The organism is Streptomyces sp. NPDC059861 (genome assembly GCF_042731435.1).
Classification (GTDB): domain Bacteria; phylum Actinomycetota; class Actinomycetes; order Streptomycetales; family Streptomycetaceae; genus Streptomyces.
In genome coordinates this window covers 56205-138323 of sequence record NZ_JBHWJQ010000018.1, presented here as the reverse complement: position 1 = coordinate 138323, position 82119 = coordinate 56205, and the positions used below count along the sequence as shown (strand labels likewise).

Genomic DNA, 82119 nt, shown 5'->3' with positions numbered 1-82119 from the left:
TACACCCCGCCGCGCGGGGGGGGGGGGGGCGCCCGCCCCCCCCCCCCGCCCGGCCCCGTGGGACCGTCAGACCCGCTGCCACAGTGCCGGTGTGGCGGCCGGCGCCCAGGCGCCCTGCGCCTGGTGGGCCTGCAGGCACTGGTAACGGACACCGTTGACCGTCACGGTGGCCCCGGCGTGGTAGATACGGCCGGCCGCCCATCCGTCGGTCTGGCCACCGTCCTGCTGGCCCGGCGCCGCGGCACCGGTGGAGGCCGTCTTCAAAGTGAGCCCGAGGTCACCGAGGACCGGGTTGACGGGCTGGTAGAAGGTGGTGCCACCGCGCGTGCAGTCACCCGTGCCGCCCGAGGTCAGCCCCTGCGCCTGGGCGCCCGAGACGTACGGGCCACCGGAGTCGCCCGGCTCGGCGCACACCGTGGTGCGGGTCAGACCGTCGACGACGCCCTCGGCGTAGCTGACGCTCGTGCCGTGCTGCTGGATCGTGCCGCAGTGCCAGCCCGTGGTGGAGCCGGAACGGCACACCGACGCCCCGACCAGCGCCTCGACCGAGCCGCCGATCTGCACGTTCTCGCCTTCCTCGCCCTTGACACCGGCGGTGGCGGTCCAGTTGTCGTTCACCGCGACCCACGCCATGTCCTTGCCGGGGAAGGTGGAGGCCTGGAAGGTGCCTTGCTCGGTCTGGTCGTGGCCGGTGGTCCGGTCGCCCGGGTCGCCGCAGTGACCGGCGCTGGCGAAGCCCTGCTGCTCGCCCTTGGTGACCGAGAAGCCGATCGAGCAACGGGCCGCGCCGTTGATGTAGTACGCGTCGCCGCCGGTGATGTCCGCCATCAGATGCGGCCGCTTCGACGACACCTTGACGTCGACCTGCCCGGTGTCGAGGCCGGCGGCCCTGGCGAAGGCGGTCGCTGCCGACCTGCTCGTGGCCTCGACCACGACCTTGTTCCTCGGCACGTCGACGAACCACTGCGGCGCGTTGCGCGTGCTGACCCGGGAGGCGGCCTTGTCCAGCTTGCCCTTGACCGCCGTGAGGTCGGCCAGGGACGCGTCGACGACCGCGGCCTTCGCGCCCTGTCCCTGGATGGTGGTCACGTCCGTGTCGCTGGTGGTCGCGACGGTGAGCGTGCCCGAGGTGGCGCCGCTCAGCCAGGCGCCGGCGAAACGCTCGCCCAGCGCGAGGCGGAGGCGGCCCGCACGGGTGCCCGCCTCCGCCTCGTTCACCAGCCGCGTCGCCGCCTGCTGCCCGGTCAGACCGAGGTCACGCTCCAGCGCGTGCAGCACCTCAGCCGACGGCCGGTCGGCCCCGAGCGTCTGCGTCGCGGAGGGCAGCGGACCCGCCAGGGGCGGCGGCTCGGCCCCGGTCGCGGCGGTCGAACAGATCCCGCTCAGCATCAACGCGCCGACCGCGACCAGAGCCGTACGGCGCCCGGCCGCGGCATGTCTGTGCACCATGCGAAAGGTCTCCTTCCAGTCAGGTACGGGGAGAAACCGTCCCGAAGCCCTAGGGCTTGCCTGGAAAAGACCGCGCGATGTCAATCCCGGAGGTGTTTCGCGCTTTGGTGACGCGAAGGGGCGCCAAGTGCAGTACGCCGCCCTGCCGCGGCGGCGCGCCGACCGGTCCGCGGCTGTTTCAGCCCGCCGCTACGGCAGTCGCGCACCGACCGGCACGTGGTAGACGTGGAAGGCCCGGCCGATCACCGGCTGCGCCACATTGCGCACGCGAACGCCGCCGCTCGTCATGCCGTGCTCGGTGCCGGCGTGCGCGTGCCCGTGCACCGCGAGGTCGGCGCCCGCGGTGTCGATCGCCTCGGCCAGCAGATAGCTGCCGAGGAACGGATAGATCTCCAGCGGCTCACCCGCCAGCGTCTCCGGCACGGGGGAGAAGTGCGTCAGCGCGACCCGTACGTCGCAGTCCTCGCCGGCCAGCCGCTCCAGCGCCGTACGCAGCCCGTCGGCGCACCGGCGTGAGTAGCGCACGAACTCCTTCATCAGCGGCTCACCGAACTCACCGGCGCTGCGCCCCACGAAGCCGCCCCCGAACCCCTTGGTCCCGGCCACCCCTATGCGGTTACCACCGGCGGTCACTATCGTGGACCGCCCCTCCAGGACGTGGGCACCGGCGTCCTCCAGGATGGCCGTGACCTCCTGCGGACGGTCGTCGTGGTGGTCGTGGTTGCCCAGCACGGCGACGACGGGCACGCCGAGGTCCGCGATCTCCCCGGCCACCACCCGGGCCTCCTCCGGTGTGCCGTGCCGGGTGAGGTCCCCGGCCAGCAGCAGGACGTCGGCACAGTCGGGCAGCGTCTCGAACGCCGGGCGCAGCACGCCCTGGCTGTCGGGACCCATGTGGATGTCCCCGACGGCGGCGATCCGGATCATGTGAGGTCCTCCGCGTGATCGGGCGAGGACGAGTCGGTGACCACCAGGTCGTAGTGCACCGGCAGTCCGGCCAGCTGCTCCTCGGCGAGACGGCGTACGTCGTCGCGGCAGCGGGCGGAGGGCACGGTGCCGGTCAGCAGCACCGCCTCGCCGCGCACCTCGATCCGCACCCCGAGCTCACCGAGGTCCCCGGCGGCGAGCCGGTCACGGAGGTGGGCGACGCGGTACTCCAGGTGCTCGGGGGCCGGAGCGCCGGGCGCGCCCCGTGCGTCGGGACCGGTCATGGCAGCTCCTCCCGTGGCGTGATCACGTTCAGGCGTTCGAGCATGAACAGGAAGGCGTCCGCCATCGGCTCGCCCCCGATGTCCTCGCGGATCCGTTCCCACTCGACCTTCTCGCGCAGCGCACGGGCGATCGGCAGGACGGCGCCGAAGTCGCAGTGGTGCTCGGAGAAGGCGGCGAGCAGGCTGGAGAGCAGGTCGGTCGGCGCCAGCACCGGCATCCGCACGGAGTCCACCGGGATCTCCTGAGCCCGGTCCAGCATGCCCGTCGAGACGGGGCGGTGCGCGAGCTCGAAGATGATGTCGATGTCCTGCCCGAAGCACGTCGACTTCAGCAGCCAGTCCTCGGGCGGGGTGTGCACCGGCAACCCGGCCCCGCGCAGCGTGGCGGCGACGGCCTCGGAGTCCTCGGGCCGGATGCAGAAGTCGGCGTCGTGCTGGAGGTTCTCGCTGGCCCCGTGGGCGTAGGCGGCGACACTGCCCGCCAACGCGAAGTCGTGCCCGCCGCGCTTGAGCAGGGTGCCGACCTGCTTGGCGGCTTCGAGGATCGCCTGGTTGCGATCCAGGGGCAGCTCACCGGCCGCCTCGTCCGGCCCGGACCGCTCCGCGGGCGGCTGCGCCGCCAGCCGCAGACCGCTGCCCTCGGCCCGTGGGGCGAGCATCGCGTCGTCGCCGTCCTGCACCATCCGGATCACTCCCTCCGCGCTAGCCCTGGGTACCCGCCCTGCACGGTTCGACACGGCCCGTACCGGCGCGCGCACTCCGACGTCTCGTGGGGTTCGCCCGGATGACGAGGAGACCGACGGCTGTCGCAGTAGCGGGGAGCAACGCCCTCGACCACAACCTCATCACCGACCTCCTGGTCACCACGACGATCACCAAGTCGGGTCTGCGCCGGCGAGGGGAGTGATGCGACGGGCGCTCAAGGGTCGGCCTACTGCGGCTTCGTCGCGATCTGGATCAGGTTGCCGCAGGTGTCGTCGAAGACGGCGGTGGTGACGGGACCCATCTCCAGGGGCTCCTGGAGGAACTGGACGCCGAGGCCGCGCAGGCGCTCGTACTCCTCGTTCACGTCCTCGACGGCGAACTGGGCGAGCGGGATGCCGTCCTGGACGAGCGCGTCGCGGTAGGTCCTGGCGGCCGGGTGGCCGACGGGCTCCAGGAGGAGTTCGGTGCCGCCGGGCTCGTCGGGCGAGACGACGGTCAGCCACCGGTCTGTCTCACCCACCGGGACGTCGTGCTTCTTCTCGAAGCCGAGGATCTCGGTGTAGAAGTGCAGGGCCTTGGCCTGGTCGTCGACGAAGACGCTGGTCAGGTGGATCTTCATGAGGTGCTCTCCGGTTCGGAGGTGTCGGACACGAGCCATCGCTCGGCGATCTGTCGCAGCGGGGCCGTGTTCAGGTCGTGGAACTTGTAGCGGCCTTCCCGCCTGGTCTCGACGAGCCCGGCGGCCTCCAGCACGGCGAGGTGCTGGGAGACCCCCTGACGGGAGATGCCGAGCTGGTGCTTCATGCTCAGCCGCGAGCAGATCTCGAACAGGGTCTGTCCGGACTTCTCCGTGAGCTCGTCGAGGATCGTGCGACGGGTGGGGTCGGCCAGGGCTTTGAACAGGTCGTCGGCCACGACCACAGCATAGGCAAGTGCTCACTTACCTATCAAGTCGACGTGGCGGTACCTCCCCCGGGGCGGCCGCACCCGGGATGCGAGACAGCCCCGCCTCGCACACCGTGGAATCAGACCACGCACACGAACCAGTCGCGGACGCACCCGACGCGCCCGCTCCCGTACGAGGAGAACCGCATGGCGAAGGACAAGAAGCGGGACGAGTCCCTGAAGCGGGGTGACGAGGTCACCTGGAGCAGTCATGGCGGCGAGGCGGAGGGGAAGGTGGAGAAGAAGATCACCAAGCGGACGAAGGCCGCCGGCCGGACCGTGGACGCCTCGGCCGAGGAGCCGCAGTACGAGGTGCGCAGTGACAAGTCCGGAAGGTCCGCGGTGCACAAGCCGTCCGCCCTGCGGAAGAAGAAGTGACGCGGCGTGCGGGGCGACGAGAAGCGTGAGACGCGGGAGGCGTTCGACGACTTGGTCAACATGACACCGTCCGCGCTCGGCGACTGGCTCGACACGGGCGCCTCCCGTGACGCGGGCCAGCGCGGGGACAGCGGTGAGTCCACCGGGCACGCCTCCGGACGCCGCATCCTCGACATCCTGCGCAGCAAGAAGAAGGACCTGTCGGACGAGGACTATCAGCACATGCGCAAGGTGGTCGGTTACATCCGCCGTCATCTCGCTCAGCGCCCCTCGGGAGACGTCCGCGACTCACGCTGGCGCCACTCGCTCATGAACTGGGGCCACGACCCACTCGGCTGAGCGCTGCCTCCCGTGTCGCCGCGCACGTCAGCAGCCGGTGAGGACCAGGACGGCGTTCTGCCCTCCGAAGCCGTACGAGGCACTCACCGCCGCCCGCACCCGCGTCTCGCGCGCCCCCTTGGCCACGACGTCGAGGCCGATGTCCAGGTCGGTGTCCTCGCGCGCCCAGCGCGTCGCGCAGTTGGGGGACGGCGACGTTGAGGACGGTCAGGTCAGGTCCCCAGCAGGAAGATGCCCAGGCACATCACCCCCGCCGCCCAGCCCCCTCCCGCGTGTGCGGCCGGTGTCCGTGCGGCGTCCACAGCGCTCATACGCTCGGCACCACGTTCTCGCGGCCCACCGGGCCCTGGCGGACCCCCGCCCTGCCGCAGGCCCTCGCGATGTCGGCGACCACCTGCTTCGCCAGCGCCTCGGTCTGCTCGTTCGTGTACATGTGCGCTCCACGGAAGAGCCGAGGCTCAGCCGGTGCGGCGAACAGGCTGTTCCAGGTGCTGAGCTGCTCCGCGTCGGTGGTCGGGTCCTGCGTACCGCCGTACAGGCCGAGGGGCACGTCGAGCGGCGGCTCCGCGCGGTGGCGGTGGTGCAGCAGGAGCAGGCAGTCGGCGAGCAAGGGCGTGCCCAGGGCGGCCATCAACGGCGTGTCACCGAGCATCCAGCGCGGCACCGGGCCGCCGATCAGCGTGGCCAGTCCCTCCGTGCCGTTGGTCAGCAGGGGCAGAAGGCCCTTGGCGTAGGCGCCGTCCTGAGGTCCCTGCAGCGCGGACAGCCCCGCCCAGACCGGCAGACGTCCGCCGTCCCGCCGGAGCCGGCGCATCGTCTCGAACGCCATCAGCGCACCCACACTGTGGCCGAACACGGCGAACGGCCGCTCGTCGGCCGGGTCGTCGACGATCCCGGCAAGGCGGGCGGAGAGATCGGCGGGGTCGGTCAGTGACGGCTGGTCGGCCCGGGGGCCCCGACCTGGCAATCGCACCGAGCACAACTCCACCCACTCCGGCATGTGCGCCAGCCACGGGTGGTAGAAATCGGCCCCCGCGCCGGCCGGCGGCAGGCCGTACAGCCGCACCGCCGCCTCGGGGCGCTCGCCCAGGACAATCCGTTCAGGTCCGTCCAGCTCCTGGCTCCGCACCCTGCACACTCCCAGCTCGGTTCGGCACCTGACACAGCCCTCAGCCGAGGCGATACCGAAGCACCAGGGTCGGACGCCCGGCAGGGCACAGCAGTGAACACCGTGCCGGGCACGGCCGACCGAAGGGAACGAACAGCGCCGAGACACCTGCACCATTCACCGAAACGCCGCACCGGTAGGCGTCACGCCGCGATGCCGCCCACCGGAATCTCTCGTCACCCCATGCTCTTTGCGCCGTCCAGGGATTCTCGGATGATGTCGGCGTGGCCCGCGTGCTGGGCCGTTTCGCCGATGATGTGGATCAGCACCCGGCGGACGGACCACTGTGAGCCCGGCTCGTGCCAAGGGGCCGGCGGCAGCGGGTGGGACAGGTCCAGGTCGGGCAGTGTCCCGACGAGTTCGTCCGTTCGGCGGGCCACCTCGGCGTACGCCTCCAGCACCCCGGCGAGCGTCTCGCCGGGCAGCATCCGGAACTCGTCGGCCCGCCGGGTCCAGTCGGCCTCGGTCATGTTGTTCCAGTCGCCCAGCACCTCCGGCCCGTGCTGGATGAAGTCGACCCAGGACCGTTCGACCGACGTGACGTGCTTGATGAGGCCGCCCAGGCACAGCTCGCTGCCGGTGGTCCGCCGTCCGGCCTGCTCGTCGGTCAGGTCACGGGTGGTCAGGCGCAGGAACCCGCGATGGTGCGCCAGCGCCTCCAGCAGGTCGGCGCGCTCGCCGGTGGGGTGGGGCGCGGGCGTGGTCGGGGTGGCGGCGTGGTGCGTTGCTGCGGTCATCGTCTCCGGCTTCCGTCAGTGGTGTTCCCGTGGACGAGCACCACGTTAGAAGCCGTGTAGGACGGTTCCTGACCTAAATGCGCGGGATCCCGGCCGGAGTGGCGACCGCCGCCGAGGCCCCCCCCACGCCTGCGCGCACAACGCCCGCTCGACCACGCCCGTGTAGACGGCGGCGGCGAGCCAGGCGCGGGCGAAGCGGTCCGTGTCGGCCGGGAGCAGTCGGCCGAAGGCGTCGCGGGACCGCTCCGCCGCGGCCGCCTGGAGGTCGTCGAGGAGATCGGCCGCCGTGACGAGACCGGCGCGGCGCAGGCGAGTGCTGTCACCCGATCCGCTCCGGGAGAAGGACAGGACAGGCCGGCCCCCGGACACCGCCTGGTGCACACGACGGCGCAGCAGGTGCAGCGGGGCCTCGTCCCCGGCGGCGACGGCGGCGGCAGCCGGCGCGGCCGCATCGGTGGGCAGGTCCGCGTGCTGGAGGCGGTCCAGGCCGAGGTCCACCCGGGCCATGGGGTCGGACGGATGCTCGATGGCGAGCGGCAGGGCGCGGGGGAGTGGTCCGGGGGCCAGACGCGCGACGAGCCGCAGCCGACTGCCCCGGGCGGCGGCGAGCAGGCGGAGGTTGTCGCGGTAGGGGAGCGACGGTGAGTCATGGGCCTTCGCCAGCCGCACAGGTACGCCCGCGCAGTCGGCCAGCAGACAGTCACCCGACGTCTCCCGGACCGTGCCCATCAGGGTCACTTCGAGGAACAGCAGGTCCTGCCCGCCGTCCAGGGCCCGGGCCACCTGCTCGGCGACGGGTACGGCCCACAGCCGGTCCAGCGGCTCGCCGCGCCAGGCGGTACCGGCCGCGCGGACCGCCCGTACCGCCGCCCCCGCTCCCAGACGGCCCGTCGGGGAGACGGTGGCACCGGACACCGCCAGGCCCGCGCGCGACAGCTCTCGGTGGGTCAGGGCCGTGTCGCCGATCCGCACGGCCCGGTCGGCGGCGCCGGTCGCCCGGGCGGGCCCGCCCGGTGCCACGTCCGAGACCGTGTACAGGCGGCCGTCGGCACCGGCCGTCCAGGTGACCGCGCCGGCGTAGCCGGTCGCCGTGAGCACCGGCTCGGAGAAGAGGCCGTACAGGCGCAGGGAGCCGTCCGGGCGGTACGGCTGCCGTACCGAGCCGCGCAGCTCGGTCAGCTCCGGGCCGGAGGTGTGCGGAAGGCGGTGTGCGACGCCCAGGACGTCGGCCAGCGCGTCGGCGAGGTCGCCGAGGCGGTGGCCGGCGTCGGCGGAGCGGGCCGCGCGGACCCCGGTCACCACGGAGACCGCCGCGGCCGAGGCCCGCGGCAGGCCGGCGAGGCGGGCGGAGTGCGCGGCGCGCAGGAGCTCCGCCTGGAGCACGGCGCCGGCACCGTCCGTGCCGGCCTCCAGCACGGCGGCAGCCGCGTCGAACACCGTCCGGGCGGCGGCGCGCTGGTCGTCCGTGGCGGTGCCGGGCTCCGCCTGCCCGGCCGGGTCCCTCTCCTTCGCCGTGACCGTCGTCGTCGCTTCCCCCCTCTGCGAAGCCTCGGCCGTTTCCGGAGCCCCGGCTGCTTCCGAAGCCGCCGCCGTTTCCGGAGCCTCGGCCGCCTCCGTACCCGAGGTGTCGTCGGCGACGGGCGCGGCCGAGGCCGCCGCCGCGCGGTGCAGGCAGTCGGGGGCCAGCAGGCATCCGCAGCGGATCGCGTCCACACCGGCCACCCTCCCGCCGGGTGCGTGCAGTACGACGTCGGTCTCGTCGTCGACGGCGATCCGCACGGTGTCGCCGTCACGGACGGCCGGACGCGCCAGGAGCTTGGCGACGCCCGCGTCCAGCCGCTTGCGGAGCCTGGGTGAGAGCGCGCCGACGAGTTCGGCGGTGACGGACGGGACGACCGGAGGCAGGTCCGGGCTCATGCGATCTTCTCCCCTACCCAGCGGGCGAGTTCGAGCGGACTGAGGGCGGCGACGGGCATGCCCGCGGAGACGAGCTGACCGGCGACTCCCGTGGAGTAGCGAGGCCGGCCCGTGTCGTCGAGGCTCGCGCACCCCAGGACGTGGCAGCCGGCCCCGACCAGCGCGCGGACCTCGGCGAGCAGCCCGCCGACCGGATACCCCTCCTCGAAGTCGCTGACGACCACGACGAGGGTGCGCGAGGGCACGGTGACGAGCTCGCGCGCGTGCCGCAGACCGGCCGCGATGTGCGTGCCGCCGCCCACACTGACCTCCAGCAGCAGCGACAGCGGGTCCTCCACGTGCCCGGTCAGGTCGATGACCTCCGTGGAGAACGCCAGGAAGTGCGTGGAGAGCGTCGGTACCCCGGCCAGCACCGAGGCGGTGAGCGCGGCCCACACCGTTGACGCCTCCATGGACCCGGACACGTCCGTGACCAGGATCAGCCGCCAGTCGGCGGCCCGGCGCGCCCGCGTACGGAAGACCGGCCGCTCGGGGATGACCTGCACCGAGCCGTCCGGGCCGCGGCGGGCGGTCGCCAGGTTGGCCCGCAGCGTGCGGGCCAGGTCAAGGCCGCCGCCGGGGCGCCGGCTGGGGCGCGGCAGGGCCGTGCCGTGCAGGGCGGGACGCAGACGGGTGGCCAGTTCCCGCGTCAACGCGTCGACCAGCCGCCGCACGAGCGGCCGCAACGCGGCCAGCCGCGCCTCGGGCAGCCCGCCCGCATGCCGCAGCACGGAGCGCAGCAGGTCCACGGAGGGCCGCACGCTGTCCGCGTCCAGCTCGGCGAGGACGTCCGTACGGCCCGACGCGGCCGCGGCCGCCAGCACTTCCTCCCGGACGCCCGGCCCGAACAGCGCCGCCAGTTCCTCGGACCACTCCCGCACCCCGGGGTAGGGCGCCTGGCGTCCACCAGCGGCCCCGGCACCCGTCAGATCGCCCCGGCTGCCTTCGCCGCGTCCGCTCCCGTACAGCTCGTCCAGCGCGGTCGCCAGCGGTCCTGCCGACGACGGCAGTTGGTCCGTGCGACGGCCGAGGAGAAGGCGCCACCGGTCGGCGGGGGCGAGGAGGCGGGGCATCGCCGGCTCGACGGCGGGGTCCTTCTCCCCGAACCCGGGAGAGGGTTCCGCCGTGACGCCGGGCCTTCCGGTGCCGCCCTCTGACACGGGCAGCAGCCCCAGCGACCCCAGCGCCTCACGGGCCGCGAAGTCCGCCTGGGTCCAGGCGGCGAGCGCGGCCGGATCCGTACCGTCCGTCTCGGCGACGCGCGGGGCGCCCAGACGTTCCTCGACGGCGGCCAGGAGCCGGTCGCGGGCCGCGGGGCTGAGGGTGTCGAAGCCGCCGCGCAGCGCGGGCAGCCGGTTCAGGAACTCCCGGTCGGCCAGCTCGGACACCCGGGTGAGCAGCGGCTCCAGCGCGGGTGCCGCCGCCTCCAGCAGCGGACCCGCGGCGGTCAGCAGGCCACTGAGCCGGGCGGTCAGCGCCGTGCGGGAGCCGGGGTCGGTGGCCCCGTCGACCCAGGAGGCCACGCGGTCGCCGAAGACCCGCGCGTCCTCCTGCCCGAGCAGGACCCGTACGGCCCCGGCGGCACCGCGCATGAGCGGGGAGCCGTCGGCGGACAGGCGGTTCAGGGCGTCGGCGAGGCGGATGCCGCCCAGCAGGTCGGCGCGATGGGCGAGTTCGAGCAGGGCGTGGGCGTCGGCAGGGTCCTCCGAACCGGTCAGACCGTCCACCTGCCGCACCGCCGCGGCCGTGAGCAGCTCCGCCACGGCCGCCGCCCGGGCCTCACGGTCGGCCGCAGGGGCAAGGCCCGGGACGTGACCGGCTCGCAGCCGGTCCAGCAGGGCCAGACCGGTGAGAAGTTCGGGCAGCGTACCGGCCTGCGGCAGGACGTCCGCGACGTCGTCGAGCCGTTCGTCCGCGAGCACCGTCAGGCCGCACTCGGCCGCCCGTTCGAGCCCCTCGAGGGTCCGGGCGGCGGTCGGCCCGCCCTCGTCCCGCTCCCCGCGCCGCCGTTCGCGCAGCACACCCTCGGCGGCCTGCGCGGGCGTGACCCCGCGTACGCCCGCCGCGGTCAGCATGGCCGCCGTGGCGGGAGTCCAGCGCACCTCCCACCGTGAGGTGAGGGCTTCGGCACCACCCGCGCCGACGACCTCCCTGGCCTCCCCGTAGGGGACCCCGCACACCGTCAGCCGGCGCAGCAGCAGTTCACGGCGCCGGTCCAGACCGGACCGCAACGGATCGAGCCGCAGATCCCGCGCGGGTCCGGGGCTGCCCTCCGCCGGGCCGGGCAGGCCGAGCCCCGCCACCTCGGCCTCGACCGCGGGGACGAGTCCGCTGCGGGGCGCCTGCGGGGCGGGGCGCCCGCCGCGCGTGCCGACGAGCACCCGCTCCATCGCCCTTGCGACGGCGCGCCCGCGCCCGTAGGGCTCACCCTGTGTGAGTACCGTCTGCACGGCCTCGACGAGTTCACCGCGGCCGGCCGCGGGCAAGCCCCGCAGCCGGGCGAGGTCCGAGGCGAGCCGGCTGATCTCCCGCGCGTCGGCGGGCCCGGACGGGTGCCCGAGGCCGCGCAGTTCGGCGCAGATGCGGACGGCCGCCCGCGTCAGCGCCTCATGGAGCGCAGCCGGATCACCCGCCGCCCGCAGGACCATGTGCTGCCACTCCGGATCCCGGATGCCCGCCGGGTAACCGGACCGCTCGTCGAGAAGGGCGTACGTGTACGGGATCAACGATGTCGTCCAGCCGGGCCGTTGGGCGTCTGCCGTCGTCACGGCCTCCGCGCCCGTCTCCCGGCGTACCGGTGCCGTGTCCGGGGACGCGCCGACCTCGGCACCCGTCCCCGCGTCCGGCCGTACGAGCGCCGGGGCGTGGAACGCGCCGACGACCACGGCCGCCCGCTCACCGTGCGCGGTGGCCTCGGCCAGCCGGGCCCGCATCCACCGCTCGCGCCGCAGGTCCAACCCCGGTACGCCGCCCGCGGCGGCCGCGTCCTGGCGCAGCGCCCAGCCGGTGAGCAGGGCCGCCCGGCGCAGGGCCTCGGGCGGGGAGCCCGGGGCGGTCGCCTCGACGAGCCGGTCCCAGAGGTCGTCCCCGGGACGGCCGGTCAGCCGTGTACGCAGAGCCGCGGCGAGACCGGGGCCGCCCGCCCGCGGGCCGGCGGACCGCCGGCCCTCGCCCCACGCCCGGTCGGCGAGCGGCAGGTCGCAGGCGAGCACCGGCACGCCCTGCCGGACGGCCCAACGCACGGCGGCCAGTTCGGGCGAGAAGTCGGCGAACGGGTAGAACGCCGGACCGCCCGGGCCGCCGCTCCCGTCGGCGGGAGCGGCGGCGAGCGCGACCGGGGCGCGCGTCTCCTCGTGCCCCAGCCAGGGCAGCCACTCCTGCATCTCGGCGGGCAGTTCGACCAGCAGCACGTCCGGCTTCGCCTCGTCCAGCAGCGTGGGCACGGCGGCGGCCAGCGACGGCGCGTGGTGCCGGACACCGACGAGAAAAGGCCCGGACGGGCCGGTGAGGGCGGCGAGCGCCTCGTCCGGCGACGCGGTGGCCCGGGTGTCCCCCGAGTCGGGGACGGCCCTGTGGGTGAGGGACACGGCCGTCAGCCCTCCAGGACCGTACGCAGGTCCCACAGGGCGCGCCAGGTGGCGGAACCCTGCTCGGCGCGGCGCCGGACGGGGCCGTCCCAGTAGCCGCGCAGCCGGGCCGCGTCCGCCGGGTCGTCCTTGCGGACCACACCCAGCAGATGTCCCGGCAGCAGCCCGAGGACGTCACGGTCGCCCGGGAAGTACGCCGCCGCGAGCGCGAGCGCGCCGGCGACGGACACGGCCTCCGCGGTGCTCATCACCGTGGACGGCCGCTCCACCTCCCAGCCCTCCGCCGACCGGCCCTCGCGCAGGTCCCGGAAGGCCGTCACGAGCGCCTCCAGCACGGCGTCGTCGACCTGGAACGGCGCCCCGGCCCGCTCCACCGAGGCCCGGGCCTGACCGCGCACCAGCGCGGTCTCCGCGTCGAGGTCGCCGATGGGGCCGACGGTCTCGAAGTTGAAGCGGCGCTTGAGCGCCGCGGACATCTCGGAGACGCCCTTGTCGCGCAGGTTGGCGGTGGCGATGAGGGTGAATCCGGGCGCGGCGTGCGCCAACGCGTCCTCGGTGCCCGCCAGTTCGGGCACGGCGATCCGCCGCTCCGAGAGCAACGACACCAGCGAGTCCTGCACTTCGGGCAGGCAGCGGGTGACCTCCTCGACGCGGGCGACGGCGCCCCGCGACATGGCGGTCAGGACGGGGGAGGGGACGAGCGCCTGCCGGGTGGGGCCCTGCGCCAGCAGCAGCGCGTAGTTCCAGCCGTACTTGAGCTGGTCCTCGGTGGTACCGGCGGTGCCCTGCACGACCAGCCCACTGGTGCCGCACACAGCGGCGGAGAGCAGCTCCGACAGCATCGACTTGGCGGTGCCGGGCTCGCCGACGAGCAGCAGACCGCGCTCCCCGGCGAGCGTCACCACACATCGTTCGACCAGGGCCCGGTCGCCGACGAACTTGCCCTCGATCACCAGGCGGCGCGGCACCCCCTGCGGCGCCTCGGCGTCGTCGGGCAGCTTCAGCGACCGGCCGTCGCTGCCCATGACGAACGTGACGATGGCGCGCGGGGTGAGCCGCCAGGCGGGCGGGCGCGGCCCGTCGTCGTACGCGGCGAGGAAGGCCAGCTCGGTCGCGTGCCGGTCCTCGGGCGGGACGATCTGGCGGGCCGGGGCGGGGGACAGGGTGGTGGTCATCGGTGCGGGGTCTTCCAGGTGCGGGTGGACGATGGTCATCGGCGGCGGCCCTTGCGGGTGGCTCGGGTGGTCAGCTCCTCGTAGGCCGGGGCGTCACCGGCGCGTACGCGGTCCCACGCGCGCGTGAACAGCTCCGGCACCGGTAGCAGCGGCACCGCGCGGGAGTGGTCACGGATCGGGTAGAGAGCCTGCTTCCAGATCTCCACCGGCAGCGCGGGGGACTTCAGGTCGAGCCAGCCGCACGGCAGGAAGAGGGTCCGTCCGGCGCGCGCCCGCTTGGCCTCGACGACCAGATCGGTGGCTGCCAGCTCGGCGCGGGCCTTCTTCGTGCGGGCCGGTTTCCAGCCCGTCCAGCGGGCGCAGTTGCGGTCCGTCGGGTCGGGCAGGGCCAGCAACTGGAGGTAGAGCGCCGCCGCGTCCTCGCCCAGACCGTGGGTCCTCGCGACCTCGGCGACCAGTTCGGGCACGCAGACGCACGGGTCCTGGGCGTGACCGGCGGGCTCCTCGCCGCCCGTTCCCGCAGCCAGGGCGCGGGCGAGCTCGTCACCCAGGATCGTGCGCACAGCCCGCATGCCCTCGCCGTGCCCGGCCCCGGCTATTCCCTCGACCAGCCCGAACACCGGGTCGTCGGCCCCGTCGAGGGCACCGGTGCGGACCAGGACGGTCTCCTGGTCGCCGTACCAGGGGCGCAGCACCAGCGCCTCGCCCACGGCGGTCAGACCGTGCGCGTCGGCACCACCGGTGGCGGGCAGACCGTATGCCTTGCGCAGTTGCACGGCCGTCGACGAGCCCTTCTCCGTCCACATCAGGTCGAGGTCGAGGAGCAGGCCGGGGTCCGCGACGCGGCGGCGCAGCGCGGTCAGCCCGTCCGGCAGGACGGCGCGCAGGGGGTGCCCGTACGGCAGGGAGTAGGCGAGTCCGGCCAGGGTGGCCACGGCACGCGTCAGGTCGTGCCGTCTCGGCAGCGCCCGGGAGTCCTCCGGCACCAGATCGCCGTCCTTGCCGGGCCGCTGGACCGTGGTACGGCTGATCCAGGGGGTGCGGCCCGGGTTGAGCACCTCCTCGGCGGCACCCGCGGGCACCCCGGCCAGGGAGAGTTCCCCCGCGAGGTCCTCGGGCAGGCGGACCACTCCGCCGAGCCGCTCGGCCCACAGCCGGCCCGCCGCGTCCGTGTCCGGTCCGGCCGTCCACAGGTCGCCGGCGTTCTCGGGCAGCAGGGCGCCGACGAGGGCCGTGCGGTCGCCGGTCTCCAGCGAGGCCAGCAGGGCGTCACCGAGCTCCTTCTGGCGCGGCTTCAGCCCGGTCGCGGCGACCACCTCTTCGGTGAGCTGGGACGGCGTCCCGGCGAGCAGCAGGCTCGCCTGGAGGAGCCCCAGACCCTGCCGCGTCGCGGCGGCCAGAGCGGCGGGCGCCTCCGGCTGCCACGGCGCCGGTCCCTTGTCCCGGATCAGTGCGGTCACCGTGGCAAGCGCCTCGGCCGGGAACACCGGTGGGTGCGCCTTCTCCCTGTCCAGCGTGAAGTGCGCGACCGCGCCGAACGCACCGGCCGGGTCGTGGTCCAGGGCCAGCCAGTGCACGAGCCCGTGCTGCCGGTCGACGTTCTGGCAGCCGAGGACGACGACGGTGCGGCCCTCGCGGCGTAGCACCTGGCCGATCCGCTCCTGCCCGTCGTGCGGCTCGCTCAGGACGACCTCGCGCACGGCACCTCCGGCCGCCGCCAACGGACCCTCGGTGACCGCCTCGAACAGCAGCAGCAGCGCCTCGCCGTGTGCCTTGGTCACGGTCGGTGCGGCGGCGCGGTAGGCGAGCGGGCGCAGCACGTCCAGCACGGACGGCCACACGACGCCGATGCCCGGAACGGTGAACTCGTCGCTGTGCCACCCGTCGGCGGACCCGGTGTGCCGGGAGGCCTCGGGCAGCGGCTTGCCGTCGGCAGGCTTCCCGGACAGCACGTGGTTGACGGCGCGGATCTGACGCAGCGTGCTCCAGCGCTCTTGGCCGCCCCACCATCCGTGCAGGTTGGCGAGACCCGTGACGGCCTCACGCAGCGTCTGGTCGTCGCCGTCCTGGGGGCGGTGGTCGGCGAACATGCCCTCGACGCGCTTGCGTTCCGCCTGCGGCCGCTCCACCGGAGGCCTCACGAAGGTGGCGACCGACTCGGCCAGCCGCAGCACCGCGCGAACCAGGACCGTGACACCGGTCAGCATCTGGGGCTGGGTCAGGTCCGGCAGGGCACGGGAGACGACGTCCCGCAGGACCTCGTCGGCGGTCGGCACGGCGGGAGCGCCGGCGAGGGCACCCGCGGGGCTCTGCGTCACCATCGCCGCCGCCTGCGTCTGGCTGAGGGCCGCCGATTGCGCCTGGGCTGCCGCCGCCTGCGTCGGGCTGACGGCCGCCGAATGAGCCTGGGCTGTCGCCGCCGTGTGCGTCGGGCTCAGGGCCACCGCATGGGTCTGCCCCATCGCCGTCGCCCGCGTGAGGCCGGACGCCGCCACGTGCGTCGGTCCGCCCGCCGCCGCGATCATCGCCTGCCGCTCCGCCAGCGCCTGAGCCCCGGCGCGCAACAACGCTCCTGCCCGCTCGTCGTCCAGCGACCGCAGGATCGCCGACGCGCTCTCGTCGCGCGGCCGCAGCGCATGCCAGAAGTCGACCGGCGGGACGAGCCGCGTGCCGGCGGCGTACTCGCCGCCCTGCTCAAGCGGCGTCAGCCGGCCCAGCTCCCGCAGGCCGGTGCTGTCGTCACCCGTGAACAGGGCGATCTGACGGTACTGCGCGACGACGACGGGCTCGGCGCCACCGGGCAGCCGCAGCGCCCCGAGCGGCACGTCCGGCGTCCGGCCGCCGCGCCTCGACGGCAGCGTGACGGTCCGGCCGTCGGGTGTGCCGACGGTGGTGCGGGCGTCGTCGCCCTCGCCCTCCGCGCGCACCCACTGGCCGAGGACCGTGCCGTCCGTACCGAACGGGCTCCGCTCCAGGCCGGGTTGCAGGGGCAGTACCGCACAGTGCTGCTGGAGCAGGGTCGCGCCCTCGCGGATGCCGGACCGCAGGAACGCGGGCAGCGAGGCACGCCCGTGTGTGCCGGTGGCCGGGTCGTACTCCAGCCACACCTGCTGCCGTCCCTGCCGGCCCTGGCGCCAGTACGAGGTGCCGTCCCCGAGGATGCGGCGCTCCGGCGGCAGGACCGTGTCCCCGGCGTGCAGGGCGCGCCCACCGGTGGCTCGTCCGCCGCCGGGCAGCGGGATCGACGTCTCGCCGGCGTCGCTGCTGCCGTACCAGCGCGGGATGCTCTCGCCGCCGAGGGTGAACACCTCGGACGGGCGGGCCGACCAGTAGCCGTACTGCTTGCCGTCGTGGTGCCACATCACCAGCAGCTCGCCGTCCGTGTAGCGGAACGTCGGACGCCGCCAGCGGTCCAGCTCCACCGGGAGCCGCAGTTCGTGCTCCAGCAGGATGTCCTCCGGGCCCACGACGATCGCCTTGTGCCTGCGGGAGAGGATCAGCGCCGGCCAGGCCTCGTGGACGGCGAGCGTGTCGTCGTGGTCGCGCCGGGTCTCCGCGTCCAGACGCCGCAGCGCCTCGTCGAGGGCGGGCCAGCCCAGTTCGTCCGGGATACCGGCGCGCAGGGTCACGCCGAGCAGGGGCGCCACGTCGAGTGCGGTGACCCGGGAGACGGCCTGCGGGCTGATCCGGGCGGCGACCGCACGGAAGGGGCGCATGCGGTCCAGCGCCGCGCGCGCGGCGGGCAGTCCGGCCGCCTCGACCAGCTCCCCGGCGGCGTCGTCCAGCCACTCGCGCAGCACGTCGGCGAGCACGGGGTGCCCGGCCAGGCCCTCCAGCAGCCCGGCATCGGGGCGGTGGCCGCTCAGGTTCCCGATCGCCGTGTAGAGCAGACGCCGGTGGCGGGGGTCCGCCGCGACGGCCTTCAGGTCCCGTCGCCCGGGCAGGGTCTCGTGAAGCCACTGGCTGACGGGGAGGATGACGTCCACGTCCGCCCCCGGCAGCGTCAGCGGTACGCCCTCCGCCACGCACAGGTCCAGCAGGTCGAGGTCGGCGCCGGCCTGCCAGCGGCCCGTGAAGAGGTCCACCGGGCGGCCCTGGGCACGCAGGCGCGCGGCCATGCGTCCGACGAGCGCGAGGGTGGCCGGTGACCGGCCGCTGACCGTGCCGCCATGCTTGCGATGCAACGCCCAGCGAGTCAGCCACTCCGCCGCGTCGACTCCGTCCGAGGCCTCGGCGTCACCCGTCAGCAGCCGGTCCGCGCCGGTCTCGGCGAGCAGCGCCAGCCAGAAGTCGTCGTCCTTCATGGACCGGCCCAGCCCGGCCGGCATGATCTCCAAAAGCCGGACCGGGACAGCGGGTTGCTCCTCGGCCAGGACGACGAGCGTCGCCCGGTAGGAGTTCCAGAACGACGCGGGTGCCCGGACCGCCGCGGGTGAGACGAGCAGATCCGCGACCAGGGCGCACTCCTCGGTCACGCGGCTCAGACCCGCCGCCTTGATCAGGGTGCGCGCGTCCTGGGGCAGCGACGCGTACGGCGGCATGCCCGCGGCGCAGCGCTCCACGGTCAGCTGCCGGAACTGCGCCCAGGCCTCGGCCGCGGTGAGCCGCGCCGCGAGGGCCTTCACATGCTCCTTGAGCGCCTTGACCGTCAGTGCCCCGGCGAAGGCGAACTCCAGGAACACGGCCCGCTGCCGCTCCTCGTCCACCGTCAGCGCGTGCACCCGCTCCGCCTCGCGGGCCTTGCCGAAGAAGGCGGCCGCGTAGGTGGTGTTGTCGTGCTGGAGGAAGACGCGGGCGGCCTGCTCGTAGAAGGTGGGCAGGAAGTGCGGCACCGCCCGGCCGAGCCGCTCGCCGAGCGCCTCGAAGCCCTCTTTCGCCGTACCGGGACGGGACTTGGCCTGCCGCGCGAGCCGCTCGACGTCCTTGACCAGCGCCAGCGCGTGGTGCCCGTTCGCCGGGTCGTTGACCAGGGCCCACGCGGGGAAGCCGAGGGTCTCCCGACGCACCTGCCCGACCTCGCGGACCTCCGGCTCCCGGACCAGTCCGAGGAAGTCCAGGGCGAGATCCTCCGCCTCCCCGAGCGTGCCCGGCACGAGCCGCACGACCTTGCGCTCGTCCAGCGCGGGATGCGTGTACGTGCGCACGGTGAGGACGTCGGCGTCCTCCCGGCCGCTGGTGCCCGGGGGCAGGACGGCGCCGGCGTCGAGGAGGGCGGCGGCGGTGGTCTCGTCGTGGGCGATGCCGTCGTACGAGTCGTCGGTGGTCCTGTCGTGGGTCGTCATGCCGCCCGCTCCTCGTCCTCGATGTCGCGCCCGGCGTACAGCGCCGCCGCCATGCGCATGCCCTCCGACCAGGCCACCGGCCCGACCTGACCCAGCTTCAGCGTTCGACCCGCCGGGTCGGTGAAGACCAGGGCACCGGTCTCCGTCTCCTCGTAGCCGTCGTAGTCGCCGATCCACACCCGGGCCTCGACGCCGCGGCCGTCCTCCAGCACGGAGCACACGGCGTGGCCGCCGCGCACGCGGTAACCGAGCTGGGTCGTCCGTCCGTGCAGGAACCGCAGTTCCTTGAAGGCCCCGCCCGCGTAGTCCTCGACGGAGGCGGCGTCGGCGTCGAGTGCCGCGGGCCGGTGCCAGACCTCGCGGAAGAGCTGCTGGGCGCGCTGCTCGACGCCGAGTTCGACGGCGAACTCCCGCAGCTCCTCCAGGTCTTCGAGCAGCACCGGGTGCGGCACACGGACCAGGCCGGGGCTGAGCCGGACGGTGTCGCCGTCGAGGTCGACCAGACCGAGGCCGCGCTCGGGGTCCGCGTCCCGCAGGAACCCGGCCACCACGCCGTCCGCGCCGGTGACCACCAGGTCGCGCAGGGCGGCCCGCCAGGCCGGGTCCGGCCAGACGCGCGCCAGGACCGCGAACGGCACCGGCAGCGAACGCACCATCCACCGCTCCACGTCGGCCAGGCACTGCCGTTCGTGCCGCTCCAGCCACTCGACGAGCTGACGCAGCCCCACCACCGCCGGATCATCGGCGATCTTGGGCGGTACGGACTTCAGCCGCCGCCCGGCCGCGTTGCGGCACACCACCTTGCCGTCGTTCAGGGCGACTTCGTAGTCGCCGGCCGACACCCACCCCATGCGTGCCTCCCGCACCCGCAGTGATCAAGTGACGGGAACTGTAGAACAGGCCTCTGACAACGCGTGGTCCCGTGCGCCGTCAGCGCACCGGCCCGTGTGGCCAGGTCGTCGCGGTCGGGCAGGAGGAGTACGGCCGTGCCCTCGGGGGCGAGGACGCGGCGCGGTTCCGTCCACGAGCGGGCAGGGGCGGAGGCGAGCGGAAAGCGGCCCGGCGTCCGAACGGCCCACCGTGACGGAGCAGTTGACCGGCGTCGGCGCGGGTAGCGGTGACCGCGTCCGCGGAGAGGTCGTAGCCGTGGAAGCGGGCGTCGGGTCCCGAGAAGTTCGGTGAGGCCGGGCAGGGCGTGACCCGTCGGTCCGATGCCGGGGCGCTGGGCGGCGCAGGAGCACGTCGTCCGCGGCGCGCAGCGGCGGCACGGACCGGTGCGTGCGGACATGGGCTTCGCGGTGGCGCAGCTCGGTCACGGCGCAGCGTCCGGACCCTACGACCTCGACGGCGACCACGGCCTCCAGGCCGGGGAGGCAGCGCGCCACGAGGGGCGTGCGTGCACGGTGTCGGGTCTTCGCCGAGGGTGCCGAGCGGAGTGGAAGAAGTGAATGTCAGGTGGGAGTGAGCACCATGCGGAAGCGGGCGCGGCCGGCGAGCATCTTCTGGTAGGCCTCGCCGGTCTGGCTCAGGGGCATGACCTCCACCACGGGACGGATTCCGTGCAGCGCGCTGAACGCCATGGTGTCCTGCACGTCCTGCGCGGTTCCGGACGGGTGACCGCGCACGGTCCTGGCCCGCATGATCAGCTGGGCCGGACTGATCAGCACGGGATCGGGATCTACCCCGATGACCACGAGCTCGCCGCGATGGGAGAGTCCGTCGACCGTCGCCGCGATGGCGTCGGAGGCGCCGGCGGTGGCGATCACCACTTTCGCGCCTCCCAGGGCCTGAAGGGCATCCGCGACGCTGGTCGAGCCCGTGCTGTCGATGTAGTGGTGGGCCCCGAGCTGCTTGGCGAGTTCGGCCCTGTCCGGACCCCGCGCGATGGCCACTGTCTCGTAGCCCATGGCTACGGCGTACTGGACCGCCAGATGGCCAAGACCACCGATGCCCAGTACGGCGACCAGGTCGCCCGGCTGGGCGGGGCTGCGCCGCAGCCCGTTGTACGTGGTCACGCCCGCGCAGGCCAGGGGCCCCGCGTCTGCCGCCGTCAGCGCGTCGGGGATCCGGGCCAGGGCGTCGACGGGCGCGACGATGGACTCGGCGAAGCCTCCGTCGTAGGTCCAGCCGGGAACCTTCAGGCTCTCGCAGACGATGAAGTCGCCCTGCCGGCAGGGCGTGCAGTGACCGCAGCTGCCTCCGAACCAGCCCACGGTCACGCGGTCCCCGACGTTCCAGTTGTTGTCCTGCGCCCCTTCTCCGAGTTCCTCGATGCGCCCGGCGACCTCATGCCCCGCGACCACCGGGAACTGCACACCGGGCAGTCCACCGCTCACGAAGAAGTCGTCGCTGTGACAGATTCCGCAGGCCTCCACGGCGATCCGTACATGGCGGGGCCCCGGGTGCGGCACCTCACGCTCCACGATCTCGAAGGGTCCGTTCGGGGTGGCGACCTGTGCGACTCGATAGCTGCTCATCTGTGTCTCCTGGTCAGGGACGGCGGACCTGAGCCGGCAGACAGCCCTCTGGGGGTGACCCGCCTGGCGGACACCGCTTCTCACGGCCGACGCGAGAGCACATCCATCCCACCACCGCCCTGGGAGCAGGGCAACCGGACCGGTGCCTTGCAGTGCGATACGTCACCTGCCAACATGGTGACGTGAATCTGGAGCATGTCTTCCTGTGCGGAAATCCCGCCCTCGACTTCGCGGCGACGCTGCGCGCCCGCCGGTCGGTGCGGTTCGAGATGTTCGTCTTCGGGGACCGGCTGGACGCCTGGTACCTCGAATCCGGAATCGTCGACGCGGTCACCCCGGCTGGAGAATCCGACGTCGAGCGGGCGGTGACCGTTCGCGAGGCCATCTATGAGCTGGTCACGGCCCGCGTCGCCGAGGAGGCCTTCGGCAGAGGGGCGCTCGCGGTGGTCAACAACGCGGCCCGAAGGCCTCCCGCGGCGCCGCAGCTGACCGCGACCGGGCGATGGACGGACGCGACGCAGGAAGAGGCCCTGTCGGTCGTGGCGCGCAACGCGGTGGAGCTCCTGAGCGGCGCGGACGTGCCGCTCATGAAGGAGTGCGGCAACCCCGAATGCACTCGTGTCTACATCGACCGGTCGCGAGGTATGCGCCGGCAGTGGTGCGGGATGGACTCGTGCGGAAACAAGCTGAAGGCGGCCGCCTACCGTGCGCGCAAGAAGCAGGCCCAGACGGTCGGCGCCCACTGAGAGGCGGCTGATCACGCCTGGTGCCGACATGCATCACCCTCTTGACGGGTGACGCCGCATGGGGAAGTATCGTCACTACTTGAGCTGGTGACCTAGAGCCGATGGCCCTGCGGACGCATCGCGGTCACCATCCGAGCGGGCCCTGTCTGATCCGACGCGTGCGTGAGGGCGAGATGACACACGAAGAGACTGCTGACTCGACTGCGGCCGAGGCCGTGCGCCGGGAACGGTTCGGCAAGCTGCCGGAGCGGATCCGCCTGGAGGACACGGTCGAGGAGAGGCCGGCCACGGTGCCGGATCCGGCGAAGGACACCTACAACCCCGACGAGTGGCTCGTTCGCAACTGCCTGTGAGCCGATGGAGGAGTGCCATGAACCTGCCCAAGATTCTCGCGGTACCGGCAGCGATCGTGGGCGCGGTGGCGATCGCGTTCGGCTGCTTCGCGCAGGTCTTCTGACGCTTTCCCGCGCACGCGGCCCGACCTGGGAATGCGCGGACGGCGTCGCCGACGGCGCGGAGGGAAGCCCGCGCTCGTCGGCCCCTTTCATCGAGCCCCCACGGCGGGCGTGACCAGTGCCGCCGTGGGGGCTTCGTCATGTGCGACACCTGTCGGGTCGCCGTGGCTCTCCGGTCGCGGCCGGCTACGCCTGTCGGCTCTGGGTCGCCCGGTAGGTGGACCGCCCCCACACCAGCAGCGCCGAGCAGACGGCCCACGCGGCGAGGCAGAGCAGCGGAACGAGAGTGTGGGCGCCGTCGAAGTAGCTCAGGTTGGTGATCGCCCGCACCGCGGCCCCGGGGGGCAGGATGCCCGAGACGGAATGCGCGACGCCGGGAAGCAGGTCCTCGCCGATGGTCGCCCCACTCGTGGCGTTGCCTATGGTCAGCAGGAGCAGTGTGGCCAAGGGGACGCCCACCGGGCCGAAGTACGTGCCGAGCAGCTTGGTCGTGAACGCCGCGGCGGCAGCCAGCAGGGCCAGGGTCACGGCCAGGAGGGGGAAGGGCGCGGGCACCGCTCCCAGAACCGGCCCGGCCAGTGTCGCGGCGACGACACCGGCGATGACCGCGAACCCCGCCATCACGGTGAACCGGTGCCGCAGGTGCAGGAGCTGCGACAGGCCCAGGATGCTCTGCGCCAGGGCGAAACCGGAGAGGGTGACGCCGAAGGCGACGTAGAAGGCCGCGAAGCCCCGGCTGTCGTACTGAGTCAGCGGCACGACGTCCTTCACGGTCACGGTGCTGCCCGCGCCATGGCCGTAGGCGGATATCAGGCTCTTCACCGCGCCGGTCGTCGACGGCCCGTTGGCCCCGGCGACCTCCAGGTACAGATCGCCGGCTCCCTCCGGCACCAGTACTCCGGCGACGTCCCGATGCCTGAGTGCCTGGTCCGCCGCGGCGACGCTCGGCGCGGAGTGGACGTCGATGCTGTCGCCCAGAGCCTGCTGGATCTGCGCGGACAGGTGGCTGCCGACCACCGCGACCGGGAGCCGGTGAGGCTGCGGAGCGCGTGCCAGGCCCACGTAGCAGCTGATGAAGGCGGATACGACGACGAGCGCGATCAGAATCGGCTGCAGCCAGGCTCGGACCGGCGGCCGCTCGGTGGGTGCCGCCTGGGGCGGACGGACGGCGGCGGGGGCGGTGTCCATGGAAGGGCCTCGGGGCTCTCGAGAGGGTGGCGTCGACAGGGGCTGACCGGCCCTGCCGAGGGGAACGCTCGATGGCTCGCCTTTGAGTCCCTGAGCGACATAGGTGTGCAACGTTAGCCTATGTCGCAGCGGCGCCCCAGTGGGGGTGGTGAGGCTGCGGGGCACCTGAGGAATCAAGGCAGGCGAGTGAGGCGGGCTCCTGCCTAGAGTGAGAAGTGAAGGAGAGGCCTCACATGATCAGCAGGCGGACTTTCGGCAAGGTCTTCGGCACGAGCGTGGGGTCGGCGTCCGTGGCGGGCGGCTTCGTCCCCTCGACGGCGCAGGCCTCGACCTCTCCGTCCGACGCGCGGAAACCGGGTGGCGCAGGGGCCACCACGACGCGCGGCGCAGCCACGGCCCTGACCGCCGACAAGCGCGTACGGGCAGGCGTCCTCGACGTCGGCTACGCCGAGGCCGGCCCGAAGCACGGGCCAGTGGTCATACTTCTCCACGGCTATCCGTACAGCATTCAGAGCTACGTCGATGTCGTGCCGCTGCTGGCGGCGGAGGGTCACCGGGTCGTCGTCCCGCACCTGCGCGGACACGGCACGACACGATTCGTCTCCGGCAGGACGTTCCGGAACGCCCAGCAGTCGGTGATCGCCCTGGACATCATCGCGCTGATGGACGCCCTGAAGATCGAGAAGGCGCTCCTCGCGGGCTACGACTGGGGGTCGCGTACGGCAGACATCATCGCCGCGCTGTGGCCGCAGCGCTGCAAGGCCCTGGTGTCCGTGACCGGCTACCTGATCACCAACCGTGAGGCGAACAAGCGGCCGCTGCCGCCGAAGGCCGAGTGGGCATGGTGGTACCAGTACTACTTCGCCACGGAGAGGGGAGAACTGGGACTCGCGGAGAACCGGGACGACCTGGCCCGGCTGATCTGGAAGTTCAACTCTCCGACCTGGGACTTCGACGACGCGACGTTCGACCGCACCGCCGCGGCCTTCTCCAATCCCGACTACGTCGGCATCGTTCTGCACAACTACCGCTGGCGCCTCGGCCTGGCCGCGGGCGACCCTCGCTACGACGCCCTGGAGAAGCGGCTCGCCGCGGCGCCGGCCATCGGCGTCCCGACGATCACGCTCGACGGCGAGGTGGACCCCTTCACACCCCCGGGTGAGGGCGCGGCCTACCGCGGCAAGTTCACGGGGAAGTACGCCCATCGGACCCTGAAGGGCATCGGCCACAACGTCCCGCAGGAGGCACCCGAAGCCTTCGCCCAGGCCGTCATCGACGTGAACCGCTTCTGAGTGTCGCCGCGCACCAGGTGTGCCCGAGGCGGGCAGGTCGAGCCGTAGCCGGGGGCGGCGGCGCGTGTCAGGTGGTCGTGCGGGTCGCCCGCAGGCGCGCGCGGTACGCGCGCAGGTTGGCCGCGTTGCCGCAGACCTTGACGTCGTGCCAGACCCCGCTGTTGTTCCGGGAGTGGTCGAAGAACGCCACGGCGCATCGGGGGTTGCGGCAGGTCTTGATCCGGCTCCAGGAGCCGTCCAGTTGCGCTTTGAACACCTCGATGGCCGCCAGGGAGGCCACCATCCGCCAGCCGGATCCGCGGGGGACCGGCTGTACGCGACCCGCCGCGTCCCAGTGCATGCTCACGGAGACCGTGGGCAGCGCCGTGGAGGCCGGCCCGTCGGGCACGGCCGAGTCGCTGTCGGGGGTCGTGAGTGTGTGCCGTAGGTCGTCGCGAAAGTCGCGCAGCCTCTCCAGGCCCTCCGGGTCCAGTTCGACGCCGGAGACGGCCGCTTCGGGCCGGCCCGCCAGGTTGGCCAGCGCGTCTCTCAGCCAGTTCTCGGCCGTGGAAGGGTCGGCGAGAAGGTCCTCCCGGCGCGGCTTGCCCGCGGCGATCGTGTTCATCAGTTCCTGCACGAAGGCAAGTCCTCCGGGAGCCGGTTCGATGCCGTAGCGGCTGAGGGCTGGCCAGCTCACGTCGACTCCCCTTGTCCTGCAGACACACGCATCCCGCTCTTGCACCTTACTGCGACCGCATGAGCCCCGGGACCGGGCGAACAGCGCATTGGGGTGTATCCCGGTGGCTCGGTCTCCCGGAGTGACATATGCATGGACTAACGCAAGCAGCCGAGGCATCGAGGGAGTACGGCGTCATGACCCCAGGCGACGAAGCGATCACGTGTCCGTTTGACTTCAGCGAAGGCATGGACTTCGACCCTTCCCTGGCCGAGCTGATGGACCGCGACGCCATCGCCCGGATCCGGCTGCCGTACGGTGACGCCGACGCCTGGCTGGTCACCGGGTTCGAGGGGGTACGGCGGGTGACCACGGACCACCGGTTCAGCCGGGCGGCGATCGTGGACTACGACTACCCGCGGCTGACCCCGGAACCCATCGTCTCCACCGAGTCGATCAATGTGATGGACCCCCCGTACAGCAGCCGTCTGCGGCGCCTGGCGTCGCAGGCGTTCACCCAGCGGCAGGTGGACGGGATGCGAGGGCGGATCACCCGGCTGGCGGACACCCTGCTCGACGAGATGGCCGCGCAGGGGCCCGGGGCGGACCTGGTCCGTCACCTGTCGGACCCGCTCCCTCAGCACACCATCTTCGACCTCTTCGGGATTCCCCGGGACGACTGGGCCCTCATGCGGCAGAACCTGCAGCACCTGCTCGCCACCGGCCCGGACAGCCGTGCGACCGCGGCGACCGCCAAGGCGGACCTGCGGGCGTACTTCGTCGACATGGTCCAGCAGCGGCGGAAGACCCCCGAGGAGGACCTGATCGGCGCGCTGGTCGCGGCCAAGGTCGGCGAGGACATGCTCGACGACCAGGAGATCGCCGTCATGGCCCTGACGCTGACGCTCAGCGGGCAGGACACGGCCACCTGCCAGATCAGCAACATCGTCTACCTCCTCCTGACCCACCCCGAGCTGATGAAGCGCCTCGAGAGCCGGCCGGAGGACCTGACGAACGTCCTGAACGAGCTGCTCCGCGTCATCCCCTTCCGCAAGGGCGTCGGCATTCCCCGGGTGGCGTTGGAGGACGTGGAGATGGAGGGGGTGCAGATCCGCAAGGGCGACTTCGTCCATGTGTCGTACCTGACCGCGAACCGCGACCCCGAGCGCTACCCGAACCCGGACCTCATCGACCCGGACCGGCCCTACCAGCCGCACATGACCTTCGGCTGGGGCGGACACCGGTGCATCGGCGTGCCGCTGGCCATGGCGGAGCTCGAAGTGGCCATCGGTCGGCTGCTGGAACGGTTCCCGGGGTTGCGGCTGGCCGTGTCGCCGGAGGAGGTTCGCTGGGACAAGGGCACGATCCGGCGCTTCCCGATCGAGTTGCCTGTCACTTGGTAGGTGACAGGCTGACGGCCGAGGCATGGGGCCCCGTCACCGTGTCTCGGAGTCCGGTCACCGGCTGATCAGCGGTAGCGCGGGGGAGGCGTGGCTGTCCCAGATCAGGCGTGAGGACTCCTCCGGGTAGACGGTGACGGCCGGGTGGGTGTCGAAGAGCTGCACGAGGCGTTGATCGGCGTCGTACGCGGGTCGGCCGGGGTCGCCATGGGTCGCGAACGACGTCCAGGCGGCGCGCATCCGCGTGGACAGGTCCTCCGCCTCGGGCGAGGGTGCTTCGCCGATCAGCAGGGACGGCTGGCCGCGATCGAGGTTCCCCCCCGCGCCCGGTGCGCCGGCTGTCAGGCCGGCGTGCGCGGGTCCAGGAGCTGCTCGGTCGCCCGGGGGCTGGTGGGGACGAAGACCGGGGCGTCCTGCTGGTAGAAGATGTCGATGTCCGCCTCCTCGCCGCCGACGATCAGCGTGTCCCACGCACCGCTCTCCTGGAGCGTCCGCAGGGTCGCGGGGGCCAGCGCGGAGAGGTGGGCCCGCAGTTCCTCGTCGTCGGGCAGGCCCGGCAGGCGCGTCGCGAGACGGTCGCGGATCGCCCGCATGCGGTCCAGGAGGACCTCCAGGTCCGGCCCTGCCGATCCCGCCGATCCCGCGGACACGGCGCCCCCGGTGGCCCCGCCGGCCGCGGCCGCCGATCCGGCGACGCCGGCCGCCGGGCCCGACGTAGCGTCCATGCTGCTGTCGATGATGTCCTTGATCGCTCGGGTGACGCCCCGCTCGTCCGTCGTGACCATCGCGTTCCACGCGCGGCTCTTGTGGCGGTACTGAAGCATCGACATCGCCGCCTCGTGGCGGATGAAGTCCGCGTCGCGCAGCGGGCGGCCCTGCCAGACCCGGCTGAGGGAGCGGGCCAGCGAGACGGCCGAGGCGAGACCGCTGTTGAGGCCGCGGCCGGGCCAGAAGTGGATGGCGTTGGCCGCGTCGCCCAGCAGGAAGCCGTACGTCCCGGGGCGGTCTGCGGTCGGGCGGGTGAGCTGGGCGGTGAACCGCGGGCGCTGCACCATGTCCAGCCGGAACGACGTGACCGCGCTGAGGTCGTCCTCGGCGACGCCGAACAGCCGCAGCCCCTCCTGGATCCGCTTCCACAGCGGCGAGCTGCGCAGCAGCGCGGGCAGGAACAGCGTGCCGTGGGTCGGGCAGACGAACTCGTTGTCCTCCTGGCGGCTCATCACGCACGGCCGGGCCGCGATGCACTCCTCGAAGACCTGCCGCACCGGATCGATGCCGATGACGTTGCGCGCCTCCTCGCGGGTCAGCCGCATGTTCAGGAAGCCCTCGCCGCGCAGCGAGTTGAGCAGGAACCGGTTCTGCGCGACCGTCAGCAGGACGCTCATCGGGTCCGAGAGCCGGGACTTGACCCGCAGCCCCAGCACGACGTCCTGGAGGTGCTCCCCGTCGAGGGAGTAGATGGAGGCGTCGGCCGCGCCGAAGCGGTCCGCGAAGTGCTCGCGGGTACGCGACCGGCCCCCCTCGCAGATCACCAGCACGTGGTCGCGGGCGATGAGGTGTTCGTGCTCCTCCGGCTCGAACCGCTTGGGCACCAGCCGGATCGCGGGCTTGCCGTTGGCCAGCTCCAGCAGCCGGTCCTCGACGTGGGCGATCCGGATGTTGCGGGGCGGCTGTCCGTTCACGGAGTCGGGCCCCAGCGGCCACATCTCGGAGAACTGGCCGTCCCCGAACAGCGCCGAACCCATCTCCTGGGTCAGCGCGAGGTACTGCCGACTCTGGACGGTGACGACCTGCTGGCGGCGGACGTTGCCGTGGGTCTCGTCCTTCCAGACCACGTCGGTGCCGCTGCGGATCCACCGGCCGTCGTAGACGGTGACGGAGACCCGCCCCTGCAGCGCCTCCTCCAGCAGCAGGGCGAAGGCGAGGCCGACCGGGCCGCCGCCGGTCACCGTGACCCGCAGCACGCCCGGGTCCATGGCCGCGCCGGCGCGGGGCAGGGCGAGCTGGGAGAGGTCCATGACCGTCTCCAGGGCCTCCTGCGTCTCGAACAGGAAGGTCTCGTCGCCGATGCGTATGGTGTCGCCGGGCGTCAGCTCGTGCCGGGTGACACGCTTGTCGTTGACGTAGGTGCCGTTCCTGCTGTCGCGGTCGTGCAGCACGTACGCGCCGTTCTCCGTGACGATCTCGGCGTGCAGCCGGGAGGCGCTGACACTGACGATGATGACGTCGTTGTCACTCTTGCGTCCGAACGTCAGCGGAGCGTCGCCGAGGACCACGCTCTGACCGGCGAAAGGACCGGTGCGTCCCACGATGACCGACAACACGGAAACTCCTTAGGGGAAAGCCAGGTTGGTTGAAGTATGTGCGACAGGTCGCGGGGAGGGTCACTCGCCGCCGGGACGGCACGTCACCGAGAACGGGACCGAGTTGGACTTCGCGTCGAACGGCGACCGGATCTCCACCGCCATCGCGCTCTGCAGCGTCCCCTCTTGCGCGTACGTCGACAGGCGCACCGTCTCCTCCTGGGTGGTCGGCTCGCCCTCGCGGAACGTCAGCGTCCGCCACTGCCGGTCGACCACCGAGCCGTTCTCCGAGACCCACCGGTACGAGAACTGGACGGGAGGGCGGCTCGTGGTGAACGTCGCGGTGAACCAGGGCGCCTGGCCGTCGCCTGGCGGGCAACTCCCGTCGTAGGTGGTCGCGTTGCCCGCCACTGTCACCGACACGGGCTGCGAGGCGTTGCCCTGTCCGCCGTCCTCGTCCTCGTCGTCCATGAGCGCGTAGGTCAGGCCTCCGCCCAGCAGAACGAGCACGGCCGCTCCAGCCCCGATCAGGTACGTGGTACGGCGGTTGCGCCGCGGGGGGACGGGCGCGGGACCGGTCCCGTGGCCGAAGCCCGGGCCGGAGGGCGCGATCACGGGCCCGAACCCCGCTCCGGCGAGAGGGGGACCGAACGACGGCAGCGGCGACGGTCCGGCCGGGGCGGGCGCCGCCGTGGCCTCCGGCACCGGCGCGGTGGCCGTCCCGCCGGGCGCGGGCGACGCGGCCGTGAGCTCCTCCAACGTGGGCTGCCGCGTGGTGGGCCGGCCCGTCGGGGGAGTGACGGCCGTCGTCCCGCTCGCGGCGAAGGCGGCCGTCGTGTCCTCGGCGGCCGCGGTCGGCACTGTTCGTCCGGTGGCGGACGCCACTGTCGGCAGCTCCTCCGCCGCCGTGACCGCCGCCGTCACCCCGGCCGTGACGGCGGCCGTGGCCGAGGCCGTGGCGATCGCCGTGGTCGTGGCGACGGTTCCGTCGGTGGCGGCGCCCGTGTCCGAAGGGACCGCCGGCTCCCCGGCGGCCAGGCGCAGTTCCCGCCCGGCCTGCTCGGCCGTCATCCGCTCCTCGGGGTCCTTGCGCATCAGGCCCTCGATGACCGACGTGAGCGGTCCCGCCCGGTGCGGCGGCGGCAGTTCGTCGTCCACGACGGCGCGCAGCGTCGCCAGTGCCGACGTCCGACGGAACGGTGAACGGCCCTGTACGGCGGTGTAGAGCAGCGCGCCCAGCGACCACAGGTCGGAAGCGGTGCCCGGCGTCCGGCCCAACGCCCGCTCCGGCGCCAGGTACTCGGGAGAGCCGACGACCTCGCCGGTCATCGTCAGCGCCGTATCGCCCTCCACGGTGGCTATCCCGAAGTCGGTCAGCACGACCCGGCCCTCGTCACCGAGCAGGACGTTGGCCGGCTTCACGTCACGGTGCAGCACCCCCGCGCCGTGCGCCGCGCGCAGCGCCGCCAGCACCTCGACGCCGATGCGCGCGGCCTCCTTCGGCGGCAGGGCGCCCTCGGCGCCGATCACGTCGGCCAGCGACCGGCCACGGACGAGTTCCATCACGATCCACGGCCGGCCGTCGAAGGTGGCCACGTCGTAGACGGTCACCACACCACGGGCGTTGACCCGGGCCGCCGCCCACGCCTCCCGCTCCAGCCGGGTGTACATCCGAGCGGTGCGCTCCGCGGGGAGTTCGATCGAGGCACGCACCTCCTTGACCGCGACCTCGCGGTGCAGCACCTCGTCGCGGGCGCGCCACACGGTGCCCATACCGCCCTCGCCGAGCACGGACAGCAGTCGGTACCGCCCGGCGACGAGCCGCTCGCCACCCGCGTCCGGCGAGGCCGCGTCCTGGTTGTGCATGGGGGTCAACTCCCTGTCTCTGCGAACTGCCAGGAACAGTATGATGAATCGCTAGACGATCACTAACTGATCATTTCAGAACGAGTTCGGTGCAGGGATTGGCCGTGGTGTGCGTCCGGTTCGCCGTCCACTCCGCGCCGCTCACAGGCGCCAGGGATCAGGGGCCCGGTCCTCGGGTTCCTGTGGACCGGGCCGTCCCTTGTCCGCCCACGCGGTGTCCAGGACCAGCTCGGCCATCCGGAACACCAGCTTGTGCCGGGGCTGGTCCGAGCGGCCGTAGAGGCAGACGTAGTACGCGCCGTCGCCGTAGCGGAAGACCTCGCGCCGCAGAGTCCGGCGGAGGGTGAACTCCGGCTCCCCGGTGGACGCCGCGTCGTAGAGAGCGGTCTCCGCCTCCTCCCTCGTGCCGTGGAATCTGGCGACCGTCCTGGTCGCGTACTCGGTGTCGAGAGTCTCCACCGTGATCACCCACAGAGCCATGAGCTTCCCCCCAAGACGCATGCGACCACCGGCGTGCACATCGTCGTAGGGGAATCATCGGCCGGGAGCCCGCCTCGACACCAGGTGTACGGCTCGACGGTCGGGCTCAGTACTGCTGGGCCTGCTCCATGAGGGTCTGCAGGTACAGCCCCCGGTGGGCGTCCAGTTCGGCCGGGGTGCCGGTGCGGACGGCGGTGGCGAAATCGTGTCGGAGGATGGGCCAGCACTCCTCGTGGTCGATGCCCGCCGTGTCGTAGACCGCCTGCGTCCCGGAGCCGAAGAGTTCGATGCGGGTCAGGGCGCGCGGTACCTCGACCGCTCCGGACAGTGATGCCTGACTCACGGCGCCGTTCTCGTGTTCCATGGTCAGCTCGATCCAGCGGCGCGGGTCTCCGGTGCCCCGGATGTGCGTGATCGGGCCGATCGCGGCGTCGAGCAGGTCGATGAGGTGGGGGCCCAGATCGAGCAGGGCGCCGTGCTCCAGGCGCCAGCCGGTGGCGAAGTCCCCGCCCAGGAAGGCGCCGTGGAGGTAGCAGGAACGGGCGCCGGTCACGTCGAGCGCGCGGGCCGCTTCCACGAAGGCCCGGGTGGTGGGGTGATAGCGCTTGGTGAGGACGAGCTGGGAGATGACGCCGGCTTCGGCCACGGCGTCGGCGACCCGACGTGCCGACGCCAGGTCGGGGCCGAGGGGCTTCTCCAGCAGGACGGCCTTGCCCCGCTTGGCGGCCAGCGGGGCCAGTTCGGCCTGGACGGCGGGCGGGACCGCGAAGGCGACGGCCTCGCAGCGGTCGAGCAGGTCCTCGAAGTCGACGGCCACGTGCGCCCCGTAGGGCGCCGCGGTCTGCTGGGCGGCTTCGGGACGGCGGGCCCACACGGCGGCCAGCCGGGTCTCCGGTCCCGCGGCGAGCATCCGGGCGTGCATGGCGCGGGCCCAGGGGCCGGCGCCCACGAGGCCGACCTCGACGGGCCTGTGGGTCCAGGGGGCGGTTGTGCTGGTCACGACGTTCCTGTCTGCGGGGGACAGCTCGCGTGGTCGGCGAGCATCAGGTGGTTGAGTCGGGCGTCGGCGCGGGCCGGCGAGTAGAGCAGCTCGACGACCATGGCCGTGGCGCCGATCAGACCGGCGTGGTCGCCGAGGCGTGAGGTGACGATCTGCAGATTGGCGGTGGTGCGGGGCATGGCGCGCTGGTACAGCAGCTCGCGGACGCCGGTCATGAAGGGGACGCCGGAGAGGTCCCCGGCCAGCATCAGCACCCCCGGGTTGAGCAGGGTGACGACGGTGACGAGGACCTCGCCGACACGTCGGCCGGCCTCCCGGGCGAGGCGGATGGCGTCCGGATGCCCCTCGGTGAGGAGGCGTTTGACGTCGTAGCCGGAGGTGGTGTCCATGCCGAGGGCGGACAGCTCCTTGGCCAGCGCCCGCCCGCTGGCGACGGCGGCCAGACAGCCGTAGGCACCACACATGCACAGGGCGTCGGGCCGGTCGTGCAGACGGATGTGGCCGATGTCGCCGGCGCCTCCGTCCACGCCCCGGTAGACGTCGTTGCCGATGACGACGCCCGCTCCGATGCCGGTCGACACCTTCACCAGTACGAAGGCGGAGCAGCCGGCGTGGTTGGCCTGGTGCTCGGCCAGTGCCATGAGGTTGGCGTCGTTGTCGACGAAGACCGGCACGGGGCCGTCCTCCATGCTGGGGCCCACATGGTCGGCGTACGCCTTCTGCATGCGTTCGCGGACGGGGTACCGGTCCCAGCCCGGCATGATCGGGGGTTCGATCACCTGGCCCGTCTCCCAGTCCACGGGACCGGGGACCGAGAGGCCGATGCCGGCGACGTGGACGGCTTCGACGCCGGCGGCGGCGATCAGTTCCGGGAGCCACCCGGCGAGTTGTTCCAGTACCTGGTCCGGGCCCGCGGTGATGTCCAGGGGCCCGGCGTGCTCGGCGAGGATCGTGCCGGCCAGGTCCAGCACGGCGATACGGGCGTGGCGGGTCTCCAGGTCGACGGCGATGACCGACGCGTGCGACGGATCGAAGACGATCCGGTGCGAGGGGCGGCCGCCGGTGGAGGTGCCGGTGGTGTGCCGCAGCCATCCGGCGCGGTTGAGGACGTCGAGGCGGTGGCCGATGGTGGAGCGGGACAGTCCGGTGACGCGTTGCAGGTCGGCGCGGGTGCTGGCGCGGCCGCTGCGGATCAGTTGCAGCAGTTCGCCCGCGCTGACCTGGTTCGGCGTCATGGAATGTCCCCTCACGTCGTCAGCTCTTGTCGGCGCCGCTGGTCAGACCCTCGGTGAGCAGGCGCTCGGCGGCGAAGAACAGAAGTACCACGGGGATCGTGAGTACCACTGATCCGGCCATCAGGACGGTCTTGGAGACCTCGATGCCGTTGGAGAGCTGGGCCAGTCCCAGGGGGACGGTCCACTTGCCGGGCTCGGCGGCCAGGAAGAGGAGCGCGAAGAGGAACTCGTTCCAGGCGATCATGAAGATGTACAGGCCGGTGGCCATCAGCGAGGGCAGGGCGAGCGGCAGGATCACCTTCCGCACGGTCTGCATCCGGCTGGCGCCGTCGAGGGCGGCAGCCTCCTCGATCGAGAGGGGGATGGTGACGAGGTAGTTGCGGAGCATGTAGATCGACACCGGCACGGTCTGGGCGACGTAGACGATGGCGAGGCCGAACAGGCTGGAGGACAGCCCCAGTTTGGCGAAGACGACGAACAGGGGAACGGCCAGCAGGGTCGCCGGGAACATGTAGACGGCCAGGAAGAGCGCGCTGACCTGGCGGTGGCCGAAGAACTTCAGCCGGCTCACGGCGTAGGCGCCCGGCACGGCGGCCAGCATGGTCAGGGCGACCGTACCGAGCGCGACGAGCGCGGAGTTGAGCAGGAACTTCAGGAAGCCCTGACCACCAGCGTCGGTGGAGCGCAGCACGTCCTGGTAGGTGGACAGGGTGAAGTCCTTTGCCGAGACCCACAGGGATCCCGGGTCGAGCAGCAGCGCGTCGATGGGCTTCAGCGACAGCAGCAGCATGTAGTAGAAGGGCACCACGGTGATCACCGCGAGAAACGCGATGACGACCCAGCGCAGAACTCCGAAGAGTCCTTCCTCGAACCGTGCCCGGGTCAGGGCGGCTTTGCGGGTCACGATTCCTCCTGGACCTTGTTGCCGAAGAACTTGAAGTAGAGGCCCAGCAGGATCATGAGGGCGATGGCCAGGACGAGCGCCTGGGCGGCCGCGGCACCCACGTCGTAGCGGGCGGTGAGGAAGTCGTAGACCCGGACGGCGGCCACGTCGGTGCCCGCGCCACCACCGGTCAGCAGGTAGACGTCGTCGAACTTGTTGAAGGTCAGGATGAACCGCAGCACACACAGAAGGGCGATGACCGGCATCAGCTGGGGCAGCAGGATGTGGCGGAAGCGCTGGCTGGGAGTGGCGCCGTCCACCAGGGCGGCCTCCTCCAGACCGTCCGGGACCGCCTGGAGCCGGGCGAGGATGAACAGGAACGCGAAGGGGAAGTAGCGCCAGCACTCGAAGGCGATGACGGTCAGCAGCGCGAGCGGAATGTCGAAGTGCAGGCCCAGCAGGTGCACTTCGTACTCGCGGGTCGACAGGAAGGCGATGGGGTCGTCCCAGCCGAACAGGCGCCGGCCCCAGTCGTTCACCACGCCGTACTGGGGGCTGAGCGCGACCTCCCAGACGAACGCCACGGCCACGACGGGGGCGACGTACGGCAGCAGCATCGCGGCGCGCAGCAGGCCGCGGCCGCGGAAGGGCTTGCGCAGCGCGAGCGCGGCGACGAGTCCGAGGGTGACGGAGCCGAACGTGGCACCCGCGGTGTAGAGGAGCGTGGTGGTCAGGCTGGACCAGAAGCCGGCCGAGTCGAAGACCTGGTCGAAGTTGTCCAGGGACCAGTCGCCGAGGAGGCCCATGCCCTGGATGTCGACGAGCTTGGCGTCCTGGAACGCCAGCAGCACGGTCCACAGGATGGGCAGGATGACCACCACGAGGACCACGAAGAAGGTGGGTGAGACGAACGCGAGCCCCGCGCGGTTCTCGCGACGGCTGGCGGTCATCGGCCGGCGCCCCGGGGGCGCCGGCCGCTCGGCCGGCTCGGGGCTGGTGTCCCGGCGCTGCGGCGCGCCGGCTGGAGCTGTAGTCATGAGGGGACCTTCGTGACGTGCAGGCGGGCGGCTACTGCAGGGACTTCTTGAGGGCGGCGACCTCGTCGCCGGCTTCGCGTGCCGCCTCCGCGGGGGAGGACTGGCCGCTGGTCATGGCACCGATGGCCTTGGGCACCGGCAGCTCACCGTTGGTGGCTCCGACGAGCGCGCCTTCGCCCTGGGTGATGCCCCAGCGGCGCATGTTGCTGACGCCGTCGGCGAGCTGGTTGAGCAGGCTCGCGGGGAAGACCTGGTCGAAGGGCTTCTTGGTGTCGACGCCGATCTCGCTGTGCCGCCACGCGTCGATGTAGCGCTCGGGCTGTGCGGCCGTGCCCTGGCGAACCGGGATCTTGCCCTCGGGCGCCATGCCGAACCACGACTCGTAGCCGCTGCCCATCATGTACTCGATGAACTCGCGGGAGGCGGCGGTCTCGGCGGTCTTGGTGGTCACCCACGAGGTGATCTCGCCGAACTGCGCGGCCTCGGTGGCGTCGGGGCCCTTCATCGCGGTGACGATGCCGCTGTTGGAGGAGAGGTACTCCGGGTCCTTGCGGCACTCGGCGCAGCTGGGCAGGGCGTCCTTGCGCAGGCCGGCGAGCTCGTCGAGCAGGAACGACGACCAGATGATCATCGAGGACCGGCCCGCGAAGTAGGTGGCCCGGGTCGAGTCCACGGTCTGGGTGCCGGGGGCGCCGTAGGTGCGCGCCAGCTCGTCGTAGGTCTTGAAGGCGGTCTCGCACTGCGGGGACTCGAGGGCGACCTCCCGGTCGTCACCGACCAGCTGGCAGTCGTTGGCCAGGGCCACGCTCTCGAAGCTCTGCGAGGTGAAGACGTCACCGGGGTCGGTGGCGGCCGACATGCCGTCGTGGCCCTTGGTGCTGAGCGCCTTGCCGGCGTCCAGGGCCCGGTCGTAGGTGTCGGGGGCCGCCAGCTGCTTCTGTTCGAACTGGTCCTTGCGGTAGACCAGCAGCTGGAGCCAGGCGTCGGAGGGCACTCCGAGGCTGGTGTTCCCGTCGGAGGTCAGGTCCAGGGCGTTGGCGTTGAAGGTGTCGCGCCCCAGCTCGCTGATGATCTTCTTCGGGATGCTCGTGTTGAGCAGGCCGTTGGTGTACATCTGCCAGACCTGGCCCATCGGGGCCGCGCCGATGACGTCCGGCAGGGTGCCGGAGGCCGCCGCCGACATGATCAGCTGAGGCATCTGCCCCTCGTCGACCCCGACGAGACGGACCTTGATGCCCGTCTCCTTCTCGAACCCGTCGATGATCTTCTCTTGCGCGGCGACGCGATCCGGCAGGTTCTCCTGGGACCAGACCGTTATCTCACGGTCTGGCTTTCCGGGCCCGGTGCTGCTGGAGCAGCCCGACAGCAGCCCGATCCCCAGGGCTGCTGTGATGCCCACCGCGATCGTCGTCGATCGCCGGCTCTTGGTGCGCATTGCGTGTCCTCGTTCCGACTTACGTCTACTGAGCACGCATCACAGCATCAGTTTTGCTTGTTGACAAGACATAAGTTGGGGTTATTGTCGACACAACCGAAAACCCGCAACCCTTCCGGAGCCCTCCGTGGAACGCGTCGTCCAATTCACCGGCCCCCGTCAGGTGGAGGTTGCCGAGCACGTCAGAGCCGATCTGCCGCCCGGACACCTCCGCGTCCGCACCCGCTACTCCGGCATCTCCGCCGGCACCGAGCTCACGGCCTACCGCGGCACGAACCCGTACCTGACGCGGACCTGGGACCCCGAGGCGCGGCTGTTCCGCGACGGCGCGGCCGGCATCGAGTACCCCGTGGCCGGCTGGGGCTACTCGGAGGTCGGCGAGGTCGTCGAGGTCTCCCCGGAGCTCGCGGGCACCCCGGGGCTGCCCCTGCCGGGCGACCTGGTGTGGGGCATATGGGGCCACCGCAGCGAGGGCGTGGTCCCCGCCGAGCGCATGATCGGCCACACCCTGCCCACCGGGCTGGAGCCGCTGGCCGGTGCCTTCGCCCGGGTCGGCGCCATCGCGTACAACGCCGTGCTGGCCGGAGACATCCACGTCGGCGAGGACGTCGCCGTGTTCGGGCAGGGCGTCATCGGCCTGCTCACCACCCGCCTCGCGCAGCTCAACGGCGCCCGCGTGACCGCGGTCGACGCGCTCGACGGCCGCCTGGAGACCGCCAAGCGCTATGGCGCCCACCACACCCTCAACGCCCGTACCGACGCCGTCGCCGAACGCATCCGTGAGGCCACCGCCGGAGTCGGCGCCGACCTCGCCATCGAGATCAGCGGCGTCTACCCCGCACTGCACGACGCCCTGCGTTCCGTGGCCGTCGGCGGCCGCGTGGTGGCGTCCGGCTTCTACCAGGGCGACGGCATCGGCCTGCGGCTGGGTGACGAGTTCCACCACAACCGCGTCCAGCTCATCTGCTCCCAGATCGGCGGCGTGCCCCCGCAGCTGTCCGGCCGGTGGACGGTCGAGCGCCTGCAGCAGACCTTCCTGCGGCTGGTCGCCGAGGGACAGGTGGACGTCGCCGCCCTGGTGAGCCACGTGATCCCGGTCGCCGACGCCGCCGACGCGTACGTGCTGCTGGACGAGCGCCCCGCAGTGGCGCTGCAGGTCGTGCTGGAATTCTGAGAGCTCTGAAAGGCCCCCTCATGCTCAAGACCGCCGTTCAGGAGCAACTCCTGCCCGGAGACACCCTGCAGGCCAAGTGGGACTTCGCCCAGCAGGCTGGTTATGACGCCATCGAACTGCGCGGCAAGGGCGACCTGGACTTCGCCGCCCGCCTCGACGAACTCCGGCAAGCCCGGAAGGACGGCGTGGTCATGCCGACGGTCTGCGTCGACATGCTGCACTTCCTCGGCGCCTTCGACGACGGGCTGCGTCGCGACGCGATCGCCCAGATGAAGTCCCAGCTCACCGTGATCGCCGAGATCGGCGGCCTGGGCGCCCAGACGCCGGCCTCCTACGGCATGTTCTCGCGGCGCCTGCCGCCCTTCGAGCCCCCGCGCACCGAGGAGGAGGACCGCGAGGTCCTGCTGGCCGGGCTGACGGAGCTCGGCGAGCACGCCCGCAAGGAGGGCGTCGCCCTCTTCCTGGAGCCCCTCAACCGGTACGAGGACCACATGGTCAACCGGCTCGAACAGGCCGCCGACCTGATCCGCGCGACCGGCCTGGACTCCGTGAAGATCGGCATCGACAGCTACCACATGAACATCGAGGAGAGCGACCCCGCCGCCGCGATCCTCGCCCACGCCGACGTCATCGGCCACGCCCAGGTCTCGGACTCCAACCGCTTCCAGCCCGGTGCCGGACACCTCGACTGGCCCGCCTGGCTCGGCGCCCTGCACACCATCGGCTACGACGGCTACCTGGCCCTGGAGTGCCGTCTGACCGGCGACCCGGTCGACGCCGTCCGCTCCGTCCCCGCCTTCCTCAAGAGGTCCGGCGCGTGAGCTCCCTCCTGGACCGGCCCGTGCCCACCGCTGCCGCATCCCTGACATTGCGGCGCGGTGCGGCGCGGGTCCTCATCGACAACTGGACCGGCACCTCCACCGTTCCCTCCCGCACCCTCTACCCCCACCAGTGGAGCTGGGACTCCGCCTTCATCGCCATCGGCCTGCGGCACCTGTCGGTGCGCCGCGCGCAGCAGGAGCTGGAGTCCCTGCTGGCCGGGCAGTGGGCCGACGGGCGCATACCCCACATCCTGTTCAACCCCGCCCTGCCGCACGACGCCTACTTCCCGAGCCCCGACTTCTGGCGGTCCTCGCAGGCCGGCCGTGCGGCGGGCGCCCCGTCGGCTCCCGAGACCTCCGGCATCGTCCAACCGCCGGTGCACGCCCTCGCGGCGTGGCTCGTGCACCAGGCCGACGCGGGCGAATCGCGGCGCCGGGGCTTCCTGGCCCGCGTCTACCCCCGGCTCGCGGCCTGGCACGACTACCTCCTCACCCGCCGCGACCTCGGCGGCGGAGGCCTGGCGGCCGTCGTCCACCCGTGGGAACCCGGCATGGACAACAGCCCGTGCTGGGACCTGCCCCTGCGACGCGTCACGCCCACCCCGCCCGACTCCTTCCAGCGCGCGGACCTGGACCACGGCCACCCCGCCGACCGTCCCACCGACCTGGACTACGGCCGTTACGTCCGCCTCGCGACCGACTACCGCGAAGCGGGCTACGACGACCGCGAGGCCCGGCACGGCTTCGCCGTGGAGGACCCCAGCTTCAACGCCCTGCTGATCGTCAGCGAGTTGGCGCTGGCCTCCATGGCCGAGGACCTGGGCGCGTCCGGCGAGCCGCACACCGCGCGTGCCGAGGCACTGACCGGGCGACTGGTGGACCGGCTCTGGGACGCCGACGCCGGCCTGTTCCGCGTGCGCGACCTGGGCAGCGACACCCTGATCGACGAGCGGAGCGTCAGCGGCCTGATCCCGCTCGTCGTCCCGCACCTGCCGGCCGGCGTCGTGGCCCGCCTGCGCGAGACGCTCGACGGCCCGCACTTCACGGCACCGGCCACACAGCTGGTCCCCAGCTACGACCTGACCGGCCACGCCTTCGCCCCCACGCGCTACTGGCGCGGCCCGGCCTGGTTCAACACGGCCTGGCTGATCGAGCGCGGGCTGCGCGCCCACGGCCACCACGTGGAGGCCGAACGCCTCCGGCAGGGCTTCCTCGCCGAGGCGGGGGAGTCGGAGTTCGCCGAGTACGTCGACCCCACCACCGGCGCCGCGCGCGGGACCCGCCACTTCTCCTGGACCGCCGCCCTCACCCTCGACCTGCTGTGCGCCGACCCCGAGGAGAGCACCCCATGACCGCGGCCGACACCCGCGTCCAGCTGGTCCGCGACGCCACCTTCGCCCGCCTCGACACCGAGGGCGGCATCACCGGCACCCGCGGCAGCGCACCCGACGGGGTGTTCCTGCGCGACGCCCGCCACCTCAGCCGCTGGCAGCTCACCGTCGACGGCACCGGCCCCACGGCCCTGGTGCCGGCCACGGCGGAGACGGACGACACCTCCACCGCCGTCCTGACCCCCAAGGGCACGCGCGACAACCCGCCCGCGTACACCGTCTTCCGCAGGCAGACCGTCAGCGCGGGAACGCTGACGGAACACCTGCGCCTGGTGAGCAACCGCCCCGACCCGGTGACCGCCCGCGTCGACCTCACCGTCGACGCCGACTTCGCCGACCTGTTCGAACTGCGCGCCGACGACCGCCACTACCCGAAGCCCGGCGCCCGGTACGAGACACAAGGCACCGACGAGGGACTGCGCTTCGACTACCGGCGAGGCGACTGGCACGCCCGGACCACCGTCACGAGCAGCCCGGCCCCCGACGCCACGGAACCCGCGCGGACAGCTCCGGACTCCACCGCGCACACCCTGACCTGGCACCTGGAGCTGGACGGCCACGGACAGGCCGACCTCCACCTGACCGTCCGGGCCCAGCCGCACGGCCCGGCGGTCCACGCCCCGGCCGTCCCGCACCCGCACCCGCGGGCCGCGACGCCGACGGACGACTTCACCCGGACCTGCGAACGCGGCCTGGCCGACGTGGATCTGCTGACCATCCCGGTCACCGGCGTCGACGGCGAGGAGGTCTACGCGCCCGCCGCCGGCATCCCGTGGTTCCTCACCCTGTTCGGCCGCGACTCCCTGCTGACGTCGTACTTCCTGCTGCCCTACCGGCCGGAGACGGCCGCCGCCACCCTGAGCGCGCTCGCCGCGACCCAGGGACAGGACTACGACACCTTCAGCGGCGAGCAGCCCGGACGGATCGTCCACGAGACCCGCCACGGCGAACTCGCCCACTTCCGGCAGATCCCCTACGGCCGCTACTACGGGGCCGTCGACGCCACCCCCCTGTTCCTGATCCTCCTCCAGGCCCACCACGAGGCGACCGGCGACCGCTCGCTGGCCGTCCGCCTGGAGCCGCACGCCCGGCGGGCCGTCGACTGGATGCTCACCGACGGCGGCCTGGAGAAGCACGGCTACCTCGTCTACACCCCCGACCCGGGTGGCCTCGTCAACCAGAACTGGAAGGACTCCGCGGGCGCCATCTGCTTCACCGACGGCACCCAGGCCGAGGGCCCGATCGCTGTCTCGGAGGCCCAGGGCTATGCCTACGACGCACTCGTGCGCACCGCGGAGCTCGCCCAGGACGTGTGGCGGGACGAGGCGTACGCGCACCGCCTGCGCGAGGCCGCCGCCCGGCTGCGCGGCCGCTTCGTGACGGACTTCTGGATGCCGGGGGCCGACTTCCCGGCCCTCGCCCTGGACGGGCAGGGCCGCCAGGTCGACGCCCTCGCGTCGGACGCGGGACACCTGCTGTGGTCCGGCATCCTCGACACGGATCACGCCCACCGCGTGGGCAGGCGCCTGCTGGAACCGGACTTCTTCTCGGGCTGGGCCATCCGCACCCTGGCCGCCGGCCAGCAGCCGTACCACCCGCTGTCCTACCACCGTGGCAGCGCCTGGCCGCACGACAACGCGGTCATCGCCCTCGGCCTGGCCCGCTACGGGCTCACCGACGAGGTCGCCACCGTCGCCGAGGGCCTCATCACGGCGGCGGCCCGGCACGGCTACCGCCTGCCCGAGGTCATCGCCGGCTACGCCCGCTCCGGGACCGCGGGCCCCGTTCCGTATCCCCACGCCTGCTCCCCGCAGGCGTGGGCGGCCGCGACCCCGCTCGCGCTGCGGACGGCGCTGCAGCAGACGTGAACCCACGGAAGTGGCTGCCATGCGGGCCGGCCGCCGCGACCTCCTCGCCTGGACGAGGTCGCGGCGGCCGGCCCGCTCAGGGGCGGCGCCGGGTCAGCACTCGCCGCGCCACGTCACCTTGGTGAAGACGGCGTTGGCGCCGAAGCTCTGGGAGTAGTTGCCCGGGCCGGGGTTGTAGTGGACGCAGTCCGTGTAGTGACCGCCGCCGGCCTCCCAGCCCCACTCGATCTGGATGTGGTCGTATCCGGGGAACGGGTTGCCGTTGTTGAAGATGGACATCCCGACCGCCCTGCCCGACCAGTTGCCGTTCGACTTCAGCACCAGCCGGCCCTCCTGGATGAGGTCGGAGTAGATGCAGAAGTAGCCCTTGGGGCAGCCCGGCGGATTCGGCGCGGCCGAGGCCGCCGGCGCCGTTCCCAGCACACCCGCGACAGCCGCCACCGCGGCCAGGGCTCCGAGCACACGCTTGCCCATCACTGTTCTCCCTCACGTGAAGGTCGTCCCAGTCGTCTCACCCGGGGGACCGCGCGTCGGCCCACGCCGTATGAGTCGCACGCCGTCCCGATCGGCGGGTCAGCAGACCGGCACCCCGGGAACCTGGTTCTCCGGCACGCTGAGGTAGATGTTGGTCATGTAGCCGCCGTACTGCGGCAGATAGGCCCACCAGTCGTTGACGTAGGGCGGCGCGCTGACCTGCTGGCCGCGCTTCTGGCAGCCGACCAGGACCTCGACGCCGGCCGGCAGCGTCGTGAGCGCGCCGGACGTGGTCGTCGTCTGGGTGCGGACCCGGACCCCGGAGCCCCAGGTGCCGATCCAGGTACCGGCCGGGCGGGAGGCGCCGGGAACGTTCAGCGAACGGGTCAGGCGCCCCACGTCCGTGTAGGCCTTGCCGTAGGACGTCCCGGTCGGGTGCAGGGTGTAGACGACCACGATGGAACGGTCACCCGCGCCCACCACACCCGTCGTGTGCAGCGCCGGACGCGCGAGGTCGACGGCGTCGGCACCCGCCGGCGACCGGGTGCCCGAGCCGGCCTTGGCACCGGCCTGTGGCTCCTTCGCGACCGTACCGGCCGGCTCCTTCGCCGCCGCCGCGGCCGGTGCCGTGCACCCGCCGGAGCTGAAGCCCGACCAGCCCTGCTTGACGGCCCAGGGCCGGTTGAAGGAGCCGGCGATGCCGAAGTGCTGGTCGTAGCCGTCGGTGGCGCAGCGGGTGGACTGCCGCAGGTTGCCGAGCATGTAGTCGCGTACCGCCGCCGGAGCGGAGTCCAGCAGGTAGCGGTAGATCTTCACGGTGTCGCGGGCCGAGAGGGCCGTGTAACCCCAGAAGCCGGGGTGGGTGGACGGTGGCCGGGCTGTGTCCGTCAGGCCGAGTCGCGGGATCATCCGGTCGATGATCGCGCCTCCGCCGTTGTTCGCCCAGAACGTGCTCGCTGCCGCGTCGTCGCTGCCGCGCAGCATGCTGTCGATGCGGGACCGGTCGGCGGCCGGCAAGGAGTCGGGCGTGCGATTCCAGAGGACGTCCAGGGCTATCAGCAGCTTCACCACGGACGCCGACCGGAACTGCCCCGCGGTGTTGAGCTGCTCGGTGAACGCACCGGTCTGGCGGTCGAAGACGGCGACGCCCGCCGTCACCCCGGCCGGCACGTCGACCTGGACCGCCGGAGGCGGCGCGGGGGCCTCGGCGGAGGCGGCGGTCGCGGTGGTGCCCACGAGCGCCGCGAGGGCGGCGGCACACACGCCGGCATGCACCACGCGACGACGGGCGGACCGGGCGAGGCGCCCGCCACGTTCACTGTTCAGAGTCTTCATGGCCATCCTCGGGTCGGGTGGTGGTGCGTCGCTCGCACCACCGGCAGGACGGCGTTGCGTGCCGCGCCGTATGAGGGCGGGGCGGGGGGAGTCCCGTAGCGCGCTGTACGAGGACCGGGCCGAGGAGCCCCGTGCCCGCGCGGCTCTCATACGACGGGGCGCCGTCACCCGTCACCCGGGTACGGGCCGCAGGCCGCCGCCACCCGCAGGGGACGGCGCGCTTGCCCCGGTACGCACCCACCCGGCCCCTGCCCGGGCCCGACCCTTCCGGGAGCACCCATGTCCCAGCGCAGTACCCGCCTCGCCGCCGCGGGCCTCGCCGCCGGCGCCGCGCTCACCCTGTTCGCCGCGACCGGCACCGCCCATGCCGGCGCCGCCGGGTTCTACGTCTCGCTGCAGACGAACAGCAACGTCCGCTCGGCGCCCGGGACGCAGAACGTCCCGCTGCTCAACACCGGTTCCACCAGGGACCGTTACTACATGGACGGCGTCTGCTACGTGCACGGCCAGCCGGTCACCGCCGGCGGTTACCACACGGACGTCTGGTACCGCGGCACCGTCCACGACAGCGTCGACCTGTCCAAGGGCCCCTACCGGAACGTCTGGGCCTGGGGCGGCAACGTCAACGTCGGCAAGGACCCGGCCGACTCCGTCGGCGTCTGCCAGAACTGACCACCGGAAAGGACGACATCATGAGCGTTCGACGGCCTCGTGGCGACGCTCCAGACTGCCGGTACCTGGGCGAACGCGTCACCGCCGGCGGCTGGACGAACGCCGTCCGGTACCGGGACGACGTCGCCGGCTCCGCCACCGGCGGGCAGTACGAGGGGGCGTGGGTCTGGGGCGGCAACGTCGACGTCGGCAAGGACCCCTCCCCGCTCGTGAACGGGTGCTGAACCGCACGCCGATGCCCCTGGGACCGCGATCCTGGTCCCAGGGGCATCTCCCTGTGCTCAGTGGGTCGAAGAGGTTCCGCGGGTCGGCGAGGTTGCGCGGATCGGAGGGATTCAGCAGTTCGGCAGACCCGAGTCGCGCTCGTCGTCGCCGCCCCCGACGAGGAAGATCTCGCTCATGTAGGCAGACGGCGCCATGCCGACCGCCGGGGTCTTGACCCACCAGGTGTGCCAGTAGCCGCCGTAGTCCGCGCGACCGCCCTTGACCTGGCACAGCACCCTCAGCCACCCGCCGTCGGGCGACGTCGCGATGACCGGCGCCTGCTGGTCGGGCGCGGAGCGCAGATTGACGTTCGAGCCCCAGATCGGGCACCGGTACGTGCCCGGGTAGTCGGGGTCGGGGGTGCAGGGCGCCGAGTCGGCGGCCTGCGCGGATGTGGTGACGCCCGGGGTGAGGAGCGCCGCGGCGGCCAGGACGACCGCCGCGACACCCTTCCCACCGGCGCGGAGCCGGGTCAGCATTCACGCACTCCCGGCAGCCAGGCGGCGGGGTGGTCGATGTAGATGTTGCTGACGTAGCCGCCGAGCCCCGGGATGTAGGACCAGGCGTCGTTGCTGTAGCCCTCGGCGTTGACCACGTCACCGTGCTTCTGGCATTCCACGAAGACCGGCGTCGGCCCGGTCAGCGTACGCACGACCGCCGCGTTCAGCCGGGCGTCGGCCCGCACCCGGACGCTGGTGCCCCAGGTGGTGAAGTTGGTGCCGGGCGTGCCGCTGCCCGGCGTGCACGGCAGGCTCACCCCACGCGCCGCCAGGTACGGCACCGGGTCCATGCCGCGGGTGCTGGACGTGGAGCTGTGCGCCTCGAAGTGCAGGTGCGGGCCGGTGGACTGGCCCTCGGAGCCCATGCGCGCGATCAGTTGGCCGCCGCTCACCCGCTGGTTCACGGAGACGAGACGCTCGTACATGTGGCCGTACTCGGTGACCGTGCCGTCGTCGTGCCGGATGCGGATCCACTGGCCGTAGCCGCTGGCGGTGCCGGAGACGATGACGGTACCGGGGCCGGCCGAGTAGATCGGCGTACCGCGGTTGTTGGCGATGTCGACGCCGTCGTGGCCGGAGTGCCAGCCCTGGGTGATGGTCCCGGCGGTCGGGCAGGAGCCGGCGTAGTCGGCGGGCTTGGCGGGCGGGGCGGCGTCGGCCGCGCCGGCCGTGAGCGGGACCAGCCCGGCCGCGGCGACCGTGGCGACGAGCATGCCGAGGGACTGGGGGCGCTTGAATGCGCGCATGACGGGTTCTCCTCCGTGCGGGAAAGGGTGGTTGGGTCGGTTCACCGGTACGGGCGGCGCCCGTGGATCAACAGGCCGGCACTCCGGGCAGCCAGGCCGCGGGGTCGTCGACGTAGATGTTCGAGATCCAGGCCCGGTACTTCGGCAGGTACGACCAGGCGTCGTTGCTGTAGCCCTCGGCGTGGACCATCTCGCCGTGCGTCTGGCACTGCACGTCCACCGCCGTCGGGCCGGGCAGCCGGGTCACGGGAGGCTTCGCGGTGCCGGGCTCCGGGCGCAGGCCGACGCCGGTGCCCCAGGTCATGAAGCGCTTCGTGCCGGCCGGCGGCTGCTCGCCGCCCGCGATCCGCAGGGCGCCCGCGTACTGGGCGTTCAGCCGCACGTCGCTGACCATCACGAGCGTTCCCGACTCGCGGGCCTCGACCATCTTGCCGCCGCCCAGGTAGATGGCGATGTGATGGACGCTGCCCAGGTTGCCCGGGTTCGACGCCCACAGCAGCAGGTCGCCAGGCTGCAACGGGCCGAGGCCCTCGTCGCGGCCGAACCGGGCGGTGGCGCCGCTCCACTGGGCCTGGTTCCAGGACCCTTCGGGCAGGGCGATCCCGGCTCCCTGCCAGGCCGCGTACTGCACCAGGTGCGAGCAGTCGAAGCCCTTCACCTGGCTGTCGTGGGCGCCGGGGCCGCCGCCGGGGTAGTCCTGACCGTACGTCGGCCCGTGGATGGAGCCGCCGCCCCACGAGTACGGCACGCCGATCTGCGAGCACGCGGCGTCGACGATCGCCTGCGCCTGGGCCGACGCGCTCGCCAGGGCGCGGCAGCCGGCGGCGGCCACGGTCGTCGACGGAGCCGGTGCCGCGGCGGCCAGCGCGGTCCCGGTACAGCTCAACGTGGTGGCGAGCAGCAGTCCTCCTGCCATCGCCAGTGTGCGGTTCGTGCGGCGCATGCGGGTCCCCCTGATGTGGTTCGAGCGCTGTGCGGATGAGTCGGGTACGGGTGAGTGGTGTACGGGCTCGTGGTTCACGGACGAGTCCTGGGCGTGCGGGGCGTACGACGGGTAGGCGGAGCCGGGCAGTCGGTCGGTCTGCCTCGGGCCGTCGCCGGTCACACCGTGGGCGTGGGCCGCGCGGGCCCGTCGGCCTTCGTGGAGGAGACGGGCGCGGAGGCCGGTTCGTATGCGTCGAGTGCGGCGCGGATCTTGGCGAGTCCGCGCATCCGGTTGCGCTGCACGGTGCCGCGGTGGGCGCCGAGGCGCTCGCCCGCCATGTCGTGGGTCAGACCCTCGATGTCGACCAGGATCACGGCGGCCGCCTCCTTCGGGGAGAGCCCGCGCAGCAGCGCGGTCGCCACCGCCTCGGCCTCCCTGCTCGCGAAGCCGCCGTCCCAGCTAGGCTCGGGCAGCCGGTCGGTGGAGCGCTCCTGGCGCGAGGGGTGGCGCCACTGGTCGCGCAGCAGGTTCAGCGCCGCCGCGCAGGTGTAGGCGTACGGCTGCTGCTGCCGCACCAGGGTCCGGGCGCGCGCCCGCCGGGAGAGCCTCAGATACGTCTCCTGCAGCAGGTCGTCGGCGTCGTGCGGATTGCCGGTCAGGACCAGCAGCCGGCGCCGCAGTCTCGGCATCACGGCGGTGAAGGCCTCGTCGAACTCGGCCGCGGTCATGTGGTGGGTGACGGTCGTCGTGCTCGTGTCCGTGTTCTCCACGGCGAGGGACGACTTGCTCGTCATCGTCGGAGCGATGCAGGTGCTTTCCATGGTGTTCCCCCGGGGTCCGTCTGTCTGGTACTGCGGTGGGACCTGCGTGTTCCTGCGGGGCCGCGGCGTTACGGGCGGCGCGGCGTGGCGGGCCCGTACTTGGCCGTCGGCGCCGCGGTCATGAGCGCCCAGTACCGGTCTCCGTGGGACCAGTGCCACCACTCCGTCGGATAGTTGACGAACCCCGCCGCCGTCATCGCCCGGCTCAACACCGCCCGGTTGGCCCGGGACTCGGGGCCGATGCCGGACGCGCCGGTGCGGCACCGGCCCCCGCTCTCCTCGGGGGTGGCGTTGACCTCTGTACCGAGGGGGAGTTCCACACCGTCCGCGGTGCACAGCGTCAGGTCCACCGCGCCGCCGCTCACGTGCGGGGCGACCTCCGGAGGCGAGATGTAGGCGCTGGCCAGCTCCCGGATCCGGTCCGGTCGCGCGTCCGGATGGGCGGTGCGCAGGGTGGTCGCGTACTCGTCGAAGTAGCGGCGTTGCAGCGCGGCCGGCCGGAAGCCCTCCACCATCAGCAGGCGGATGCCCGAGGGCAGCGCGTCCTGGGCGAGCAGGAGCCGGCCCAGGACGCCGGCCCTGACATGCGCGTACGAGCCGTCGGCGTCGGCCTGCCGGGTGTCGACCCGCAGGGCGTCGACCTCCCGGGCGTCGACCAAGGGCTCGCCGTTGTCGTCGACTTGGGTCCCGGCCACCCGGTGGTCCGAAAGCAGGATGATGTCCGTCACGCTCACAGCGTGGCGGTGCGCTCTGCAGGATCGCTGCAGATCCGCTGCAGAGCTCTCTGCAGAGCTCTCTGCAGGGTCGGCTGCAGAGCTGCCCGTTGCACCGCTTTGCAGGTCGGCTGAACCGCTTTGCAGGGTCGACGCGGAGCGGGTGATACGAGAAACGGGCGGTACGCGGGGCGAAGTGGCCCTAATGGCCCGTCATCGCCCCGCGCACCGCCCGCCGGATGGACCTGGGAGCCGCGCCCGTGCCCGGACTTGGTCAGAAGCAGTCCTCGAAGTTCTCGGAAACTCCGGGAATGGGGTCGTAATTGCCGCCCCCCCGCACGTACACCGCGCTGATCCAGCCACGGGGCCCGCCGGCGTCCACCTGGACCCAGTAATTGTTCTCGTAGGGACCGTCCTTGACGGTGTCACCTGTGTTCTGGCAGTACGCCGTGACATACATCCGGCTGACCTTGACACCACTGTAGGGCGGGCACGAGAACGCGGCGCACGCGCGCATGTTCACGTCCGTCCCCCAGACGTAGACCCTGGTCGTCTCCGGGGCCTGCGGGGCCTGCGGGGCCTGCGGAGCCGGCGCGGCCGCGATCAGGGACAGTCCGGCGCCGCAGGCCGCCACCGCGGCAGCCGCCGTGCGGCGCAGTCGGCTGGTTCGCTTGGTCGTCGATCCGGTCATGGAGCCCTCCGGTTGGTCCGTGTGAGGTCGTCGATGCGCCCGGATGACGGTCCCCGGGGGCCGGCCGTATGCGTCACTTCGGAAACCGCTCATACGGAGGGGCGCCTCCTTCCGTCCACAGGTTGGAAGTCGGACAACCTCTTCTACGAATCGGGGGGAATTCTCACCGGACACCCAGTGATTTCCGGCCACTTTCCGTCCTACCGCGCTGCCGAGAGAAGAAGGGCAGTGCGGTGTGAGGCATGCCTGTCGGCAGGTGCCGGTATGTTGTCCCTGACTCGCGGGAACGTGAATTCGGGGGACACGGTGGACGTTCGCCTTCTGGGTCCGGTCGAAGTGTCGAGCGGGGGGCAGCGGATTTCGCTGAACGGTGCGAAACCGACAGCGATACTCGCGGCTCTCGTCGTGCATCTCGGTGAGGTCCTGTCCGCAGAACGGCTGGTCGACCTCGTCTGGGAGGAGGAGCCGCCCGCCACCGCGCGGGCACTCGTCGCCTCGCACGTCTCCGGACTGCGCCGCGCCCTCGCCGGCCGGGAGGGCGGTGACGCGATCCGCACCCGATCCCCGGGCTACGTCGCCGAGTTCCCGCCCTCCGCCGTGGACGCCCGATGCTTCGAGGACACTTTCACGGCCGGCCGGAGCGCGGCCCTCGAAGGGCGGGCCGAGGAAGCCGTCGACATCCTCCACAGGGCGGTGCGTCTGTGGCGCGGACAGGACGCGCTGGAAGGGCTCGGCCAGAGCTTCGCCCGCGTCGAAGCCATGCGCCTGACAGAACAGCGACTGGAGGCACAGGAGTTCCGCTTCGCCGCCGAGCTGGACCTGGACCGCCGCACGGATCTCGTCGCCGAACTCGTCGCACACGTCGCCGCCCACCCCCTGCGGGAGCGCCCACGCGGCCAGTTGATGACCGCGCTGTTCCGCACCGGCCGCGTCGCCGACGCGCTGCGCTGCTACGACGAGGGCCGCCGGCTGCTCCGTACCGAACTGGGCCTCGACCCCGGCCCGGAACTGCGGGCACTGCACCGGGCCCTGCTCCAGGCCGACACCACGGTGCTGGGGCCCCCGGCCCGCCGCGTGACTCCTCCCGCGGCACAGGGCCACGCCGGACGGAGCCCCGTCGGACAGGGCCCTGCCGGACAGAGCCCCGGACCCACGGGGGAGGCGACGCCCCGCCCGGCTGCGGACACGGACGCATCGTCACCGCCCCGGCTCCAGCAGACCCACGAAGGCACGCGCCGCCCCGTGCCCTCCCAACTCCCCCCTGACGTGGCCGACTTCATAGGGCGTACCGAACAGATCGCCTGGGCGACCGCCCTCCTGGAGCAGGTGCGCGACCCGCTGCGCACCGCACCGCCCATCGGGGTCATCTCCGGCCGGTCCGGCACCGGCAAGACCGCCCTGGCCGTCCACGTCGGCCACCGCACCGCCGCGCTCTTCCCCGACGGGCAGCTCTTCGTCGACCTGCGCGCCTCGGACTCCGAGCCCGTACGGACCGCCGACGCCCTCGCCCGGCTGCTGCGCGCCCTCGGGATGGATCCCGACACCGACGCCCGCGACGAGGAGGAGCTCCTCGGCCTGTACCGCACGCACATCGCGCGCCGCCGGGTCCTGCTCATCCTCGACAACGCCGTCAGCGAGGCCCTGCTGCGCCCCCTGCTGCCGCCGGGCGGCGGCTCGGCGGTGCTGATCACCGGCCGCCGCCGGCTGGTCGCCCTGGAGGGCGCCACGCACCTGGATCTGGGCGTGCCCTCGGAACCCGAGGCACTGCAGCTGCTCGCCCGCGTGGCAGGACCGACCCGCCCCACCCTGGAGCCGGGCCAGGCCGCCGAGATCGTCGCGCTGTGCGGCCGGCTTCCGCTCGCCCTCCGTATCGCGGGCGCCCGGCTCGCCGCCCGCCCCCACTGGACACCGGCCCGGCTCGCCGCGCGCCTCCAGGACGAACGCCGCCGCCTGGACGAACTCCAGGCGGGCGACCTGGAAGTGCGCGCGAGCCTCGGACTCGGCTACGCCGACCTCGACGCACAGGAACAGCGCGCCCTGCGCCGCCTGGCCCTGATGGATCTGCCCGACTTCGCCGCCTGGGTCGCCGGGCCGCTCCTCGACGTGACCGCGCACGAGGCGGAGGACGCGGTCGAACGCCTCGTCGACTGCCACTTCGTGGAGGTCGTCCGCACCGACGAGACGGGCCGCACCCGTTACCGCATCCACGACCTGGCGCGCGAGCACGCCCGCGAGCGATGTCTGGCCGACGAGGACCCGCACGAGCGCGAGACGGCGGTGGGAAGACTCGTCGACAGCTGGCTGGGCCTGGCACGCAGCGCGGCGGCCCGCGGCCCCGGCGGCGCGTCACGGCTCCTTCCGGGCACCACCGCGGAGGAGCCGGCGGATCCGGCGGGCGAGCCGACCGCGTGGTTCGCCGCCGAGCAGCGCTGCCTGCTCGCCGCGGTCACCCACTGCGCGGAGCACGGCATGTCCGACGCCGCCCGCGAACTCGCCGCCGCCCTGATGGCCGCCTCCGCGGCGCTCTACAACCAGTTCGACGCCTGGTCCCGCTCGCACGACGTGGCCCTGGAGGCGGTTCGCCGCGGTGGTGACGTCGAGGGCGAGGCCTGGCTGCTGAACGGGCTCGGCCAACTCCGCCTGGAGCAGGACCGCTTCGACGAGGCCCACGCGTTCTTCGCCGCGGCACTGCGCCTGTTCGAGGAGCGGGCCGTTCGCCGGGGCCGCGCGGAGGCGCTGGCCGGCATGGGCGCGGCCCGTCGTGAACAGGCCCGCTTCGCCGAGGCGCTGACCCTGCTCACCTCGGCGCTCGAACAGTACCGGGAGCCGGAGGACATCGCGTCCATGGCCCATGTGCTGTACGGCATCGGATGCGTGCACCGGGACCAGGGCCGGCACGACGAGGCATGGGAGGCCCTCTCCCAGTCGCACCGGCTGTACGTGACCGCCTGGGACCGCCACGGCGAAGCACTGGCGCTGCGCTCACTGGGCCTGTGCCACCGGGCGCGGGGAGACCTGCCCGGCGCGGAGGCCCTGCTGCGGCGGTCCCTGGACATCTTCGAGGAGACGGACGACGCCTTCGGCGTGATGTACGCGAGTCAGTCCCTGGCCAAGGTCGAGTTCCGGCAGGGCCGGATGACCGAGGCCCGGGAACGTCTCGACCGGTGCCTGGAGATCACCCGTGAGCGCCAGGACATGTTCGGCGAGGCCCTCGTCCTGCGCACGATCGGCGAGTGGCACCTCGCCGCCTCGGACTGGGAGACCGCGACCGAGACCCTGCGACAGGCGCTCGGTCTCTGGGAGAAGCTGGCTCTGCCGCTGTGGCGTGCCCGCACCCTGCGGGACCTCGCCCGCGCCGAACTGGCCAAGGGCACGGCGGCGGCGGGACGCGAGCTCGAGGAGGAGGCGCAGCACATCTTCCGCGAACTCGGCAGCCGCGAGGCCCAGGAGCCCCTGAAGCCCGACGGCGGCGGTCCAGGACGCTGAGGCGGCCCGCGCCCCGCGAGCGACTCGGCCCGGTGGTCATACGGCAGGCGCTCGGCTCCCGTCGCACGGGTGGACGGCGCGGCACACGCCGCCCGGGACCACCGCCGCGAGAGGACCCCACCATGACCATGACGTCACCACGCACGGACGTACGTACGCACGAGGACGGAAAGGGACGGCGCTCCGCCCCGAGGGCGCTGCGCTCCCTCGCGGGGCTCGTCGTGGTCGCCGCCTCCATCCTGCTGTCGCTCGCCCAGCCGGCGGCCGCGCACCCGCCGAGCGGGTCCGTGTACGTGTGGGCCAGTGACGTACGGGTGCGTACGTGCCAGAGCACGTCCTGCGACCTCGCCACCACCGAGCGGCTCACGCGCGTCCAGGTCAAGGCCTACTGCCAGGTCGACGGGGGCGAGGCCGGGCGTGTGACCGACGGCCCCTACACCAACACCTACTGGGTCCAGATCATCACCCCCGGCAGGACCTTGGGCTGGATCTCGGCGGTGTTCGCCGGCGGCGGCTCCAACAACAGTCCGGTACCCGGCGCGCCGGTCGACAGCCTCGGGGACCCGACCATCGACTGCGAGTACATCTGAGCCGCGCGGAACCCGGAGGAAGCATGAACACAGGACGCCTCGTCAGGGCGATGACAGCCACGGCCCTTACGGCCGGGCTCCTGGCCCTGGCTCCGGCCGCCTCGGCGGCCCCCGAACGGCCCGCCACCCCGACCGCCTCGGCAGACGCGTCGGCGGCCCTGACGTCGATCTACATCTGGGCGACGAACGTGAACGTCCGTCACGACGGGCAGGACGCGGACTGCGTCTTCTACCCTTCGCGCGCCTCCTGCCCGACCGTCGTCGCGACCGTCTCCCGTACCGCGGCCAAGGGCCACTGCCAGCGCGAGGGCGAGACCATCCGCGACAGCGGCTACAGCAACCGCTGGTGGACGCTGGTCGAACTGGCCGACGGGAAGGTCGGCTGGGTCAACAACATCTACATCCAGGGCGGCGAGAAGATCGCCGGGGTGCCCGACTGCTCCTGGTGACGTCACCGTCCCACGGTGCTGCAGGCGCCCGCCCACCACGGGCGGGCGCCTGCAGCACGACGGCCAGTCAGGAGCCCGGGATCGCGCGGATGTTCATCACTGTGAACACAATTCATGTTCTGAGCCGCTATTTCGTCCGCGGGCTTGACCGCGACCGAGGTGAAGGCCACCGTTATAGCTCGCCAGTGAGGACGCTTCCTGGTGCGAGGCCCCATGTGCCGCCTGTTTACATACCTGAACAACGGCCATGCGATGCGGAGCTGAGGAGCTGCGAGGTTCATGACGGACCGCACAGGAGTCCGAGGACGCGAAGGGAGTCGGCCGTGACGCCAGACGAGCGCCGGGGGAGCGACGCGCACCCCGTCGGAGGGATCACCAGGCGCGGCCTGATCGCCGGTGCCGCGCTCGTGGCGGCCGGCGGCACGGCTGCCGCCGGCCCCGCCCGGCCGGGACAAGTGCCCACCCTCTGGCGGGAGTTCTCCCGGAACCCCTACACCCACCCGCAGATCCCCTACGTCGGCCGCGCGGGCTTTCGCGGGGGAGCCGAGCGCCTGCCCCGCCGCCCGGTCGTGGCCGACGTGCGCGACTACGGAGCCGTGGCGGACGGCACTGCCGACTCCGCTCCCGCCATCAACCGTGCCATCGCCGCCGCCGGAGAGGCCGGCGGTGGCACGGTCACCATCCCGCCCGGCACCTTCCGCATCGATGGCCTGATCCGCGTCGGCCACTCCGGCGTCGTGCTGCGGGGTGCCGGCAGCGGCCGTACCACCCTGTACGCGACACGGAATCTCACCGAACTGATCGGCGCCTACGGCTCCCGGTACGGCGGCGACAAGTCCTCCTGGTCCTGGGCGGGCGGCCTCATCTGGATGGCCCCGGCGGCACGTTGGACCTCGCTGGTGACGGCGATCCAGGAGAAGCAGTGGCCCTTCGAGGGCTGGACCGGCAACCGGCGGGACGAGTTCCGCCCCCTCACTTCGGTCGAGCCCGCCCGGCAGGGCTCCTGGACCGTGCGGGTCGCCGACCCCTCGCGGCTCCGCCCCGGCGCCCTGGTCCTGCTCCGCCTCTCCGACGACGCCGACCACACCCTTCTGAAGCACATGGCGGGCGGCGGGCCGGGTCCGGAGACGTATTTCTGGGACGACAAGACGAAACTGACCTCGTACGTGCCCTACGAGTGGCCGGTGCGCGTCACGCGCGTCCGCGGCCGTGACATCACCCTGGAGCGTCCCCTTCCGCTCGACGTGCGCCCCGAATGGCAGCCGCAGCTGACCACTCTCGCGACCCCGCTCACGGGAGCCGGCGTCGAGGGCCTGACCCTGGAGGCCGTGCAGACCCCGCAGGCCCCCCATCTGCTCGACAAGGGCTACAACGGCGTCGTTCTGCAGTGCGCCTACGACTGCTGGGTCGACGACGTGACGGTGCGGCACGTGGACAACGGATTCGGCCTGGTCGCCGCCTCGGCGTGCACGGTGCGCCGCACGCGGGTGGCCGGACGCGGCACCCATCACCCCTACTACTGCCGGGAAGGCTCGCACGACAACCTCGTCGAGGACTTCACCATCGAGGAGCGCACCACCCCCGCGCCCTCGAACACGCAACTGCACGGCATCAACGTCGAGGGCCTGTCCTCGTACAACGTGTGGTCGCGCGGCCTCATGGCGATGGGCACCTTCGACAGCCATCGGGGCATGCCCTTCGCCAACGTCCGCACCGACATCACCGTCAACAACAACGGTCGCCACGGCGGCGACGCGAGCGCCGGGCCGCTCTTCGGCGCGCGCTTCACCCATTGGAACATCCGCGTCACCAACGGCCGCGCGGGGCTGATGAAGATCGACGGCCTGGCGCCGCGCTCGGCGACCGTCGGCATCAACCAGGTCATCGAGTTCGACCAGATCGACGTACCGGACTTCACCGGTGATCTGCGCTCCCGCCTGGAGCTGTACGGCACCACGGACGTGGTGCGTCCGCGCAACCTGTACACCGCGCAGCGTGACCTGCGCGACGACTGACGCACGAACCGCTCCCCGGCACGTGGCGGAAGTGCCCTGCTCGCCTCGCGGCCGTGAACCCGGCCCGCACCCCGTAACCGAAGAGGTCGAGCGGACGACAACGAGTACCTGTCCGTCAGCACGCCGCCGGTCCCCGGCTCGCCGTACGGGGACCTGCTGGACCGGGTCGATCCCGCCCTCCCGGACCGGGACCGCGAGGAACTGGGCGCCCTCCTGGCCGGAGGCGCGCTGCCGCCGCTGCTGTCCTTCGCGGACTCGGCGAGCAGTGACGTCGCGTTCCGGGTGCGCGAGGGGGCTCCCGACGGCCGGCGGGTGGCCGGCCCGCGTCATTTCCTGCCTGCGCGTGGTCCGTTCGCGGACGGTTCCGCGTCGTCCGGCACCGCGCAGCCGGCCGGTGCGGTGCCGCGGCCGTAGTGGTGGGTGGTGAACATGTACAGCAGGCCGGTCACCACCACCACCGCGCCGCACAGCAGGACGATCCAGTTCTCGAACCACGGATCCTGCGGTTTGCGGGGCCAGGCGATGTTGACGATGGCGAAGATGCCGTAGGCCAGCGCCGCCACGTTCACCGCGAGTCCCCAGCGGCCCAGGGTGAACTCTCCCAGCGGACGCCACCCCATCAGCCGCGCGCGCAACGCGGCCAGCACCACCATCTGGAACGAGCCGTAGATACCGAGGATGGCGAACGAGACGATGTTGGTGAGCGCGTCCTCGGAGACGAGCGAACCGAAGGCGATGAGCAGGGGCACCGCGGCGGACACCAGCAGCGCGTAGCCCGGTACCGCGCGGGCGTGGGAGAACTGCCGAAGCAGGCGGTGCCCGACGATCATCTCGTCGCGGGCGTACGAGTAGATGAGCCGCCCGGCGGCCGCCTGGAGACTGATGGTGCACGACAGGAAGGAGATCAGCACCACGGCCATCACCGCCCGGGCCCCGAACTCGCCCATGGCGTCGAACAGCACACGTACCACCGGGTCGGGGTCCTCACCCGAGATGACCGCGTCGAAGTCGGTGACGGACAGCAGCAGCGACAGGCAGGTGAACGTCGCCGCGGCGCCGCCGATGTAGATGGTGCGGCGCATCGCGCGGGGGATGACGTTCCCGGGGTGGGCGACCTCCTCGGCGGTGTCGCCGCACGCCTCGAAACCGTAGTACTGGTAGAAGCCGATGATGGCCGCCGCCAGGAACGCCGGCAGGTAGGAGCCGTTCCCTTGGGTGCCGTAGGTGTCGAAGATGACCCCGAGCCCGTGGTGGCGGTGGGTGACCAGCAGGTAGACGCCGACGACGAGGGCGCCGACGAGTTCGCCGACGAAACCGATCAGGGCCGCCGCCGACAGTGCCTTGGTGCCCGCGTAGTTGATGAGGACGGCGACGACGATGAGGACCGCGGTGCACAGCACGGTGGTGTGCACGGTGGGGGCGAAACCGAGGAGGATGGCGATGTAGGGGCCGGCGCCGTAGGCGACGGAGGTGATGGTCACCAGCAGCGCCCACATGTACACCCAGCCGGTCATCCACGCCCAGCGCTTGCCCCACAGCCGCCGGGCCCAGGGGTAGACACCGCCGGCGATGGGGTACTGGGCCACGATCTCGCCGAAGATCAGCGCGACGAGGAACTGCCCGCATCCGGCGAGCACGAACGCCCAGATCATCGGGGGTCCGCCGGTGGAGAGAGCGGTACCGAAGAGCGTGTAGGTGCTCACCACCGGGGAGAGGTAGGTGAAGCCGAGGGCGAAGTTGGCCCAGGGGCCCATGTCCTTGCGGAACTCCGAGCCGGGCTCTCCCTCGGGGGTGCCGGACGTCGGCGCGGCGGGCCGCGGACCGGTCACCGTCCGGCCTGCCGGCCCGCGGGACCGGGGCGGCCGGTGATGAGGTCGGCGGCGCGTTCGGCGGCGAGCAGGACGGTCACCATGGGGTTGATGGTGGGCATCGTCGGGAACACCGACGCGTCGACGATCCGCACGCCCTCGACGCCCCGCAGTCGCAACTCCGGGTCGCACACGGCCGTCGGGTCGGCCGGGGCGCCCATGCGGCAGGTGCCGGCCGGGTGGTACACGGTGTGCGCCGCGCGGCGTCCGTACTCCGAGAGGTCGGCGTCGGAGACGACATCCGGGCCGGGCGCGACCTCGCGCACCAGCCAGTCGCGCAGCGGGGCGGTGGCGGCGACCTCGCGGGCGACCTTCAGACCGTCCACGACGGTGCGCTCGTCATGGCCGTCGGGGTCGGTGAAGTACCGGAAGTCGAGGGCGGGATGTTCGGCGGGGTCGGCGCTGCGCAGCCACATGCGGCCGGTGGAGCGGGCGCGCGGCACGTTCGGCGTCATGCACACCCCGTGCCGCGGCACGGGGTAGCCCAGACGTTCGGTGTTGACGGTGAACGGCACCTGGTAGAAGTGGAACATCAGGTCCGGCCGCGGCTGGTCCTTGTCCCGGCGCAGGAACAGACCGGCGTCGGAGTCCATCGCCGAGTTGGGTGGCAGCGGCCCGGCGGTCTCCCAGACGATCACGGACTCGGGGTGGTCCAGCAGGTTCTCCCCCACTCCGGGCAGGTCGGACCGCACCTCGATGCCCAGGTCGCGCAGGGCGTCGGCGGGCCCGATGCCGGAGAGCATCAGCAGACGAGGCGTGTCGATGGCGCCGGCGCACAGCAGGAGTTCGCGCTCGGCGCGCACGGTGGCGGGCCGGCCGTCGGCATCGCGGACGGCGACGCGGGTGAGCCGCCCCGACCCGTCGGGGAGCAGCTGATGGGCCCAGGTCTCCAGGAGCAGGGTGAGGTTGGGCCGGTCCATGACGGGGTGGAGGTACGCGACGGACGCGGAGGCGCGCAGGTTGCCCTCCGGCTGATAGGCCAGCGAGAAGAAGCCGGTGCCGTCGGCGAAGGGCTCGGCGTTGAAGTCGTCGATCACGGGGACGCCGAGGGCACGTGAGGCCGCGGTGACGAAGTCCTCGGCGATGGGATTGCGGTCGGCCTCGGCCACCGGGACGATCTCGGTGAGCAGCCGGCCGCGGTAGGGCAGGATCGTCGCCGGGTCCCAGCCGGAGCATCCCCGCTCGACCCAGTCGTCGAGGTCCTGCGGCAGCGGCAGGAAGCTGATCAGCGTGTTGTGGGAGGAGCAGCCGCCGAGCACGCGGGCCCGTGAGTGCAGGATGTGGGAGCTGCCGCGCGGTTGCTCGACGGTGGTGTATCCGTAGTCGAACTCCGAGCCGAGCAGGTTGATCCAGTTGCGCAGCCGCAGGATGCGTTCGTCGCCGACGTCACTGGGGCCGCCCTCGATGACGCAGACCCGGCAGTCGGGGTCCTCGGTCAGACGGGCGGCGAGCACGCAGCCGGCGGTGCCGCCGCCGACGATGACGTGGTCGTAGCCCGACTCGGCGCCGTGCGCGGTGGTGGAGGCCATGCGGTGCCTTTCTACGGTGGCCCTCCGTGGGCGGGCGGCGGTGTGCTGCGCCTGCTCAGCCCTTGAACGACGCCCTCGCCCGCCGCGCGCGGGCGATCCGGCTCGGCAGCGGCCTCCTGGAGCTCACCCACCGCGGGGCCTCCTTCGCGTCCGGCCGCTGCCGATCTCGGTTCGACGGTCAGCGACATGGCTCGTCAGGTGGGCGGCGCCGATGTGCCGCACCGCCGCGACTGCGTCCAAGCGGCTCAGGAGGACCCGGGTGGGCTACGGACCGGCGTGGGGATCACACGGCGGGCGAGCCGGAGGGCGGCTGCCCCGGCCGGGTCCCGGCACGCGGCCGGGGCCCGAGGTCGGGAGCCACCGAGGGCTCATGTCCCGCGCACGGGAGCTCGTCACTTCCGGTAGCCGAGGATGGTCATCATGCCGGATTCGGAGTGGTACTGGTTGTGGCAGTGCAGCATCCACAGGCCGGGGTTGTCGGCGTAGAAGTCGATGACGAGCTTCCGGTGGGGCAGCACATGCGCGGTGTCCTTGCGGGCCCCGACCGCGTCGATGCCGGTGAGGGCGAACGTGTGGCCGTGCAGGTGCACCGGGTGCCACATGTCGGTGGCGTTGATGAGGCTCAGACGGACACGTTCGCCTTCGCGGATCGGGATGCGCTTCTCGATGGAGTAGGGCTCGTGGTCGAAGCCCCAGTCGAAGTTCTCCATCCCGCCGGTCAGCTTGATGCGCATCTCGCGGTCCGGCTCGTCGTCGCTGAGGGCGACGGACTCGTGCGGCACGAGGCGCCTGGCGGGCACGAGCATGCCGTCGAGCTCGTCCGGGTGCGCGGTGGGCGGGGGGATGGAACCGCTGCTGGTGCGCAGTACCGCCATCGCCCTCGCGCCCTTGCCCTCGGCGATCGCGACCAGCGGGAACACCCCGTCGCCGGCGGTGATCATCACGTCGTAGCGCTCTGCCATGCCGAGCAGCAGCGCTTCCGTCCTCGTGTGCTCGACCGGGTAGCCGTCCGTGTGGGTCACCGTCATCTCGTGACCGCCGAGCGCCACCCGGAAGGCGGTGTCGCCTCCCGCGTTGATGATGCGCAGCCGGATGCGGTCCCCGGGGCGGGCCTTGTAGACCGAAGGAGCCCCCGGGAGGCGGCCGTTGATCAGGTAGTGCGGGTAGTCGACGTTGCCTCCCATGCTCTCCAGGACGCGGCTGTACGAATCGCGCAGGACGCGGTCGGGGCCGGCGGCCCTGGCTGAGGCCGACTCCCGCGGACCGCCGGACTTGGCGCTGTTCGGGCCGTGCGCGCCCTCGCCCATGTCCATCGGCGAGGCCTCGCCGCCCCGCAACTGGCCGAGCACGCGGTCCGGGGTGGACCCGGACACGCCGTCCACCCAGTCGTCCAGGACGATGACCCACTCCTTGTCGTAGGACAGCGGCTCCTTGGGGTCCTCGACGATCAGCGGTGCGTACAGACCGCGGTCGAGCTGCATGCCCGAGTGCGAGTGCAGCCAGTAGGTGCCGGGGTGCCCCACCGCGAAGCGGTAGGTGAAGTCCTCGCCGGGGTTGATGGAACGCTGCGTCAGACCCGGTACGCCGTCCATGTCGCAGCGCATCCGAATACCGTGCGAGTGCAGCGTCGTCGCCTCGCGCAGATGGTTGGCGAGCGTGAGGTCGAGTACGTCGCCTGCCGTGATCCGGACCTCCTTCCCGGGCAGCGAGTCGCCGTACGCCCATGTTCGGACGGTCCGGCCGCCCAGGTCGATGGACGCCTCGGTGGCGGTGAGCTTGAACTTGCGGACGGGCCCGGACCCGCGCTTCTTCTCGGCGGCCAGGACCTCGGGATCGGACGGGTTGACGTATCCCTTGGGTCCCTTGGGGATGAAGTTGCCGGCACTGTGCCTGGCGCCCCTTTGGCCGGTGGCTCCGCCTTCGGAAGGTGCGCCGGGCCCGGAGCAGGCGGCCAGAGTTCCCGATCCGGCGGCCACGATCGAGGCACCGAGCAAGGTGCGCCGCGTAAATTTCTGCATGAATGTATAAGACCTGTTTTGTGCGCTTATATGTGAGAACCGGAGCGGCGCGTCTCACGAATCACGGGCACGGCGCGGGGGAGCGGCGCCGGTCGGAGGCATGCGGTGCCACGCGGGAACATGATCGAGAGCGGGCTCCGGGGTCGGCAGGCCGGCGCGATGCGGATACCCGGGCCGGCGTCCCGGTGCGCCGGCGCGAGCGCATCTGCCTCGCGCACGGCCCGCGCCGGGATCCGGTCGGCGACCTTGCCGCCGCGCACGCCGCGGACGAGATCCTCCGCCGGCGGTGATGGTCGCCGGAGGGCCTTTCGGGTGACACCGAGCCGCTGTGGCCACCAGGGGGTTGGCCTCTGGAGCGCCGAGATGTCTGACGCCGGCCGTCGGCGGAGCACGTCGCGGTGACCGTTGCCTACTTCTGGCCGACCATCAGATGGACACTCCGTATACTCCGCCGGAGCGCAGCCCATCCGAACACCTGGCCAGAGAGTCCGCATACCGCCATGAAGAACGCCCTGCCTCCGCTGTCGCCCAACTACGCCACCCAAAGGAACCGCGCCTACAGGGAGAGCGTGGAGGTGCACGGGAAGTGGCCGGTCGAGTTCCAGTTCCGCCCGGCCCAGGGCGACCACCCACATCTGCTGGTCGTGTTCTCGTCCGTGGGCAGCAAGTACGGCTTCGGCAACGCGCTGGAGAGCGTCAAGTGCAACATCCTCAGGATCCGTGACCACTTCGACGGTGGGGCCTCGTACTACGTGGCGAGGAATATGGACTTCAGCGTCACGGATTCCATACAGGCCCTCATCGAGGACCACATGCGGCGACTGCGGGTGACCCGGGACGAGGTGACGCTCCTGGGCGCCTCCAAGGGCGGAAGTGCCGCGCTCTACTACGGCCTGAAGTACGACTACAAGAACATCGTGGCCTCGACGCCGCAGTACTTCCTCGGCAGCTACTCCAAGGGCCACGGGCAGCTCGGAGACGCCGTCCTCGGCGAGGGGCAGTCCGAAGAGAACGTCGCGACGATGGACGCCGTCATGAAGGACGTCCTCGCGCAGAGGTCGGACCTCAAGCGCAACATATATGTGGTCTCCTCTCCCGGCGACTATCAGTACGAGCAGGAAGTCGAGCACTACCTCCCCGCCCTGCGGGAATACGAGAACTTCAACTTCCTCTTCGTGGAATCGCCGACGGTACGACGGCACGACGAGGTGGTCCGGCAGGCGCTGCCGTCCATCCTGAGCATCGTGTACTCCCTGACCGAGGGCGCCGCTCCCCGGTGGGGCGAGGTCCGGATCGGGACCGATTCCGAGGACCCGGAGGCGGCCGCCGAGCACCTCGCCGGGCTCCGGGAACGCGACACCGCACTGGCCACTCTCCGGAGTGCCGAGTTCGCGGACGGGTGTCTGCAGCTGAAGGGGCACGCCTTCCTGCCGGGCGTGTCGCCCGACGGTCCGGCGGTCGAGACCAAGCAGCTCGTCCTGGAGAAGGACGGCGAGACCTGGACGTACCCACTGGAGTCGACCAAGGAGATCAGGCTCTACCGGGACTACTTCGACGAGTACTTCTGCGAGTACGCCATGGGCGGTTTCGCCTCTCAGGGCGAGCTGGCCTTCACCGGTCTCCCGCAGGGTACGTACGACGTCTCCGTCTGCATCACGAGCGAGGACGAGGGGATCGAGCGGCGGACGCGGCTGATCTCACAGAACGCGGTCGACCGACGTCAGGCCTGCGGTGACTCGGAGCTTCTCTTCCGGGGCGGCAAGGGCGGTCTCAAGCTGGTCAAGCGGAGCATCGTGGGAATCGATTCCGCCGGGGTGTGCTTCTCCGCCGGGAAGGCGGAGGAGCGCGACCAGAAGATCCACGCGGAGGGGGTTCTCTTCCTGCCCGGAAGGAATGCCGACCGTGACGCGCATGCCTTCTACTACCTCGTACTCCAGGGGAGGCAGGAATGCCACTCCTTCCCTCTGGGCGTGAAGAAGAACCCCGACGTCGTACGGCCGCACAAGCCGGCCGGAGACCTCGGGAACTACGACTTCGGATACTTCACGACGGGGACCGGAGGAATCGACGTCTCCGGTGTCCCGGCCGGAAAGTACACCCTGCTGGTCTCGATGAGCGTCGGTGGTGCCCTGTTCACCAAGAAGGCCGGGAAGGTCACCCTGAAGAAGCCTCGCTGAGCGCGGAGGGCCTCGCCCGGGGCATTTCCTGCGAGCTGCCGGGACCACCGCATCTCATCATGAGACTGTTATGGTCGAAGGTATGAGACGGACGTCCTTCGATGGCTGGCCCTGCTCGATCGCTCGTACGGTGGACATCCTGGGCGACGGCTGGACGATGCTCGTCCTGCGGGAGGTCTTCTACGGCGAGTCACGCTTCGACGGCTTCATCGGCTCGCTGGGGATCGCCCGCAACACCCTCGCCGATCGGTTGCGGCGGCTGGAGGACGCGGGGCTCCTGGAGCGCCGCGTCTACCAGACCGAGCCGGTCCGCCACGAGTACCGGCTGACGGAGAAGGGCCGCGACTTCTTCGGCGTCCTGGCCGCGATCAGCGCCTGGGGTGACCGCTGGCTGGCCGGCGAGGAAGGCGTCCCCGTGGTCATGCACCACACCACCTGCGACCACGACACCCGGCCCCAGGTGGTGTGCTCCTCCTGCGGCGAGCCGCTGCGGCACGCGGACGTGGCCGTGACCACCGGGCCCGGCTACCCGGCCCGCCTGCTGAAGCGGCCCGATGTGCGGGCTCGCTTCGGTCTCGACCTGGAGGGGTGACGGGAGGGGCGAGGGGGCCGCGGCCTCGGTGCCGGGTGGCCCTTGGGCGGGGTGCCGGGCCTGGCACCGAGACATCGGATCGGCGTGGGTTTCAGGCCTCGCTGTCGAGTTCACGGACCAGCTCGATCGCCCTGCCCAGCGTGTCGAGCCGGGCCTGGAGGGTCGCGCCCGCCGGATACAGGCGGACCGTGTCGACCCCGGTGTCGCGCCATACGCGCAGCCGCTTCCGGACCATCTCCTCGGTGCCGATGAGCGTGGTGGCCAGCACCATCTCGTCGGTGACGAGGGCGGCCGCGCCGTCGCGGTCACCTGCCTGCCAGCGCTCCCGTACCTCCGCCGCCACCTCGGCCCAACCCTGTCGGCTGTAGGCCCGGTTGTAGAAGTTGGTCGACGCCGATCCCATGCCGCCCAGGCTGAAGGCGAGCTCCTTCTTGCGGTCGGCGATCATGGCGCCGAGCGCCTCCTCGTCCGCCGCGAAGGAGACCTCCGCGCCCTGGCACACGTCGAAGTCGGCGCGCCTGCGCCCGGCGGCGGTCAGGCCTTCTTCGAGCGGGGCGAAGTAGGCGTCCGCCGCGCCCTCGGGGACGAAGCTGGTGCCGAGCCAGCCGTCCGCGACCTGCCCGGTGAGCTTCAGCATGGCCGGTGACAGGGCCGCCAGATAGAGGGGGACGGGGTGCTCGGCCCGCACGGAGAGCCGCATGGGAACGGCTTCCCCGCCGGGGAGCGGGATCTGGAACTCCGAGCCCGTGTGCGCGATCTTGCCGCCCGCGATCGCCTGCCGCACGATCTCCACGGTCTCCCGGACGCGCGCCAGGGGGCGGGCGAACGGTACGCCGTGCAGGCCCTCCATCACCTGGGGGCCGGAGGGGCCGAGTCCCAGCAGGAAGCGTCCGCCGGAGAGGTTGGACAGGGTGATAGCCGTCTGCGCGAGGGAGACCGGGGTGCGCGTGCCCACCTGCATGATCCCGGAGCCGAGCAGCAGCCGTTCGGTGCGGGCCGCGTAGAAGCCGAGGGCGGACGGGGCGTCGGATCCCCAGGCCTCGGCGACCCAGCAGATGTCGAGACCGAGTTTCTCGGCCTCGACGACGAAGTCGGCCTGTGCGGACCAGGTGCCGAAGCTCGACGCCTCGACCGTCGTCGCCGTGCGCATCACGCCTCCGCCCATTGCTTGATGTGTTCGAGCGTGGCGGTCATGTTGCGCTCGAACTCCCGCATGCGCACGAACACGATCTTCTGCTCCTTGTCCGGCATGGCCTCGATCGCGAGGGACAGCCCCGATGGGGCCGGCCCCATCTGCACCCACTGCGACAGCTCGGTCCCGTCGTCCCTCGGCGTCAGCCGGAACCGCCAGACGGCCGTGGGGTTCTCCGGATCGACCACCGCCCACGCGAACACCTTTGGCCGTTCGCATTCGATGACGGTCGAAACCGTCTCCCACTCCCCGAGTTCCGGATGCGCGCTGCGTCCCAGGAACCGGGCTCCCACTCCCGGCCCGACGGCTCCGTCGACCCACTCCACCGATTGCAGCTCCGCGCTCGCCCCGGGCATGCGCCCCACGTCCGACACCAGCTCCCACACGCGCTCCGGCGGGGCGTCGACCCAGGTCGTCACCTCCACCGTCGGCGTGTCCGCATACCGCGCACCCGTCCACTCCACCGCGTCCGCCTCCTCATCGCCAAGGCACCCTTGGCAGTAGAGTTGCGTAATAAGACTGACATGGTCAAGGGCTTCAGGGGCGCGTCTGTCAGGGAGACGGAAAGGGGGCGTGGCGTCGCGGGTGAAGGCGAGGGCGGCGCGGTCGTCGTTGTCGACTGGGTCGACCAGTGCCGGGAGTCGGTGCGCAGGAAGGACACGATCGACAGTGGCAGCGCGGGCGCGGGCGCGGTCGTCAGGCGCCGGGCACCCTGAGCTCGGGCGGGAACTCCAGGACCAGCGCCGTCACGAAAACTGCCCCGTACGGCCGCGACGGTCTGGACGGCGTTCAGCCCCTTGCCGCGGACGTCGCCGATGACGGCCCGCACTGCGAAGGGCGTCTCGCACACGTCGTACAGAGCCCCACCCACGAGCGTGCCGCCCTCGCCGGCCTCGTAGAAGGCGGCGGCCCGCAGGTGGCCCAGCCGGGGCGGTACGGGGCGCAGCAGGGTGCGCTGCATGGTCTCGGCGACGGAGCCGGCCCGGATGAGGTGTTGCCGCGTCTGCTCCCGCTGCCAGGACAGCGCGACGCTCGCGATGCCGATCAGGAACGTGGCGACATACATGGCAATGTGGTGCTGCTCGTCGAAGTGGCCGGGACGCCGAGCGGCCATCCACATCTCCAGGCCCAGACACACCACAGCCGACAGCGCCGTGCCCCGCGGCCCGCGCGTCGCCGCGGCCAGCGGGGGGACGGCGATGAGCATGAAGCTCACCGGTTCGCGCCCGTGGACGAGGAGTTCGGCGACCATGTCGATCATCACCGCGACCAGCGGCAGCCACCACACCCATCCGTGGCGCGGCGACGGTGGCCGCAGCGCGGCGTGCGGACTCCGGCTGGTCACCGCGCGCGCCCTAACGTCTGTCCCCGCCGGGGCGGGACGCGGATCCGGGGACGCCCGCAGCTGTCGTGCGGCGTTCCGCCTGGCGGACCGTCTCGGGCAGGTTGTCCTCGATGCGGGTGAGCTGAGCGGTGACGCTGCGCAGCCAGACGTCGAGGTCGACCAGCGCGGGCATCGGGGTCCGGTCCGGGTGCGGGGGCGCCGGCCGCGTCTCGTCCGGCTCGCAGAGAGCGGGTCTCGGCCCAGATGAGGCGGACCGGTCGTCGTCCGGCCACTTGGGGGGTGGCTGCGCCCCGTCCGCCTCCGGTCCGGTCCGGGTCGACCAGGCCGCGTCGAGCGGGGAGACCACCGTTCCCGGCTCCGGGGCGGACGGCCCGCCCCGCTCCCCCTCGGACAGGTCGCCGGCGCACAGGGCGGCGAGCCGGTCGGTGGTGTTCGCCAGTGCGCGGGCGCCGGCCCGTGCCTGGTCGGCGGCGTCTGCGGGCAAGGCCGTGGCGGGCAGGTCGACGCGAGGGAGCCACTGGGCGCCGAGCAGGATGTGGTGGGCGGTGATGAGTACGGCGTGCCAGTCGGCGTGGGCGGGCGTGCTGCCCCGCGGCTCGCTGCGGTACTGGGCGTAGGCGGACTCGGCGAGGCGCAGCCGGTGCAGGGTGGGGAGCGTCGGTGGAGCAGGGGTTGAGCCCGGTGGTACGGCGGTCAGCGTCGCGACGGTGCCTTTGATCAGCGGGCCGCATTCCCGCAGCAGCCCGGCCATGGTCCGGAGTACTTCCCGGCGGGCTCCGGACGGCCAGGCCAGCATGGCGCACAGCAGTCCGATGGCGCTGCCGGTCACGACGTCCACGATCCGGGCCGCGGCGATGTGCCAGGTCGCGGGGGCGATCTGGGCGAACGCGGTCGCCACCACGAGGGTGAACAGCCCCTGGGCCCAGGCGATCCCGAACAGCGGCCCGAGCGCGAAGGCGATGAGCATGCCCGGCGCGAGGAGCGCGGCGTAGGCCTCGGTGTGCTGGCCGAGGCCGATGAGCAGCGCGCCCGCCGCGACAGCGCCGACGAGATTGCCCGCGACGGCCTTGCGGATGGCGGTCCAGGTCTCTCCGACGGTGGTGCGGCTCAGCGTGAGTACCGCCAGCAGTACCCAGAAGCCGTGCGTCAGGTCGAGGGAACCGGCGACGAGCCGTGCGGCGGCGAGTGCCACGGCGATGCGCAGGGCGTTCTGGAACTGCACCGAGCGCAGCGTCATGTTGCCGACGATCCGGCGCGACCACAGGCAGGGGGTGGAGGACTGCGCGTACCAGAACAGCTCCCGTGGCTCGATGGGCGGGGTACGCCGCCCGTCGAGGGCGACCCGTACGGAGATCTCCAGGACCCGGACGGACTCGGCGACCGCCAGCAGTGCCGCCTGCCGGCGCAGCACCGGCACCGGCGGGACCTCGCACGCCGGCTCCGTCACCTGCCGGATGCGCAGTTGCTGGAAGCCGTCGATCGCCGCTTTCATCCGCTGCGAGCCGGGGGCGGCCCGGCCGGTCCGCAAGGCCGCGGCCGTCTCGTGGCACAAGGTCGCCACCTGTGGCAGCAGCGACCCGGACGCCACGTCACAACGGTCCTCGCCGTCCTTGCCGTCGACATCCGCATCAGGGTCCGCAGCCGCACCGGTGCCGTCCCGGACGAGCGGGCGCAGTTCGCCTGACTCGGTCAGATGGGCCAGTTGTTCGAGCAGCCGGCGCGTGGCGGACCCCGCCTGGGCCAGGCCGCGGGCGGCGCGACCCGGGCCGGCGGGGCGTTCCGCCGGCGGGGCGTCGGACAGCCGCAGCCGCGCGCCGGCGTCCCGCAGTTCGGTGGGGGAGAGGTGGCCGCGTCCGACGATGGTGTCGCCCGCCGTCACGAGGGCGCGCGCGAGTGTCTCCCGGTAGGTCGGTACGGGGGGCTGCGGCAGCAGGAACAGCTCGCACAGCGCCAGCACCACCACGCCATAGGTGAGCCCGGCCAGCCGTAGCCACAGGGTCTCGGGTTCGTACGGCGGGAAGCAGGCCAGGATGTAGAAGAGCTGGAGCCCTGGCGCCGCTCCGGCCGGCCGGGGCCCCGCGATCGCGGCGAAGGCGAGCAGGAAGCCCACGACGAGCATCCCGACCACCGCCGCCCAGGTCTGCACCGCCAGCACGGTCCCCAGGGCCACCAGCAGCAGGCCCACCGGCAGCGCCTTGAGCATCACCTCGGCGCGCTGCCGCCCGGATCCGGGGATCGAGGACAGCAGACCGAGGGAGATCGGCGCGAACAGCGCGTACAGCGCCACGACCGGGTCGTCGAGCCCGTACAGGAAGGGGTAGAAGCCGGCGGCGGCGGAGAGCGACACCCGCACCGAGCGGCGCAGGATCTCCGTCCGCTCCGTTCCGCCCTTCATGGCAGACGCCCGTCATGGCGCGTGTGCGGGCCGAGCGGTGGCGCACCGAGGAGGAGCGCGAGCCGGTGACGTACGGCCTCCGAGAAGGCGCTGATGATCACGGCGACCGCGATGAAAGCTGCTCTGCGCGCGGCCGGCGAAGACTCAGCGCGCATGAGCACGCTCCTCTCGGGCGGCGCCGCGGTGTCTTGGACGGGTGGACAGGCGACCCGCTCACCATTGTCGGCCGCCCCCGAACGGACCGCAGCCCGGCGCCCCCGGGCCCGGCAACGCGTGATGCCCGCCTGTGGGCATGACCATGACTTGGCGTCGGGAGGGCGTGCCGTGCGGACGGTTCCGGTGTCCGGGCAGTTACCGTCGGCGACATGGACGGCGTTCGCCGAGGATGGCGTGAGTGTGTGCTCGCTGGGGCGGTGTTCGCCGTGTGCATGGCCGGCACCACGCTGCCGACCCCCTTGTATCCCCTCTATCAGGAGAAGTTCGGGTTCTCCGAGTTCACGGTGACCGTCGTGTACGCCGTGTACGCCTTCGGGGTCATCGGCGTACTGCTGCTGGTGGGCAACGCCTCGGACGCCGTGGGCCGACGTGTCGTCGTGCTGTGGGGTCTGGGATTCGCGGCGGCGAGCGCCGTGTGCTTCCTGTGCGCCACGGAACTGGGCTGGCTGTATGCGGGACGGTTGCTGTCGGGAGTGTCGGCGGGGCTGTTCACCGGGGCCGCCACGGCGTACGTGATGGAGCTGGCACCGCACGGCGGCGCCTCACGCGCCACGTTCGTGGCGACGGCGGCCAACATGGGCGGGCTGGGCTGCGGCCCGCTGCTCGCCGGAGTGCTGGCGGAGTACGCCGCCTGGCCCCTCTACCTGCCGTTCGTCGTGCACCTCGCGCTGGTGGCCGCCTCGGTCGCCGTCCTGCTGCGCCTTCCGGAGACCGTACGGGAACGGATGCCGCTGAGGACGGTACGGCCCCATAGGCCCGCTCTGCCCGCGCAGGTACGGGCGGTGTTCGGGCCCGCGGCCACCGCCTCGTTCGTGGGGTTCGCGCTGTTCGGGGTCTTCACGTCGGTCAGCCCCGCGTTCCTGGCCGAGTCCCTGGACATGCAGAATCACGCCGTGAGCGGGCTGGTCGTCGCACTGGCCTTCTTCGCCTCGACGGGCGGGCAACTGGCCGTCGGCCCGATCGGGGTGCGGCGATCACTGCCGCTGGGCTGCGCCGGACTCCTCGCCGGACTGGCGCTGCTCGCGGGAGCGCTGTACTGGGACCTGTTGGCGCTGGTGGTGCTGAGCGCGCTCGTCGGCGGAGCCGGGCAGGGGCTGACGTTCCGCGCGGCGCTGGCCTCGGTGTCCCACGCGTCTCCGGCGGACCGGCACGCGGCGGTGATCTCCACGCTGTTCGTGGTGGCCTACGCGGGCATCTCGGTGCCGGTGATCGGCGTGGGGGCACTGACGGGACCGATCGGCCTGGAGGGCGCGGGGCTGGTGTTCATCGGCTGCATGGCCGTACTCGTATCGTCTGCCGCCGCCTATCTGTTGCGGCGGCCGGTGCCGGAGGAGGCGTGAGCGGTGTGGCGCCGCCGGTCGTCGGGCGGCGCCCGGTGGTGCGTGTGCTGCCGGTCGCCTGCTGGCCCACCCGGCCGTCCACGCACTCGCGCAGCAGATCGCCGTGCCCACAGTGGCGGGCGTACTCCTCGATGCGGTGAACCCACAGCTCACGCACCGCCGTACCGTCCTTGCCCACCCGCGTGCCCAGATCCGCGTACTCGAGCAACGCCGCGTCGGTCGCCGCCTGTTCGCGAGCGAGGTCGGCGAACGCGCCCTCCACCAGCGCCTGTTCCGCCACGGCGCCCTCGAAGCCGGCGTCCCGGGCGCCGTACAGCTTCGGTTCCGGGTCCTCCGGGCGAATCCAGTCGCGCCGGTCCATCGCTCGGGCTTGTCGCTCATCGTGCTCACGATGCTGAGCGGCGGCCTGGCACGCGAGCGATCAATCAGGCGTACCGAGAGCGTCCCGAGCCGCTGCGAACAGGCGGGCGCAGCGCTCCGTCATCGCCTCCACGGACTCCTCGGGATGGGTGATCCACCAGCGGACAAGCGCCGTGGCCACGCCCTGCCAGGCGTGGCGCAGGGCATCGGCGTCCAGCGCGTCGAAGGAATCGGCCGCCAGCAGGACGTCGGCGGTGCCACGTGCCGCACACGCGTCGACGGCGGCCCGGTAGCGCCGCGCGCGGCGGGCGGCCTCGCTGTCGGCCGGCAGGGAGGTGTCGTAGAGGACGAACCATGCCTCCCGTTGTCCCTCCAGCGCGGTGAAGAGGCCGTGCAGGACCCGCAGCGGTGTCGGCGGCGCGGACTCGCCGCTCTTGTCCGCGGCAGCCTCGGGCCCGGGGCTGCGCACACCGGTGACCGCCCGCTCGGGGACGCGCGCGCCGGTCGTGTCCTCCATGGCGGCGCGGATGGCCGACAGGATCCGGTCGCCGACCGGGACCAGGCAGGCGAGGTACAGGTCCTGCTTGGCCCCGAAGTACTGGTGCAGCAGCGTCTTGGTGACACCGACGCGAGCCGCGACCGCCGCGAGCGAGGTGCCCTCGTAACCACGGCGGCCGAACTCCTCCGTGGCCGCGGCGAGGATCTGCTGCTCGCGCCGGGCCCGTGGAACGCCTTTGGTGCCCGCCCGGGGTGAGGGGGTTGCCATGGGAGAAATTTACCACTAGGTAATTTACCTTCAGGTAAGTTCGATGAAGGAGCCCCATGTCCGAGAACGCGGCGCGCACCCCCCGGAACCGCTCCTGGTGGGGATGGGGGTGGGCCGACGCCCACCCTGACGACGCCGAATGCGTCGCGCTGAGCGCCCTCGTGCCCGGCACCCTGGCGCGGCCCCTGCCCCTGCCCGAGGTGGCCGACCTGCACATCGGCAGCCCCACCGCCGAAGCGCCGCGCAGTCTCACGCACTTGGTGACGTACGACCCCGAGGTGCGCGCCGCCCACGCCATGGGCAAGGCCTACCGCGACGTCGCGCGCGCCCTGCGTGGCCGGCCGGGCCGGATCCCCGACCTGGTCGCCCGTCCGGCCCGTGACCAGGACGTGGCCGACCTGCTGGAGTGGGCCGGTGAGCGGCAGGTGGCCGTCGTCCCCTACGGCGGCGGCTCGTCGGTCGTCGGCGGCGTGGAGTACCGGGGCGAGGTCCACCGCGCGGTGCTGTCGCTGGACCTGACCGCCATGGACCGGGTCCTGGAGATCGACACCCACAGCCGCGCCGCTCGTGTCCAGGCGGGCGTCCTCGGCCCCGGGCTGGAAAACCAACTCCGGCCGCACGGGCTGACGTTGCGCCACTTCCCGCAGAGTTTCGAGTTCTCCACCCTCGGCGGCTGGCTGGCCACCCGGGCGGGCGGGCACTACGCCACCGGCCGGACCCACATCGACGACTTCACGCAGTCCCTCCGCGTGGTCACCCCCGCCGGCACCAGCACCTCCTGGCGGCTTCCCGCATCTGGAGCGGGCCCCTCGCCGGACCGTCTGTTCCTCGGGTCCGAGGGCACCCTGGGCGTGATCACCGAGGCGTGGATGCGGGTGCAGGAACGCCCCCGGCACAAGGCCTCCGCCTCGGTGTCCTTCACCGACTTCCACGCCGCGCTCCCCGCGGTGCGCGCCCTCGCCCAGTCCGACCTCGCGCCCGCCAACTGCCGGCTGCTCGACGCCGGCGAGGCCGCTCTCTCCGGCGCGGCCCGGGACGGCTCCGCCGTGCTGGTCCTCGGTTTCGAGTCGTCTACCGGCCCCGTGGAAGACCGCCTCGCCGAGGCCGTGGAGGCGGCCCGCGCCCACGGCGGCCGGACCGAGGCGGACGCCTCCGGCCGGGGCGCATCCACCGACGGGGCGGTCGGCGCCTGGCGCTCCGCCTTCCTGCGCATGCCCTACCTGCGGGACGGGCTCGCGCGGATGGGCGCCGTCACGGAGACCTTCGAGACGGCCACCACGTGGGACCGGCTGCCCGCACTGATCGACGCCGTCCGCACGGAGGTCGGCGCCGCCGCACACAAGGCGACGGGGCACCCCGCGATCGTCAACTGCCGTCTCACGCACGTCTATCCCGATGGCGCGGCTCCCTACTTCACCGTGATCTGCGGGGGGCGGCCCGGCGACGAGGTGGCCGTCTGGGACGACCTGAAGGCCGTCGCGGGCGAGGTCCTTCACCGCCACCGCGCCACCATCACCCACCACCATGCCGTGGGCCGTGACCACCGCCCCCAGTACGACCTCCAGCGCCCCGAGCCCTTCGCCCAGGCCCTGCGAGCCGTGAAGCGCACCCTGGACCCCGGCGGAATCCTCAACCCGGGCGTGCTCCTGGACGGTTGAGCGCACAGGCGGCACCTTCGCCCCGGTCCGCCCACGGATCATTCGCGGTGGCCCTTCGCCGGAAGGCACCCGGCGATACATGTTGCTACGCTCGAAATGGCCTGATCGAGCGAATGGCGCTTCGCCGTGGGAGCCTCCGGCCGAGCGCTCGACAAGGGCGGCCGCGCAGCTCCGGCGCGCCGCGCCGCGGAGATCCGTCGCGGCAAGACCTGGATCGATGATCGCTCTCGCGCTCCCGAGCAGCTCATCGAAAGTCGGAGCGGTGGTGCGCCTCCACAGGGAGACGCAGGGGAGTTGCCGGGCTCGGGCTGGTGCTCAGGGAAGGTGATGACCAGATGGATCTCAAGTTCGAAGTCGTCGTACTGCCCGTCTCCGACGTCGACCGCGCCAAGGCCTTCTACGAGGGCCTGGGCTTTCGTCTGGACGTCGACCACTCGGACGACGAGGGCTTCCGGGTGGTGCATCTGACGCCCCCCGGATCGCAGTGCTCGATCCTCTTCGGCAACCGGGTGTCGAACGCGGCGCCGGGCTCGGTCGAAGGGCTGCATCTGATCGTCGACGACATCGAGGCGGCCCGGGCCGAACTCCTCGAACGGGGAGCCGACATGAGTGAGGTGTTCCACGACGCCGGCGGTGTCTTCCACCACGCCGGGGAGGAGGGGCGGGTCGGCGGCCCCGAGCCCGAGCGCGCGAGCTACAGCTCGTTCGCCTCGTTCAGCGACCCGGACGGCAACGGCTGGGTGCTCCAGGAAGTCACGACCCGGCTTCCCGGGCGGTGACCCGACCGGCGCCGCGAAAGCGGCGACACAGAGGCAGGAGCAGCAGTGGACGACACCTCCCGTACCTACGACGTCATCGTCATCGGCGCGGGTCCCGTCGGTGAGAACGTGGCCGACAGGACCAAGGCGGCCGGGCTCAGCACAGTGATCGTGGAGAGCGAGCTGCTCGGTGGCGAGTGTTCCTACTGGGCGTGCGAGCCCAGCAAGGCGCTGCTCCGGCCGGTGCTGGCGCGTGCGGACGCGCGCCGCGTACCGGGGCTGAGGAAGGTGGTGGCGGGGCCGCTGGACGTGCCGGCGGTCCTGGCTCACCGCGACGACATCGTCTTCCACTGGCAGGACGACGACCAGGTCGCATGGCTGAACTCGGTCTCCGTCGACATCGTGCGGGGCCACGGCCGCCTCGACGGCCCCCGCCAGGTCGTGGTGACCTCCCCAGACGGCGGCACCGTGCGCCTCACCGCACGCCACGTGGTCGCCGTCTGCACCGGCACCCGCGCCGCACTGCCGGACCTTCCCGGTCTGGACGAGGTACGGGTGTGGACCAGCCGCGAGGCCACCGGCGCCGCCGCCGTACCGGGGCGTCTCGTCGTGGTCGGCGGTGGCGTCGTGGCCGTCGAGATGGCCACCGCCTGGCGTGCGCTCGGCGCCGAGGTGACCCAGCTGGTCCGGGGCGAGGTCCTGCTCCCGGGCAGGGAGCCGTTCGCCGGGGAGCTGGTCGCGGAGGGGCTGCGCGAGGCGGGCGTGGACGTCCGCTTCGGGACCTCCGTCACGTCCGTCACGCGGGAGGACGGACCCGACGGCGAGGCCCGCGTCATCCTGGCCGACGGCGAGCAACTGGTCGCCGACGAGATCCTGTTCGCGATCGGCCGCGCGCCCCGTACGCACGACCTCGGCCTGGAGACCATCGGCCTCAGCCCCGGCGACTGGCTGAAGGCCGACGACACCTGCCGGGTCGGCGCCGTCGACGACGGCTGGCTCTACGCCGTCGGCGACGTCAACCACCGCGCCCTTCTGACGCACCAGGGCAAGTACCAGGCCAGGATCGCGGGCGCCGTGATCGGAGCCCGCGTCCACGGCGAACCGCTCGACGAGACCAAGTGGGGCGCCCACGTCACGACCGCCGACAGCGAGGCCGTACCCCAGGTGGTCTTCTCCGACCCCGAGGTCGCGCACGTCGGCGTGACCGCGCGGGAGGCGGAGCGCGCCGGGCGCCGGACCCAGGTGGTGGACAACGACTTCCTGAGCGTGGCGGGCGCCGTCCAGTACGCGGAGGGCTTCCGTGGCAAGGCCCGCATGGTGGTCGACCTGGACCGCGGCACGGTGATCGGTGTCACCTTCGTGGGACCCGGCGTCGCGGAACTGCTCCAGTCCGCGACCGTCGCGGTCGTCGGCGAGGTACCGGTCGAACGGCTGTGGCACGCCGTTCCGCCCTTCCCGACGATCAGCGAGGTGTGGCTGCGCCTGCTGGAGGCGTATCGCGGGTAGGGCGGTCGGCCTGGTCCGAAGGCCTACGGTGTCGAGGTCAGCTCCGGACGGGGTACCGGCTGGTGACCGCGACGCGGTTGAAGGCGTTCATCACCGTCGCAAGCCAGGCCACCGCCGAGATCTGCTCCGCCGTGAGGACGTCCGCGGCGGCGTCGTAGTCCTCGTCGCTCACCTGTCCGTCGGACACGCCCGTGATCGACTCGGTCAGCCGCAGGGCCGCGCGGTCGGTGTCGGAGAAGTAGCCGGTCTCCGCCCACGCGGGCAGCACGGCGATCCGGTCGGGGTTCTCGCCCTTCTTCAGCGCGTCGCGCGTGTGCATCCGCAGGCAGAAGGCGCAGCCGTTGATCTGGGAGGCACGGATCTTCAGCAGCTCGACCAGAAGCGGGTCGAGACCCGCCGCGGCGGCGGCGCTCTCCACCTCCGCGGACAGGGCCAGGAGAGTCTTGTAGGGGGCGGGGTGCTGCTTGCCGATGTTCACGCGCTGGGTGTCGGTCATGGTTCCTTCGCTTCACTGGTGTGGCCCACGCCGCGGTACGCATCGCGGGCGGCGTTCTCACCAGGGAGACGAGGCAGCCCCGCCGGGTGTGACGGTCGGACGGAGGCATGTTTTTCCGGGTTGAGCACCCTGCGGTACGCCGTGATGAGGCCGCCCGTGATCTGCGCCGTGTCGATGGAGTGGACGCGGCCCTCCCGGCGGAACACGAGCGCGAGCTCGCCGCCGACCTCGACGACGTCGACGCGGTCCGGGCGCCACTGACGCACCAGGCGCACCATCACCCCGGCGATCCGCTCAGCGCCGTGGATGGGCTTGCGCGCCGCGAAGACCTTGCCCCCGCCGTCGGTGACGAAGACGGCGTCGGGGTGCAGGAGCCTGACCAGACCGGCGAGATCACCGGCCTCATAGGCCGCCCGGAACGCCGCCAGCACCCGCTCACGCTCCGCCTTCGGCGCCTGCGGCGCGGACTCCTTCGCCTTGGCCACCCGCCGCCGCGCCCGCGAGGCGAGCTGCCGGGCACCGGGTGCGGAGACGTCCAGCACTTCCGCGATGCCGGCGAACTCGAGGCCGAAGACGTCGTGCAGGACGAAGGCCACCCGTTCCGGCGGGCTCAGCTCCTCCATGATCAGAAGCATCGCCGAGCTGACCGACTCGTCGACGAGGACCGGCTCGGCCGCGTCCGGCCCTGTCAGCAGTGGTTCCGGAAGCCAGGGCCCGACATAGGTCTCCCGGCGCACGCGAGCACTCCTGAGGATGTCGTACGACCGCCGCGCCGCCACCGTCACCAGCCAGGCCCGCAGGTCGTCGACCTCGCGCAGATCCGCTCCGGCCGCCCGCAGCCATACGTCCTGGGTCACGTCCTCGGCATCGGCCACACTGCCCAGCAGCCGGTAGGCCACGCCGAAGACCGCGGGGCGGTGCGTCTCCCACTCGGTTCCGAGCAGATCCTCCTGCTGGAACCGGTCAGGTGCGCGCCCGTCACCCATGTGCATCGCATCCTCCTCGGCTTGCGGATCCAGCCTAGCCGTCGGGGTGGATGGTGAAGACCTGGTCGAGGCCGACGATGGTCAGGACACGCAGGGTGTTGGCGGGGACGGCCGCCAGGACGATGTCGGCTCCCGCGGCGACGGCGTGCTGGCGGGCGGCGAGAAAGGCGGTGATGCCGCTGGAGTCGCAGAACGTCAGTCCCGCCAGGTCGATGACCAGGCGCTGGCCCGGTTGCAGGGCCAGGGATGCGACTCGTTGCCGAAGGGCCACGGCATGAGTGTGGTCGAGGTCGCCGGCGACCGCTATGACGGGTCCGGTGGCGGTGGCGCGTTCGGTGATGTTCAGCGGGTTCATCAATGGTGACTCGTTGCCGGTCGGGGATGCGGACGGGGGGCGGGAACGCCGAGGGCGAGCAGGGCGGTGTCGTCGTCGAGGCCGTCGCCGAAGCTGTCCAGCAGCCCCGTCAGCGCGGTGACGGCTTCCTGGGGACTGGCGGGAGCGTGGGCGGCGGCGAAGGCGTGCAGGGCGTCTTCGCCGTACAGGCTGTCACGGGTGGGTCCGGTACGTGCCTCGGTCAGACCGTCGGTGTACAGCAGCAGGGTGTCGCCCGGCCCGAGCGTGGTCCCGGCGGTGGCGAACGGCGCGCTGGGCAGGACACCGACGAGCAGGCCGCCTGGAGTGGCGAGGAACTCGACCTCGCCCGTGGAGCGCAGGACCAGGGCCGGGGGATGGCCGCCCGAGGCGACGCGCACCCCGGGGCGGCCGGTGCCTGTACCGGTGCCGGTGCCGGTGCCGGTGCCGGTGTCGATGATGCCGAAGACGGCGGTGCAGTAGCGGGGGTCACCGCCGGCCGTGTACCGCTCGTGCAGAACGGCGTTGAGCGTGGCCAGTGCGGCGGCCGGCTCGGGGTCGTGCAGAGCGGCGGCGCGCAGCGTGTAGCGGGTCAGCGACGTCAGCGCGGCGGCCTCGGGCCCCTTGCCGCACACGTCGCCGAGGAAGAAACCCCAGCGGGTGCCGTCGATGGGGAACAGGTCGTAGAAGTCGCCACCGAGCTGGTCGGCGGAGGCGGTGTGGTAGTAGACCGCCGTCTCCATGCCGGGCACGGTCGGCAACGAGGTCGGCAGCAACGACCGTTGCAGCACGGCCAGCGCGTCGGCAAGCCGCGCCCGGTCGGCCTCGGCCTGCCGGCGTGCTTCTTCCGCCTCCGCCCGCGCCCGCTCGGCCTCGGCCCGCGCCTGTTCGGCCTGCTGCTTGCGGCGCAGGAGTTCGGCCTCGTAGGCGCGGCGGTCCGTGGCGTCGAAGACGGTGGTGCGGATCAGCAGCGGTTCCCCTTCGCTGCTCTGCTTGGTCACGGAGGAGACCAGCACCGGCAGCCGGCCACCGTCGGCGACCTTCATGTCCAGCGCGATACCGGTGATCTCGCCCTGCATCCGGAGCAGGGGTGCGAAGTGCGTCTCGTGGTAGAGCCTGCCGCCGACGGTCAGCAGGTCGGTGAAGCGCAGCCGGCCCACCACCGCCTTCCGTTCCAGGCCGAGCCAGTCCAGCAACCTGGTGTTGATCTTGGCGATGGTGCCGTCCATCAGCGTCGACAGATACCCGCACGGCGCGGACTCGTACAGTTCCTCGGCGCTGTCCTCCATCAGCGAGGTGAACACCGCGCTGATGTCCGTCTCGTCCCCGGTCCCGGACGCATCGGGGTCCTGACCTGCCCGGCTCATCACAGGGACTTGAGGAAGTCGAGGATCGCGTCGGCGGTGGACCCCGGCGCGCTCAGCTGCGGACAGTGCCCGGTGGCGTCGAGGGTCACCAGGCTCGAGGAGGGGATCGCCGCGTGCACGTACGCGCCGACCTCGCGCGGGGCGATGACGTCCTCGGCGCACTCCAGCACCAGCGTCGGCACTCGCACGCCCGTCAGGTCCTGGCGGCTGTCGGACAGGAACGTGGTCCGCGCGAAGACGCGCGCGATGTCCGGGTCGGTCGTGCAGAAGCTGTCGGTCAGCTCCTGCCCGAGCTCGGGTCGCTCGGGGTTGCCCATGATGACCGGGGCCATCGCGGAGGACCAGCCCAGATAGTTCGACTCCAGCGACGCCAGCAACTCGTCGATGTCCTCGGCGGTGAACCCGCCGCGGTAGCCGTCGTCGTCGATGTAGCGGGGCGAGGGCGCCACCATCACCAGCGCCCCGATCCGCTCCGGCGCCGCCTCGGCGGCCAGCACGCCGACCATGGCACTGACCGAGTGCCCCACGAACACCGCCCGCCGAAGACCCAGCGCGTCGCAGACGTCCACCACGTCCTGGGCGTAGCCCTCCAGTGACGCGTAGCGCTCCTCGTCCCAGGCGGACGGGTCAGAGCCTCCCGAGCCGACGTAGTCGAAAAGAACTACCCGAAAGTGGTCAGCCAGGGCGGGAACGATGAGGCGCCACATGTTCTGGTCACAGCCGAAACCGTGCGCCAGCACCACGACCGGGCCGTCCGGGCGGCCGGTCACCACGACGTTGTTCCTGCTGAGGATGTCCATACCGATCATCCTGCCATCCGAACGGGACCGGCCCGGACGGTGGTCATGTCAACGGGTGTGGTGATATGGCCTGGTGACTTGTTGAACAGCTCACGGGACCGGTAGGGATGCCGCGGTCCGCGATGTCCTGGAGAATGAGAAACGCCCACGTCGCAGAATGGGGGCGCGGTATGCCGATCATTTCACCCGGATTCCACGGCCGAGCGCGCGACGCGCGGCACAAACTGCCTCCTGGGCAGTACGAGACCACGGGCTTCCCCGTCCTGTCGGCAGGGCCGACTCCTGCGGTGGACCTCGACGCGTGGGAATTCACCATCCGCACCGAGACAGGCGCACGGCACAGCTGGAGCTGGGCACAGTTCCTGGCGTTGCCCAGCCAGACCCCGACCGTCGACCTGCACTGCGTCACCAAGTGGTCGAAGTTCGAGACGGAGTGGCAGGGTGTCTCCCTGGACCTCCTCCTGGAGGACGTGGAGACCGGCGCCGACTACGCGCTCGTGCACTCCTACGGCGACTACACCACCAACGTGCCCCTGGAGGACCTCCTCGACGGGCAGGCGTGGATCGCGTACCGCTTCGACGGCGAGGAGCTCCCGCCGGAGCACGGCGGCCCCGCCCGGCTGCTGGTTCCGCACCTGTACTTCTGGAAGTCCGCCAAGTGGGTGCACGGCATCCAGCTGCTCGACGAGGAAGAACGCGGCTTCTGGGAGAACGTCGGCTACCACAACTATGGGGACCCATGGCGGGAGCAGCGGTATCAAGGCGACTAGGCGACCGGCTGCGCTGGAAGACGGCACGCCTGACCGATCGGCGCGTCGAGTCGGAGGTGGCGCACACGCTCGTCTTCGAGGTGCCCGACTGGCCGGGCCATGCGGCCGGGCAACACGTCGATGTGCGCCTGACGGCCGAGGACGGCTACAGCACCCAGCGCAGTTACTCACTGGCGTCCGCACCCGACGGCGAGAGCGTCGAGCTGACCGTTCAGCGCGTCGACGGCGGCGAGGTCTCGCCGTATCTGACGGAGGGTCTCGCGGTGGGTGACGCGGTGGAACTGCGGGGACCGATCGGCGGCTGGTTCGTGTGGCGGCCCGAGCAGACGGAGCCGATCCTGCTGGTCGGCGGCGGCTCGGGCCTGGTGCCCCTGATGGCGATGATCCGCACCCGCCGCGCGGTCGGCAGCCGGACGCCCTTCCGGTTGGTGTACTCCGTGCGGAGCCCCGAGTACCAGTTGTTCGCCCCGGAGTTGAGGCCGGACGACCCGGGTCTGGACAAGACGTACCTCTACACCCGCTCCGCCCCACCGGACTGGCGGCGGCCGCTCGGGCAGGTCACGGCCTCGGACCTGTCCGGCGCGGGATGGCCACCGGACTTCGAAGCCACCTGCTACGTCTGCGGTTCCACCGGCTTCGTGGAAAAGGCCGCCGGCCTGCTGGTGGCCCTCGGCCACCATCCCGGCCGGATCCGCACGGAGCGTTTCGGACCCAGCGGCTGATGCCGTGCCCCACAGGGCGCTCACAATGGGAGGTGGAGGCGCGATGGCCGGTACGACGCAAGGGAGATGAGTGTTCATGACCCTCACGCCCGGCTTCCTCGACGGCAATGCCGCCGCAGGCGACCTGCAGGCTCTGTTCGGAACCGACATGTCCATGGCCTCCGGACGATGCCGCGGCTGCGGCGAACAGATGGTCCTCGCCCAGACGCATGCCTACCTCGACGGTCCGGGGATGGTGCTGCGCTGTCCCGGCTGCGAGGGTGTGCTGCTTCGCCTGGTCCGCTCACCTTCCGAGACCTGGCTCGACGCCGGCGGACTGCAATACCTCAAGATCCCCACACCTTCATGACCACGTACGTACGACGTGGCGGAGAGCCGCGGAGCGATCGCCTGCGGCCAGGCAAGGCCGCGCGTCGGCTGGGAGACCCTCATGGCAGACAACGCCGACCGCCTGCAAGAGCTCGCCTCGCGCGTGCGCACCCCCGACGTCGTCGATGCCATGGGACGGATGCATCGCCACCGGTGTCACCTCAACGACCTGGTGAGCCCCACGCCGGGCCGTGTCCTCCTGGGCCCCGCGCTGACGA

General features: G+C 72.2%; 74 protein-coding genes and 1 pseudogene (1 of these 75 cut by a window edge). 27 read left to right on the top strand and 48 right to left on the bottom strand.

Annotated elements, in window-relative coordinates; genetic code table 11:
• Positions 1 to 66 precede the first annotated feature (66 nt).
• The 4 genes from ACFV6X_RS18285 to ACFV6X_RS18270 all read right to left on the bottom strand — a co-directional run bounded on the left by ACFV6X_RS18285 (position 67) and on the right by ACFV6X_RS18270 (position 3343).
• On the bottom strand, positions 67 to 1449 hold the full coding sequence (locus ACFV6X_RS18285) for a carbohydrate-binding protein (RefSeq protein ID WP_385384479.1): 1383 nt from the start codon (positions 1447 to 1449) through the stop codon (positions 67 to 69).
• 189 nt (positions 1450 to 1638) lie between these two features.
• Complete coding sequence (locus ACFV6X_RS18280) at positions 1639 to 2376, bottom strand: metallophosphoesterase (protein WP_385384476.1); 738 nt, start codon at positions 2374 to 2376, stop codon at positions 1639 to 1641.
• On the bottom strand, positions 2373 to 2660 hold the full coding sequence (locus ACFV6X_RS18275) for a BON domain-containing protein (RefSeq protein ID WP_385384474.1): 288 nt from the start codon (positions 2658 to 2660) through the stop codon (positions 2373 to 2375). The genes ACFV6X_RS18280 and ACFV6X_RS18275 overlap by 4 nt, the downstream gene beginning before the upstream one ends.
• Positions 2657 to 3343 carry a hypothetical protein gene (locus ACFV6X_RS18270; RefSeq protein WP_385384471.1) on the bottom strand — a complete coding sequence of 229 codons (687 nt, stop codon included), beginning with the start codon at positions 3341 to 3343 and terminating at the stop codon, positions 2657 to 2659. Before ACFV6X_RS18270 ends, ACFV6X_RS18275 begins: the two co-directional genes overlap by 4 nt.
• A gap of 101 nt (positions 3344 to 3444) precedes the next feature.
• Between ACFV6X_RS18270 and ACFV6X_RS18265 the strand changes: the two genes are divergently transcribed.
• Entirely contained in the window at positions 3445 to 3567 is a 123-nt protein-coding gene (locus ACFV6X_RS18265; protein WP_385384468.1) for a hypothetical protein, read from the top strand.
• 24 nt (positions 3568 to 3591) lie between these two features.
• Here ACFV6X_RS18265 and ACFV6X_RS18260 read toward each other — a convergent pair whose 3' ends face one another.
• Entirely contained in the window at positions 3592 to 3984 is a 393-nt protein-coding gene (locus tag ACFV6X_RS18260; protein ID WP_385384465.1) for a VOC family protein, read from the bottom strand.
• On the bottom strand, positions 3981 to 4280 hold the full coding sequence (locus ACFV6X_RS18255; protein WP_385384462.1) for an ArsR/SmtB family transcription factor: 300 nt from the start codon (positions 4278 to 4280) through the stop codon (positions 3981 to 3983). Before ACFV6X_RS18255 ends, ACFV6X_RS18260 begins: the two co-directional genes overlap by 4 nt.
• Before the next feature lie 177 nt (positions 4281 to 4457).
• On the opposite strand from ACFV6X_RS18255, the gene ACFV6X_RS18250 reads away from it, so the two are divergent.
• Both ACFV6X_RS18250 and ACFV6X_RS18245 read left to right on the top strand, forming a co-directional pair.
• Positions 4458 to 4688: a DUF2945 domain-containing protein gene (locus ACFV6X_RS18250; RefSeq protein ID WP_385384460.1), complete on the top strand. Its 231-nt coding sequence runs from the start codon at positions 4458 to 4460 to the stop codon at positions 4686 to 4688.
• Between the two features lie 6 nt (positions 4689 to 4694).
• Positions 4695 to 5027, top strand: coding sequence for a DUF3140 domain-containing protein (locus ACFV6X_RS18245; RefSeq protein ID WP_385384457.1), 333 nt, complete (start codon positions 4695 to 4697; stop codon positions 5025 to 5027).
• A 307-nt stretch (positions 5028 to 5334) separates the two neighbouring features.
• On the opposite strand, the gene ACFV6X_RS18240 is transcribed toward ACFV6X_RS18245, so the two are convergent.
• From ACFV6X_RS18240 to ACFV6X_RS18205, 8 genes are all read right to left on the bottom strand, one after another.
• Complete coding sequence (locus ACFV6X_RS18240) at positions 5335 to 6156, bottom strand: thioesterase II family protein (protein ID WP_385384454.1); 822 nt, start codon at positions 6154 to 6156, stop codon at positions 5335 to 5337.
• Between the two features lie 215 nt (positions 6157 to 6371).
• Positions 6372 to 6932 (bottom strand): DinB family protein, encoded by a 561-nt coding sequence (locus tag ACFV6X_RS18235; protein ID WP_385384451.1) that lies wholly within the window; start codon positions 6930 to 6932, stop codon positions 6372 to 6374.
• Positions 6933 to 6977: 45 nt separating this feature from the next.
• On the bottom strand, positions 6978 to 8849 hold the full coding sequence (locus ACFV6X_RS18230; protein ID WP_385384448.1) for a hypothetical protein: 1872 nt from the start codon (positions 8847 to 8849) through the stop codon (positions 6978 to 6980).
• Positions 8846 to 12475, bottom strand: a complete 3630-nt coding sequence (locus ACFV6X_RS18225; RefSeq protein ID WP_385384445.1) for a DUF5682 family protein — start codon at positions 12473 to 12475, stop codon at positions 8846 to 8848. The genes ACFV6X_RS18230 and ACFV6X_RS18225 overlap by 4 nt, the downstream gene beginning before the upstream one ends.
• A 5-nt stretch (positions 12476 to 12480) precedes the next feature.
• Positions 12481 to 13650, bottom strand: a complete 1170-nt coding sequence (locus tag ACFV6X_RS18220; RefSeq protein ID WP_385384498.1) for an AAA family ATPase — start codon at positions 13648 to 13650, stop codon at positions 12481 to 12483.
• Positions 13651 to 13685: 35 nt separating this feature from the next.
• Positions 13686 to 18932, bottom strand: coding sequence for a hypothetical protein (locus ACFV6X_RS18215; RefSeq protein WP_385384442.1), 5247 nt, complete (start codon positions 18930 to 18932; stop codon positions 13686 to 13688).
• Positions 18929 to 19783 (bottom strand): DUF4132 domain-containing protein, encoded by an 855-nt coding sequence (locus tag ACFV6X_RS18210; RefSeq protein ID WP_385384439.1) that lies wholly within the window; start codon positions 19781 to 19783, stop codon positions 18929 to 18931. The genes ACFV6X_RS18215 and ACFV6X_RS18210 overlap by 4 nt, the downstream gene beginning before the upstream one ends.
• Before the next feature lie 600 nt (positions 19784 to 20383).
• Complete coding sequence (locus tag ACFV6X_RS18205; protein ID WP_385384436.1) at positions 20384 to 21409, bottom strand: alcohol dehydrogenase; 1026 nt, start codon at positions 21407 to 21409, stop codon at positions 20384 to 20386.
• Between the two features lie 182 nt (positions 21410 to 21591).
• On the opposite strand from ACFV6X_RS18205, the gene ACFV6X_RS18200 reads away from it, so the two are divergent.
• A complete protein-coding gene (locus ACFV6X_RS18200) occupies positions 21592 to 22155 on the top strand; it encodes a CGNR zinc finger domain-containing protein (RefSeq protein ID WP_385384433.1) in 564 nt (187 codons plus the stop codon).
• A gap of 173 nt (positions 22156 to 22328) precedes the next feature.
• Positions 22329 to 22508: a hypothetical protein gene (locus ACFV6X_RS18195; protein WP_385384430.1), complete on the top strand. Its 180-nt coding sequence runs from the start codon at positions 22329 to 22331 to the stop codon at positions 22506 to 22508.
• 288 nt (positions 22509 to 22796) lie between these two features.
• Here the strand turns inward: ACFV6X_RS18195 and ACFV6X_RS18190 are convergent, their stop codons facing one another.
• Positions 22797 to 23798 carry a hypothetical protein gene (locus tag ACFV6X_RS18190; RefSeq protein ID WP_385384427.1) on the bottom strand — a complete coding sequence of 334 codons (1002 nt, stop codon included), beginning with the start codon at positions 23796 to 23798 and terminating at the stop codon, positions 22797 to 22799.
• 233 nt (positions 23799 to 24031) lie between these two features.
• Here ACFV6X_RS18190 and ACFV6X_RS18185 point away from each other — a divergent pair, with 233 nt between their 5' ends.
• Positions 24032 to 25090 (top strand): alpha/beta fold hydrolase, encoded by a 1059-nt coding sequence (locus ACFV6X_RS18185; RefSeq protein WP_385384425.1) that lies wholly within the window; start codon positions 24032 to 24034, stop codon positions 25088 to 25090.
• A gap of 67 nt (positions 25091 to 25157) precedes the next feature.
• Here the strand turns inward: ACFV6X_RS18185 and ACFV6X_RS18180 are convergent, their stop codons facing one another.
• Positions 25158 to 25766, bottom strand: a complete 609-nt coding sequence (locus ACFV6X_RS18180) for a CGNR zinc finger domain-containing protein (RefSeq protein WP_385384422.1) — start codon at positions 25764 to 25766, stop codon at positions 25158 to 25160.
• 176 nt (positions 25767 to 25942) lie between these two features.
• On the opposite strand from ACFV6X_RS18180, the gene ACFV6X_RS18175 reads away from it, so the two are divergent.
• Positions 25943 to 27148, top strand: a complete 1206-nt coding sequence (locus ACFV6X_RS18175) for a cytochrome P450 (RefSeq protein WP_385384419.1) — start codon at positions 25943 to 25945, stop codon at positions 27146 to 27148.
• A gap of 54 nt (positions 27149 to 27202) precedes the next feature.
• On the opposite strand, the gene ACFV6X_RS18170 is transcribed toward ACFV6X_RS18175, so the two are convergent.
• The 9 genes from ACFV6X_RS18170 to ACFV6X_RS18130 form a co-directional block, all read right to left on the bottom strand.
• Positions 27203 to 27385 (bottom strand): hypothetical protein, encoded by a 183-nt coding sequence (locus ACFV6X_RS18170; RefSeq protein ID WP_385384416.1) that lies wholly within the window; start codon positions 27383 to 27385, stop codon positions 27203 to 27205.
• 101 nt (positions 27386 to 27486) lie between these two features.
• On the bottom strand, positions 27487 to 29469 hold the full coding sequence (locus tag ACFV6X_RS18165; RefSeq protein WP_385384413.1) for an FHA domain-containing protein: 1983 nt from the start codon (positions 29467 to 29469) through the stop codon (positions 27487 to 27489).
• A 60-nt stretch (positions 29470 to 29529) separates the two neighbouring features.
• Positions 29530 to 31314 carry a protein kinase gene (locus tag ACFV6X_RS18160; protein WP_385384410.1) on the bottom strand — a complete coding sequence of 595 codons (1785 nt, stop codon included), beginning with the start codon at positions 31312 to 31314 and terminating at the stop codon, positions 29530 to 29532.
• A 141-nt stretch (positions 31315 to 31455) separates the two neighbouring features.
• Complete coding sequence (locus tag ACFV6X_RS18155; RefSeq protein WP_385384407.1) at positions 31456 to 31794, bottom strand: hypothetical protein; 339 nt, start codon at positions 31792 to 31794, stop codon at positions 31456 to 31458.
• A gap of 106 nt (positions 31795 to 31900) precedes the next feature.
• Entirely contained in the window at positions 31901 to 32794 is an 894-nt protein-coding gene (locus tag ACFV6X_RS18150; RefSeq protein ID WP_385384404.1) for a Gfo/Idh/MocA family protein, read from the bottom strand.
• On the bottom strand, positions 32791 to 34029 hold the full coding sequence (locus ACFV6X_RS18145; RefSeq protein WP_385384401.1) for an ROK family protein: 1239 nt from the start codon (positions 34027 to 34029) through the stop codon (positions 32791 to 32793). Before ACFV6X_RS18145 ends, ACFV6X_RS18150 begins: the two co-directional genes overlap by 4 nt.
• 19 nt (positions 34030 to 34048) lie before the next feature.
• Positions 34049 to 34933 (bottom strand): carbohydrate ABC transporter permease, encoded by an 885-nt coding sequence (locus tag ACFV6X_RS18140; protein WP_365456887.1) that lies wholly within the window; start codon positions 34931 to 34933, stop codon positions 34049 to 34051.
• On the bottom strand, positions 34930 to 35949 hold the full coding sequence (locus tag ACFV6X_RS18135; RefSeq protein WP_385384398.1) for a carbohydrate ABC transporter permease: 1020 nt from the start codon (positions 35947 to 35949) through the stop codon (positions 34930 to 34932). Before ACFV6X_RS18135 ends, ACFV6X_RS18140 begins: the two co-directional genes overlap by 4 nt.
• A gap of 31 nt (positions 35950 to 35980) precedes the next feature.
• A complete protein-coding gene (locus ACFV6X_RS18130) occupies positions 35981 to 37384 on the bottom strand; it encodes an ABC transporter substrate-binding protein (protein WP_385384395.1) in 1404 nt (467 codons plus the stop codon).
• Between the two features lie 127 nt (positions 37385 to 37511).
• Between ACFV6X_RS18130 and ACFV6X_RS18125 the strand changes: the two genes are divergently transcribed.
• The 4 genes from ACFV6X_RS18125 to ACFV6X_RS18110 are packed head-to-tail and all read left to right on the top strand — an operon-like array spanning position 37512 to position 42638.
• Positions 37512 to 38558 carry a zinc-binding alcohol dehydrogenase gene (locus ACFV6X_RS18125; protein WP_385384392.1) on the top strand — a complete coding sequence of 349 codons (1047 nt, stop codon included), beginning with the start codon at positions 37512 to 37514 and terminating at the stop codon, positions 38556 to 38558.
• 20 nt (positions 38559 to 38578) lie between these two features.
• Positions 38579 to 39379: a sugar phosphate isomerase/epimerase family protein gene (locus tag ACFV6X_RS18120; protein WP_385384389.1), complete on the top strand. Its 801-nt coding sequence runs from the start codon at positions 38579 to 38581 to the stop codon at positions 39377 to 39379.
• Positions 39376 to 40731: a hypothetical protein gene (locus ACFV6X_RS18115; RefSeq protein WP_385384386.1), complete on the top strand. Its 1356-nt coding sequence runs from the start codon at positions 39376 to 39378 to the stop codon at positions 40729 to 40731. Before ACFV6X_RS18120 ends, ACFV6X_RS18115 begins: the two co-directional genes overlap by 4 nt.
• Positions 40728 to 42638, top strand: a complete 1911-nt coding sequence (locus ACFV6X_RS18110) for a glycogen debranching N-terminal domain-containing protein (RefSeq protein WP_385384383.1) — start codon at positions 40728 to 40730, stop codon at positions 42636 to 42638. Before ACFV6X_RS18115 ends, ACFV6X_RS18110 begins: the two co-directional genes overlap by 4 nt.
• Before the next feature lie 93 nt (positions 42639 to 42731).
• On the opposite strand, the gene ACFV6X_RS18105 is transcribed toward ACFV6X_RS18110, so the two are convergent.
• Positions 42732 to 43112: a peptidase inhibitor family I36 protein gene (locus tag ACFV6X_RS18105; RefSeq protein WP_385384380.1), complete on the bottom strand. Its 381-nt coding sequence runs from the start codon at positions 43110 to 43112 to the stop codon at positions 42732 to 42734.
• A gap of 99 nt (positions 43113 to 43211) precedes the next feature.
• Positions 43212 to 44447, bottom strand: a complete 1236-nt coding sequence (locus ACFV6X_RS18100; RefSeq protein WP_385384378.1) for a hypothetical protein — start codon at positions 44445 to 44447, stop codon at positions 43212 to 43214.
• 279 nt (positions 44448 to 44726) lie between these two features.
• Between ACFV6X_RS18100 and ACFV6X_RS18095 the strand changes: the two genes are divergently transcribed.
• Entirely contained in the window at positions 44727 to 45119 is a 393-nt protein-coding gene (locus tag ACFV6X_RS18095; RefSeq protein ID WP_385384375.1) for a hypothetical protein, read from the top strand.
• A 20-nt stretch (positions 45120 to 45139) separates the two neighbouring features.
• Positions 45140 to 45343 (top strand): hypothetical protein, encoded by a 204-nt coding sequence (locus ACFV6X_RS18090; RefSeq protein ID WP_385384373.1) that lies wholly within the window; start codon positions 45140 to 45142, stop codon positions 45341 to 45343.
• A gap of 111 nt (positions 45344 to 45454) precedes the next feature.
• On the opposite strand, the gene ACFV6X_RS18085 is transcribed toward ACFV6X_RS18090, so the two are convergent.
• The 6 genes from ACFV6X_RS18085 to ACFV6X_RS18060 form a co-directional block, all read right to left on the bottom strand.
• Entirely contained in the window at positions 45455 to 45862 is a 408-nt protein-coding gene (locus ACFV6X_RS18085) for a hypothetical protein (RefSeq protein ID WP_385384370.1), read from the bottom strand.
• Complete coding sequence (locus ACFV6X_RS18080) at positions 45856 to 46629, bottom strand: M23 family metallopeptidase (protein WP_385384367.1); 774 nt, start codon at positions 46627 to 46629, stop codon at positions 45856 to 45858. The genes ACFV6X_RS18085 and ACFV6X_RS18080 overlap by 7 nt, the downstream gene beginning before the upstream one ends.
• Before the next feature lie 67 nt (positions 46630 to 46696).
• Positions 46697 to 47572: a C40 family peptidase gene (locus tag ACFV6X_RS18075; protein ID WP_385384364.1), complete on the bottom strand. Its 876-nt coding sequence runs from the start codon at positions 47570 to 47572 to the stop codon at positions 46697 to 46699.
• Between the two features lie 158 nt (positions 47573 to 47730).
• A complete protein-coding gene (locus ACFV6X_RS18070) occupies positions 47731 to 48282 on the bottom strand; it encodes an RNA polymerase sigma factor (RefSeq protein WP_385384496.1) in 552 nt (183 codons plus the stop codon).
• A 161-nt stretch (positions 48283 to 48443) separates the two neighbouring features.
• A complete protein-coding gene (locus ACFV6X_RS18065; protein WP_385384362.1) occupies positions 48444 to 49103 on the bottom strand; it encodes a M15 family metallopeptidase in 660 nt (219 codons plus the stop codon).
• Positions 49104 to 49362: 259 nt separating this feature from the next.
• Entirely contained in the window at positions 49363 to 49779 is a 417-nt protein-coding gene (locus tag ACFV6X_RS18060) for a hypothetical protein (protein ID WP_385384359.1), read from the bottom strand.
• A 264-nt stretch (positions 49780 to 50043) separates the two neighbouring features.
• Between ACFV6X_RS18060 and ACFV6X_RS18055 the strand changes: the two genes are divergently transcribed.
• From ACFV6X_RS18055 to ACFV6X_RS18040, 4 genes are all read left to right on the top strand, one after another.
• On the top strand, positions 50044 to 53265 hold the full coding sequence (locus ACFV6X_RS18055; protein ID WP_385384356.1) for a BTAD domain-containing putative transcriptional regulator: 3222 nt from the start codon (positions 50044 to 50046) through the stop codon (positions 53263 to 53265).
• A 122-nt stretch (positions 53266 to 53387) separates the two neighbouring features.
• Positions 53388 to 53855, top strand: a complete 468-nt coding sequence (locus ACFV6X_RS18050; RefSeq protein WP_385384354.1) for a hypothetical protein — start codon at positions 53388 to 53390, stop codon at positions 53853 to 53855.
• A gap of 23 nt (positions 53856 to 53878) precedes the next feature.
• On the top strand, positions 53879 to 54304 hold the full coding sequence (locus ACFV6X_RS18045; protein ID WP_385384351.1) for a peptidase M23: 426 nt from the start codon (positions 53879 to 53881) through the stop codon (positions 54302 to 54304).
• Positions 54305 to 54627: 323 nt separating this feature from the next.
• Positions 54628 to 56319: a glycosyl hydrolase family 28-related protein gene (locus tag ACFV6X_RS18040; protein WP_385384348.1), complete on the top strand. Its 1692-nt coding sequence runs from the start codon at positions 54628 to 54630 to the stop codon at positions 56317 to 56319.
• Positions 56320 to 56645: 326 nt separating this feature from the next.
• Here ACFV6X_RS18040 and ACFV6X_RS18035 read toward each other — a convergent pair whose 3' ends face one another.
• The 3 genes from ACFV6X_RS18035 to ACFV6X_RS18025 form a co-directional block, all read right to left on the bottom strand.
• Positions 56646 to 58148, bottom strand: a complete 1503-nt coding sequence (locus ACFV6X_RS18035; protein WP_385384345.1) for an APC family permease — start codon at positions 58146 to 58148, stop codon at positions 56646 to 56648.
• Positions 58145 to 59716 carry a GMC family oxidoreductase gene (locus ACFV6X_RS18030; protein WP_385384342.1) on the bottom strand — a complete coding sequence of 524 codons (1572 nt, stop codon included), beginning with the start codon at positions 59714 to 59716 and terminating at the stop codon, positions 58145 to 58147. The genes ACFV6X_RS18035 and ACFV6X_RS18030 overlap by 4 nt, the downstream gene beginning before the upstream one ends.
• Before the next feature lie 392 nt (positions 59717 to 60108).
• Positions 60109 to 61734, bottom strand: coding sequence for a multicopper oxidase family protein (locus ACFV6X_RS18025; protein ID WP_385384339.1), 1626 nt, complete (start codon positions 61732 to 61734; stop codon positions 60109 to 60111).
• Between the two features lie 500 nt (positions 61735 to 62234).
• Between ACFV6X_RS18025 and ACFV6X_RS18020 the strand changes: the two genes are divergently transcribed.
• Both ACFV6X_RS18020 and ACFV6X_RS18015 read left to right on the top strand, forming a co-directional pair.
• The gene (locus ACFV6X_RS18020; protein WP_385384336.1) at positions 62235 to 63911 is read left to right on the top strand and encodes an accessory Sec system protein Asp2; all 1677 of its coding nucleotides are present in this window, start codon (positions 62235 to 62237) and stop codon (positions 63909 to 63911) included.
• Positions 63912 to 63993: 82 nt separating this feature from the next.
• The gene (locus tag ACFV6X_RS18015; protein WP_385384333.1) at positions 63994 to 64503 is read left to right on the top strand and encodes a winged helix-turn-helix transcriptional regulator; all 510 of its coding nucleotides are present in this window, start codon (positions 63994 to 63996) and stop codon (positions 64501 to 64503) included.
• Between the two features lie 91 nt (positions 64504 to 64594).
• On the opposite strand, the gene ACFV6X_RS18010 is transcribed toward ACFV6X_RS18015, so the two are convergent.
• The 5 genes from ACFV6X_RS18010 to ACFV6X_RS17990 are packed head-to-tail and all read right to left on the bottom strand — an operon-like array spanning position 64595 to position 69590.
• The gene (locus tag ACFV6X_RS18010) at positions 64595 to 65653 is read right to left on the bottom strand and encodes an LLM class flavin-dependent oxidoreductase (RefSeq protein ID WP_385384330.1); all 1059 of its coding nucleotides are present in this window, start codon (positions 65651 to 65653) and stop codon (positions 64595 to 64597) included.
• A complete protein-coding gene (locus ACFV6X_RS18005) occupies positions 65653 to 66159 on the bottom strand; it encodes an SRPBCC family protein (RefSeq protein ID WP_385384327.1) in 507 nt (168 codons plus the stop codon). The genes ACFV6X_RS18010 and ACFV6X_RS18005 overlap by 1 nt, the downstream gene beginning before the upstream one ends.
• Positions 66111 to 67040 carry a hypothetical protein gene (locus ACFV6X_RS18000; protein WP_385384324.1) on the bottom strand — a complete coding sequence of 310 codons (930 nt, stop codon included), beginning with the start codon at positions 67038 to 67040 and terminating at the stop codon, positions 66111 to 66113. Before ACFV6X_RS18000 ends, ACFV6X_RS18005 begins: the two co-directional genes overlap by 49 nt.
• Positions 67041 to 67050: 10 nt before the next feature.
• On the bottom strand, positions 67051 to 69435 hold the full coding sequence (locus tag ACFV6X_RS17995; protein WP_385384321.1) for an FUSC family protein: 2385 nt from the start codon (positions 69433 to 69435) through the stop codon (positions 67051 to 67053).
• Complete coding sequence (locus ACFV6X_RS17990) at positions 69432 to 69590, bottom strand: hypothetical protein (protein ID WP_385384318.1); 159 nt, start codon at positions 69588 to 69590, stop codon at positions 69432 to 69434. The genes ACFV6X_RS17995 and ACFV6X_RS17990 overlap by 4 nt, the downstream gene beginning before the upstream one ends.
• A gap of 210 nt (positions 69591 to 69800) precedes the next feature.
• On the opposite strand from ACFV6X_RS17990, the gene ACFV6X_RS17985 reads away from it, so the two are divergent.
• Positions 69801 to 70991, top strand: a complete 1191-nt coding sequence (locus tag ACFV6X_RS17985) for an MFS transporter (protein WP_385384315.1) — start codon at positions 69801 to 69803, stop codon at positions 70989 to 70991.
• Between the two features lie 61 nt (positions 70992 to 71052).
• Here ACFV6X_RS17985 and ACFV6X_RS17980 read toward each other — a convergent pair.
• Positions 71053 to 71349: pseudogene (locus tag ACFV6X_RS17980) on the bottom strand (DUF664 domain-containing protein); the annotation flags it as partial.
• Positions 71350 to 71412: 63 nt separating this feature from the next.
• Positions 71413 to 72117: a TetR/AcrR family transcriptional regulator gene (locus ACFV6X_RS17975; protein WP_385384312.1), complete on the bottom strand. Its 705-nt coding sequence runs from the start codon at positions 72115 to 72117 to the stop codon at positions 71413 to 71415.
• Between the two features lie 56 nt (positions 72118 to 72173).
• Between ACFV6X_RS17975 and ACFV6X_RS17970 the strand changes: the two genes are divergently transcribed.
• The 3 genes from ACFV6X_RS17970 (at position 72174) to ACFV6X_RS17960 (ending at position 76039) form a co-directional block, all read left to right on the top strand.
• Positions 72174 to 73775: an FAD-binding oxidoreductase gene (locus ACFV6X_RS17970; RefSeq protein ID WP_385384309.1), complete on the top strand. Its 1602-nt coding sequence runs from the start codon at positions 72174 to 72176 to the stop codon at positions 73773 to 73775.
• A 335-nt stretch (positions 73776 to 74110) separates the two neighbouring features.
• Positions 74111 to 74554 carry a VOC family protein gene (locus ACFV6X_RS17965; protein ID WP_385384306.1) on the top strand — a complete coding sequence of 148 codons (444 nt, stop codon included), beginning with the start codon at positions 74111 to 74113 and terminating at the stop codon, positions 74552 to 74554.
• A 45-nt stretch (positions 74555 to 74599) separates the two neighbouring features.
• A complete protein-coding gene (locus tag ACFV6X_RS17960) occupies positions 74600 to 76039 on the top strand; it encodes a dihydrolipoyl dehydrogenase family protein (protein WP_385384303.1) in 1440 nt (479 codons plus the stop codon).
• 37 nt (positions 76040 to 76076) lie between these two features.
• Here ACFV6X_RS17960 and ACFV6X_RS17955 read toward each other — a convergent pair whose 3' ends face one another.
• Genes ACFV6X_RS17955 through ACFV6X_RS17935 form a run of 5 tightly spaced genes read right to left on the bottom strand, consistent with a single transcriptional unit; the run spans position 76077 to position 80040 of the window.
• A complete protein-coding gene (locus ACFV6X_RS17955) occupies positions 76077 to 76535 on the bottom strand; it encodes a carboxymuconolactone decarboxylase family protein (RefSeq protein WP_385384300.1) in 459 nt (152 codons plus the stop codon).
• On the bottom strand, positions 76532 to 77521 hold the full coding sequence (sigJ, locus tag ACFV6X_RS17950) for an RNA polymerase sigma factor SigJ (protein WP_385384494.1): 990 nt from the start codon (positions 77519 to 77521) through the stop codon (positions 76532 to 76534). Before sigJ ends, ACFV6X_RS17955 begins: the two co-directional genes overlap by 4 nt.
• A gap of 34 nt (positions 77522 to 77555) precedes the next feature.
• Positions 77556 to 77876: an STAS domain-containing protein gene (locus ACFV6X_RS17945; protein WP_385384298.1), complete on the bottom strand. Its 321-nt coding sequence runs from the start codon at positions 77874 to 77876 to the stop codon at positions 77556 to 77558.
• Entirely contained in the window at positions 77876 to 79240 is a 1365-nt protein-coding gene (locus ACFV6X_RS17940; RefSeq protein ID WP_385384295.1) for a PP2C family protein-serine/threonine phosphatase, read from the bottom strand. Before ACFV6X_RS17940 ends, ACFV6X_RS17945 begins: the two co-directional genes overlap by 1 nt.
• Positions 79240 to 80040, bottom strand: coding sequence for an alpha/beta fold hydrolase (locus tag ACFV6X_RS17935; protein ID WP_385384292.1), 801 nt, complete (start codon positions 80038 to 80040; stop codon positions 79240 to 79242). Before ACFV6X_RS17935 ends, ACFV6X_RS17940 begins: the two co-directional genes overlap by 1 nt.
• 170 nt (positions 80041 to 80210) lie before the next feature.
• Here ACFV6X_RS17935 and ACFV6X_RS17930 point away from each other — a divergent pair, with 170 nt between their 5' ends.
• The 4 genes from ACFV6X_RS17930 to ACFV6X_RS17915 form a co-directional block, all read left to right on the top strand.
• The gene (locus ACFV6X_RS17930) at positions 80211 to 80810 is read left to right on the top strand and encodes a sulfite oxidase-like oxidoreductase (protein WP_385384289.1); all 600 of its coding nucleotides are present in this window, start codon (positions 80211 to 80213) and stop codon (positions 80808 to 80810) included.
• Entirely contained in the window at positions 80780 to 81532 is a 753-nt protein-coding gene (locus tag ACFV6X_RS17925) for a ferredoxin reductase (RefSeq protein WP_385384286.1), read from the top strand. The genes ACFV6X_RS17930 and ACFV6X_RS17925 overlap by 31 nt, the downstream gene beginning before the upstream one ends.
• Positions 81533 to 81608: 76 nt before the next feature.
• Positions 81609 to 81881 carry a DUF6510 family protein gene (locus ACFV6X_RS17920; protein ID WP_365446725.1) on the top strand — a complete coding sequence of 91 codons (273 nt, stop codon included), beginning with the start codon at positions 81609 to 81611 and terminating at the stop codon, positions 81879 to 81881.
• Positions 81882 to 81962: 81 nt separating this feature from the next.
• On the top strand, positions 81963 to 82119 hold the 5' end (the start) of the coding sequence (locus ACFV6X_RS17915; protein WP_385384282.1) for an RraA family protein. The gene runs 491 nt beyond the window's last position; only the first 157 of its 648 coding nucleotides appear in the window; the start codon lies at positions 81963 to 81965; its stop codon lies off the right edge, out of view.

Excerpts from the sequence above, each read along its gene's own strand:
- ACFV6X_RS18285 (WP_385384479.1), bottom strand. The coding sequence starts at position 1,449 with ATGGTGCACAGACATGCCGCGGCCGGGCGCCGTACGGCTCTGGTCGCG.
- ACFV6X_RS18280 (WP_385384476.1), bottom strand. The coding sequence starts at position 2,376 with ATGATCCGGATCGCCGCCGTCGGGGACATCCACATGGGTCCCGACAGC.
- ACFV6X_RS18275 (WP_385384474.1), bottom strand. The coding sequence starts at position 2,660 with ATGACCGGTCCCGACGCACGGGGCGCGCCCGGCGCTCCGGCCCCCGAG.
- ACFV6X_RS18270 (WP_385384471.1), bottom strand. The coding sequence starts at position 3,343 with ATGGTGCAGGACGGCGACGACGCGATGCTCGCCCCACGGGCCGAGGGC.
- ACFV6X_RS18265 (WP_385384468.1), top strand. The coding sequence starts at position 3,445 with ATGACGAGGAGACCGACGGCTGTCGCAGTAGCGGGGAGCAACGCCCTC.
- ACFV6X_RS18260 (WP_385384465.1), bottom strand. The coding sequence starts at position 3,984 with ATGAAGATCCACCTGACCAGCGTCTTCGTCGACGACCAGGCCAAGGCC.
- ACFV6X_RS18250 (WP_385384460.1), top strand. The coding sequence starts at position 4,458 with ATGGCGAAGGACAAGAAGCGGGACGAGTCCCTGAAGCGGGGTGACGAG.
- ACFV6X_RS18235 (WP_385384451.1), bottom strand. The coding sequence starts at position 6,932 with ATGACCGCAGCAACGCACCACGCCGCCACCCCGACCACGCCCGCGCCC.
- ACFV6X_RS18230 (WP_385384448.1), bottom strand. The coding sequence starts at position 8,849 with ATGAGCCCGGACCTGCCTCCGGTCGTCCCGTCCGTCACCGCCGAACTC.
- ACFV6X_RS18220 (WP_385384498.1), bottom strand. The coding sequence starts at position 13,650 with ATGACCACCACCCTGTCCCCCGCCCCGGCCCGCCAGATCGTCCCGCCC.
- ACFV6X_RS18215 (WP_385384442.1), bottom strand. The coding sequence starts at position 18,932 with ATGACGACCCACGACAGGACCACCGACGACTCGTACGACGGCATCGCC.
- ACFV6X_RS18210 (WP_385384439.1), bottom strand. The coding sequence starts at position 19,783 with ATGGGGTGGGTGTCGGCCGGCGACTACGAAGTCGCCCTGAACGACGGC.
- ACFV6X_RS18205 (WP_385384436.1), bottom strand. The coding sequence starts at position 21,409 with ATGAGCAGCTATCGAGTCGCACAGGTCGCCACCCCGAACGGACCCTTC.
- ACFV6X_RS18195 (WP_385384430.1), top strand. The coding sequence starts at position 22,329 with ATGACACACGAAGAGACTGCTGACTCGACTGCGGCCGAGGCCGTGCGC.
- ACFV6X_RS18190 (WP_385384427.1), bottom strand. The coding sequence starts at position 23,798 with ATGGACACCGCCCCCGCCGCCGTCCGTCCGCCCCAGGCGGCACCCACC.
- ACFV6X_RS18185 (WP_385384425.1), top strand. The coding sequence starts at position 24,032 with ATGATCAGCAGGCGGACTTTCGGCAAGGTCTTCGGCACGAGCGTGGGG.
- ACFV6X_RS18175 (WP_385384419.1), top strand. The coding sequence starts at position 25,943 with ATGACCCCAGGCGACGAAGCGATCACGTGTCCGTTTGACTTCAGCGAA.
- ACFV6X_RS18170 (WP_385384416.1), bottom strand. The coding sequence starts at position 27,385 with ATGCGCGCCGCCTGGACGTCGTTCGCGACCCATGGCGACCCCGGCCGA.
- ACFV6X_RS18160 (WP_385384410.1), bottom strand. The coding sequence starts at position 31,314 with ATGCACAACCAGGACGCGGCCTCGCCGGACGCGGGTGGCGAGCGGCTC.
- ACFV6X_RS18155 (WP_385384407.1), bottom strand. The coding sequence starts at position 31,794 with ATGGCTCTGTGGGTGATCACGGTGGAGACTCTCGACACCGAGTACGCG.
- ACFV6X_RS18145 (WP_385384401.1), bottom strand. The coding sequence starts at position 34,029 with ATGACGCCGAACCAGGTCAGCGCGGGCGAACTGCTGCAACTGATCCGC.
- ACFV6X_RS18135 (WP_385384398.1), bottom strand. The coding sequence starts at position 35,949 with ATGACTACAGCTCCAGCCGGCGCGCCGCAGCGCCGGGACACCAGCCCC.
- ACFV6X_RS18130 (WP_385384395.1), bottom strand. The coding sequence starts at position 37,384 with ATGCGCACCAAGAGCCGGCGATCGACGACGATCGCGGTGGGCATCACA.
- ACFV6X_RS18120 (WP_385384389.1), top strand. The coding sequence starts at position 38,579 with ATGCTCAAGACCGCCGTTCAGGAGCAACTCCTGCCCGGAGACACCCTG.
- ACFV6X_RS18110 (WP_385384383.1), top strand. The coding sequence starts at position 40,728 with ATGACCGCGGCCGACACCCGCGTCCAGCTGGTCCGCGACGCCACCTTC.
- ACFV6X_RS18105 (WP_385384380.1), bottom strand. The coding sequence starts at position 43,112 with ATGGGCAAGCGTGTGCTCGGAGCCCTGGCCGCGGTGGCGGCTGTCGCG.
- ACFV6X_RS18100 (WP_385384378.1), bottom strand. The coding sequence starts at position 44,447 with ATGAAGACTCTGAACAGTGAACGTGGCGGGCGCCTCGCCCGGTCCGCC.
- ACFV6X_RS18095 (WP_385384375.1), top strand. The coding sequence starts at position 44,727 with ATGTCCCAGCGCAGTACCCGCCTCGCCGCCGCGGGCCTCGCCGCCGGC.
- ACFV6X_RS18090 (WP_385384373.1), top strand. The coding sequence starts at position 45,140 with ATGAGCGTTCGACGGCCTCGTGGCGACGCTCCAGACTGCCGGTACCTG.
- ACFV6X_RS18085 (WP_385384370.1), bottom strand. The coding sequence starts at position 45,862 with ATGCTGACCCGGCTCCGCGCCGGTGGGAAGGGTGTCGCGGCGGTCGTC.
- ACFV6X_RS18080 (WP_385384367.1), bottom strand. The coding sequence starts at position 46,629 with ATGCGCGCATTCAAGCGCCCCCAGTCCCTCGGCATGCTCGTCGCCACG.
- ACFV6X_RS18075 (WP_385384364.1), bottom strand. The coding sequence starts at position 47,572 with ATGCGCCGCACGAACCGCACACTGGCGATGGCAGGAGGACTGCTGCTC.
- ACFV6X_RS18070 (WP_385384496.1), bottom strand. The coding sequence starts at position 48,282 with ATGACCGCGGCCGAGTTCGACGAGGCCTTCACCGCCGTGATGCCGAGA.
- ACFV6X_RS18060 (WP_385384359.1), bottom strand. The coding sequence starts at position 49,779 with ATGACCGGATCGACGACCAAGCGAACCAGCCGACTGCGCCGCACGGCG.
- ACFV6X_RS18055 (WP_385384356.1), top strand. The coding sequence starts at position 50,044 with ATGTTGTCCCTGACTCGCGGGAACGTGAATTCGGGGGACACGGTGGAC.
- ACFV6X_RS18050 (WP_385384354.1), top strand. The coding sequence starts at position 53,388 with ATGACCATGACGTCACCACGCACGGACGTACGTACGCACGAGGACGGA.
- ACFV6X_RS18045 (WP_385384351.1), top strand. The coding sequence starts at position 53,879 with ATGAACACAGGACGCCTCGTCAGGGCGATGACAGCCACGGCCCTTACG.
- ACFV6X_RS18030 (WP_385384342.1), bottom strand. The coding sequence starts at position 59,716 with ATGGCCTCCACCACCGCGCACGGCGCCGAGTCGGGCTACGACCACGTC.
- ACFV6X_RS18025 (WP_385384339.1), bottom strand. The coding sequence starts at position 61,734 with ATGCAGAAATTTACGCGGCGCACCTTGCTCGGTGCCTCGATCGTGGCC.
- ACFV6X_RS18020 (WP_385384336.1), top strand. The coding sequence starts at position 62,235 with ATGAAGAACGCCCTGCCTCCGCTGTCGCCCAACTACGCCACCCAAAGG.
- ACFV6X_RS18015 (WP_385384333.1), top strand. The coding sequence starts at position 63,994 with ATGAGACGGACGTCCTTCGATGGCTGGCCCTGCTCGATCGCTCGTACG.
- ACFV6X_RS18010 (WP_385384330.1), bottom strand. The coding sequence starts at position 65,653 with ATGCGCACGGCGACGACGGTCGAGGCGTCGAGCTTCGGCACCTGGTCC.
- ACFV6X_RS17995 (WP_385384321.1), bottom strand. The coding sequence starts at position 69,435 with ATGAAGGGCGGAACGGAGCGGACGGAGATCCTGCGCCGCTCGGTGCGG.
- ACFV6X_RS17990 (WP_385384318.1), bottom strand. The coding sequence starts at position 69,590 with ATGCGCGCTGAGTCTTCGCCGGCCGCGCGCAGAGCAGCTTTCATCGCG.
- ACFV6X_RS17985 (WP_385384315.1), top strand. The coding sequence starts at position 69,801 with ATGGACGGCGTTCGCCGAGGATGGCGTGAGTGTGTGCTCGCTGGGGCG.
- ACFV6X_RS17975 (WP_385384312.1), bottom strand. The coding sequence starts at position 72,117 with ATGGCAACCCCCTCACCCCGGGCGGGCACCAAAGGCGTTCCACGGGCC.
- ACFV6X_RS17970 (WP_385384309.1), top strand. The coding sequence starts at position 72,174 with ATGTCCGAGAACGCGGCGCGCACCCCCCGGAACCGCTCCTGGTGGGGA.
- ACFV6X_RS17965 (WP_385384306.1), top strand. The coding sequence starts at position 74,111 with ATGGATCTCAAGTTCGAAGTCGTCGTACTGCCCGTCTCCGACGTCGAC.
- ACFV6X_RS17955 (WP_385384300.1), bottom strand. The coding sequence starts at position 76,535 with ATGACCGACACCCAGCGCGTGAACATCGGCAAGCAGCACCCCGCCCCC.
- sigJ (WP_385384494.1), bottom strand. The coding sequence starts at position 77,521 with ATGGGTGACGGGCGCGCACCTGACCGGTTCCAGCAGGAGGATCTGCTC.
- ACFV6X_RS17945 (WP_385384298.1), bottom strand. The coding sequence starts at position 77,876 with ATGAACCCGCTGAACATCACCGAACGCGCCACCGCCACCGGACCCGTC.
- ACFV6X_RS17940 (WP_385384295.1), bottom strand. The coding sequence starts at position 79,240 with ATGAGCCGGGCAGGTCAGGACCCCGATGCGTCCGGGACCGGGGACGAG.
- ACFV6X_RS17935 (WP_385384292.1), bottom strand. The coding sequence starts at position 80,040 with ATGGACATCCTCAGCAGGAACAACGTCGTGGTGACCGGCCGCCCGGAC.
- ACFV6X_RS17930 (WP_385384289.1), top strand. The coding sequence starts at position 80,211 with ATGCCGATCATTTCACCCGGATTCCACGGCCGAGCGCGCGACGCGCGG.
- ACFV6X_RS17925 (WP_385384286.1), top strand. The coding sequence starts at position 80,780 with ATGGCGGGAGCAGCGGTATCAAGGCGACTAGGCGACCGGCTGCGCTGG.
- ACFV6X_RS17920 (WP_365446725.1), top strand. The coding sequence starts at position 81,609 with ATGACCCTCACGCCCGGCTTCCTCGACGGCAATGCCGCCGCAGGCGAC.